Origin of the sequence: Rhodococcus sp. Q1 (assembly GCF_004153645.1) — a bacterium.
Classification (GTDB): domain Bacteria; phylum Actinomycetota; class Actinomycetes; order Mycobacteriales; family Mycobacteriaceae; genus Rhodococcus; species Rhodococcus gordoniae.
On record NZ_SDMJ01000004.1, the window covers coordinates 460,074 to 575,416 of the forward strand.

At 68.3% G+C, this 115,343-nt stretch carries 97 protein-coding genes, 1 tRNA gene, 1 pseudogene and 1 riboswitch (2 of these 100 cut by a window edge); of the genes and pseudogenes, 48 read left to right on the plus strand and 51 right to left on the minus strand.

Annotation, left to right across the window (positions count from 1 at the left end; genetic code table 11):
• Both EQ874_RS14460 and EQ874_RS14465 read right to left on the minus strand, forming a co-directional pair.
• A protein-coding gene (locus tag EQ874_RS14460) for a S9 family peptidase (protein WP_129977189.1) crosses the window boundary here: on the minus strand, positions 1-143 show its start. Its footprint begins 2,005 nt before the window's first position; 143 of the gene's 2,148 nt are visible here — the first part of the coding sequence; its start codon is at positions 141-143; its stop codon lies beyond the left edge, outside the window.
• A 6-nt stretch (positions 144-149) separates the two neighbouring features.
• Entirely contained in the window at positions 150-1,037 is an 888-nt protein-coding gene (locus EQ874_RS14465) for a phosphoribosylaminoimidazolesuccinocarboxamide synthase (RefSeq protein ID WP_016933342.1), read from the minus strand.
• A gap of 108 nt (positions 1,038-1,145) precedes the next feature.
• Here EQ874_RS14465 and EQ874_RS14470 point away from each other — a divergent pair, with 108 nt between their 5' ends.
• Positions 1,146-2,579, plus strand: coding sequence for an MDR family MFS transporter (locus EQ874_RS14470; RefSeq protein ID WP_129977190.1), 1,434 nt, complete (start codon positions 1,146-1,148; stop codon positions 2,577-2,579).
• 74 nt (positions 2,580-2,653) lie between these two features.
• Positions 2,654-3,052 carry a hypothetical protein gene (locus EQ874_RS14475; RefSeq protein WP_064064571.1) on the plus strand — a complete coding sequence of 133 codons (399 nt, stop codon included), beginning with the start codon at positions 2,654-2,656 and terminating at the stop codon, positions 3,050-3,052.
• A gap of 61 nt (positions 3,053-3,113) precedes the next feature.
• Here EQ874_RS14475 and entS read toward each other — a convergent pair whose 3' ends face one another.
• From entS to EQ874_RS14500, 5 genes are all read right to left on the minus strand, one after another.
• On the minus strand, positions 3,114-4,364 hold the full coding sequence (gene entS, locus EQ874_RS14480) for an enterobactin transporter EntS (protein ID WP_064064579.1): 1,251 nt from the start codon (positions 4,362-4,364) through the stop codon (positions 3,114-3,116).
• A 10-nt stretch (positions 4,365-4,374) separates the two neighbouring features.
• Positions 4,375-4,596 carry a phosphopantetheine-binding protein gene (locus EQ874_RS14485; RefSeq protein ID WP_064064572.1) on the minus strand — a complete coding sequence of 74 codons (222 nt, stop codon included), beginning with the start codon at positions 4,594-4,596 and terminating at the stop codon, positions 4,375-4,377.
• Positions 4,597-4,712: 116 nt separating this feature from the next.
• Positions 4,713-13,988, minus strand: coding sequence for a non-ribosomal peptide synthetase (locus tag EQ874_RS14490; RefSeq protein WP_129977191.1), 9,276 nt, complete (start codon positions 13,986-13,988; stop codon positions 4,713-4,715).
• Between the two features lie 111 nt (positions 13,989-14,099).
• On the minus strand, positions 14,100-15,125 hold the full coding sequence (locus tag EQ874_RS14495; protein WP_129977192.1) for an ABC transporter substrate-binding protein: 1,026 nt from the start codon (positions 15,123-15,125) through the stop codon (positions 14,100-14,102).
• 94 nt (positions 15,126-15,219) lie between these two features.
• Positions 15,220-22,983, minus strand: coding sequence for a non-ribosomal peptide synthetase (locus EQ874_RS14500; RefSeq protein WP_129977193.1), 7,764 nt, complete (start codon positions 22,981-22,983; stop codon positions 15,220-15,222).
• 178 nt (positions 22,984-23,161) lie between these two features.
• Between EQ874_RS14500 and EQ874_RS14505 the strand changes: the two genes are divergently transcribed.
• Genes EQ874_RS14505 through EQ874_RS14515 form a run of 3 tightly spaced genes read left to right on the plus strand, consistent with a single transcriptional unit; the run spans position 23,162 to position 26,793 of the window.
• Positions 23,162-24,304, plus strand: a complete 1,143-nt coding sequence (locus EQ874_RS14505; RefSeq protein WP_207213548.1) for an isochorismate synthase — start codon at positions 23,162-23,164, stop codon at positions 24,302-24,304.
• Positions 24,301-25,104, plus strand: coding sequence for a 2,3-dihydro-2,3-dihydroxybenzoate dehydrogenase (locus EQ874_RS14510; protein WP_115311535.1), 804 nt, complete (start codon positions 24,301-24,303; stop codon positions 25,102-25,104). Before EQ874_RS14505 ends, EQ874_RS14510 begins: the two co-directional genes overlap by 4 nt.
• Before the next feature lie 39 nt (positions 25,105-25,143).
• Positions 25,144-26,793 carry a (2,3-dihydroxybenzoyl)adenylate synthase gene (locus tag EQ874_RS14515; protein WP_129977194.1) on the plus strand — a complete coding sequence of 550 codons (1,650 nt, stop codon included), beginning with the start codon at positions 25,144-25,146 and terminating at the stop codon, positions 26,791-26,793.
• On the opposite strand, the gene EQ874_RS14520 is transcribed toward EQ874_RS14515, so the two are convergent.
• Positions 26,744-28,642 (minus strand): ABC transporter ATP-binding protein, encoded by a 1,899-nt coding sequence (locus EQ874_RS14520; protein ID WP_129977195.1) that lies wholly within the window; start codon positions 28,640-28,642, stop codon positions 26,744-26,746. The genes EQ874_RS14515 and EQ874_RS14520 overlap by 50 nt on opposite strands.
• Before the next feature lie 89 nt (positions 28,643-28,731).
• On the opposite strand from EQ874_RS14520, the gene EQ874_RS14525 reads away from it, so the two are divergent.
• Positions 28,732-29,160, plus strand: a complete 429-nt coding sequence (locus tag EQ874_RS14525; protein ID WP_016934492.1) for a MarR family transcriptional regulator — start codon at positions 28,732-28,734, stop codon at positions 29,158-29,160.
• Between the two features lie 97 nt (positions 29,161-29,257).
• The gene (locus EQ874_RS14530; protein ID WP_129977196.1) at positions 29,258-29,977 is read left to right on the plus strand and encodes a 2OG-Fe(II) oxygenase; all 720 of its coding nucleotides are present in this window, start codon (positions 29,258-29,260) and stop codon (positions 29,975-29,977) included.
• 129 nt (positions 29,978-30,106) lie between these two features.
• Here EQ874_RS14530 and EQ874_RS14535 read toward each other — a convergent pair whose 3' ends face one another.
• The gene (locus tag EQ874_RS14535; protein WP_064063100.1) at positions 30,107-30,937 is read right to left on the minus strand and encodes an SDR family oxidoreductase; all 831 of its coding nucleotides are present in this window, start codon (positions 30,935-30,937) and stop codon (positions 30,107-30,109) included.
• 105 nt (positions 30,938-31,042) lie between these two features.
• Between EQ874_RS14535 and EQ874_RS14540 the strand changes: the two genes are divergently transcribed.
• The 3 genes from EQ874_RS14540 (at position 31,043) to EQ874_RS14550 (ending at position 33,105) form a co-directional block, all read left to right on the plus strand.
• Positions 31,043-31,705 (plus strand): alpha-ketoglutarate-dependent dioxygenase AlkB, encoded by a 663-nt coding sequence (locus EQ874_RS14540; protein WP_064063099.1) that lies wholly within the window; start codon positions 31,043-31,045, stop codon positions 31,703-31,705.
• 147 nt (positions 31,706-31,852) lie between these two features.
• On the plus strand, positions 31,853-32,587 hold the full coding sequence (locus EQ874_RS14545) for a cutinase family protein (protein ID WP_016934488.1): 735 nt from the start codon (positions 31,853-31,855) through the stop codon (positions 32,585-32,587).
• A 38-nt stretch (positions 32,588-32,625) separates the two neighbouring features.
• Positions 32,626-33,105 (plus strand): MarR family transcriptional regulator, encoded by a 480-nt coding sequence (locus EQ874_RS14550; protein WP_129977197.1) that lies wholly within the window; start codon positions 32,626-32,628, stop codon positions 33,103-33,105.
• 113 nt (positions 33,106-33,218) lie between these two features.
• Here the strand turns inward: EQ874_RS14550 and EQ874_RS14555 are convergent, their stop codons facing one another.
• From EQ874_RS14555 to EQ874_RS14575, 5 genes are all read right to left on the minus strand, one after another.
• A complete protein-coding gene (locus EQ874_RS14555) occupies positions 33,219-34,820 on the minus strand; it encodes a lactate permease LctP family transporter (protein ID WP_129977198.1) in 1,602 nt (533 codons plus the stop codon).
• A gap of 4 nt (positions 34,821-34,824) precedes the next feature.
• Positions 34,825-35,253 (minus strand): HIT family protein, encoded by a 429-nt coding sequence (locus tag EQ874_RS14560; protein ID WP_129977199.1) that lies wholly within the window; start codon positions 35,251-35,253, stop codon positions 34,825-34,827.
• The gene (locus tag EQ874_RS14565) at positions 35,250-35,882 is read right to left on the minus strand and encodes a TetR/AcrR family transcriptional regulator (RefSeq protein WP_172506080.1); all 633 of its coding nucleotides are present in this window, start codon (positions 35,880-35,882) and stop codon (positions 35,250-35,252) included. Before EQ874_RS14565 ends, EQ874_RS14560 begins: the two co-directional genes overlap by 4 nt.
• Positions 35,883-35,964: 82 nt before the next feature.
• A complete protein-coding gene (gene purB, locus EQ874_RS14570) occupies positions 35,965-37,386 on the minus strand; it encodes an adenylosuccinate lyase (protein WP_016933407.1) in 1,422 nt (473 codons plus the stop codon).
• Between the two features lie 44 nt (positions 37,387-37,430).
• The gene (locus tag EQ874_RS14575) at positions 37,431-38,045 is read right to left on the minus strand and encodes a TetR family transcriptional regulator (RefSeq protein WP_016933406.1); all 615 of its coding nucleotides are present in this window, start codon (positions 38,043-38,045) and stop codon (positions 37,431-37,433) included.
• A gap of 142 nt (positions 38,046-38,187) precedes the next feature.
• Here EQ874_RS14575 and EQ874_RS14580 point away from each other — a divergent pair, with 142 nt between their 5' ends.
• On the plus strand, positions 38,188-39,840 hold the full coding sequence (locus EQ874_RS14580) for a GMC oxidoreductase (RefSeq protein ID WP_129977200.1): 1,653 nt from the start codon (positions 38,188-38,190) through the stop codon (positions 39,838-39,840).
• Positions 39,841-39,867: 27 nt separating this feature from the next.
• Here EQ874_RS14580 and EQ874_RS14585 read toward each other — a convergent pair whose 3' ends face one another.
• The 4 genes from EQ874_RS14585 to EQ874_RS14600 form a co-directional block, all read right to left on the minus strand.
• A complete protein-coding gene (locus tag EQ874_RS14585) occupies positions 39,868-41,043 on the minus strand; it encodes a pyridoxal phosphate-dependent aminotransferase (protein WP_064063106.1) in 1,176 nt (391 codons plus the stop codon).
• Between the two features lie 31 nt (positions 41,044-41,074).
• Complete coding sequence (locus EQ874_RS14590) at positions 41,075-42,793, minus strand: CocE/NonD family hydrolase (protein ID WP_129977201.1); 1,719 nt, start codon at positions 42,791-42,793, stop codon at positions 41,075-41,077.
• 146 nt (positions 42,794-42,939) lie between these two features.
• Entirely contained in the window at positions 42,940-44,193 is a 1,254-nt protein-coding gene (gene purD / locus EQ874_RS14595) for a phosphoribosylamine--glycine ligase (RefSeq protein WP_064063090.1), read from the minus strand.
• A 10-nt stretch (positions 44,194-44,203) separates the two neighbouring features.
• Positions 44,204-44,869 (minus strand): nucleoside/nucleotide kinase family protein, encoded by a 666-nt coding sequence (locus EQ874_RS14600; protein WP_064063105.1) that lies wholly within the window; start codon positions 44,867-44,869, stop codon positions 44,204-44,206.
• A 139-nt stretch (positions 44,870-45,008) separates the two neighbouring features.
• Between EQ874_RS14600 and EQ874_RS14605 the strand changes: the two genes are divergently transcribed.
• On the plus strand, positions 45,009-45,434 hold the full coding sequence (locus EQ874_RS14605; RefSeq protein WP_064063089.1) for an HIT family protein: 426 nt from the start codon (positions 45,009-45,011) through the stop codon (positions 45,432-45,434).
• Positions 45,435-45,492: 58 nt separating this feature from the next.
• Positions 45,493-46,956: an MDR family MFS transporter gene (locus tag EQ874_RS14610; protein ID WP_129977202.1), complete on the plus strand. Its 1,464-nt coding sequence runs from the start codon at positions 45,493-45,495 to the stop codon at positions 46,954-46,956.
• A 21-nt stretch (positions 46,957-46,977) separates the two neighbouring features.
• Here EQ874_RS14610 and EQ874_RS14615 read toward each other — a convergent pair whose 3' ends face one another.
• On the minus strand, positions 46,978-48,126 hold the full coding sequence (locus tag EQ874_RS14615; protein WP_242496767.1) for an alpha/beta hydrolase: 1,149 nt from the start codon (positions 48,124-48,126) through the stop codon (positions 46,978-46,980).
• A gap of 98 nt (positions 48,127-48,224) precedes the next feature.
• On the opposite strand from EQ874_RS14615, the gene EQ874_RS14620 reads away from it, so the two are divergent.
• The 3 genes from EQ874_RS14620 to EQ874_RS14630 all read left to right on the plus strand — a co-directional run bounded on the left by EQ874_RS14620 (position 48,225) and on the right by EQ874_RS14630 (position 49,776).
• A complete protein-coding gene (locus EQ874_RS14620; protein ID WP_064063086.1) occupies positions 48,225-48,431 on the plus strand; it encodes a hypothetical protein in 207 nt (68 codons plus the stop codon).
• 40 nt (positions 48,432-48,471) lie between these two features.
• A riboswitch (guanidine-III (ykkC-III) riboswitch) is annotated at positions 48,472-48,536 on the plus strand.
• Positions 48,537-48,549: 13 nt separating this feature from the next.
• The gene (locus tag EQ874_RS14625) at positions 48,550-48,864 is read left to right on the plus strand and encodes a multidrug efflux SMR transporter (RefSeq protein ID WP_026002820.1); all 315 of its coding nucleotides are present in this window, start codon (positions 48,550-48,552) and stop codon (positions 48,862-48,864) included.
• Between the two features lie 81 nt (positions 48,865-48,945).
• Positions 48,946-49,776 carry a hypothetical protein gene (locus EQ874_RS14630; RefSeq protein WP_064063085.1) on the plus strand — a complete coding sequence of 277 codons (831 nt, stop codon included), beginning with the start codon at positions 48,946-48,948 and terminating at the stop codon, positions 49,774-49,776.
• 17 nt (positions 49,777-49,793) lie between these two features.
• Here EQ874_RS14630 and EQ874_RS14635 read toward each other — a convergent pair whose 3' ends face one another.
• Together EQ874_RS14635 and EQ874_RS14640 are read right to left on the minus strand one after the other, a co-directional pair.
• Positions 49,794-50,663, minus strand: coding sequence for a ribokinase (locus tag EQ874_RS14635; protein ID WP_129977203.1), 870 nt, complete (start codon positions 50,661-50,663; stop codon positions 49,794-49,796).
• A 10-nt stretch (positions 50,664-50,673) separates the two neighbouring features.
• Entirely contained in the window at positions 50,674-51,291 is a 618-nt protein-coding gene (locus tag EQ874_RS14640) for a TetR/AcrR family transcriptional regulator (protein ID WP_037222065.1), read from the minus strand.
• A 134-nt stretch (positions 51,292-51,425) separates the two neighbouring features.
• On the opposite strand from EQ874_RS14640, the gene EQ874_RS14645 reads away from it, so the two are divergent.
• The 5 genes from EQ874_RS14645 (at position 51,426) to EQ874_RS14665 (ending at position 55,543) form a co-directional block, all read left to right on the plus strand.
• Entirely contained in the window at positions 51,426-51,899 is a 474-nt protein-coding gene (locus tag EQ874_RS14645) for a general stress protein (RefSeq protein WP_064063083.1), read from the plus strand.
• Between the two features lie 208 nt (positions 51,900-52,107).
• The gene (locus tag EQ874_RS14650) at positions 52,108-52,314 is read left to right on the plus strand and encodes a hypothetical protein (protein ID WP_084421830.1); all 207 of its coding nucleotides are present in this window, start codon (positions 52,108-52,110) and stop codon (positions 52,312-52,314) included.
• A 484-nt stretch (positions 52,315-52,798) separates the two neighbouring features.
• Entirely contained in the window at positions 52,799-53,938 is a 1,140-nt protein-coding gene (efeO, locus tag EQ874_RS14655) for an iron uptake system protein EfeO (protein WP_129977204.1), read from the plus strand.
• Positions 53,935-55,191 carry an iron uptake transporter deferrochelatase/peroxidase subunit gene (gene efeB, locus EQ874_RS14660; protein WP_129977205.1) on the plus strand — a complete coding sequence of 419 codons (1,257 nt, stop codon included), beginning with the start codon at positions 53,935-53,937 and terminating at the stop codon, positions 55,189-55,191. Before efeO ends, efeB begins: the two co-directional genes overlap by 4 nt.
• Before the next feature lie 46 nt (positions 55,192-55,237).
• The gene (locus EQ874_RS14665; RefSeq protein WP_016932041.1) at positions 55,238-55,543 is read left to right on the plus strand and encodes a hypothetical protein; all 306 of its coding nucleotides are present in this window, start codon (positions 55,238-55,240) and stop codon (positions 55,541-55,543) included.
• Between the two features lie 58 nt (positions 55,544-55,601).
• Here EQ874_RS14665 and EQ874_RS14670 read toward each other — a convergent pair.
• Positions 55,602-55,676 (minus strand) — tRNA-Thr (locus EQ874_RS14670).
• Positions 55,677-55,821: 145 nt separating this feature from the next.
• Between EQ874_RS14670 and EQ874_RS14675 the strand changes: the two are divergent.
• Positions 55,822-57,216 (plus strand): annotated as a pseudogene (locus EQ874_RS14675) (threonine/serine exporter family protein); the annotation flags it as partial.
• Between the two features lie 351 nt (positions 57,217-57,567).
• Here the strand turns inward: EQ874_RS14675 and EQ874_RS14680 are convergent.
• The 3 genes from EQ874_RS14680 to EQ874_RS14690 all read right to left on the minus strand — a co-directional run bounded on the left by EQ874_RS14680 (position 57,568) and on the right by EQ874_RS14690 (position 60,225).
• Entirely contained in the window at positions 57,568-57,804 is a 237-nt protein-coding gene (locus tag EQ874_RS14680) for an MbtH family protein (RefSeq protein WP_006551884.1), read from the minus strand.
• Positions 57,801-59,192: a SidA/IucD/PvdA family monooxygenase gene (locus tag EQ874_RS14685; RefSeq protein ID WP_129977207.1), complete on the minus strand. Its 1,392-nt coding sequence runs from the start codon at positions 59,190-59,192 to the stop codon at positions 57,801-57,803. The genes EQ874_RS14680 and EQ874_RS14685 overlap by 4 nt, the downstream gene beginning before the upstream one ends.
• A gap of 232 nt (positions 59,193-59,424) precedes the next feature.
• The gene (locus EQ874_RS14690) at positions 59,425-60,225 is read right to left on the minus strand and encodes an alpha/beta fold hydrolase (RefSeq protein WP_016932044.1); all 801 of its coding nucleotides are present in this window, start codon (positions 60,223-60,225) and stop codon (positions 59,425-59,427) included.
• 210 nt (positions 60,226-60,435) lie between these two features.
• On the opposite strand from EQ874_RS14690, the gene EQ874_RS14695 reads away from it, so the two are divergent.
• Positions 60,436-60,645 carry a hypothetical protein gene (locus EQ874_RS14695; RefSeq protein ID WP_016932045.1) on the plus strand — a complete coding sequence of 70 codons (210 nt, stop codon included), beginning with the start codon at positions 60,436-60,438 and terminating at the stop codon, positions 60,643-60,645.
• 37 nt (positions 60,646-60,682) lie between these two features.
• Positions 60,683-62,194 (plus strand): trehalose-6-phosphate synthase, encoded by a 1,512-nt coding sequence (locus EQ874_RS14700; RefSeq protein ID WP_064064461.1) that lies wholly within the window; start codon positions 60,683-60,685, stop codon positions 62,192-62,194.
• A 13-nt stretch (positions 62,195-62,207) separates the two neighbouring features.
• Here the strand turns inward: EQ874_RS14700 and EQ874_RS14705 are convergent, their stop codons facing one another.
• From EQ874_RS14705 to EQ874_RS14760, 12 genes are all read right to left on the minus strand, one after another.
• Positions 62,208-62,840: a twin-arginine translocation pathway signal gene (locus EQ874_RS14705; RefSeq protein ID WP_129977208.1), complete on the minus strand. Its 633-nt coding sequence runs from the start codon at positions 62,838-62,840 to the stop codon at positions 62,208-62,210.
• Entirely contained in the window at positions 62,837-63,349 is a 513-nt protein-coding gene (locus EQ874_RS14710; protein ID WP_129977209.1) for a hypothetical protein, read from the minus strand. The genes EQ874_RS14705 and EQ874_RS14710 overlap by 4 nt, the downstream gene beginning before the upstream one ends.
• Positions 63,349-64,761, minus strand: coding sequence for an MlaD family protein (locus tag EQ874_RS14715; protein ID WP_129977210.1), 1,413 nt, complete (start codon positions 64,759-64,761; stop codon positions 63,349-63,351). Before EQ874_RS14715 ends, EQ874_RS14710 begins: the two co-directional genes overlap by 1 nt.
• Entirely contained in the window at positions 64,758-65,975 is a 1,218-nt protein-coding gene (locus tag EQ874_RS14720) for an MCE family protein (RefSeq protein ID WP_064063487.1), read from the minus strand. The genes EQ874_RS14715 and EQ874_RS14720 overlap by 4 nt, the downstream gene beginning before the upstream one ends.
• Positions 65,972-67,300 (minus strand): MCE family protein, encoded by a 1,329-nt coding sequence (locus tag EQ874_RS14725; protein WP_064063486.1) that lies wholly within the window; start codon positions 67,298-67,300, stop codon positions 65,972-65,974. The genes EQ874_RS14720 and EQ874_RS14725 overlap by 4 nt, the downstream gene beginning before the upstream one ends.
• Entirely contained in the window at positions 67,297-68,355 is a 1,059-nt protein-coding gene (locus tag EQ874_RS14730; RefSeq protein ID WP_064063485.1) for an MCE family protein, read from the minus strand. Before EQ874_RS14730 ends, EQ874_RS14725 begins: the two co-directional genes overlap by 4 nt.
• On the minus strand, positions 68,352-69,371 hold the full coding sequence (locus EQ874_RS14735; RefSeq protein WP_129977211.1) for an MCE family protein: 1,020 nt from the start codon (positions 69,369-69,371) through the stop codon (positions 68,352-68,354). The genes EQ874_RS14730 and EQ874_RS14735 overlap by 4 nt, the downstream gene beginning before the upstream one ends.
• Before the next feature lie 2 nt (positions 69,372-69,373).
• Positions 69,374-70,552: an MCE family protein gene (locus tag EQ874_RS14740; RefSeq protein WP_016933358.1), complete on the minus strand. Its 1,179-nt coding sequence runs from the start codon at positions 70,550-70,552 to the stop codon at positions 69,374-69,376.
• A gap of 10 nt (positions 70,553-70,562) precedes the next feature.
• On the minus strand, positions 70,563-71,411 hold the full coding sequence (locus tag EQ874_RS14745) for an ABC transporter permease (protein ID WP_026003117.1): 849 nt from the start codon (positions 71,409-71,411) through the stop codon (positions 70,563-70,565).
• A 16-nt stretch (positions 71,412-71,427) separates the two neighbouring features.
• Entirely contained in the window at positions 71,428-72,192 is a 765-nt protein-coding gene (locus EQ874_RS14750; protein WP_129977212.1) for an ABC transporter permease, read from the minus strand.
• 466 nt (positions 72,193-72,658) lie between these two features.
• A complete protein-coding gene (locus EQ874_RS14755) occupies positions 72,659-73,585 on the minus strand; it encodes a 3-oxoacyl-ACP reductase (RefSeq protein ID WP_129977213.1) in 927 nt (308 codons plus the stop codon).
• Positions 73,586-73,718: 133 nt separating this feature from the next.
• The gene (locus tag EQ874_RS14760) at positions 73,719-73,904 is read right to left on the minus strand and encodes a ferredoxin (RefSeq protein WP_064063480.1); all 186 of its coding nucleotides are present in this window, start codon (positions 73,902-73,904) and stop codon (positions 73,719-73,721) included.
• 132 nt (positions 73,905-74,036) lie between these two features.
• Between EQ874_RS14760 and EQ874_RS14765 the strand changes: the two genes are divergently transcribed.
• From EQ874_RS14765 to EQ874_RS14780, 4 genes are all read left to right on the plus strand, one after another.
• Positions 74,037-75,221 carry an acyl-CoA dehydrogenase family protein gene (locus tag EQ874_RS14765; protein ID WP_129977214.1) on the plus strand — a complete coding sequence of 395 codons (1,185 nt, stop codon included), beginning with the start codon at positions 74,037-74,039 and terminating at the stop codon, positions 75,219-75,221.
• 15 nt (positions 75,222-75,236) lie between these two features.
• Positions 75,237-76,352 (plus strand): acyl-CoA dehydrogenase family protein, encoded by a 1,116-nt coding sequence (locus EQ874_RS14770; protein WP_064063478.1) that lies wholly within the window; start codon positions 75,237-75,239, stop codon positions 76,350-76,352.
• Positions 76,353-76,356: 4 nt separating this feature from the next.
• Positions 76,357-77,991, plus strand: coding sequence for a long-chain-fatty-acid--CoA ligase (locus tag EQ874_RS14775; protein WP_129977215.1), 1,635 nt, complete (start codon positions 76,357-76,359; stop codon positions 77,989-77,991).
• A 118-nt stretch (positions 77,992-78,109) separates the two neighbouring features.
• On the plus strand, positions 78,110-78,631 hold the full coding sequence (locus EQ874_RS14780; protein WP_129977216.1) for a DUF3253 domain-containing protein: 522 nt from the start codon (positions 78,110-78,112) through the stop codon (positions 78,629-78,631).
• Positions 78,632-78,646: 15 nt separating this feature from the next.
• On the opposite strand, the gene EQ874_RS14785 is transcribed toward EQ874_RS14780, so the two are convergent.
• The 4 genes from EQ874_RS14785 to EQ874_RS14800 form a co-directional block, all read right to left on the minus strand.
• Complete coding sequence (locus EQ874_RS14785) at positions 78,647-79,777, minus strand: nitronate monooxygenase family protein (RefSeq protein ID WP_129977217.1); 1,131 nt, start codon at positions 79,775-79,777, stop codon at positions 78,647-78,649.
• Positions 79,778-79,926: 149 nt separating this feature from the next.
• Complete coding sequence (locus EQ874_RS14790; protein ID WP_064063475.1) at positions 79,927-81,147, minus strand: CoA transferase; 1,221 nt, start codon at positions 81,145-81,147, stop codon at positions 79,927-79,929.
• A gap of 274 nt (positions 81,148-81,421) precedes the next feature.
• Complete coding sequence (locus EQ874_RS14795; RefSeq protein WP_129977218.1) at positions 81,422-82,534, minus strand: nitronate monooxygenase family protein; 1,113 nt, start codon at positions 82,532-82,534, stop codon at positions 81,422-81,424.
• An 8-nt stretch (positions 82,535-82,542) separates the two neighbouring features.
• Positions 82,543-84,210, minus strand: coding sequence for an acyl-CoA synthetase (locus EQ874_RS14800; protein ID WP_064063473.1), 1,668 nt, complete (start codon positions 84,208-84,210; stop codon positions 82,543-82,545).
• Between the two features lie 45 nt (positions 84,211-84,255).
• Between EQ874_RS14800 and EQ874_RS14805 the strand changes: the two genes are divergently transcribed.
• Both EQ874_RS14805 and EQ874_RS14810 read left to right on the plus strand, forming a co-directional pair.
• On the plus strand, positions 84,256-85,155 hold the full coding sequence (locus EQ874_RS14805; protein WP_242496768.1) for a crotonase/enoyl-CoA hydratase family protein: 900 nt from the start codon (positions 84,256-84,258) through the stop codon (positions 85,153-85,155).
• Between the two features lie 141 nt (positions 85,156-85,296).
• Entirely contained in the window at positions 85,297-86,826 is a 1,530-nt protein-coding gene (locus EQ874_RS14810) for an AMP-binding protein (protein ID WP_064063472.1), read from the plus strand.
• A 59-nt stretch (positions 86,827-86,885) separates the two neighbouring features.
• Here EQ874_RS14810 and EQ874_RS14815 read toward each other — a convergent pair whose 3' ends face one another.
• Positions 86,886-87,923 carry an LLM class F420-dependent oxidoreductase gene (locus tag EQ874_RS14815; RefSeq protein WP_064063471.1) on the minus strand — a complete coding sequence of 346 codons (1,038 nt, stop codon included), beginning with the start codon at positions 87,921-87,923 and terminating at the stop codon, positions 86,886-86,888.
• A 90-nt stretch (positions 87,924-88,013) separates the two neighbouring features.
• On the opposite strand from EQ874_RS14815, the gene EQ874_RS14820 reads away from it, so the two are divergent.
• Genes EQ874_RS14820 through EQ874_RS14850 form a run of 7 tightly spaced genes read left to right on the plus strand, consistent with a single transcriptional unit; the run spans position 88,014 to position 94,443 of the window.
• Positions 88,014-88,985 (plus strand): OB-fold nucleic acid binding domain-containing protein, encoded by a 972-nt coding sequence (locus EQ874_RS14820; protein ID WP_129977220.1) that lies wholly within the window; start codon positions 88,014-88,016, stop codon positions 88,983-88,985.
• A 13-nt stretch (positions 88,986-88,998) separates the two neighbouring features.
• Positions 88,999-90,060, plus strand: a complete 1,062-nt coding sequence (locus EQ874_RS14825) for a thiolase domain-containing protein (protein ID WP_064063469.1) — start codon at positions 88,999-89,001, stop codon at positions 90,058-90,060.
• On the plus strand, positions 90,060-91,235 hold the full coding sequence (locus EQ874_RS14830; RefSeq protein ID WP_006551914.1) for a thiolase domain-containing protein: 1,176 nt from the start codon (positions 90,060-90,062) through the stop codon (positions 91,233-91,235). Before EQ874_RS14825 ends, EQ874_RS14830 begins: the two co-directional genes overlap by 1 nt.
• Before the next feature lie 8 nt (positions 91,236-91,243).
• Positions 91,244-92,125 carry a TIGR03619 family F420-dependent LLM class oxidoreductase gene (locus EQ874_RS14835; protein ID WP_006551915.1) on the plus strand — a complete coding sequence of 294 codons (882 nt, stop codon included), beginning with the start codon at positions 91,244-91,246 and terminating at the stop codon, positions 92,123-92,125.
• A complete protein-coding gene (locus tag EQ874_RS14840) occupies positions 92,122-92,535 on the plus strand; it encodes a nuclear transport factor 2 family protein (RefSeq protein ID WP_006551916.1) in 414 nt (137 codons plus the stop codon). The genes EQ874_RS14835 and EQ874_RS14840 overlap by 4 nt, the downstream gene beginning before the upstream one ends.
• A 9-nt stretch (positions 92,536-92,544) precedes the next feature.
• The gene (locus EQ874_RS14845) at positions 92,545-93,117 is read left to right on the plus strand and encodes a nucleotidyltransferase family protein (RefSeq protein WP_129977221.1); all 573 of its coding nucleotides are present in this window, start codon (positions 92,545-92,547) and stop codon (positions 93,115-93,117) included.
• 60 nt (positions 93,118-93,177) lie between these two features.
• Entirely contained in the window at positions 93,178-94,443 is a 1,266-nt protein-coding gene (locus EQ874_RS14850; protein WP_129977222.1) for a hypothetical protein, read from the plus strand.
• A gap of 82 nt (positions 94,444-94,525) precedes the next feature.
• Here the strand turns inward: EQ874_RS14850 and EQ874_RS14855 are convergent, their stop codons facing one another.
• Complete coding sequence (locus EQ874_RS14855) at positions 94,526-95,779, minus strand: cytochrome P450 (RefSeq protein ID WP_016931882.1); 1,254 nt, start codon at positions 95,777-95,779, stop codon at positions 94,526-94,528.
• 181 nt (positions 95,780-95,960) lie between these two features.
• Here EQ874_RS14855 and EQ874_RS14860 point away from each other — a divergent pair, with 181 nt between their 5' ends.
• The 3 genes from EQ874_RS14860 to EQ874_RS14870 all read left to right on the plus strand — a co-directional run bounded on the left by EQ874_RS14860 (position 95,961) and on the right by EQ874_RS14870 (position 98,344).
• Positions 95,961-97,124, plus strand: a complete 1,164-nt coding sequence (locus tag EQ874_RS14860) for a steroid 3-ketoacyl-CoA thiolase (protein WP_016931881.1) — start codon at positions 95,961-95,963, stop codon at positions 97,122-97,124.
• A gap of 1 nt (position 97,125) precedes the next feature.
• Positions 97,126-97,599: a nitroreductase family deazaflavin-dependent oxidoreductase gene (locus EQ874_RS14865; protein ID WP_129977223.1), complete on the plus strand. Its 474-nt coding sequence runs from the start codon at positions 97,126-97,128 to the stop codon at positions 97,597-97,599.
• A gap of 85 nt (positions 97,600-97,684) precedes the next feature.
• Positions 97,685-98,344, plus strand: a complete 660-nt coding sequence (locus EQ874_RS14870) for a GNAT family N-acetyltransferase (protein ID WP_016931879.1) — start codon at positions 97,685-97,687, stop codon at positions 98,342-98,344.
• 63 nt (positions 98,345-98,407) lie between these two features.
• Here EQ874_RS14870 and EQ874_RS14875 read toward each other — a convergent pair whose 3' ends face one another.
• On the minus strand, positions 98,408-99,322 hold the full coding sequence (locus EQ874_RS14875; protein WP_026002790.1) for an SDR family oxidoreductase: 915 nt from the start codon (positions 99,320-99,322) through the stop codon (positions 98,408-98,410).
• The gene (locus EQ874_RS14880) at positions 99,319-100,095 is read right to left on the minus strand and encodes an SDR family oxidoreductase (protein WP_129977224.1); all 777 of its coding nucleotides are present in this window, start codon (positions 100,093-100,095) and stop codon (positions 99,319-99,321) included. Before EQ874_RS14880 ends, EQ874_RS14875 begins: the two co-directional genes overlap by 4 nt.
• Before the next feature lie 194 nt (positions 100,096-100,289).
• On the opposite strand from EQ874_RS14880, the gene EQ874_RS14885 reads away from it, so the two are divergent.
• The 6 genes from EQ874_RS14885 to EQ874_RS14910 are packed head-to-tail and all read left to right on the plus strand — an operon-like array spanning position 100,290 to position 105,268.
• Positions 100,290-100,844, plus strand: a complete 555-nt coding sequence (locus EQ874_RS14885; RefSeq protein WP_060653721.1) for a MaoC family dehydratase N-terminal domain-containing protein — start codon at positions 100,290-100,292, stop codon at positions 100,842-100,844.
• Positions 100,841-101,248 carry a Zn-ribbon domain-containing OB-fold protein gene (locus tag EQ874_RS14890; RefSeq protein ID WP_016931875.1) on the plus strand — a complete coding sequence of 136 codons (408 nt, stop codon included), beginning with the start codon at positions 100,841-100,843 and terminating at the stop codon, positions 101,246-101,248. Before EQ874_RS14885 ends, EQ874_RS14890 begins: the two co-directional genes overlap by 4 nt.
• On the plus strand, positions 101,245-101,655 hold the full coding sequence (locus tag EQ874_RS14895) for a MaoC/PaaZ C-terminal domain-containing protein (protein ID WP_129977225.1): 411 nt from the start codon (positions 101,245-101,247) through the stop codon (positions 101,653-101,655). Before EQ874_RS14890 ends, EQ874_RS14895 begins: the two co-directional genes overlap by 4 nt.
• On the plus strand, positions 101,652-102,836 hold the full coding sequence (locus tag EQ874_RS14900) for a lipid-transfer protein (protein WP_129977226.1): 1,185 nt from the start codon (positions 101,652-101,654) through the stop codon (positions 102,834-102,836). Before EQ874_RS14895 ends, EQ874_RS14900 begins: the two co-directional genes overlap by 4 nt.
• 40 nt (positions 102,837-102,876) lie before the next feature.
• Positions 102,877-104,136 (plus strand): acyl-CoA dehydrogenase family protein, encoded by a 1,260-nt coding sequence (locus EQ874_RS14905; protein WP_064063462.1) that lies wholly within the window; start codon positions 102,877-102,879, stop codon positions 104,134-104,136.
• Position 104,137: 1 nt separating this feature from the next.
• Positions 104,138-105,268, plus strand: a complete 1,131-nt coding sequence (locus EQ874_RS14910; protein ID WP_016931871.1) for an acyl-CoA dehydrogenase family protein — start codon at positions 104,138-104,140, stop codon at positions 105,266-105,268.
• A gap of 78 nt (positions 105,269-105,346) precedes the next feature.
• Here the strand turns inward: EQ874_RS14910 and EQ874_RS14915 are convergent, their stop codons facing one another.
• Positions 105,347-105,952, minus strand: coding sequence for a TetR family transcriptional regulator (locus EQ874_RS14915; protein WP_226950059.1), 606 nt, complete (start codon positions 105,950-105,952; stop codon positions 105,347-105,349).
• Positions 105,953-106,196: 244 nt separating this feature from the next.
• On the opposite strand from EQ874_RS14915, the gene EQ874_RS14920 reads away from it, so the two are divergent.
• Positions 106,197-106,715 (plus strand): flavin reductase family protein, encoded by a 519-nt coding sequence (locus EQ874_RS14920; protein WP_129977227.1) that lies wholly within the window; start codon positions 106,197-106,199, stop codon positions 106,713-106,715.
• Between the two features lie 53 nt (positions 106,716-106,768).
• Here EQ874_RS14920 and EQ874_RS14925 read toward each other — a convergent pair whose 3' ends face one another.
• Positions 106,769-108,217: an MFS transporter gene (locus EQ874_RS14925; RefSeq protein WP_016931868.1), complete on the minus strand. Its 1,449-nt coding sequence runs from the start codon at positions 108,215-108,217 to the stop codon at positions 106,769-106,771.
• A gap of 131 nt (positions 108,218-108,348) precedes the next feature.
• Here EQ874_RS14925 and EQ874_RS14930 point away from each other — a divergent pair, with 131 nt between their 5' ends.
• Positions 108,349-108,846, plus strand: coding sequence for a MarR family winged helix-turn-helix transcriptional regulator (locus tag EQ874_RS14930; protein WP_129977228.1), 498 nt, complete (start codon positions 108,349-108,351; stop codon positions 108,844-108,846).
• Between the two features lie 122 nt (positions 108,847-108,968).
• Here EQ874_RS14930 and EQ874_RS14935 read toward each other — a convergent pair whose 3' ends face one another.
• The 4 genes from EQ874_RS14935 to EQ874_RS14950 all read right to left on the minus strand — a co-directional run.
• Positions 108,969-110,864 (minus strand): ATP-binding protein, encoded by a 1,896-nt coding sequence (locus EQ874_RS14935; RefSeq protein WP_242496770.1) that lies wholly within the window; start codon positions 110,862-110,864, stop codon positions 108,969-108,971.
• A 559-nt stretch (positions 110,865-111,423) separates the two neighbouring features.
• Positions 111,424-112,890 carry an FAD-dependent oxidoreductase gene (locus EQ874_RS14940; protein WP_129977230.1) on the minus strand — a complete coding sequence of 489 codons (1,467 nt, stop codon included), beginning with the start codon at positions 112,888-112,890 and terminating at the stop codon, positions 111,424-111,426.
• 166 nt (positions 112,891-113,056) lie between these two features.
• A complete protein-coding gene (gene hsaA, locus EQ874_RS14945; protein ID WP_129977231.1) occupies positions 113,057-114,229 on the minus strand; it encodes a 3-hydroxy-9,10-secoandrosta-1,3,5(10)-triene-9,17-dione monooxygenase oxygenase subunit in 1,173 nt (390 codons plus the stop codon).
• 142 nt (positions 114,230-114,371) lie between these two features.
• Positions 114,372-115,343, minus strand: partial view of an MmgE/PrpD family protein gene (locus tag EQ874_RS14950; protein WP_165369253.1) — the 3' portion only. Its footprint extends 486 nt past the window's final position; the window shows 972 of its 1,458 coding nt (coding positions 487-1,458); its start codon lies off the right edge, out of view; the stop codon is at positions 114,372-114,374.

Here is a 115,343-nt window from a genome sequence, read left to right on the forward strand (position 1 = left end):
TTCTCCGCTTCCAGATACGCGACGACCTCGGGGTCGTTCTTGTCGCGCAGCCATTCGTAGTCGTCGACGAAGGTGTGCCCGTGATGGGTGCGCGCGAGCGGCACCTTCTTCGCGACCGGCGGAGTGATCTTCGAGGAGGTCATATGCGGTCAGCCGATCCAATCGTCGAAGGACAGTCCCGAAATACGTTCGTACGCCTCGATGTAGCGAGCTCGCGTCTTGTCGACGACGTGCTGCGGCAGCGGCGGGGGCGGGGTGTCGGAGGCGCGGTCCCAGCCCGATTCGGGTCCGGTGAGCCAGTTCCGGACGATCTGCTTGTCGAAGCTGGGCTGAACCTTGCCCTCCTCGTACTCGTTCGCGTCCCAGTAGCGGGACGAATCCGGGGTGAGGACCTCGTCGGCGAGCACCAGATTGCCGGCCTTGTCGAGACCGAACTCGAACTTGGTGTCGGCGAGCAGGATGCCGCGGTCGGACGCGTACATGGCGGCGCGGTCGTAGATGTCGAGCGTGTCCTGGCGCAGCTTCATCGCCAGGTTCAGACCGACCTTCTCGACGACGTCGTCGAAGGAGATGTTCTCGTCGTGGTCGCCGAGCGCAGCCTTGCTGGCCGGGGTGAAGATCGGCTCGGGCAGTCTGCTGGCCTCGACGAGCCCCTGGGGCAGGGTGACACCGCAGACGGAGCCCGTGGCCTGGTAGTCGAGCAGGCCGGAGCCGGTGAGGAAGCCTCGCGCGACGCACTCGACGGGCACCATCTCGAGGCGCTTGACCACGAGTGCGCGGCCGAGGACCTCCTCGGGGATACGCTCGTCGTCGGGTTCTCCCGCGAGATGGTTGTTGGTGGCGTCGAGCAGCTTGAAGAAGAACACGCTCATCGCAGTGAGGACCCGCCCCTTGTCGGGGATCGGGGTCTCGAGCACGTGATCGTAGGCCGAGATCCGGTCACTGGCGACGAGGAGCAGGTGCTCGTCGTCGATCACGTACAGATCGCGCACCTTGCCGCCGGCGAGGTGTTGGTAGGACTCGAGTGAAGGACGCACGCTGACACCCTAGTGCTCATCGAGTGGCTGCACCGCACCCCGTGGCGGATATCCCACTCGTTCACAGCCGGGTGGAACAACGAACGTACGAGTGGGAACAGGAGTGGCATGGCCGCATCGTCGCGAGTGGACGTCGGGTTCGGGTCCGAGCGGGGCCCGATCCTCGTCGCCCTGATGCTCGCCACCGCCCTCGTGGCGCTCGAGAGCACGATCCTGGCCACCGCGATCCCGACGATCGTCGCCGACCTCGGTGGCTTCACCCAGTTCCCGTGGTTGTTCTCCGCCTATCTGCTCACGCAGGCGGTGCTCGTCCCGGTGTACGGCAAACTTTCCGACGTCTTCGGCCGCACTCCGATCCTGTTGTTCGGTATCGGGGTGTTCGCGGTGGGTTCGGTGCTGTGCGCGCTGTCGTGGAGCATGCCGGCGCTGATCGCGTTCCGCGCGGTGCAGGGCCTGGGCGCCGGCGCCGTGCTGCCGATGGCCCAGACCATCGCCGGGGACATCTACACCGTCGCCGAGCGCGCCAAGGCGCAGGGCTATCTCGCCAGTGTGTGGGGAATGTCGGCGGTGATCGGCCCGGCCGTGGGCGGTGTCTTCGCAGACTTCCTGTCGTGGCGGTGGATCTTCTGGATCAACGTGCCGTTGTGTGCCCTCGCGGCGTGGGTGCTCGTCCGCAACTTCCGCGAGGACACGCCGTCGGGACCGCGACCGCGCGTGGACTGGGCCGGCGCGGCGACACTCGCGGTAGGCGCCGCCCTGCTGATCCTCGGCCTGCTCGAGGGCGGGCAGTCCTGGGCGTGGACGTCGGCGACCGGGATCGGCATCTTCGCCGCCGGTGCAGCCCTGATCGCGGTGTTCGTGTGGATCGAGTCCCGCGCCGCCGAGCCGATCCTGCCGATCCGGCTGTTCACGCGACGTGTGCTGGTCACCACCAGCGCGGTGTCGTGCCTGGTGGGTGCGGTCGTGCTGGGCCTGACCTCGTACGTGCCGTCGTTCGTGCAGGGTTCCCTGGGCACCACGGCGCTCGTCGCGGGGTTCACGCTGGCGACGATGACGATCGGCTGGCCGATCGCGGCGGCGCAGTCGGGCCGGCTCTATCTGCGGATCGGTTTTCGCAACACCGGTCTGGTGGGTGCGGTGCCGCTGTTGTGCGGCGCGGCGCTGTTGACGCAGGTCGGGGTGGATTCGACTCCCTGGGAGGTGGCGCTCTGCTGCGTGCTCGTGGGACTCGGGATGGGGTTGATCGCCAGTCCCGCGCTGATCGCGGCGCAGTCCAGCGTCGACTGGTCCGAGCGGGGCGTCGTCACGGGCGCGAACGCCTTCGCACGTGCGATCGGCAGCGCGGTGGGCGTGGCGGTGTTCGGTGCGCTGGCCAATGCAGCCCTCGGGGGCGCAGCGGCGGACGAGACCGTCACCGGAACTCCCGGTGCGGCGCAGTTGGCGGACTCGGTGGCGCCGGTGTTCGTCGCCGTTCTGGTGTGCGCCGGACTGCTCGTGTCGTGCGTGTGTTCGATCCCGAATCGTCCGGCAGCGGCCGGGTAGGCGACACGCCGCGTGCCTATACCGTTACCTGTGCGCTGTTTCGTATTCGCTCGGAATCGGGCACCATCTCTGCGGTGAGAACGACAAGCGGCGGCAAGGACACCATCGACGACGTGACGTACTTCCCCGTCGGGGCTGCGGAACACGCTCTGCAGCGACTGGCACACGCCACGGCGATGCAGGACACGACGGATTACGAGTCGCTGCGCTCGGCCATGGACGCGGAGTACTTCTGGCGCGGTGTCGCCGAGACCTTCCGGATCGCGGACGAGGCGTTCCGGATCGTGTCGTCCGCGACACGCGACCGGCAGGACATCTCCGCGCACGTCATGGCGCGCGCTGCCGACTGGGTGGGCACCATCGAGCTCGCCACCGAAGGTTCCCGGTTGTACGGGGCACTCGTCGCCTACACCCAGGGTGTCAGCGAAGGGTATTCGGCAGTGGAGGCGTGGGCGCGCGACGGACGAGCATGACGCGATGCGGGGCCGGGGTGTCCATCCGGCCCCGCCTCCTCTCGTCCTGGGGGACCGTCCGTCAGGCGACGGCTTCGAGATCGCCCGCGTCCCGGAAACGCCGCAGTGTCGGAGTCGAGACGAACATCACCGCGATGACGGCCACACCGGCGACGCCGTAGACGGTCAGGGCCATGGAGATCGGTACCAGGGAGGCCACGACTCCGGCCGCGACGGCGCCCACGGAGGTACCGGCCGTCACCTGCGCACCCCACACCGCCGCGATCCGTCCGCGGTACTCGTCGGAGGTGTTGCGCTGGACGGTGGCGTACCGCACGACGTCCGCGAGCGAGTCACCGAATCCGTGTGCGGCGAGACCGAACAGCACCACGGCGAGGATGCCGGTTGCACCGGCACCCACCAGACCCGCGGCCGAGACCGCCATGAGCAGGTAGACCACCAGCCCGTACCGGCGGATCGACCCGGTCCAGCCGCTGGTCAGCGACCCCACCACGGCCCCGACGGCAGGCGCCGTGTAGAGCAGGCCCACCACCGACGGGCCGACGCCGAGCACCTCGTCGGCGAATTCGGGGATGAGCACGGCCCAGCCGGACAGCAACATCGCGAGGAACCCCACGATCAGCACCTGCCCCACCACACGGTTGTGTGCCGCGTACCGGAAGCCCGACATCACCGATCTCAGCGGTGATTCCTCCGCGACGTGCGTCGGGGGCAGCGACGGCAGGCGGGTGATGCAGAAGGTGGTGATCGCCGTGGTGAACGCGGCCAGCGCGTAGGCCACGCCCACGCCACCGGCGGCGATGACGACACCGCCGAGGGCCGGGCCGATCATGGCGCCGAGGTCGGCCGTGAGCGCCATGAGCGCACCGGCCGCGGCGAGCTTGTCGCGCGGGATCAGGCTGGGAGTGACCGCCATGAGCGCGGTCGACGAGATCCCGCCCGCGATGCCGTCGACGACGGCGAGCACGTAGATCGCCCACATCTGCGGTACCGGCAGGATCGCGTTGACCGCCAGCAGGGCGAAGGCGACGCCCGCGGTGCCGCGTGCGATCGCGATGACATTCCGCCGGTCGTAGCGGTCGGCGAGCACCCCGCCGGCGAAGGTGGCCGCGAAGGTGGTGACACCGATCACCGCGGAGACCGCGGCGACCTGCGCCGTCGAGCCGGTGAGCTGGTACACCTGCACGGGCACCGCCACGATGAGGAAACCGAGACCGAACAGCGAGACGACGCGTGCGGTGAACAGGTACCGGAATTCGCGGCTGGTGCGCAGCGGGTCGATGTCGATGAAGAGCTTCTCGAAGACGGCCACGATCACCCGCTCATCCGCGGGCGAGCAGCGCGATCCACTGCTCGAGGTCGGGAGCCGAGGCGAGATCCACGAAATCGACTTCGACTCCGGCGCTGCGCCACTGCTCCACGAGGGCCATCAACCGCACCGAGTCGAGTCCCTGGTCGACGAGGCTCGCCGACGGATCGAGTTCGTCGACGTCGATGTCCAGGATCCTGGCGGTGTCGGCAAGGACGGTAGTGCGATCGAGCACGGAGTTCTCCTTCTTTCGATATATGCACGGTGCAGGATGCTGCACCGTCGGGCGGTGTCGGAGGCGCCTTACATCGCGGTGCCGGAGGTGCCTTACATCGCGGTGCCGGAGGTGCCTTACGTTGCGGTGCCCGTGAGCTTTCTCGCGGTGACGACGACCTGCACCGTCTCCTGCCAGATCCGCGCGATCTCGGCGAGCGTGTCCGCGTCGACCACGTCCGCCGCGGCGGCGAACTCGCATTCCAGAACCGCGCCGTCCGGGGTGTCCTCGGTGATCGCGTCCACCTGGAGGACATGGTCGAGCGGCATGTCCGGATCCACCGAGCCGCCGATCGCGGCGGCGCCCGGTGCGCCCGACCACGGACTGCCGGACCCCTCGCCGAGCGTGAGCCGGCCGAGGTAGTTGAAGACGACGGCCGGCGGCACGTACCGGGCGAAGCGGTCGCCGAAGTCCGGGTTCAGTCGCCGCAGCATCCCGAAGCCGATGCCGTTGTCGGGTCGCGCCCGCGACGCGCGGGCCACCGCGCGCAGTGCCGCGACCGCCGCCTCGGTGTCCCGGGACGCGGAGGCCACGTCGACCTCCGTCAGATCCACCGTCACCGGATACATCGACGTGAACCAGCCGACGGTGCGCGACAGGTCGGCGCCCGGGACCACCTGTTCCTCCCGGCCGTGTCCCTCGAGGTCGATGCGGACGAGGTCGCCGCCCCGGACCGACGTCACCGCGACGGCGAGGGCCGCGAGGAGGATGTCGTCGACGACGTCCGCGGCCAGCACCCGTTCGGTGACGTCGACGGGCAGCTGCACCCGAGTCGACCGGGTCGAGCGGACGGTGTCGCGTGCCGGGTCGAGCGGGCGCGAACCGAGCATCGGTTCGTCGGTGTCGACGGCGCGCTGCCAGGCCGACCACGACGCGGTGATCCGTTCCGAGCGTGCGGCCTTCGCGAGTTCGTCCGCCCACACCCGGAACGGTGTGCCGCTCGACGGCAGGGTCACCGTCTCCCCGCGCTCGGCCTGTTCGACGGCGTCGGCGAGGTCGGGGACGAGGATGCGCCACGACACGCCGTCCACCACGAGGTGGTTCACGACGATCAGGACGCGTCCGGCCTGGTGCGGTCCGAAATCGAACCACACGACCTGCACCATGCGTCCGCCGGCGGGATCGAGTGCGGCGTAGGCGTTCTCGCGATACTCGTCGAACAGTTCGCCCCAGTCCCGCCCGGTGGCGTCCACTCGCCGCACCGAGCCGGTGAGGTCCGGGACGGCTTCGGGGACGGTCCACGACGGCCGTCCTTCGTCGTCGACGCGGAAGGTCGAACGCAGCATCGGGTGGGCGGCCACGAGCGCCTCGACCGCGGTCCGCAGAACGCCGAGCGTGAGTCCGACCGGCGCGACGAGCAGGCGTGCCTGCGAGAACCGGGACAGGCCCGTCCACTGCTCGAGGGTGTCCCACACGATCGGCGTGACGGTCACCTCCCCCGTCGCCTCGCCGACGGCAACAGGGGGGGTGTCTCCCGTGTCGTCGTCCACGGCGGCCGCGAGCGCTTCCACGGTGCGCAGTTCGATCACCTGGCGGGTGGTGATCCACAGCCCGGCGGCCCGGACCTTCGACACGAGCTGGATCGAGACGATCGAATCGCCACCGAGCGAGAAGAAGTCGTCGTCGATCCCCACCCGGTCGAGCCCGAGCACATCCGCGACGAGATCGGCGAGGACCCGCTCGGTGCCGGTGCGCGGCGCACGCGCCCCCACCAGCGACGAGAAGTCCGGTTCGGGCAGGGCCTTGCGGTCCACCTTGCCGTTGGCGGTGACGGGGAAGGTGTCGAGCACCAGCACCACGGCGGGCACCATGTAGTCGGGCAGGCGCTCGGCGACCGCGGCACGGACCACCGCGGGATCGACGTCGCCGTCGGGGGTCACGTAGCCGACCAGGCGTGTCACGCCGCGACTGTCGGTGTGCGCGTTCACCACCGAGTCCCGCACGCCGCGCACCGCGGTCAGTGCGGCCTCCACCTCGCCGAGCTCGACCCGGAAACCCCGGATCTTGACCTGGTCGTCGCCCCGGCCGAGGAATTCGAGCACGGGCCGGCCGTCACTGCCGCGCACCCGCCGGACGAGGTCGCCGGTGCGGTACATGCGGGAACCGTCGTCCTCGAAGGGGTTCGGCAGGAACCGGACCGTCGTCAGGTCGGGCCGGCCGAGATATCCGCGGGCGACACCGGCACCGGAGACGTACAGTTCGCCGACCACACCCATCGGGACGGGGCGGAGCATCGCGTCGAGGACATATGCGCCGGCGCCGTGCACGGCTCGGCCGAGGCACGGTGTGTCGGCGTCGGTGACCGCTCCGATGAGCGAGTCCACCGTGCACTCGGTGGGTCCGTAGAGGTTGAACGCCCGCCCGTCGGTCAGCTCCCGCAGACGCCGCCACGACGCCGGATTGACGGCCTCACCGCCGAATCCGACGGACGCCGGACGGTGTCCGCTCTCGTACAGTCCGGCCGCGAGCATGCGGTCGAGGAAGGACGGGGTGACCTCGAGGAAATCGAGTTCGTGCTCGAGCGTGTACGCGACCATCCGTTCGGGATCACGCATGGTGTCCTCGTCGAAGACGTGCACGGTGTGCCCGTCGAGCAACCACAGGGTCGGCTGCCAGGACGCGTCGAAACCGAACGACCACGCGTGTCCGACCCCCACCGAGTCTCGTCCGGCTGCCGCCACGGTGGGGACGTAGAGATCCGCGCGGTGACTCTCGAACAGATTGAGCAGGTTCGCGTGCGTGACCGCGACACCCTTCGGCAGTCCCGTCGAACCGGAGGTGTAGATGACGTACACGCCGTTGTGGGGGCGCAGCGCACCGCGCCGGTCGGTGTCCGTCAGCGGAGCGGTGGACAACTCGTCGAGCTGTCGCTGCAGGGCGGGATCGTCGAGCACCACGATCCGCGTGTCCCCCGCAATCGGCGCGATGCCGTCGAGAACCGAGGCGACCGTGACGATCACCTGTGGTCGCGAGTCGGCCACCATGTGCGCCAGCCGATCCTGCGGATAGGACGGGTCCATCGGCACGTACACGCCGCCCGACGAGATCGCCGCCGCGATCGCGACGACCATGTGCTCGGATCTGGGTAGCGCGAGTCCCACGACCGTCTCGGGCCCGACCCCCGTCTCGACGAGGAGCCGGGCGAGTCGCGCAGATCGTCGTCCGAGTTCCGCGAAGGTGAGCGTCGTCCCGTCCGCGACCACTGCGGGCGCGTGCGGGGTACGCGCGATCTGCCGCGCCAGGAGGTCGGCGACGGTTGCTGCTCCGCTGGACGGCGCCGCGGGAGTCGTCGACCACTCGCTGCGCAGACCGGCCCGCTCGGTGCTGGTGAGCACGTCGAGTTGTGCCACGGTTCCGGGGTTCTCGGCAGTGAGTCGGTCGAGGATGCGCACGAGCCGCTCCCCCAGCGCGGCGGCGTCGTGATCGGTGAACAGATCGGTCCGGTACTCGAGACCGAGGTGCAGTTCGTCCTCGAGCCCGGCGACCAGCACCAGGGGGAAGTTCGTGGCATCGGAACCTCCGACCGATCCGACCCGCACGCCGCCCTCCCGCTGCGCCGCGTCGAGGGCGTCGCGGTCGACGGGATAGTTCTCGAAGACGAGGAGAGTGTCGAACAGTTCGCCGATCCCGACGGCGCGCTGGATGTCGGTGAGACCCACGTACTGATGGTCCATCACGCGGTTCTGCGTGCTGTGGGTCCGCGTGACGAGATCGGTGATCGGCTCCCCCGCCTCCGCGCGGACGCGCACCGGAACGGTGTTGATGAACAGGCCGATCATCGATTCCACACCCGCCACGTCGGGGACGCGCCCGGAGACGATCGCGCCGAAGACGACATCGGTTCTGCCGGTGAGCGATCCGACGAGAAGGCCCCAAGCGGTCCGGACGAGTCCGTTGACGGTGACCCCGTGCCTGCGGCTCGCCTCGACGAGGCGCTGCGACAGCCCGTCGGGCACCGCGACCGTCAGTTCGGCCGGAAATTCCGGTCGCAGCGCCGTACCGGACGGCGCGACCAGCGTGGGTTCGTCCACTCCGTCGAGCAGTTCGCGCCACACCTCGACACCGGCCGCGACGTCCTGTGCACCGAGCCAGGTGAGGTAGTCCGAGAACGGGGCCACCGGCGGGAGTCCGGCGGTGGATCCGCCTGCGGCGTAGAGCTGCAGGAGTTCCTGCACGAGCAACGGTGTGGACCAGCCGTCGGAGACGAGATGGTGCATCGTGAACAGCAGTCGCGCCCGTGAAGGTCCCGCGAGCACCAGCGTGAATCGCGCCAGGGGTGCGACTGCCAGGTCGAACCTGCGTGTGCGATCCGCAGCGAGAAGTTCCGCCACCCGCGTGTCGAGCTCGTCCGGATCGACGGTCCCGAGATCGACGACGGTCCACTGGGGTTCGGCGCTCCGGCGGACGACGCCGATCGGTTCTCCTGCCGTACCGGGTCGATATCCGGTGCGCAGCACGGCGTGCCGGTCGACGAGCGCGCGCACCGAACGGTGCATCGTCTCCGCGTCGACGCGGCCGTCGAGAGCCAGGTCGGTCTGCATCGTGTACACATCGACGCCCTCGGCGGCCTTCACGTCGTTGCCCGAGCCCGACGGTTCGTCGAGTCCGGCCAGGAAGTACATCCCGCGCTGCAGGGGGGTCAGCGGAACGACGTCCTCGATACCGCCGGGGTTCTCACCGTGCAGTGTGAGGACCTCGTCGACGGACAGACCGGGCGCCGTGAGCATCGACGGCACCGGGGCGCCGACGGTTCCGCTCGCCACCGTGTCCGTGAGGAGGTGCAGCGCCGCGAGCCAGCGTTGCCCGATCCGGCGGGCGCGGTCGGCGTCGAGTGCACCGGTGGCGTAGGTGAACACCGCCGAGAGAGCGGGTCCGTCCGGTCCGTCCTCCGTGATCGCGTTGACGTCGAGGACGTGGTCGAGGGGCATGGCCGGATCGACGGAACCGCCGAGCGCGGCCACCTCGGGTGCGGCCGACCACGCCGAGTCGGTGGTCTCGCCGAGGGTCATCCGGCCGAGATAGTTGAACATCACCTCCGGGGCCCGGTAGCCGTCGAACCGCTCGCGGCCGTCCCCGAGGAAACGCAGGAGACCGAACCCGATCCCGTTGTCGGGTATCCGCTTCAGCGACTCGGCCGCATGGGCGACGGCCCGGAGCGGATCGTGCCCCTCGAGGGTGTATGCACCGCCCAGTTCGACGGTCACGGGATACAACGAGGTGAACCATCCGACGGTGCGCGAGAGGTCCGCATCCGGCACGATCTGTTCCTCACGGCCGTGGCCCTCGAGGTGCACGCGCAGGGCGGATCCGCCGCACACGTCGGTGACGGCGAGGGCGAGGGCAGCGAGCAGCACGTCGCCGGTGCCGATACCGAAGGCGGCCGGCACGGTGGTGAGGATGCGTTCGGTGACCTCGACCGGCACGTCGACCTCGACCGACGCCGAGGTCGACACGGTGTCGCGCCGGGGGTCCAGGGCACGGGTTCCCACGGCGGGGGTGTCGCCGGCGGCGACAGCGGATTCCCAGACCGGCCACGATCCGGCGACCCGGTCGGATGCGGCCGCCTCGACCAGCGATTCCGCCCACTCCCGGAAGGACGTACCGGTGTCCTCCGGCGCGGGAGTCTTTCCACGGGCGGCCGCTTCGACGGCATCGGCGAGGTCGGGCACCAGGATCCGCCAGGACACCCCGTCGACGACGAGGTGATGCGCGACGACGACGATGCGCCCGGCCTGCTGCGGTCCCGGGTCGAGGAAGGTCACGCGGAGCATCACCCCGGTCTCGGGGTCGAGTGCGTCGACGGCCTCCGACGACACCTCAGCGATGAGATCGTTCCACGAAATCTGTTCCGTGGTCGAGAGATCCACTCGCCGGACGAGCGTCGCGGCTTCCGGGATGCTCTCGGGCACGGTCCATGTCGCACCGCGACGAGTACGCCCCGACGGTCCCGCGTCGCCGACGGTGAACCGCGAGCGCAGCATCGGGTGGGCCGCGAGCAGTGCCCGTACGCCGGTGACCAGATCGTTCTCCCGCAGGCCGGCGGGGGCGACGAGCACTCGCGACTGGGTGAACCGGCGGAGCGAGTCGAACGAGCCGGACGCGAGGGATTCGTGGACGATCGGAGTGACGGGCACCGTGCCGGTCGCCGCCGTGCGAGGTCGCCGGGGTTCGTCGGCGGGTGTCTCGCACGCCGCGGCGAGCCCGGCCGCGGTGCGCAGTTCGAAGACCTGACGGGCCGTCACGCGCACCCCTGCGCCGCGCAACCGCGACACCAGCTGGATGGAGACGATCGAATCGCCGCCGAGGGCGAAGAAGTCGTCGTGGACACCGACGCGGTCGAGGCCGAGAACGTCGGCGATGGTGGTGCACAGCGTCCGTTCGGTCTCGGTGCGCGGTTCCCCGGCACCGGCCAGTGCCGAGAAATCCGGTTCGGGCAGTGCCTTCCGGTCGACCTTGCCGTTGGCCGTGAGCGGGAGGACAGGAAGTGCGACGACGACGGCGGGCACCATGTAGTCGGGCAGCCGTTCGGCGAGCGCGGCCCGTACCGCGACGGTGTCGGCTTCGCCGCCGACGATATAGCCGACGAGCCGGGTCGTTCCCCGGTCGTCGGTGTGCGCGACGACCACGGCGTTCCGTACGGACGGATGCGCGGTGAGTGCAGTTTCGATCTCGCCGAGTTCCACGCGGAAGCCGCGGATCTTGACCTGGTCGTCGTCGCGGCCGATGTAGTCGAGCGTGCCCGCCTCCGTCCAGCGCACGACGTCACCGGTGCGGTACATGCGGGCCCCGGCGGGTCCGTAGGGGTCGGCGACGAAACGTCCCGCCGTGAGGTCGTGCCGACCGAGATAACCTCGGGCCAGGCCGTTTCCGGAGACGTACAGTTCACCGGCCACACCGGCGGGAACGGGTCGCAACCAGTGGTCCAGTACGCGCACGCTCGTGCCGGGGGTGGGACCCCCGATCGTCACGGTGTCCCCGGCGATGCGCGCGGAGGTCGCGTCGACGGTGCATTCGGTGGGTCCGTAGCAGTTCGTCGCCGCCACACCGCTCGCGGCGAGTCGCTGCCACAGCGCGGTGCTCACCGCTTCACCGCCCACGGTGACGGTCGCGGGGATGTGCCCGCCGGGTTCGAGGAGTCCGGCGTCGAGCAGCCGGTTCATGAGGACGGGCACGGTGTCGACGTAGTCGATGCCGCGGGTGCGCACGTACTCGACGATGTGGTCGACGTCGGCGCGGTACTCGTCGGGAAGCACGTGCAGCACATGGCCTTCGAAGAGCCAGGTGAGGGCGGCAACCGCCGAGTCGAAGGCGAACGGGTAGGTGAGCAGGACGTGCCACTGCCCGTCACGTGGTGTGCGGCCTGCGCACTGCATGGGGCCGACGCGTTGCGCGGCGTGCAGGTCGGCGAGGTTGGCGTGGGTGACGGCCACACCCTTCGGAAGCCCCGTCGATCCGGAGGTGTGGACGACGTAGGCCAGGTGGCCGGGGCGGAGCGGAGCGCGCCGGTCCGCATCCGTGAGCGGGGTGGCCGGCAATGCCGAGAGGGCGGACTCGACGTCCGGGTCGTCGAGGGTGAGCACGTCGGCGCCGTCGAGTACGTCCCCGAGACTCGCGCGCACGGCCCGAGTGGTGATCACCAGTCGCGGTGCGGCGTCGGTGATCATGTGCCGCAAACGGTCTGCGGGATAGGACGGATCGAGCGGCAGGTAGCCGCCTCCGGCGGTGAGGACGGCAGCGATCGCGTCGACCATGACGCCGGTCCGGGGCAGAGCGAGACCGACCCGGTCGTCGGGTCGCACCCCGCGGTCGACGAGCAACCTCGCCAGTCGCGCCGAAGCCGCGCCGAGTTCACCGAACGTCGATTCCTGCTCGCCGCACACCACCGCGGGGCGGTCGGTGTCGACGGTGAACCGCTGCGCGAGCAGGTCGGCGACGGTGCCGGTCGACGGTGCCGCGGGTGCGGTGGCCCAGGTGCCCAGTACGCGTTCCCGTTCCGCGGGTGGCAGGACGTCGAGGTCGGCGACGCGGCCGTCGGGCCGGGCGCACAGCGCCCCGAGGATCGCGACGAGGCGGGCGCCCAGTGCAGTCGCCTCGTCCGCGTCGATCAGCGACGGGCGGTGATCGAGCTTGACGACGAGCCGGTCCGACATGCCGGCCGTGAGGACCAGCGGATAGTTGGTGGCGTCGCGTCCGTCGACGCCGGTGATCGTCACTCCTCCGGCGCGCTGCGCCCGTTCGAGGGCGTCGCGGTCGACGGGATAGCTCTCGAACACGGTGAGGGTGTCGAACAGTTCACCGATCCCCACCGCGCGCTGCACGTCGGACAGGCCGAGATACTGGTGATCGACGGTGCGCGACTGCTCGAGCTGCACGCGGCGCAGCAACTCGGCGACGGTCGCGGCGGGATCGAGCCGCACCCGCACCGGCACGGTGTTGATGAACAGCCCGACCATCGATTCCACGCCGACGAGCTCCGGCGGGCGACCCGAGACCGTCGCACCGAAGACGATGTCGTCGCGGCCGAGCAGACCGGACAGGAGCATCGCCCACGCGGTCTGCAGCACCGTGTTGAGGGTGACCCCGATGGTGCGGGTGAGTTCCGACAGCGTCGCGCCGAGTTCCTCCGGGACCGCCACGTCGAGTTCGTCGCAGCGTTCCGACGAGCGGGTCGCGCCCGGCGGGGCCACGAGCGACGGTTCGCCGACGCCGTCGAGCGCCTCGCGCCACAGCGTTCGGGCTGCCTCGCGGTCCTGTTGCCCGAGCCACGCGAGGTAGTCGCGGTAGGGGCGCACGGACGGCAGTCCCGATGCCGATCCACCGGCGGCGTAGATCTCGAGGAGTTCGCGCACCAGGATCGGGGACGACCATCCGTCGACGACGATGTGATGAGCGGTGAACAGCAGTCGCACCTCGTCGGGGCCGAAGCGGACGAAGGTCCAGCGCACGAGCGGCGGTTGCGTCGGATCGAACCATTCGTGCAGGTCGTCCTCGACGATCCTCTCGAGCCGGTCTTCCGCCTCGGCGCGTTCGAGACCCGACAGATCCTCGCTGCGCCAGGGATTCTCCACTCCCGACACGACGAGACCCGCCGTGCGGCCGTCCTTGCGCGGGCGGAAGCAGGTACGCAGCGCCGAGTGGCGGTCGAGCAGTGCCTGGGCGGAGGCGGCCATCCGCGCCTCGTCGACCGTGCCCGACAGGCGCACCACCGATTGCACCGTGTAGGCGTCGGGGTCGGTCGCATCGGTGTCGTCGGAGGTCGAGCCGGACTGCGCTGAAACGGTACTCAGGTAGAGCAGCCCTTGCTGCAGCGGTGAGAGCGGGACGATGTCTTCGAGCGCGGTGGAACGGGTCATCTGTCGCTTTCGGTATATGACGGTCGATTCGGGCACGAACGACGAACGACCCCCGCGTCGGGACGTCGGGGGCCGTTCGGCCGAGGGCGCGGGGCGAGCCCGCAGCAGCAATTACTCCCGGTTCCGGTTGGCAGGAAGCTTCTCCAACTCGACGTCGATGGAATCGAGCGCCAGAAGGGCAGTTTCGTAGGTCGCCGCACTGGAATGCTTGACGGCGACGAGGTTGCCGGCCTTCACGGCGGGCAGATCCTGCCACAGCGGGGAGGCGAACAGTTCCTCCAGCTCCGGCGGGAGCGAACCGTCGGCCTCGACACCGTAGACGATCACGTCGGCATCGCCGAGGTTCTCGGGCAACTGCTCGACCGACAGGTACTCGGCATGGACGGACTCGGGATCGGTCGGCTCCCCGAAGAAGTCGAGCCCGAGATCGTCGAACAGGTTGGTGGTGTACGACGAGGCGTACTCACGGGAGAATTCACCGGGTTGGGTGCCGCACACACCGCAGACACCGGCGAACTTCAGGTCCCCGAGCGAGCCGGCGTACTTGTCGGCGATCTCGGCGGCGCGAGCCTCGTACTCCTCCTTGAACTCCCCGTAGGAGTCGCTGACGTTCGCGGCATCGGCGTACTGCTCACCGAGTTCGCGCCATTCGCCCGGGACCGTGAGTCCGACGAAGACCACCGGGGCGAGCGCCTCGAGCTTGGCCACGTCGACCTGTTCCTTCACGCGGGCCGGGACGCCCATGATGATGAGGTCGGGATCGGCGGCGGTGACGGCCTCGTAGTTGAGCTCCGAGACAGCGCCGTCGGGGGCGACCTTCGGCAGCGCCTCGTAGGCGGCCAGGGTCTCCTCGTCCATGTTGTCGAGCTCGCGGCTCCACTCGCACACGGCGGCGAGGTTCGCGCCGGCCTGGATGAGCGGGAGGGTCGCGTAACCGCAGGACACGATGCGCTGCGGGTCGGCCGGAATCTCGATGCTGCCGTTCTGCGCCTCGAAGGTACGCGTCGCCGCGGAGTCGGTGCCGCTCTCCGCGCCGTTCTCGCTGTCGCTCGAACATCCCACCAGTCCGACGGCCAGCAGAGCTGCCGCGCCGAGCGCCGCGGCGCCCCGCGCGCGCTTGCGTTCCAGAACGCGCATCGTTGATCTCCCAAGAGTCTCTCGCCGGGGCGCGTCGCCCCGGTCATGGTTGGTTAGGCTAACCGAAAGAGACCGTCCCGCCAAGCGCTTCGTGTCAGCCGAATTCGAGCGCGAAATCGTCGATCTCCGCTTGGTCCAGGTCGTCGAGCGTGAGGTCGGACGGCGTGAACCCTCCTGCGTCCTCGTCCGCCGAATGCCCTGCGAGCGCACGCAACGCCGCGATCCACTCGTCGGCGAGCGCGGCGACCGTCGCCGCCGGAACGAGATCGGGGCTGTACCCGAACATTCCGCGCAACACCGGCTCGGTACCGGAATCGTCGGTGAGCACGCCGATCTCGACGGCGTGCGCGACGGGCATGTCGGCTTCGGTGGCCCCACCGAGCACCGAACTCTCCGGGGCGCCGGCCCACGCCTGCCCCTCGGTCTCCCCCAGCGTGAACCGGCCGAGATAGTTGAATCCGATGTCCACGGCACCGGCGCTCGCGAGTTCCGGACCGCCCACGGGATCGAGGTGCCGCAGCATCCCGAATCCGATTCCGCTGTCGGGAATCTCTCGCAGCTGTTCCTTCACCCGTTTCAACGCGTCCCCCGCACTCGTTCCCCCGGCGTACGCGTCGGCCACATCGAGCCCGCCGACGTCCAGGCGCACCGGATAGAGCGTGGTGAACCAGCCCACCGTGCGCGACAGATCCGCCCCCGGGACGGCCTGTTCCTCACGGCCGTGCCCTTCGAGGTCGACCGCGATCGCCCCGTCGCCGCACACCCGCGCGGACGCCAGCGCCAATGCTGTGAGCAGGACGTCCTCGACGCCGGCACGGAACCGCTCGGGAACGGTGGTGAGCAGCGCGTCGGTGAGCTCGGACGGAACCTCGACCTGTACCTTCGCGGTCTCCGCCATGGTGTGCCGCACAGGATCCGGATCCCCGGACGCCAGACGCACGCGTCCCGTCGGCGCGAGGATCCGCCGCCACAACGACAGTTCGGATCTGCGCGCCGGCACCCCGTCGAGCAGTCCCCGTGCCCAGCGGCGCAGCGACGTGCCCGCGCGCACCGGCACGACACCGTCGACCGCGCCGGCGAGATCGGGCACCAGGATGCGCCACGATACGCCGTCGACGACGAGGTGATGCACTGCGACGAACACCCGCCCCGGCGCATCGGGACCCGCGTCGAAGAAGATCACGCGCACGAGCGCGCCCGCGGCGGGATCGAGTTCCGCGTAGGCGGCCCCGGTCGCGGCGACGATCGTCTCCTGCAGGTCGGACGAGCCCGAGATATCCACGCGGGTCACGACATCCGCCGCGCCGACGGAACCGACCGGGCGGACGTCGAGCACCCGTGCCTGCGGGTCGAAGACGGCCCGCAGGGCGTCGTGCGTGTCGAGCAGGGCCTGGACGCCGCCGGTCAGCCGCTCGACGGTGAGCCCCGTAGGCGCGAGGAGCAGCCGCGACTGCGCGTAGCGGGCGTAGGGTCCACCACGGTCGAGCATGTCGTGGACGATCGGTGTCGCCGGGATTTCGCCGAGTGCCGCCTCGACGTCGACCGTCCCCGGGCCGTCCTCGATCTCGGCGACCCGGGCGAGACCCGCGGGGCTGCGGTGCTCGAAGACGTGCCGCGCGGTGAACCGGATCCCGGAGGCGCGCGCCGCGGACACCAGCTGGATGGACACGATCGAATCGCCACCGAGAGCGAAGAAGTCGTCGTCGGGACCCACGGCGTCGAGTCCGAGTACACCCGCCGTCAGTTCGCACAGACGCTGTTCGAGTTCGTCCGCCGGCAGCCGGCTCTCGGCGGCCGGAGTGAAGACCGGCTCGGGAAGTGCTCTGCGGTCGATCTTTCCGTTGCGGGTGACCGGCAATTCGTCGAGCACGACCGTGACGGCGGGAACCATGTGGTCGGGCAGCCGGTCGGCGACGTACACCCGCAGGGTGTCGGGGTCGGTGGTCCCGGCCGCATAGGCGACGAGTCGCTTGCGACCCGGTTCGTCCTCGCGGACCACGACCGCCGCGGCACTCACTGCGGGGTGGCCGCCGAGCACGGTCTCGATCTCGCCGAGTTCGATGCGGAAGCCACGGATCTTCACCTGGTCGTCGGTGCGGCCGAGGTAGTCGAGCACCGGGCCGTCGGTGCCGGAGATCTTCCAGCGCACCAGATCGCCGGTGCGGTACAGACGCTCGCCGCCGGTGCCGAAGGGGTCGGCCACGAACCGTCCGGCCGTCTGCGCGCTTCGGCCGAGATAGCCGCGGGTGACGTGCGGGCCGCCGACGTACAGTTCACCGGCGACGCCCGGGGGCACCTGCCGCAGATAGGCGTCGAGGACGTACACCCGGCCGCCGTGGATCGGCGTTCCGATGTTCGGGGTGCTGCCCGGGGTGAGTACGACGCCGGTCGCGTCGACGGTGCATTCCGTCGGACCGTACATGTTGCTCACGCGCACATCGGTTTCCGCGGCGAGCTGCGACCACAGCTCACCCGGGACGGCCTCGCCGCCGAGTACCATCGACTCGGGACGGTGCGGCGCGGCAGGGTCGAGGAGTCCCTCGGTGAGCAGGCGACCGGCGAGCACCGGACCGCAGTCGAGTGCGTCGATGCGGTGCCTCCGGACGTACCGGACGATCCCCTCGGCATCGGCCATGAGGTCCTCGGCGAGTACGTGCACGGTGTGGCCGCCCAGCATCGCGAGGAGGGGTTCGACGGACGAGTCGAACGCGAAGGTGTAGCTCAGCAGCACGGCGCGGCGGCGCATCGCGGGATCGCCGACGGTGCGGGTGCGCACCGTCTCCCACAGGTTCACGACACCGCGATGCGGCACCACCACACCCTTCGGGGTGCCGGTCGAACCGGAGGTGTACACGAGATAGGCGGTGGTGTCCGGGTGCACGACCGGCAGGTGCACGTCCGGGCCGGGGCCGGTGATCGATCCGGCCGCGTCGACGTCGAGCACGACGCCCACACCCGCGTCGCGGAGCATGAACTCGTTCCGGTCGGCCGGTTGCTCCGGGTCGAGCACCAGATAGGCCGCTCCCGACTTCCACACGCCGAGGATCGCCGCGACCAGCACGGATTCGCGCGGAAGACTCAGTCCCACGACGTCTTCGGGACCGATCCCGTTCGCGACGAGGTGACGGGCGATCCGGTCGGACCACGCATCCAGGTCGCGGAAGGTCAGACGGCTCGACGGCGTGACCAGCGCGGTCTCCTCGCCGTAGCGCTCCACGGTGCGAGCGAACAGTGCGGGCAGGCTCCGCGGTCCGGACCGATCCGGGAGCGCGGTCGCATCACCGGCGCGCAACACCTCACGCTCGGAGGCGGTGAGCAGAGCGAGCTGCGAGAGCCTCGCGTCCGGATCGGCGCACACCGCGGCGAAGGCCCGCTCGACCCGCGCGGCGAAGGCCTCGGCGGACGACTCGTCGAACAGGTCGCGGGCGTACTCGACGCGTACGCACAAACCACCGTCGGATTCCTCGATGACGCCGAAGGTGAGGTCGAACATCGCGGTGTCGTTCGCGACGAACGAGGGTGTAGGCGTCAGGCCGTCGAATCCCGTGATCGCCGGCGGGCTCTGGTACTGCACCATCACCTGGAACAGGGGGTGCCGGGCCGCGCTGCGCTCGGGGTTGAGGGTTTCCACGACGCGGTCGAACGGGACGTCCTGGTGCGAGTACGCCGCGACGTCGGTGTCCTTGATCCGGGCGAGCAGCTCCCGCACGGTGGGGTCGCCCGAGAGGTCGGTGCGCAGCACCACCATGTTGACGAAGAAGCCGACGAGGTCGTCGAGTTCCGGGGCGGGCCGTCCCGCGGTGGGCGATCCGAGCGGGATGTCCTCGCCCGCACCGCTGTGCGAGAGCGCGAGCGCGACCGCCGCGTGCACCATCATGAACATCGTGGTGCCGGTCGCGCGTGCGGCCTCCCGGATCCCCGCCGCACGATCGGCCGGGATCCTGTGTTCGACACCGCCGCCCGCATAGGACGCCACGGCCGGACGCGGGCGGTCGGCGGGAAGGCCGAGTTCGGCAGGGAGACCGTCGAGCTCCTCGCGCCAGAACGCGAGTTGCCGTGCGGAGAGCGAGTTCTCGTCGTTCTGGTCGCCGAGCAGTTCGCGTTGCCAGATCGCGTAGTCGGCGTACTGCACGGGCAACGGTGCAGGCTCGCGGGAGTCGCCGCGGACGTGCGCGGAGTAGAAGGTGCCGAGATCGCGCAGCAGCAGGGGTGTGGACAATTCGTCGCTCGCGATGTGGTGGGCGAGCACGAGCATCACGTGCTCGTCGGGCGCCATCGTGAACAACCGGATCCGCAACGGGATCTCGCGTTCGAGATCGAACGCGTGCCGGGCCTCGGAATGCAGGCGCCCGGTGAGCGCGTCGCGGTCGACGGTCTCGACCGCGAAGGGAACGGCAACCCCGGCAACTTCTTCCACTCCGCGCACCTGCTGCATCCCCGTGCCGTCACGCTCGACGAGAACGGTGCGCAGACTCTCGTGGCGCGCGAGCACGTCGGAGACCGCCTGCCGCAACGCATCCGGGTCGACCGGTCCGTGCAGGTCCACCGTGATGGGGACGTTGTAGGTCGGACTGGGCCCTTCCATGCGGTACATGAACCACAGCCGCTGCTGCGCATACGACAGTGGTGCAAGGGACAGGGCCGCCGGATCGCTCTCACCGCGCGGGACGAGCGCCGGTCCGGCCGGAGCGGCGGTCGGGTGGTCTCCACAGTGCGCGGCGAGCGCGACGACCTGCGGATGATCGAAGACCGTCCGGATCGGCAACTCCACACCGAGCTCGTCACGGATGCGGGCGAGCAGTGTCGCGGCGCTGAGCGAGTGGCCGCCGAGCGCGAAGAAGTCGTCGTCCGCGCCCACCGTGTCGAGACCCAGGATGTCGGCGTAGATCCGGCACAGCGCCCGCTCGGTCTCGGTCTCCGCGGTGCGGGACGAGACCATCGAGGAGAAGTCCGGTTCGGGCAGCGCCGTGCGGTCGAGCTTGCCGTTGGAGGTCAACGGCAGTTCGTCGAGGACGACGAGCGCGGCGGGAACCATGTACCCGGGCAGGAACTCGGCGACGAGGCGGCGCGCCTCGACCGGTTCGGGCACGTCCTGCCCCACGAGATAGCCGACGAGCTGCGTAGCACCGGAGGGATCGGTGCGCACCACCGTCGCCGCACGGGACACACCGGGGATGCGCAGCAGGGCGGCGTCGACCTCACCGAGTTCGATGCGGAATCCGCGGACCTTGACCTGGTTGTCGACTCGGCCGCGGTAGACGATGCGGCCGTCCTCGGTCCACTGCACGAGGTCGCCGGTGCGGTACAGGCGGGCGTACGGACCCGAGGAGTCCTCCGAGTACGGATTCGCGACGAATCTGCTCGCGGTGAGTGCAGGCGCGTCGAGATATCCCCGGACCACACCCGGCCCGGCCACGTACAGCTCGCCCTCGGTTCCGGCCGGCACGGGTGCGAGTCCCGCGTCGAGGACGTGGACGCGCAGGTTGGCGACGGGCCGGCCGACCACCGGTGTCTCGGCGTCGGCGACCTCCGCGACGAGGACGTCGACGCTGCACTCGGTGGGGCCGTAGAAGTTGAAGGCCGCGCCCCGGCGTTCGCGCAGGCGGTTCCACAACCGCTCGGAGACGGCGTCTCCGCCGAAACCGAGGGTGGGCACGGTGCCGTCCGGGAACAGGCCGTCGTCGACGAACTGCTCGAGTTGACTCGGTGAGAACTCGACGAAATCCCATCCCTCGTCGAGGGCGCGGCGTGCGAGCGCCGCCGGGTCGCGCCGGGTCGCCTCGTCGACGATGTCGACGGTGTGCCCGGCGAGCATCCACAGCAGCGGCTGCCACGACGCGTCGAACGCGAGCGACCAGGCCAGGCCGAGGCGGACGGATTCGCGGCCGGCCTCGCGGGCGGCACGGGTGAACACCTGGGCGCGGTGGCTGTGGAAGAGGTTGACCAGCCCGCGGTGGGGTACGACGACACCCTTCGGTCTGCCCGTGGAGCCGGACGTATGGATGACGTAGGCGATCGTCTCGGGTGTCGGCGGACGGCGCTCCGAGTCGTCGAGCGGAGCGTCGGACACGGCGTCGAGGTCGAGATCCTCGAGCACGACGCGGTGGGGTGCGCCCGCGACCTCACCGACCCGGTCGTCGGTCACGCGGGCGGTGAGGACGCAGACGGGATCGGTGGAGCCGAGGATGTGGGCGAGGCGGTCGAGGGGCTGGGCGACGTCGAGCGGGACGTAGGCGGCGCCGGTCTCGAGGACGGCGTGGATGGCGACCAGCGCGTCGACGGTACGGGGCAGCGCGAGCGCGACCCGCGCGTGCGGCCGGTCGAGATCGAACCGGGAGGCCAGATACCGGGCCAGGCGGTGCACCCGCGCGCCGAACTGCGCGTAGGTGAGCGTCACACGGGCGTCGGCCACGGCCGGTGCGTCGGGGGCCGCCTCGATCCTCTGCCGCAGCAGATCGACGAGCGTCAGCTCCGGGTCGAACGGGATGTCCGGGCTGTGGCTCCAGTCGTCGAGGATCGTCCGTCGCTCGGCGGCGGTCAGGACGGACACCTGCGCGAGCGGGGTGTGCAGATCCCGCTCGGCAACCGAACCGAACAGCATCTCCAAGCGCTCGGTGTGGAGCGTCAGATCCGCCTCGCTGTAGACGTCGGCGTCCACGTCGACGAACACCTCGAGTCCGGCACTGCCGTCGAGTGGCCGCACGGTGACCATGAAATCCTGCAGGGGCCCTCGGGCCACCGAGTGCACGGCCGCGCGCATGTCGCCGAACCGGAGGGAGTCGCCGAACGGCTTGACGTTGACCGACGGCCCGATGACACCGCGGGATCCGGTGGGCAGCCGCAGGTCGCGCTGGATGTCCTCGGTCCGGTAGCGATAGTGGTTGCGGCACAGCGCAACTCCATCGCGTACCTGGGCGACGAGATCGACGAGCGTGACCGAGGCGGTGGGATTCAGGCGCAGCGGAACGACATTGACGGCAGTGATCGGCACCCGCAGTGCAGCGGTGCCCAGGCGGTTCATGACGGGGAAACCGAGTGTGAGGTCCTCGCGACCGGTCGCGCCACGCAGATAGACGGCGACGAGGGCGGTCACCGCATCGCCCCAACTCGCGCCGACCTCCTTGCCGAGGGCCACCAGACCGCGCTGCTGTTCGGCGTCGAGGGTGAAACGCGCGCCGCGGGAGCGTCGCGCGATGCCACCCGGGCCGGGTCGCAGGGCGACCGCTTCGTCCACGCCGTCGAGGTACTCGCTCCAGAAGGCACGGTCGGCATCGAAGTCGGCCGAGTCGCGATAGACCGATTCTTCCCGGATCACCGCTTCGACCGGATCGAACCGTGCGGCAGCAACTTCCGCACCGGCGACCGCGGCGGTGTACCGCTCGGCGATACGCCGGTTGAACAGCGAGAAGCCGAAGGCGTCGAGGACGATGTGGTGGGCGCGGAGGTAGAGCAGGACGTGATCGTCGGCGAGTCGCAGGACCGCTGCCCGGACGCACGGATCCACCGACAGGTCGACGGCCCGTTCGAGGTCGCGTGCCATCCACTCGTGGGCCGCCTCCCAGGGGTTCGCCGCGGAGGTGAGGTCGACGGCCGGGGCGAGATCGAGCGGGCGCGCACCGGGGATCCGGACGACCGTACCGTCGGCGAGGGTCTCGAACCCCACGACCAGCGCCTCGGCCTCGGACGCCGCCCCGGAAACGGCCGCGACCAGCTTTTCCTCGTCGCTCGCACCTCGCAGTTCGATGCACTCCGAAGTGTTGAACAGCGGGTTGTCGGGGTTCAGTTGCTGGGCGAACCATACACCCGACTGTGCGCGCGACAGGGCGAGCCGTGAGGCGTCCGGGCCGGCAAGGGGCACTGGAGATCCTCTTTCCTTCGGTCGAAACGAATGACTGAGAACGGAATCCGCTGATGGGCGCGCTGCGGCGCCGGAGGGGACAGTACCAAAGGTTAGGCTTACCGTATATGTTGCTCTGTGATCGTGTGCCTCGTGGCGCGGTCCTGCCAGCAGACCTCCTCAACCGGAAGGTACGAGAATGCAAGTGCCGGTCCTCGGCGCAACCGCTACCGACCGGGCCGAGCGGCCCGTCGCGCATCCGTTCGTCCTGTCCCGTCCACACGGCACCGTCGTCGCCGAAGGCGTGAGTGAGCGCTTCGACCACCCGTCCGCCGCCGCCGAGGCCCTCCGCGCCGGCCGGATCACCGCACTCGTCGGTGCGTTGCCGTTCGAGGTCGGTCGTCCCGCCGCGCTGACCGCCCCGCACCTACTCCACCATTCCCCCGCCCCCTACGCCGCACCCGCCGGCAACCTGCCCCCCATCGCGATCACGGGTGCGTTGCCCTCCGAAGGCGAGCACATCGACCGGGTCGAGACCGCACTGCGATTGCTCCGCTCGGACGAGAGCGAACTGCTCAAGGTCGTCCTGGCGCGCGCACTCGTCCTGCGCGCCGGCCGGCCCGTCGGCCCACACGAACTGCTCGCCGCCCTCGTACGAAACGACCCGCTGCACAACGGCTTCCTCGTCGATCTCACCGCGGCCGGCGACCCGTGGACGGGCCGTCATCTGGTGGGGTCGAGCCCGGAGGTGCTCGTGTGCCGTCGCGGCGATCGGGTCACCGCCCACCCCCTCGCCGGTTCCGCACCGCGCCACCGCGATCCCGAGATCGATCGCGCGACCGCCGAGACACTCGCCGGTTCCGCGAAGAACCTCGCCGAACACGCGCACGTGATCGATGCGATCCGCACCGCGCTCGAACCGTTGTGCGCCGACCTCGACATCCCCGATCGGCCGTCGGTGACCAGCACGCGGCAACTGTGGCATCTCGGCACGCCCGTCGAGGGCCGGCTGCGCGACCCGGATGTCACGGCACTCGATCTCGCACTCGCCGTGCATCCCACCCCCGCGATCTGCGGCACGCCGACCGCCGCCGCCCGTGACCTGATCCTCGCCACCGAGGGCGATCGGGGTTTCTACGCCGGGGCCGTCGGATGGTGCGACGGTCGCGGCGACGGCGAATGGATGGTGACCATCCGCTGCGCCGTCCTCGAACCCGACGGGGTCGGGCTCACCGCCTACGCCGGGGGCGGTATCGTCGCCGACTCCGACCCCGCCGACGAACTGGCCGAGACGACCGTCAAGTTCGGCACCGTTCTCGATGCACTGGGAGTACTCCGGTGACCGAGACCCCCGCACCCCAGTCCCCCGCACCCCGGGACCCCGTCACACTCGTCGTCGGAGCCGCACAGGGCATCGGCCGCGCGACCGCGGAGACCCTCGCGCGCGCCGGGCACCGTCTCGTGCTCGTGGATCGCAACGCGGAAGGACTGGGTAGGACCGCTGCGCTGCTGGGCGATTCCGTCCCCACCTACGCCGTCGACATCCGCGACCACGACGCCGTCGCCTACGCCGTCGACAGCATCGAATCCGAGCACGGACCGATCGAGCATCTCGCGCACGTCGCCGGTGTCTTCACCACCGGATCGGTGCTCGACTCCGACCCCGAGGACTGGCAGCACATGTTCGACGTCAACGTCACCGGACTGCTGTCGGTCCTGCGTTCGGTCGGACGGGCCATGCGGGAGCGGCAGTCGGGTTCGATCGTCGTCGTCGGGTCGAACTCCGCGGGCGTGCCCCGCATGGGCATGGGCGCCTACGGATCGTCCAAGGCCGCCGCCACCATGATCGTGCGGATACTCGGACTCGAGCTGGGGCCGTACGGGATCCGCGCCAACATCGTCGCGCCCGGCTCCACCGACACGGCCATGCAACGCTCGCTGTGGGCGGACCCGAACGACGACACCGGTGCCCGCGGAGCCATCGAAGGCGATCTGTCGCAGTTCAAGGTCGGCATCCCCCTCGGCCGTATCGCCGAACCCACCGACATCGCCGAGGCCATCGAATTCCTGCTGTCCGACCGCGCGCGTCACATCACCATGCAGGCGCTCTACGTCGACGGCGGCGCAACACTGCGCGCCTGACAGACCCGACCCGTCCCACCTCCCGAAAGGAACCGCTCCGTGACAACCGGTTTCGAGCGCACACCGCTCGTCGACACCGCCCGCTACCCCGAGGAGTTCGCCGAGCGGTATCGCGCAGCCGGTTACTGGACGAGCGAGACCTTCGGCGAGTTCCTCCCGGCCCGCGCCGCCCGGTTCACCGGCCACACCGCCGTCGTCGGACACGACACCACGGGATCCTGGCGGCGCATCACCTACCGCGAACTCGACGACATCTCGGCCCGCATCGCCTCCGGTCTCGCCGACCTCGGGGTCCGCACGGGCGACCGCGTCGTCCTGCAGTTGCCGAACATCGTCGAGTACACCGAGGTCCTGTTCGCGGTGTTCCGCCTCGGCGCGCTCCCGGTCTTCGCCCTGCCCGCGCACCGTGCCTCGGAGATCGGCTACTTCTGCCGGTTCAGCGACGCCGCCGCGTACGTGATCGCCGACGAACACGGCGGGTTCGACTACCGCGTGCTCGCCCGGCAGATCACCTCCGAGACGGAGAATCCGCCGGCAGTCGTGGTCGCCGGTGAGGCCGAGGAGTTCACCGCACTCGGGTCGCTGCGCGACCGCGAACCGGCCCCGATCGCGGAGAGCGACTCCGAAAGCGTCGCCTTCCTGCAGTTGTCGGGCGGAACCACCGGCACATCGAAGCTCATCCCCCGCACCCACGCCGACTATCTGTACTCCGTGCGCGAGTCCGCAGCGATCTGCGGCGTGGACGAGAACACCCGCATGCTGGTCGCGCTGCCGGCGGCACACAACTTCCCGATGAGTTCGCCGGGCATCCTCGGTGTGCTGCACGCCGGCGGCACCGTCGTCCTCGCTCCGGATCCGAGCCCGGACACCGCGTTCGCCCTGATCGAGAGCGAGCGAGTGACGATGGCGTCGCTCGTCCCACCCCTCGCGCAGGCGTGGTTGTCGGCGCGGGCCCGCACCGGACGCGACCTGTCGTCGCTCGAGGTGCTGCAGGTCGGAGGCGCGAAGTTCCCGGCCGAAGCCGCCAAACGTGTTCGGCCCGAACTCGGATGCACGCTGCAGCAGGTCTTCGGTATGGCCGAGGGCCTCGTCGACTACACCAGGCTCGACGACGACGAGGACACCATCGTCACCACGCAGGGCCGGCCGATCAGCCCCGACGACGAAATCCGGATCGTCGACGACGCGGGCGATCCCGTGCCCGTGGGCACCGCCGGACACCTGCTCACCCGCGGCCCGTACACGATCCGGGGCTACTACGATGCGCCCGAACACAATTCGACGGCGTTCACCCCGGACGGCTTCTACCGAACCGGCGACATCGTCCGGCTCACCGGGCACGGCTACCTCGTCGTCGAGGGACGCGCGAAGGACCAGATCAATCGGGGCGGCGAGAAGATCGCGGCCGAGGAGGTCGAGAACCATCTGATCGCGCACCCGGCAGTGCTCGACGCGGCGGTGGTGTCGATGCCCGACGAGTATCTCGGCGAACGCACCTGCGCCTTCGTCGTCGCCGAGGGCGAAGCACCGAAAACCCTCGCGCTCAAGGAATTCCTGAGGAAGCGGGGGATGGCCGAGTACAAGATTCCCGACAAGGTGCAGTTCGTCGACGCCTTCCCGGTCACGGGAGTGGGCAAGATCAGCCGGAACGAACTGCGGCGCGCTCTCGCGGCCACGCTGAAGAACTGATCCCGCTCGTCGCCGAAGCGTCGGCGTCACCCCGCTCGGCACGAGCGGCGAGGGTTGCGTAGCGGCCACCGCGGGCGACGAGTTCGTCGTGCGTTCCGCGTTCGACGATGCGGCCCCGGTCGAGGACCACGATCTCGTCGGCGTTCCGCACGGTCGAGAGTCGGTGCGCGATGGTGATGGTCGTGCGTCCGCTGCGCGCGGCGTCGAGCGCCTGCTGCACGGCGTGCTCGGTGTCGTTGTCGAGGGCGCTGGTCGCCTCGTCGAGCACGAGGACACGCGGGTCGCGCAGAAGGGTGCGTGCGATCGCCAGGCGCTGCTTCTCCCCACCCGAGAAGCGGTGTCCCCGGGCACCGACGACGGTGTCGTAGCCGTCGGGCAGCGAGACGATCAGATCGTGGATGTGGGCGGCGCGGGCTGCGGTCTCGATCTCGTCGTCGGTCGCGTCGGGCTTCGCGTAGCGCAGGTTCTCCCGGACGGTCGCGTGGAGGAGGTAGGTCTCCTGCGAGACCACGCCGACCAGTGCGGCGAGATCGGCGAGCCGCATGTCGCGCAGGTCGACACCGTCGATGCTCACACGTCCCTCGGTCGGGTCGTACAGTCGTGCGACGAGCGAGCCGAGAGTGGTCTTGCCCGAGCCGGTCTCGCCGACGAGCGCGACCTGAGCCCCGGCCGGGACGTCGAGGTCGATCCGGTCGAGCGCGTCGCGGTGGGCGCCTTCGTAGCGGAAGCTCACGTTCTCGAACCGCACGTGGCCCGCGACGGCCGCCGGGTCGACGGGCACCGGGTCGTGCGGGTCGTCGATGTCGACGGGAAGGTCGAGGTATTCGAAGATGCGGCTGAACAGCGCGAGCGAACTGGTGACGGAGACGCCGACGTCGAGCAGGCCCATCAGCGGCCGGAACAACGCGCCCTGCAGGCCGGTGAACGCCACCAGGGTGCCGATCGTCATGCCACCCGAGGTGGCCGGCAGGCCCGCCACCAGGTAGAGAACGGCGGGGATCGCCGCGAAGACGATGTTCATCGTGGCCATGCGCCAGCGACCGGACAACTGCGCGTGCACCTCGAGATCGGCCAGTTCCTCCGAGGTGCGGGCGAACTTTTCGGACAGTGCCGGGCCGGTGCCCAGGGTCTTGACGAGCAGGACGCCGCTGACCGACAGTCCTTCGTCGATCTGGGACTGCATGTCGGCGAGGCGGCGCTGCTGACGGGCGGTGACGGCGCGGCGCATGAGCGCGACCCGGCGGGTGAGCCAGATGGCCGGCGGGAGCACGATCAGCGAGAGCAACGCCAGTCGCCAGCTGAGGACGGCCATCGCGATCGCGGTGCCGACGACGGTGGTGACGTTGGAGGCCAGCGAGGTCGCGGTGTTGGTGACCACGGACTGCATGCCGCCGATGTCGTTGGTCAGCCGCGACTGGATCTCGCCGCCACGGGTGCGGGTGAAGAAGTTCAGCGACTGTCGCTGCAGGTGGGAGAAGACCCGGGTGCGCAGACCGTGCATGACGTTCTGGCCGACGGTCGTGGAGATCCAGGTCTGGACGACGGACAGGAGCGAACTCGCGACGGTGACGGCCAGCATGCCTCCGACCGCCCACAGCAGCAGGCTCACGTTCTGGTGCGGGATGGCGTCGTCGATGACGGCGCGGACGAGGAAGGGCGTCGCGAGGGAGATCACCGACGACGCGACGATGAGCGCGACGACGAGGGTGATCTTCCACCGGTGGGGCGCGAACAGGGCGCCGATGCGGCGCAGGCTCACCGGGGATTCGCGGAGCTGGTCGAGGTCCTTCTTGTCGAGCTTGCCCCGGCGGCCGGGTCTGCCGCCGAGCGTGGGTGGGGGCTGCATCATGTGCGCCACCTCGATTCGTGGTTCGTGACTCGTACTTGTTGAGGTTGCCTCATTGAGTGGGAACCGTCAAGTGAGGTACTGTGGCCACTATGTCGGATTCACCCGTCGCGCTGCGCGATCTTCTCCTCACCACCACGCGTACGCTGCGCCGACGCTGGCACGACCTCCTCCGGCCGTGGGGATTGTCACCCCACGAGTACCGGGCGCTCGACGTCATCGGACGCGCCGACGACCCCATCCGCCTCGGCGTCGTGGCCAAGGAACTGCGCATCGTCCCCCGCTCGGCCACCGAGGTGGTCGATCGCCTCGAGTCGCGCGGCCTCACCGAGCGGCTCCCCGATCCCGCCGACCGGCGCGCGGTCTGCGTGCGGCTGACGGACGAGGGCCGCAAGGTCCGGGCCGAGCTGGCCTCCGCCCGCGATGCCGACGCCGTCGCGATGCTCGACCGGCTCGACGCCGAGGAGCGCGCGCGACTGTCCGAGCTACTGCACAAACTCGTCGACGACCGGCCGCACTGAATTCTCTCCGATCCGGGCACTCACATTTCCGTCGGCGACGACGTCTTCTCTACGAGTATGTCCGTGCCCGTGCGCCCGCGCCGATCGAGGAGAGCCCGTGGAGACCATGGACAGCCTGCAGTCTCGTGTCGACGCGTTCGCGTGGCCGGAACTGGCGCAAGAGCTCGACGAGAACGGCTGCGTCCTCACCGGGCCGCTGCTGAGCGACGACGAATGCGCCGAACTCGCCGCCCTGTGGGACGACGACGCCCGCTTCCGCACCACGGTCGACATGAGCCGCTACCGATACGGGCACGGCACCTACAAGTACTTCGGCCCACCCGTCCCCGACACCATCGCATGCCTGCGTTCGGCGTTCTACCGTCGGCTGCTCGGCGTCGCGCGCTCGTGGGCCGAACGCCTCGGCGATCCCGCACCCTGGCCCGACGACTTCGACGACTGGCTCGGCATGTGCCACGCGGCCGGCCAGACCGACCCCACCCCACTGATGCTGCGCTACACCGCCGGCGACTGGAACGCTCTGCATCGCGATCTCTACGGCGACCTCGTGTTCCCACTGCAGGTCGTGATCGGGCTCGACCGAGCGGGCATCGATTACACCGGCGGCGAATTCCTGCTGGTCGAACAACGGCCCCGCGCGCAGTCGCGAGGCACCGTCACCGTGCTCGAGCAAGGCCACGCCCTGATCTTCACCACCCGCGACCGGCCGATCCGCTCTGCGCGCGGATGGTCGCGGGCGCCGGTCCGGCACGGCGTGAGCACTGTCCGCTCGGGCCTGCGTCGCACACTCGGCCTGGTGTTGCACGACGCGGCCTGAGCATCCTCGGTGCTGCCCGACGCGACCTACCCCGTCAACGTTCGAAGAACCGCGGCGGATCGTCCACGGGCATCGTGGCGATCTGCTCCTCGGTCACGCCCCGGCACCGTCCGCGGCGGGGCACCGATTTCACGAATCGGTGGGAGCCGACTCTTCGAGCGCTTGCCGGTAACGGCGCATGCCGCGCAGCCACCGGTCGTAGTCGGTGCCCTTGTTCCGGTACATCTCGAGGACCTCCGGGTGCGGGAGGATCAGGAAGTGCTCCTCCTCCATCGCGGCGAACACCGTCTCCGCGACGTCCGCGGGTTCGAGAACCGCACCGGCAGTCGTGACGGCCCGGGTGGCGAGTTCGCCGAGTGCGTGCCCGGATGCGTCCCCCGAATACAACAGGGGCGTGTTCACCCCCATCGGGCACAGACAGCTCACCCGTACGCCTTTGTCGCCGTAGGTCACCGACAGCCATTCGGCGAATCCGACGGCCGCGTGCTTGGTGACCGAGTAGGTGGCCGAGCCGATCTGCGTGAGCAGGCCGGCCGCCGAGGCCGTGCTGACGAAATAGCCTTCGCCGCGTTCGACCCATCGGGGGACCAGGAGCCGCGCCGCCCGGATGTGCGCGCGCAGGTTGACGTCGAAGGACTGCTCCCACACCGAGTCCTCGATCTCCAGACCGGGCACACCGGTGACACCCGCGTTCGCGAAGTACAGGTCCACGGGACCGAACTCCGATTCGGCCCGCTCGACGAGCCCGCGGATGTGTTCCTCGTCGGAGACGTCCGCCGCCACCGCGACCGCGCTGCCCGGCGTCACCTCCTCGAGCTTCGCGACGACGCGCTGCGCGGCATGTTCGTCGAGGTCGGCGACCACCACTCTCGCGCCCCGCCCGACGAGTCCGGCAGCAATGGCGCCGCCGATTCCGCCGCCCCCTCCGGTCACGACGGCCACTTTTCCTTCGACCTTCACCGGCTGCTACCTCCCCGTCGAGTCGCAGTGCCGCTCCGTGCGGCACAGTTGGTACGGAACCTGTCTACACGTACCGCCCACACGCACGGAGGTCGAACACCCGGGATGGACGAATTGTTCTCCGTCTCCCGGCCGCGGCGCGAGATTGCGCCGGGCGCCGTCCACGTGCCCGACTGGCTCGACCCGGACGAACAGCGCGAACTCGTCGAGTCGTGTCGTGAGTGGGCGCGCCCGCCGGCGCCGATGCGGCACACGCTGCTACCGGGCGGCGGACGGATGTCGGTGAGCACGGTGTGCCTCGGATGGCACTGGTCGCCGTACCGCTACACCCGCACCGCGGTCGACGTCGACGACGCTGCCGTACCGCCGCTTCCCGACCGACTCGTCGAACTCGGACGGCGTGCCGTTGCCGATGCCTACGACGATCCGGCGGCCGGGAACGAGTACGAACCCGATACCGCCCTGATCAATTTCTACGACCGCGACGCCCGGATGGGCATGCATCAGGACAAGGACGAACGGGTCAGCGCGCCGATCGTGTCGCTCAGTTTCGGGGACGCGTGCCTGTTCCGGTTCGGAACCAGCGAGTCGCGCGGCCGGCCGTACACCGATGTGCGTCTCGAATCGGGCGACCTGTTCGTGTTCGGAGGGCCATCGCGGTTCGCCTATCACGGGGTGCCCGTCGTGTACCCCGACACCGGAAGCGCCCGCTGCGGACTCGCCACCGGACGCCTCAACATCACCCTGCGGAGCACGGGACTCGAGTGACGGTGCATCCATAATTCCGAACGGTCGGTCTGTGACTTTGTAACCGACTACACTCGACGTAGCGAGTTTCCGGCGAGAAAAGCGTCGAATCGGACAATTCTCTCGTTCGGCAACCATCGGTGTCGGGGTCGATCACAGGAGACTGTCATGTCCCGCTTCGGTTGTTCACGTCGCCTCCCGGCGATCGTCGCCGGACTCGCACTCGGAGTGGCAGGCCCTGCCGTCGCTGCCGCCACTGCCGGTGCAGAGACCTTCCGCCCGTGCCCCGAACGGTTCGTCCTCGCGGTCGACGGAACCCGCAACATCGATTCTCCCGATTCGATCGATCCCGATTCACCCCTCGCGAAGATCTCGGCGCGCTATGCGGCACCCGGCACCGTGATCGAGCACATCCGCTATCCCGCCGTCGTGGTGCCGGTGCCCGAATCCGGTTCGAGCGAGGGCTCCGGACGTCTCGCCTACGACGAATCCAAGAGGATCGGCCATCAGCGACTGCGCGAGACGATCACCGTCCGGCACGGCTCGTGCCCCGACAGTGAACTCGTCGTCCTCGGCTACTCGCAGGGCGCCTCGATCGCCGGCGACGTCCTCGCCGAGATCGCGTCCGACGACTCGGTGCCGCCGGATCGCATCAGCGGTGTGCTGTATTCGGATCCGCGTGACACCCGAGGTGTGGAGACCCTGTTTCCCGGTGAGGTCGCACCGGGTATCACGCTCGGCGGCGGCCGCGACGATTTCGGCACGATCGCCGTCGAACGGGTCTGCATCGAGGGCGACGCGGTCTGCGACGGCGTGACCCCGGAGGAGAGCGAGGGATGGTTGCTCGAGAACGTCACCGGCTACCTGAAGCTGCACACCACCTACCCCGACTATCAACCGTGAGGAGCGGGGTGGGCGAACCGGTTGGGTATCGTCGATTCATGAGCGTCGAGTCCCCGGCCACCCATCTTCCTGCTTCCGGCGATGATCCTCTCGCGCTGGAGCGGCAGGTGTGTTTCGCGCTCGCCGTGGCGAACCGCGCCGTGCTCGCGGTCTACCGGCCGATCCTCGACAGGCTCGGCCTGACCCACCCGCAGTATCTGGTGATGCTCGCCCTGTGGGAGGACTCGCCGGCGACGAGCAAGCAGGTCGGGCAGTTGCTCCAGCTCGACTCCCCCACCCTCTCGCCGCTGCTCAAGCGGCTCGAGTCGCTGGGTCTGATCACCCGTCGGCGCAGCGTGACCGACGAACGGCAACTCGTCCTCGAGCTCACCGAGGCCGGACGAGCCCTGCGCGCCGAGGCCGAGTCGGTACCGGGACAGGTCGTCGACGCCCTCGGTGTCGGAGTCGACGAACTCCAGGACCTGCACGCCACGCTCGTCCGCGTCAACGCGGCGGCGCTGAAGGCCGGATCGCTCTGACGGAACCCGGACGGCCGTGATCGCGAAGCCGTGGCAGCTGTAGTCGGCGCGCGCGGCGGATCCCCCGGCTTCCCCACCCGCTTCGGGTTCTCGAGAAGCGGTCCCGGCAAGGGTCAGGGCACCATCCAGCCCAGCACCGAGGTGGACTGCAGCCACACGAGGACGGCGAGCACCACGACCCCGGCGATGCTCAGCGGCCAGATCCGGCGCAGGAGGAGCCCGTCCTTGCCGGACAGTCCCTTCACCGACGACACGAGGGCGAGGTTCTGCAACGCGATCGGGGTACCGGTGGTGCCGCCGGCCATGTTCCCCGCGACCAGCACGGTCGGGTCGAGACCCGATTGTTGGGCCGCGGCGACCTGCAGGCTGCCGAACATCGCGTTCGAGGCGGTGTTCGATCCGGTGACCACCACACCGAGCCAGCCGAGGACCGGCGACAACAGCGCGAAAGCCGCTCCGGCGCCGGCGAGGAATCCACCGATCGTGGCGGTCTGCCCGGACAGGTTCATCACGTACGCCAGGGCGAGAACCGCCGTGACCGTCGCGAACGACCACCGCAACTGCACGACCGCGGCGACGAAACAGCGCGCCGCATCCGGCACCGCGACCTTCAGCACCGGCATCGACAGCAGCGCGGCGACGAAGACGAGACTGCCCGGAGCGGTGAGCAGATCGATGGTGAAGGTCTCCGCGGTGGGAACGTCCCCGTCGGCGGTGGTCACGTCCACACCGGGCCACGGGAACGACAGGCTCGCGTTCGACAGCAGCGACGCGACCGGCCCGAACCGGCTGACGAGGAAGACGATCACGATCAACGCGTAGGGCGCGAAGGCCTCGACGACGCGGCGGCGCGAATCGTGGATCCGTTCGGGCGCGGCCCGGCGGGCCCGACGCTGGGTGGGCTGCACCTTCACCGCGACCAGCAGCACGAGCAGACCCGCCGCGGCAGCCGCGATGTTGCTCAGCCCCACCGTGAGGTAGCTCGCGCATACGAACTGGGCGGCGGCGAAGGCGAGTCCGACGGCGAGCGCGACCGGCCACGTCTCCCGGACGCCGCGCCATCCGCCGATCACCGCGACCAGCACGAGCGGGACGAAGACCGCGAGCAGGCAGACCTGCCGCGCGACGACCGGGCCGATCTCGTCGATGGGGATCTCCGAGACGCGCGACATCGTCAGGATCGGGGTGCCCATGACGCCGAGCGGTGTGACGACCGAGTTGGCGAGCAGGGCCGCAGCGGCCGCACGCACCGGCGGCAGTCCGGCACCGATGAGCACGACGGTCGCGACGACGATGGGCGTGCCGAAGCCGGCGACCGCCTCGAGCAGCGCACCGAACAGGAAGGCGATGACGATCGTGAGGATGCGCGGATCCGGGGAGATCCGCCCGAATGCGCGGGTGAGGACGTCGAAGTGCCCGGATTCGACGGTGAGCCGGTACACCCAGACGGCGTTGACCACCGTCCACATGATCGGGAAGAGCCCGAAGACGGCGCCTTCGATCCCGGCGCTGACCGCCGACCCGATCGGCATGCCGTAGACGGCGGTGCCCACCACGAGCGCAACCACCACTGCGATTCCCGCCGCGGAATGCGACCGCAATCGGAAGACGGCGAGCAGGACGAGCATGGTGAGCAGCGGGAGCACGGCGACCAGCGCGGACCATGCGAGGGAACCGCCGACCGGTGCGATCGGCTGGATGTATGCGTCTGTCACCGGATCACGACCGGTGCGACTCCACCGCGGTGCGGATCGTGGCGGCGGTGCCGTCGAGCACGGTCCGGTTCGGTGTCTGCCAGTGGGCGCGGATCCCGAAGCCGTCACCGGCCGTGCGCGGCACGAGGTGCAGGTGCACGTGGAAGATCTCTTGGCCGGCGGCCACACCGTCGGCGAGGAACATGTTCACGCCCTCGATGGGCAGTTCGGACGCGCGCATCGCCGTGGCGATCCGTTGTCCGGCGGCGAACACCTTCGCTCCGTCCTCCGGATCGAGCTGTGCCAGTCCGGACGCGTGCCGTTTCGGAATCACGAGAAGGTGTCCCGGGGTGAACGGACGGATGTCCATGAACGCGAGCACGTCGGGTTCGTCGAGTACGACACTGGCCGGCGACTGCCCGGCCACGATGGCGCAGAAGATGCAGTCCGTCACCGGGGCGTGGACTCCTCCGCGTGCGCCGGGCCCCGGGCCGCTTCGAGGAGACGCAGCAGTTCGCCCTCCACCGCGGGCCGGTCGCGCACCGGATCGTCGCTGTGCGCGAGGCACAGCATCGCTTCCTCGACGGCCGCGATGAGCAGGTGGGCGAGTACCGACGTCCGCGTGGACGACATCTCGTAGACGTCGGGGTCGACGGTGACGAGCGTGCGCTCGATCGACTTCAGGGACGAATGCCGATGCGTCTCCCGCACTTCGGTCCAGCCGAGGACGGCGGGAGCTTCGATCAGCAACAACCGGCGCGTCGCCTGGTCGTAGACCGCGTCGAGCGACGCGAGCACGGCCGAGGTGAAGCCTTCCCAGGCGTCCTCGATCGGCTCGGCGGGAGCCAGGGAGCCTTCTGTTTCCTTCTGGATACGCTCGATGACACCGCGGAACAGATCCCGCTTGTCGGCGAAGTGGTGGTACAGCGCACCGCGCGTCACCCCCGCCACCGAGACGATCTCCTCCGTGGCCGCCGCTGCGTACCCGTCGCGCAGGAACACTTCGAGCGCTGCGTCGAGCAGTGCGGTGCGTGTCCGCGCTGCATCACGCACCCGACCCGTATTTCCCTGTTTCACCGACATTTCGTTCTCCCCTGCTGATACCGCCACCCCCATCGGACACTCCCCCCGGTAGTCGGTCTCTTGTTCTTCCCGAACCCGCTTCCTACAGAATCGGTGCCGGCGTGTACTTCGCCGCTTCCGGATACTGCGCGACGAGATCCTGCACCGCCGCGACGACCGCGTCGACCTGTGCCACCGCGGCTCCGGCGAAGACCTCCCGGTCGGCCAGTGCCGCATCGAGCGCGGCGCGATCGAGCGGGAGCCGGTCGTCGGCCGCGAGACGGTCGAGCAGATCGGGTTCGCGGCCCTGCTCGCGCATCGCGAGCGCAACGGACACGGCGTGTTCCTTGATGGCCTCGTGAGCGGTCTCGCGACCCACCCCGGCCCGCACGGCGGCCATGAGCACCTTGGTGGTCGCCAGGAACGGCAGGTACCGCACGAGTTCCTTCTCGATCACCGCCGGGTAGGCGCCGAACTCGGCGAGGACCGTCAGGAAGGTCTCCATCTGTCCGTCGATCGCGAAGAAGGCGTCGGGAAGGGCGACCCGCCGGACGACGGAGCAGAAGACGTCGCCCTCGTTCCACTGCGCACCGGCGAGTTCGGCGGCCATGGAGGCGTATCCGCGCAGGACGACCTGCAGACCGTCGACGCGCTCGCACGAACGGGTGTTCATCTTGTGCGGCATCGCGGACGAACCCACCTGGCCGGGCTGGAATCCTTCGGTGACGAGTTCGTGACCGGCCATGAGCCGGATGGTGTGGGCGAACGACGCGGGGCCGGCACCGACCTGCACGAGCGCGGAGAGCACGTCGTGGTCGAGCGAGCGCGGGTAGACCTGGCCTACGCTGGTGACGACGTTCGCGAAGCCGAGATGCTGCGCGACCTTCTGCTCGAGCTGCGCGAGCTTCGCGGCATCGCCGCCGAGCAGGTCGAGCATGTCCTGGGCGGTGCCCATGGGGCCCTTGATCCCCCGCAGGGGGTACCGGGCGATCAGCTCCCGGACACGCTGCAGAGCGATGAGCAGCTCGTCGGCCGCGGAGGCGAAACGCTTGCCGAGGGTGGTGGCCTGCGCCGCGACGTTGTGCGAGCGACCTGCCATGACCAGCGAGGCGTACTCGGTCGCGCGCTCGGCGAGCCGCGCGGCCACGGCGACACCGTGGGAGTGGACGTGTTCGAGCGACCTCAGGATCTGCAGTTGTTCGACGTTCTCCGTGAGGTCGCGGCTGGTCATGCCCTTGTGGACGTGCTCGTGCCCGGCGAGCGCGTTGAACTCCTCGATGCGAGCCTTGACGTCGTGGCGGGTGACACGCTCCCGCGCCGCGATGGAGTCGAGATCGACCTGCTCGACGACGCGTTCGTAATCGGCGATCGCCTCGGCCGGAACGTCGATCCCGAGTTCGGCCTGCGCCCGCAGCACCGCGAGCCACAGCTGCCTCTCGAGCACGATCTTGTACTCGGGCGACCACAGATCCCTGAGTTCGGGACTGGCGTAGCGAGTGGCGAGGACGTTGGGGATGTGGCTCACAGAAGTGAGTTTACGGTCCGGTCCTGCCCAGGTATTCCCCGACCTCACTCCTCGGCCGGGGGCGCGACGGTCTCCACGACGTCGAGCAGGATGCCGCGCGCGAGCGAGCGCGGGTCGGGATCGAACTCACCCAGCCCGCCGAGGACCGCACCGTCCACCACCGCCACGAGCCGGCGCACCTCCCTCGGCCGCACCGATCGGCAGCAGCGTTCGAGCAGGTCGGTGAGCAGGTCGTCGATCTGTTCGCGCATCCGTACCTGCACGTCGTGCAGTTCCGGATAGCGGGCCGTGGCGACGCACCGTTCGTATCGCGAGATCAGGCGTTCGCGGTCGATTCCGCCGTCGTCCTCCCGGGGCCCTATCAGCAGGTCGACGATGAGATCGGCCGTGCCTTCGAGGCTGCGCGGAAGCTGCTGGATATCGCGGACCCGCGCCCGCATCGCATCCAGTTCCCGTTCGCTGTTGTAGTCCACCGCGCACGCGACGAGATCGTCGAGCGATGCGAAATAGTAGGTCGTCGACGCGAGTGGAAGACCCGCGCGGGTGGCGACGGCGCGGTGGCGTACGGCGTCGATACCGCCCTCGAGAATGAGGTCGGCTGCTGCTTCGACCAGCGCCTGACGGCGCCGTTCGCCCTTCGGGGTTGCAGCAATCGACACACTCTCATGGTGACAGCTCGGGGGTCTCACCAGGGGAAAACGGAATTCGAGACCAACCGGTACCATTACGCCCGCCCGCGCGTGTCGAGTCTCGGCGGGTGCTTCCCGTGCACAGGTCATCGAACGATCGGAGCCGTACCGGATGAGACGTCGACGCTTTCTGCAGGCATCCGTTCTCGGGGCTGCGCTGGCCGGTACCGGTGCCGTCGGCTCCGGCCTGTCCGCCATCTCCGGCCTCGGGCTCCCCCGGGCGAACGCATTGCCCGTCGGGCTCGAGGAGTACCGCCGTCTCGTGCCCGAACTGTTCGTGCCGCCGCCCACCCCGCCGGAGCACTCCGAGGTCGTCGTGGTGGGTTCCGGTTTCGGCGCGAGTGTCGCCGCCCTGCGCCTGGCCGAGGCCGGGAACCGGGTCACGATGCTCGAGCGCGGTATGCGCTGGCCCCGCGACCCGCACCGGGAGATCTTCACGACCGACCTGCTCGCCGACGGTCGCGGCTACCACCACCGCACCCGGTTCACCGGTCCGACCGGCATCCCGGTGGTGTGCGACGACTTCGCCGGCGTCCTCGACGTGGTCGACTACCCGAACATGTCGGTGTGGCGCGGTGCCGCGGTGGGCGGCGGATCGATCGTCTTCACCGGCGTGATGATCGCCCCCGAACGGCACTTCTTCGAGCACGTCTTCGGCGACCGCCTCTCCTACGACGAGATGACGTCCACCTGGTACCCGAAGGTGCGCTCGATGCTGCGCCTCGATCCGATGCCCGACGACATCTACAACGCCGGGGAGTTCACGCATTCGCGGCGCTGGGACGACGACGCACGCGCCGCCGGCTACAGTCCGCACCGCATCGACGGGATCTGGGACTGGGACGTCGTGCGTGCCGAACTCGCCGGTTCGGTGCGCCGGTCGGCCGTCGCGGGCGAGAGCAATCTCGGCAATTCGAACGGCGCGAAGTTCGATCTCACCCGGAACTACATCCCGGCAGCCGAGGCGACCGGTCGCACGCTGGTGTGCCACGGCCACCGGGTGCTCGCCGTCGGCCAGGACGGCAACGGCCGTTACCGGCTCGACGTGCAGGCCGTCGACCCGACGGGTGCGGTGCTGCGCACCACCACGATCACGTGCGATCGCCTCGTCCTCGGGGCCGGATCGGTCGGCACCACCGAACTGCTCGTCAAGGCCCGGCACACCGGTTCGTTGCCGAACCTCGACGAGCGCGTCGGGCGGGGCTGGGGCACCAACGGCGACGCCGTGCTCGTGCGGTCGTTCGCTCTCACCGACGGTTTCGGCGGCGACCAGGGAGCGCCGTCGGCGTCGCGGATCGTCGACGAGTCGGGCCTGCCCCTGAGCCTCGAGAACTGGTTCGTCGCGGGCACCGCGAAAGACGTCGGGATGCTCGCCTCGCTCGGCATGACCCTCGATCCGACTCGCGCCGACTTCACCTACGACGCGGGCGCCGACCGTGCCGTCCTGAACTGGCCGGCGGGCGGTGAGCGCGAGAGCGTCGACGCACTGCGGGCCGTGCACAACGCGATGGCACAGGCCGGCGGCACGATTCCGGGCGCATCACCGATGGCCGAGGACGTCAATGCGACGTTCACCGCGCACCCGCTCGGTGGTGCGGTGCTCGGCGACGCGACCGACGGTTACGGCCGCGTCCACGGCCATCCCGGTCTCTACGTCGTCGACGGCGCACTGATCCCGGGCAGCACCGGCACCGCCAACCCCTCGCTGACCATCGCCGCGCTGGCCGAACGGAACATCGCGCGGATCATCGCCGACGGGCGGTGACCCGCCCTCGGCGGCCGGGGCCGGTGATCACGAGACGGGCAGCCACCCCGCCAGCCGGTCGAGCGCCGCGGTGACGTCGGCGGTCGATCCCGCGAACGACAGTCGCACGGTGCCGTCGCCGCGCACGGTGTCGAAGTCGACACCCGGTGCGAGCGCGAGACCGGTGTCGTGGAGCAGTCGCGCGCACCACGCCGTCGAGTTCTCGCCGTCGAGCAGATGCCCGATGTCGGCGTAGACGTAGAAGGCGCCGTCGGCCGGTGCGAGTTTCGTGATGCCGAGATCCGGCAGTCCTTCGAGCAGCAGTTCCCGGTTCACGGCGTACCGGGAGACGTGCCCGTCGAGTTCGGTGCGGGCCTCGGTCCCGAACGCCTCGATCGCCGCGAACTGGGAGATCGACGGCGGGCACACCGTCATGTTCGACGCGAGTCGCTGCAGCGCCGGCCGCATCCTCTCCGGCGCGAGCATCCAGCCGAGTCGCCAGCCGGTCATCGAGAAGTACTTCGACACCGAGCCGATCACCACGGATTCGCGGGAGGTCGCCCAGGCGGTGGAGGTCGCGGGTGAGCCGGGAGTACCGAATTCGATGCCGTGGTAGATCTCGTCGGAGACGAGGAGGCTGCCGTGCTCGTCGCACCAGCGCGCGAGCGCCGCGAGCTCGTCCGGTTCGATCATCGTGCCGGTGGGGTTCGCGGGACTGGCGACGACGACACCCGCGGGCGGAGTGTCGAGTTCCTCGAGCATCGCGACGGTCGGCTGGTAGCGGGTCTGCGGGCCGCAGTCGAGTTCGACGACGCGGCAGCCGAGCGCGGCGAGGGTGTTGCGGTAGGCCGGGTAACCGGGCCGGGCGACGACGACGGTGTCGCCGACGTCGAAAGCCGCGAGGAACACCAGGGTGAAGGCACCGGAGGAGCCGGTGGTGACGACGACGTCGTCCGGATCGACGTCGATGCCGTACTTGTGGCGGTGGTACGCCGCGATCTCCTCGCGCAACGGCAGGATGCCGAAGGTTTCCGTGTAGCCCAGCAGTTCCGCGTCGATCGCGAGGTTCGCGGCGCGGAGCACGGGGGCGGGTGCGGGGGTCGACGGTTGTCCGGCGGCGAGACTCAGGACGTCGCCGTGGGAGCGCTGCCGCTCGGCGGCCGCCTTCCACACATCCATGACGTGGAACGTCTCGATAGCAGAGCGTTGGGATTCGGGGCGCACGTCGACGACGGTAGTACGCGCGCGTCGTTCCTCAGAGCCGGACGCGCTGAAGCCGGGCGAGGGCACCCCACGCGATCGGATAGTCCGGACGATCGACGACCTGCGCAGGCGCGGCCTCCGCGCCGGTGGCCGTCTCCTCGGGTTCCGGCGCCGGCTGCGGCACGACCGGCAACAGCAGATGCGAGTCGAACTGTCCGCCCGCATGCACGATGTGGAAGCCCTTGTTGATCGTGCGGTCGTGGCCGACGCGCGGATTCTCGTCGAGATCGTGGCCGGCGATGACGAGAACGAGGCTGGAACCGGCCTCGAAGAAGGTGCTGTGCGGCATGATCTCGATGTCGACCGGCACGATCTGGTCCGGCAGCAGCGGCCAGTACTTCTTCTGGTCGTGGACGGGGCGGTAGGCGGTGGAGGCTTCCGGGTCCAGTGCCCGGCGGGAGACCCGCATCCAGCCGTGGGCGACGAATCCCTTCTCGTATCCGCCGTGGCCTTCGAACCACACGTCGCGGCCGTATTCGTCGCGCTTGGCCAGGCCGACGAACAGGTCCATGTCGTCGGCATCCTTCGCCTGCACCCACAGACGCAGCGCTGCGTGCCCGGTGATCTCGGTGTCCTCGGCGAAGGTGTGGGTGAAGACGAGTTCGTCGCCCGCGACGGGGAAGGTGCGCCGGAACTGGCGGCTCTCGCACGGCGTGGTGCTCAGAGCGGCGTTCGCGTGGTCGAGGTGGAGTGAGACGTAGCGGGTGCCGGGCACGGGCCATTCGGACTCGAGGCGTTCGGAATAGGTCCGGAGGTCGTGGCGGGTCTCGAGGCGCACGCGCGGGGTGTCGGCGAAGCCGTTGTCCTCGTCCTTGAGGTAGTGGTCGAAGAAACGTCGCTGGTAGTCGAGCGCTTCGTTGCCGTAGAAGGTCTGCCACATCTTCCGCCCGTGGGTGTAGAGCCACTTGTGCTCCGACCCGATGCGGCGGTAACCCTCGACCGCTCCGCGGGCGCGGGGGCCCTGATCCGACCAGGAGACTCCCACCAGCGCGGGCACGGTGACGTCCTCGAGCCGGGGAGGCGGGGCGACGTGACGGAAGAAGTCGGGGAACCGGCGCAACAGCCACGGGGTGAACCGCCGGAGGGACACGGCGCCGCAGCGCACCCCGGTGTTCATCGCGCTGTACCAGAACTCGCTGTAACGGGTCTCGGGGATGCCACCCTGGGTGAGGATGTCGCGGCAGGGATCGCTCACGCCCTCCCAGGGGGCGATGGCCGCGAGGTAGGGCGGGTTCAGTGCCGCGGTGTACCACTGCAGGGTCGCGAGATAGTCGGCGCCGGCGAGACCGACCCGGCCGTTGCTCCACTCCTGGCTGCCGGCCCATTCCACGACGGCCGCGCAGTCGAGCGCGGCCCGGCCGAGCAGCATGCGCGGCCGGCCGCCGCTGGCGTGGTGGCCGCGCATGTCGGCGACGACGAGGACGTAGCCGCGAGGAACCCAGTAGGCGGGATCGGGTGCCTCGAAGGAGGTGCAGTCGCTGAGTTCGAGGTCGCCGATGTGGTTGCCGGATTCGGCGAGCTCGTCGAAGTCGACGGGATACCGGTCGACGCCGGCGTTCTTGCCGTAGGGGGTGACTGCCACCAGTACGGGGCACCGGTCCTGTTCACCGGCACTCGCGGGGCGGTAGATGTCGGCTCGCAGGACGGTGCCGTCCGCAGTGCGGACGGGCACGTCGCGCTCGACGACGACATCGTCCGGCAGCTCGTTCACGACGACGTTGTGGTGCCGTAGCGGTGTCGGGTCCGGCGTCGGCGTTCGTCCTCGAAAAACCATGCTGTCACCCCTGCTGGCATCAAGATGCACCGAGTGTGCAACATACAACCGGTAGGTGCAAGGTGGAGAACGAGGATGAAAGGCTAGACCGAGATCCGGCCCTCGACGGCCGCCATACCGATGTCGCGGCGGAAGTGACCGCCCGGCAGCTTCACGGTGGCGAGCCGATCATAAGCGGCTTCGCGCGCGGCCGCGAGATCGGCGCCCACGCCGATCACGTTGAGCACGCGCCCACCGGCGGAGACCAGCGCACCGTCGTCGCGACGCCTGGTGCCGGCATGCAGCACCGTCTCGCCCTCGGCACCGGTGATCACGTCGCCGGTACGCGGGGTGGACGGGTAGTGCTCGGCGGCGAGCACCACGGTCACCGCGGCGCCGCCCTTCCAGCGAAGCGGCGGGCGATCGGCGAGGGTACCGGTGGCCACCGCGTTCAGGACCTCACCCAGCGGCGACTCGAGCAGCGCGAGCACGGCCTGGGTCTCGGGATCGCCGAAGCGGCAGTTGAACTCGACCACGGCCGGACCTTCGGCGCCCATCGCCAGACCCGCGTAGAGCAGTCCGGAGAAGCCGCATCCGCGCCGCACCATCTCGGCCGCGACCGGTTCGACGACCTCGGAGACGATCTGCTCGACGCTGCCCTCGGGCAGCCACGGCAACGGGGTGTAGGCACCCATTCCGCCGGTATTGGGGCCGGTGTCGCCCTCCCCCACGCGCTTGTGATCCTGCGCCGGGAGCAACGGCACGACCGTCTCACCGTCGACCAGGCAGAACAACGAGACCTCGGGACCGTCGAGGAAGGACTCCAGCAGAACGGGGTGCCCGTTCTCGAGGATCTCGACAGCATGATCGCGGGCGGCATCGCGGTCGGTGGTGACGACGACACCCTTGCCTGCGGCGAGACCGTCGTCCTTGACCACCCAGGTCGGTCCGAAGCGGTCGAGTGCCTCGTCGATGGTCGCGGGGCTGTCGACGACCTCACTGTGGGCGGTGCGCACGCCGGCGGCGGCCATGACGTCCTTCGCGAACGCCTTCGACCCCTCGATGCGGGCGGCGGCGGCGGACGGACCGAAGCAGGGGATACCCGCGGCGCGGACGGCGTCGGCCACACCGAGGACGAGCGGAACCTCGGGGCCGATCACCACGAGGTCGGCCTTCTGCTCGGTCGCGAGGGCGACGACACTGTCGGCGGAGGCGGCGTCGACCGGGAACAGCTCGGCGACGTTCGCGATACCGGGATTGCCGGGCGCCGCCAGCACGGCGGTCACGCCGGGGTCGCGGGACAGAGCGAGAGCCAGAGCATGTTCACGGGCACCGGAGCCGATAACGAGTACGCGCACGCAGGACAGACTACGGGACCGGTCTCCACACGAGATCGGCGCGGGAGCGGGTGCGCTGGACGGCTTCCGCATTCGGCAGATCGACCGTGCGCACCCATTCGCGCGCCCCGTCGTCGTCCCGTCCGTGGTGGCGGTGCCTCCGGACGAGACGTCGCGTGAGCGTGCGGCGGGGCGCGTCGATATAGATGACGAGGTCGAGCAGCGGGTGGATGTGTTCCCATCCCCCGGTCTCGAACATCAGGTAGTTGCCCTCGGTGACGATCACCCGCGCATCGGATGGGACGGCGTGCACCGCCGCGATCGGTTCGTCGAGGGCCCGGGAGAAGTCGGGAGCATAGATCGTCTCGTCGCGGCACTGCCGCACCCGGCTCAGCATGTCGCGGAAACCCGCGACGTCGAAGGTGTCGGGTGCTCCCTTCCGGTCGCGCGCACCGAAAGTGTCGAGCTGGCGGTTGGACAGGTGGTAGCCGTCCATCGGCACCTGACCGGTGGACACCCCCGCGCACCGCAGCGCGTAGACGAGCAGGGCCGCAGCACGGCTCTTCCCGGCACCCGGTGGCCCGCACAACCCGACGACCGTGCGCCGGTCCACGGGAAGTCCCACGAGGACGTGCGTGACGAGTTCGTCCACGAGTACGCGCAGCGGCGCCTCCCGGACGTTCTCCTCTCCTCCCATGCGCCCGACGATACGACCGCTCACCGCACAGGAGCCGTCGCGACCTCCCGACACGCCCACATCGCTGCCCTCCTCACCGTCGCGGCAGCCGATGTCACGGAACACCTCCGGTGGACACCGTGTCCTTTATCCTCCGGGTATGGCTTCCGTGTTCAGCAAGATCATCGCCGGTGAACTGCCGGGCCGCTTCGTCTGGCAGGACGACGACGTCGTCTCGTTCCTGACCATCAACCCCTTCACCGAAGGGCACGTGCTGGTGGTGCCGCGGCAGGAGGTCGACCACTGGCAGAACGTGGACGACGACCTGTGGGCGAAGGTGAACGACGTCGCCCGCATCCTGGGTCGCGCCGTCACCGCCGCCTTCGACGCGCCGCGCGCCGGTCTGATGATCGCGGGTCTGGAAGTCCCCCACCTGCATCTGCACGTCTTCCCCGCCTACTCCCTCGGCGACTTCGACTTCGCGACGGCCGACAAGGATCCGTCGCCCGAATCGCTCGACCGCGCGCAGCAGAAGATCAAGGACGCCCTCCGCGAACAGGGTCACGGCGAGCACGTCCCGGACTGATCTCCCGTTCACGGGATGCCGGTGGAACAATTCCGACCGGTATCCCGTTGAGGTCCTCGTGTCCTCTACTCCACCGAGTCCTCCCGCACCGCGAGCCGGTCTGCTGATCGCCGTCCTCGTCGGGGCCGCGTTCGTGGTCATCCTCAACGAGACGATCATGAGCGTCGCGCTGCCGAAACTGATGGTCGAGTTCGACGTCGGCGCGGCCACCGCCCAATGGCTCACCACGGCGTTCATGCTGACCATGGCCGTCGTCATTCCCATCACGGGTTATCTGCTCACCCGCTTGTCGCTGCGCACGGTCTTCGCGATCGCGATGGGCAGCTTCCTGATCGGCACCCTGATCGCCGCGATCGCGCCGATCTTCCCGGTCCTCGTGCTGGGCCGTGTCGTCCAGGCCGTGGGCACCGCGGTGATGCTTCCGTTGCTGTTCACGACGGTACTCAATCTGGTACCCGCCGAGCGTCGCGGGCGCACGATGGGCGTGATCTCGATCGTCATCGCCGTCGCACCTGCGATCGGCCCGACCATCGGTGGCGTCGTGCTCGACCAGCTGAGCTGGCGGTGGATGTTCTTGCTGGTGCTGCCGATCGCGGTCGTCGCGACGACGCTCGGCCTGAGCTGGATCCGCAACGTCACCGAACCGGTTCCGGTGCCGCTCGACGCCCCGTCGGTGGCGCTGTCCGCCCTCGGTTTCAGCGGTCTGGTCTTCGGTCTGAGCAGTCTCGGTGAGGCCGCCGAGGGCGATCCGCTGCTGCCGCCGTGGTTGCCACTGGTCGTCGGACTCGCCTCGCTCGCGCTCTTCGTTCTGCGTCAGCTCCGCCTCGGCGACGACGCCCTGCTCGACCTGCGCGCGTTCCGCACGCCGGCGTTCTCGCTCGCGGTGGCGCTCGTGTCGGTGAGCATGATGTCGCTGTTCGGCACGCTCATCCTGCTGCCGATCTACCTGCAGAACGTGCTGGGACAGTCGACGCTGGCCACCGGCCTGATGTTGCTGCCCGGCGGCCTGGCGATGGGTCTGCTCGGCTACATCGTCGGACGGTTGTTCGACCGGTTCGGTCCGCGGCCGCTGGTCGCACCGGGCGCGCTGATCGCCTGCGTCGCGATGTGGGGCATGACGACCTTCGACGCGGCCACCGCGACCGGCACGGTCATCGCCTGGCACGTGCTGCTCAACATCGGTCTCGCGCTGATGTTCTCGCCGCTGCTGACCTCGGCGCTCGGGGCGCTGCCGCGGCGGCTGTACTCCCACGGCAGTGCGATCGTGAGCACGATGCAGCAGGTCGCCGGCGCAGCCGGCACGGCGCTGTTCATCACGGTGCTGACCCGCACGACGGTCGCGGGCGCCGAGAGCGCCGACGATCCCGCAGGCGCGCTCGCGGACGGTGTCCACGGAGCGTTCACATGGGGCGCGGTGATCGCCGTGATCGCCGTCGTCGGATCGCTGTTCGTCCGGCGGGCCGCGGAGCCCGGGCCGGACGAGGTGGAGACGTCGGCCCCCGAGGTCGCCGGAACGCATTGACAGGCCGGGCGACGCAACGCCTCACACGCCGGTCGTCCCGACTTCCTGTTCGACGGGAAGCGTGGCGGCCGGCGCGTTGCTGTTCGTGGGGGATTCGCGCAGGAAGACGTCCAGTTCGATCCATGAGGTGTCGCGTGCGGCGCTGCCGGTGAGCATGCCGAGGTGCGTTCCCGGGACGCGGACGAACCGCACCTGCGTGCCGCTGAGCAGTCTCGTGACGGGCTCCACGGCCGGGATCGGGGCGAGCACGTCGTCCTCGCCGCCGAGCGCGAGCACCGGCACCGCGACGTCGGCGAGGTCGACGACCCGGTCGCCGAGCCGCAGACGCCCGGTGGCGAGCTCGTTGTCGATGGTCACGCTCGTCGCGAGCTGGCGGAACACCCGTCCGGCGTAGCCGTGGATCTCGTCCTGGAACCGGTCGACGCGTTCCATCCGCGCGAGCGTCTCGGCATCGGTGAGATGTGTCGCCACGAACCACGGGCGGTGGATCTCGCGTTCGATCGCGGTGAGGCGGTAGGCCGTGCGCACGAGGGGTGCGGGTACCCCGCCGAAGACCGCGTCGAGCAGACCGAGTGCGGGTTCGGCGACGAACCGGCCGAGGAGCCGAGGCAGCGCCATCACCGGGATCGCGGAGTAGTCGAGCGGACTGCCGAAGGCCGTGAGCGACCGTATCGGCAGGCCGGGATGTGCCGCCGCGGTGAGCATCGCCAGCGTGCCCCCGATACTCCACGCCACCACGTCCACCTCGCGGTTCCCGCACAGTTCGGACGTGCGGGCGATCGCTTCGGGGATCACGTCGTCGATCCAGAATTCGAGCCCGAGGTCGCGGTCGTCGGGGGTCATCTCGCCGTACTCGACGAGGAAGACGCTGTGTCCGAGAGCGAGCAGGTGCTCGACGAGGCTCTGCCCCGGCATCAGGTCGAAGCAGGTGGGCGACGCGGCGAGCGGGGTCACGAGCAGTACGGGAGGACCGGCGTTCTCCGGTACGAAACGTCGCAGTGTCCGGTGGTGGCCCTTCCCGACGATCACCGAGGGAGTGCGGTGGGGAGGCGCGATGCCGTCGGCGGCGAACAGCGACCACGCGTTCCGCGCGGCCTTCCCGACCACGTCCGCGATCCCCATATGTGGTTGCTCCCCGAGTCGTCGCATCCGTTCGTTGTGCGTGCTCACGATAGTCGTGGGACGTCGAGGCCCGCTCACCGGACGAACCGGACAGCGCGACGCCCCATCCTCACCACACTCTCCGGCCGCAGTGCTATCAAGGGGTCATGACGTGCTCACAGTGCAACCACGATCTCGACCACTGCCACGGCACCCTCGTGATCCACGCCGGCACGCAGGTGGACTGCACCGATCCCGACTGCGTCGATCTCGAGATCGTGCGGCACACTCTCGTTCTCGAATGCACCGAACTGGACGGCGGATGCTCGTGCACAGTCGTTGCGCAGGAATCACAGCTGTTGCATGTGTCCTGAGCAATTTGCCAATCCTCGCCCGTAATTCCTAACCTGGATGAAGGTGGCCGTAGTCGGCCTCCCGGACGAGCGCACCGTACCCGGCCAGCGACAAGACGGTGCAGGAGCGTTGTACGTCATGGCCTGGATCGTTCTCGTCCTGTCGGGTGTGCTCGAAGCCGTATGGGCCACCGCCCTCGGCAGATCCGCCGGCTTCAGCCGGCTCACTCCGACGCTGGTGTTCGTCGTCGCCCTCGTCCTGAGCATGGCCGGACTCGCGTATGCCTTGCGCACCCTGCCGGTCGGTACGGCCTACGCGATCTGGGTGGGTATCGGTGCCGCGCTCACGGTCGGCTACGCGATGGTCACCGGCACCGAGACCGCATCACTGCTGAAGATCGCTCTGATCGCGGGCATCGTGCTGTGCGTCGTCGGACTCAAACTCGTGCACTGACGTTCTCGTGCACTGACGTTCTCGGGCACTGACGTTCTCGGGCACCGACGTTCTCGGGTACCGACCGTTACAGTCGGTCCCATGAACCTCGGGTCCGTACTCGTGTTGCCGGTGCGTGTGGGTCTGACCGCGGCCGAGACCGCCCTGAGCGTCGCCGAGACGGTCGTCGGCACCGTGCGGGTCGCGGTGTCTCCCGCCACCTACTCGGCGCTCGGTGCGGTCGGCCTGCCCGACACCCGCAGTTCGGTGGGGCTGCTACAGCAGATCTCGAAGCTCACCTCCGAGGACCGCGGACTCGGCCACGCCCTGCGTCCCGGTGGTCCGCTCGACCGCCTGCTCGCACCGGGCGGAACCGTGGATCGGCTCACCGAACCGGGCGGACTGCTCGACCGGTTGCTCGCACCGGGCGGACCCGTCGACCGGCTCACCGCACCCGGTGGTCCGCTCGACCGGATCCTCGCCGACGACGGCGCCCTCGACCGTCTCGTCTCCGAAGGCGGCCTACTCGATCGCCTCACGGCACACGACGGTCCGCTCGAACGGCTGCTCGCCCAGGACGGTGCCGTCGAACGGCTCACCGCACCGGGCGGCATCGTCGACGTGGCGATCCGGCCCGGCGGGGTCGTCGAGCGCGCCCTCGCCCAGGGCGGCGTGCTCGACGTCCTGCTCTCCGAACAGGGAGCCCTGGAACGACTGCTCGCCGAAGGCGGGCCGCTCGATCAGATCGTCTCGCTCTCGGAGACACTCTCTCACCTCGCGCCCGGTATCTCGCAGATGAACGCGAGCATCGACATGCTGCAGGAAACGGTCGAGCTGCTGCGCGGGGCCGTCGGTCCGCTCGGCGATCTCGCGGGCCGGCTCCCCGGGCGCTGGCTCCGCAGCGGAAAGGGCGAACTGCTTCCGCCACCCTGACGTGGTGCTCCGCTGCTTCAGCGGTCGGCACGCCGGGATGCGACCAGCCGTGCAGCGTCGGCCGACGCCCGGCGCGCTGCCGCGAACAGGTCCTCCCCGTTGCCGAGCAGGGCGGCGAGGGTGCCGGCGAAATGGTCGCCGGCACCCGTCGTATCGACGACGTCGACCTGCGGGACCCGGAGGTGTTCGATCGCGTCCTCGGTTTCGACGACCACGTCCTCCCCGCCACGGGTGATCACCACGGTTCGCACCAGCCCGAGCAGGTGGGTGACGACGTCGTCGAAAGGGGTGCCTGCGGGAAGGTTCGCGTAGTGCAGGGCCTCCTGCTCGTTGAGCACGAGCGGGTCGGCGCCGGCGAGGACATGGTCGTCCAGGTCGACGGCCGGGCTCGGATTGAGCACGAACCGGCGGTCGTGATCGTGCGCCCATCGGGCGGCGGCCCAGGTCACCGCAGGAAGAAGCTCGAGTTGGGTGAGCACCACGGCGGGATCGAGGGCGTCGAGGGCGGTGGTGACGTCCTCGGCCTTCAGCAGCGAGTTGGCCTCCGGAACGACGACGATCCGGTTCTGCCCGTCGTCGGAGACGACGATAACGGCCCGGCCGGTCGGTCCCGGCATGGTGCGGAGGTGGGAGGTGTCGACCCCGGCCTTCTGCTGCACGCCCCGCAGCACGTCGGCGGCGTGATCGCTGCCGACGGCACCGACGATGGCGGTGGGAGCGAGTCGTGCCGCGCCGACGGCCTGGTTCGCACCCTTGCCGCCCGGATAGGTACTCAGGTGCCGGCCGAGCACCGTCTCACCTTCTTCGGGAGCACGCGCCACGACGACCGTCAGGTCGAGGTTGAGCGATCCCACGACCGCCACGACGCATCGACTCGACCCGGTCACGTCGTCGAGCCTACGGCCGATGCACCTCGGTGTCCGGTTCGAGTTCGGGACAGACGATGTGGACGACTTCGTCCGCCCAGGACTCTCCCACCTCGCCGTGACGCAGGTACGCACCGAGGTACGCCCCGACGAGCATCGAGACGGCAGTGTCGACGTCGATGTCCTTGCGCAGCGCGCCCGAGTCGATCGCGGTGCGGAGCACGTCTGCGACGACCTCGCTCCGGGCGTTGATGATCTCGCGGATCGATTCCGTGACACCCGGTTCCTGGTCGGTGAGCAGTGCGCTGACGCTCCCCATGCCCACCTCGTTCGACAGCCCACGACGGATCAGCTCGAGGGTCCACTTGACGCGGTCGTAGACGCACAGCCCGTCGGGAACGCACGGCGAGGCCACCTGCGAATGCAGTGCCGCGTCGAGAATCTCCTCGCGATTCGCATAGCGCCGGTAGATCGTCGTCTTCGCGACCCCCGACAGCGCCGCGACCGCTTCGACGGTGACGCGGTTGGGGCCGTGCAGACGAAGGATCTCGAGCGCAGCCTTCACGATGCGTGCGTCCGTCCCGGCGCGCTCCTTGACGGGACGTCGCGATGTCACTGCCACGGACTGCGCCTCGGCCTCGCCCACCATGTCCACATCCTCCTCGCGCAGGCGTACACCCGCAGGATTCCCGAGTCTCCCGAAAAGAAGACCCCGAATCAAACACTACGAAACGATACGCTACGATGAGCGTATCGTTCCAATTGTCGACGATAGGGGAACGCATGACAGATATCTACGCGCCTGCACCCGTGCACGACGCCGAATCCGAAACCCTCCTCGAGAGCTACCGCACCTACGCCGCGGTCGAGCGGGCCATCGACCACCTGTCCGACGAAGGCTTCCCGGTCGAATACCTGCGCGTCGTCGGGCAGGGGGTCACCACCGTCGAACACATCGAAGGCCGGATGACCACCGGCAGGGCCGCGCTCCGCGGTACCGCCGCAGGCATCTGGACCGGCCTGCTCTTCGGCCTGCTCCTGGCATTGTTCCTCCCGGCCACCGGTATGGCCGCCGTGATCCTCGCCGCCGTCGCCGTCGGTGCCGTATGGGGAGGATCACTCGGCTTCGTCACCCACTGGAGCACCGGAGGGCGCCGCGACTTCGTCTCGCGGAAGAGCATCGAGGCCACCCGCTACGACCTCATGGTCGATTCCGAGTTCGCCGACCAGGCGCGCGCGAAGCTCGCGTTGCGCTGATCGCCGGCTCCTCCACTTCGTCCACTTCGTCCACGTCGCCCGGCGTGGACGAAGTGGTATCGGGACGACCGAAACAAGCAAATCGGATATTTCACCCGGCCATCGTGTGATATCGGCGCGAATGATCCCTGTTCTCCGGTCGTTCCCTTCTCCCGATGGCATGATTCGAGTTATGGCCGGATCCTCGAACACTCCCCCGAAACCTGCTGTGGGCGCGAAGGTCGTCGTACGCGCGGGTGTCGCGGGCGACGATGCCTGCCGCGGCACGATCGTCGAAGACTTCGGTCCGGCCCAGGAAGCGGTGGGCGACCAGCTGGGCCGCGACTGGGCTCCGGTGCGCCGCTGGGCCGTGGCCCTCGAGGACGGACGGCTGATATTCGTCGACATGGACGCATTCGAGTCCTCGAAATCCTGACACCCGGCGCAGCCCCGGCCTCCGGTGCAGCCCTGACATCCGACCCGTTCACATCTTTCGCATCGCTCGACAGCGGCGCTGTCGCGTGTGGGACGGAAGAAGAGACGGATGCGCCGACGCTCCTGCACGCCCGCGTCGGTCTGCGGACCTGACGTCGAACGGCACGACCGCATGCTCACGCCGGTCGCCGCTCCGTCCGGACATCGGCCGAAGCGCCGTCCGCCGGCCGTCGAGCGACGACTTCCCTGCATTCGTGGACCGGAGCCCCTCCCGCAGCAGTGTCGCCCGGGTGTATGTTGACGTTCCGATATCAAAGGTTCGCCTCACCTAAGCAGGAACGCTTCATGATGCCGTTCGCCGTCGATGCGCCGCCTCGAGCCTCACAGCGGGTGCGGTCCGGCCGCGGCGGCGCAGCCGCCGGGGTGGCTGCGATCGTCCCGTTCTTGCCGCGACCTCACACGCTCGTCCCGAAAGGCTCTCGTAGATGCGCCGCACCACCTGCTTCCTCGCGTCGACCGCTGTCCTCCCGCTCATCCTCGCCGGGTGCACCGAGAAAGCGACATCCGATCCGGGAGCCGTCTCGGTGACCGCGACGGATTCGTCCTGTGAGGTGTCCGCCACCGAGGGTGTCACAGGGCATTCGACGTTCACCGTCACCAACAACGGCTCGAAGATCACCGAGTTCTACGTATTCGCGGCCGGGGATCGTGCGGTGGGCGAGGTCGAGAACATCGGTCCGGGACTGACCCGGCAGCTCATCGTGAACATCCCCGAGCCCGGCGACTACGAACTGTCCTGCCGGCCGGACATGGCGGGCGAGGGCATCCGGCAACCGTTCACCGTGACGGGCGATTCGCAGGCCGCGACGGGCGCCGAGGACACGCTCACGGAGGCGGCCGACGGGTATCGCCGCTACATCCGGAGCGAGGCCGACGCGCTGGTCACCGCCACCGGCGGGTTCGTCGCAGCGGTCCACGCGAACGACGTCGGCGAGGCGAAGCGGCTGTTTCCGCTCACCCGTACCCACTTCGAACGGATCGAGCCCGAGGCGGAGAGCTTCGGCGATCTCGATCCGCGTCTGGACCTGCGCGAAGCCGACCTCGAGCCGGGGCAGGAGTGGACGGGCTTCCACCGTCTCGAGAAAGACCTGTGGGTGACCGGTCCGCAACCCGACACCGGCACGATCGCCGACCGGCTCGCTGCCGACGTCGCAGAGCTGGCCGCCCTGGTGAACGCGGAGGACTACGTCGTCGATCCCACCCGGATCGCAGGCGACGCGCAGGGTCTGCTCGACGAGATCTCCACGTCGAAGATCACCGGCGAGGAGGACATCTTCTCGCACACCGACCTGTACGACTTCCAGGCGAACGTCGACGGCTCGCAGGCCGCCGTCGCCGCAGTGCGACCGATCATCGACGAACACGACACGGCACTCGGCACCGCCATCGACGCCCGGTTCGCGGATCTCGATGCAGCACTGGCCCGATACCGGGTGGGTGACGGTTTCGTCTCGTACGACACGGTCACCGAACCGCAGCGTCAGGAACTGTCACGACTGATCGATGCGCTGTCCGCCGAGGTGAGCAGGGTGCAAGGGGTCGTGGCGGAAGCGGCGGGCCTGTGACCGGCTCCGGCTCCTCCCCCCTCGTCTCGCGCCGCCGGTTGCTCGGCGCGGCAGGTGCCGGTGCCGTGCTCGCCGGAACCGGTGCGGTGGTCGGCCGCGTCACCGCTCCCTCACCGGAGAACGTGGCCGCCGATGGTGTGGTCCCGTTCCGGGGCGAGCACCAGGCCGGAATCGTCACTCCCGCCCAGGACCGCATGCACTTCGTCGCCTTCGACGTGACCACACGCGACCGTGACGAACTGATCGCCTTGCTGAAGACGTGGACCGCGATGGCCGAACGGATGACCTCGGGGCTCGAGGCCACCGAGGACGGTGCGACCGGCGAGGGTATCCATCACCCGCCGAGCGATACCGGTGAGGCTCTGGACCTGGCGGCCTCCCGGCTGACTCTCACCATCGGCTTCGGACCGTCGTTGTTCGACGATCGCTTCGGCCTCGCCCACCTGAAACCCGCCGCGCTGGTGGATCTTCCACATTTTCCCGCCGACAACCTGGATCCGGCCCGCAGTGGCGGTGACATCGCGATCCAGGCGTGTTCGGACGATCCGCAGGTCGCGGTCCACGCCATCCGCAATCTCGCGCGGGTCGCCTTCGGCACGGCCTCGGTGCGATGGTCGCAGCTGGGATTCGGCCGTACCTCCTCCACCTCGACGTCCCAGACCACGCCCCGGAACCTGTTCGGTTTCAAGGACGGCACGAACAACCTCAAGGCCGAGGATCCGCAGGCCCTCACCGAATCGGTGTGGGTGGCGCCGGACGACGACCAGGCATGGCTGGCGGGCGGAACCTATCTGGTGGCGCGGCGCATCCGGATGTTCATCGAACAGTGGGACCGGGCCGTGCTGGGCGAGCAGGAAGCGGTCATCGGACGCGACAAGCGGGAAGGTGCACCGCTCGGCCGGACGAACGAGTTCGACGAACTCGACCTCGAGTCGAGCGGCCCGGACGGTCCGTTCGTTCCCGCCACCGCCCACGTGCGGCTCGCGTCCGCTCAGCATCTCGGGGGCATCCGGATCCTGCGACGCGGCTACAACTTCACCGACGGATCCGACGGACTCGGCCACCTCGACGCCGGGCTGTTCTTCGTCGCCTTCTGCCGCAACCCGCTCGAACAGTTCGTGCCGATGCAACTCGAACTCGCACGGCACGACGGACTGAACGAGTACATCCAGCACGTCGGGTCGGCCGTCTTCGCATGCCCACCCGGAACGGAGGGTGAAGACTATTGGGGTCGTTCGCTGTTCGAGGCCTGACAACCCCGGGACGACAGCCGAGTACCGACCTGCGAGCGGAGGCCCCATGCACGAAGATCTACCCGTTCCCCCGGCTCCGCCCGTTCCCCCTCCTCCGCGCAACGGTGCCGGGACTGCGGCACTGATCGCAGGGATCGTCGCCCTCGTCTTCGCGTTCGTCCCCGTCATCGGGGACTTCGTCGCGATCCCTGTCGGGCTGGTCGCCGTGGTGTGCGGGTGGGTCGGTCTCGAACGTGTCGACAAGGGCACGGCGACGAATCCTCGTGAGGCTCTGGTCGGTGCTTGTCTGGGTGCCGCGGCACTGTTCGCCGTCTTCGTGATCTTCGCAGCGGTTCACAGCACCACCGCATGAGACAGGCCCGCGCGCTGTACGCGACAGGCCTTCCGTGCCGAGCACGAGGAGACCTCGGTGGAGCCCCCTGTCAGGATTGAACTGACGACCGCTCGCTTACAAGGCGAGTGCTCTACCACTGAGCTAAGGAGGCACTGAACTCGAAGGCCGCGGACGACCCGTGAGCGACGCCATCATATAGCGCGTCACACTCTCGGCGCGCACCCACCCGCCTTCGTTACGGTGGATTCCATGCCCGCCTTCTCCGTTTCCCCCAGCCGTACCGGAGGCCGCGGACGGTGATCCGCTTCGACGACTTCCTCGATCGGGTTCTCGGTACCCGCCGCGCGACCATCGACGCGGTCACCGAAGCACCGGCCCCACTGCAGCCGATCGATCTGACCGACGATGCGGTGGTCGCCGAGGCACTCGACGTGGCCGTGCGCGTCGGTGAGGTTCTTCTCGCCTCGGGCACGGGTGCGATCGACACCGCCGAGCAGGTGCGGTTCGTCGCCGCCACCTACGGTCTGGCGCAGTGCGACGTCGATGTCACCTACAACTCGATCGTGCTGTCGGCCTATCGCGGACCGACGATGCCGCCGTCGAGCACGATGCGGGTGGTGCACTACCGCTCGATGGACTTCACGCGACTCGCGGCTGTCGACCGCCTGACCCGCCGCATCCGCCGCGACGCGATCTCCCCCGCACAGGCGCACGAGGAACTGCTCGCCATCACCACCAAGGCGCATCCGTACAACCGCTGGGTGGCGACGATCGCGTGGTCGGCCATGGCCGCGTCGATCGCCGTGCTCCTCGGCGGCGACGCGCTGGTCGCTCTCGTCGCCTTCGGCTCGACCTTCGTCATCGACCGCGTCAACCGCAAACTCAACGCGGCCGGCCTGCCGTTCTTCTTCCAGCACCTGGTGGGCGGCATCATCGCCACGGCCCCCGCGATCACGCTGTACGGCATACGGGAGACCATCGGCGTCGAAGTCTCCCCCGGACTGATCATCGCGGCCGGGGTGACGGTGCTGCTGTCCGGGCTGTCGCTCGTCGGGTCGGTGCAGGACGCCATCACCGGTGCCCCGATCACGGCGTCGGCGCGCTTCTTCGAGGTGCTGATGATGACGGGCGGGATCATCGCGGGCGTCGCGACGACCCTGCGGATCGCCTCGGTGTTCGGCGCCGAACTTCCCCTCATCAGCTACGAAGCCCTACCCGACCTCACGCAGCTGCCGACGAAGATCCTCGCCGGCGCCGCGGCTGCGCTGTTCTACGCCCTCGCCTGCTACGCCGAGCGTCGGGCCCTCACGGTCGCCGCGCTTGCCGGCGCCACCGGCAGCCTGGGCTACCAGCTCGCGCTCGGACTGTCGCTCGGCCCCATCATCTCGTCGGCCCTCGCCGCGACCACCATCGGTTTCGCAGGTGGTCTGATGGCCCGCCGCGCGCTCACGCCGCCGCTGGTCGTCGCGGTCGCCGGCATCACGCCGCTGCTGCCCGGTCTCGCCCTGTACCGCGGCCTCTACGCCATGCTCCGCAACCAGATGTCCACCGGCATGACGGCGCTGTTCTCGGCGTTCGGGATCGGTTGTGCGCTCGCTGCCGGTGTCACGCTCGGTGAATGGCTCGCCCGCCGCACCCGGAACCCCCGGGGTCTCCTCCGGGTCGGCGCGCTGCGCCGCCCGCAACTGCGGCGGATCCCCCGGATCCGACTCGACAAGAACCGCCCGGTGTGGCGGCCGGCGCCGGGGCCCGCCACGGGTCCGATCCCGGTGAGGTCGCTGCATACCGGACCGATACCCACCGCTCCCGGAACCGGACCGATCGCAACAGGACCGATCGCAACAGGCCCGATCGCGACGGGTCCGATCGCGACAGGACCCATACCCACCGGCCCGATCGGGTCGGGTCCGCTGGCGACGGGTCCGATCCCCGTCACTTCGCAGGGGTCGTCGGGCCGGGAGGTCGCATCGTCCGTACAAACGACGAGAGCCACGCTGCGCTTTCGGCGCGGGCGTGACTCTCGGCGGATCTGACGGAAGCGTTCAGCTGCCCTGGCGGGCCTTCTCGTCGGCTTCCATTGCGTCGCGAAGGCTCTTCGGACGCATGTCGGTCCAATTCTGCTCGACGTACTCGACGCAAGCGGCGCGCGACTCTTCGCCGAATACCACCCGCCACCCCTGCGGAACCTCGGCGAAGGTCGGCCACAGCGAGTACTGCTCCTCATCGTTGATGAGGACGTAGAAGCGGCCATCTTCGTCGTCAAATGGATTCGTGCTCATCTCGCCTCACTTGTTGCGTAGGTGTGATGGTCCGATATCCTACCAAGCTCGTCGATTCCGCCCCCGGCTCCGGGCAGGCGAAGCTCCCGGCGTTCGACGATCGAGGTCAGGATCTCCCCCGCGCGGATTGCTGCGTTGGACAGCAGCGACGCGGTCGGACCGTGTGTCTTCTCGGTGCCGCCCTGCAGGTAGATGTCGGCCGTGATGCCCTCGAGCAGCGGCAGACGGTAGTCGCGGGCGACGGACAGGACGGGAGATTCGGGCGCGAGATCGCCGAGCAGCGGCTGCAGGGATGTCGGTTCGAAGCCGGTCGCGAGGACCACCGCGTCGCACTCGAGCGTCTCGATGTCACCTTCGAGATTGTTGCGGACCTCGACGGTGACCCCTCCGTCGTACTCGATCGCCGCCACGACCTCCGAGGCACGACGCAGGAACAGGCGGCGGCGGCCGCTGACCCGCTCGCGGTACTCGGTCGCGTACAGGGCCTCGATGAGTTCCGGGGACACGACCGAGTAGTTGGTGCTGCGGTGCAGGGCGAGCAGACGCTCTCGCTCCGACAGCGGGGCCGCATGCAGTTCGTCCACGACCTGCGGGTCGAAGATGCGGTTCGCGTACGGGCTGTCGTCGGCGGGGCTGTATCCGAAGCGGTTGAAGATGTTGTGGACCTCGGCGTGCGGGTAGTGCGTGTGCAGGTACTGCACGACCTCGGCGGCGCTCTGTCCGGCACCGACCACCACGAAGCGCTGGTGGTGCGGCTCCGGCATGTCTTCGATGTGGACGAGGAAGTGGTGGTTGTGGAAGCAGCGGGCCGACGCGGTCGCCCACTTCGGGAGGCGGGCGCGCAACCCGACCCCGACCACGATGCTGTGCGCGTACACGACGTTTCCATCGGCGGTCCGCACGGCGACGAGGTCGGCGACCCCGTTGTGGTTGTGGACGGTCTCGACCGAGACCACCTCGGTTCCGTAGCGGACGTCGGCGTCGACACGCGCGGCCGCCCACTGCAGGTAGTCCTGGAACTCGTGGCGCGTGGGGAAGAACGTCTGGTGATTGACGAAGTCCACGAGACGGCCACGATCGTGCAGGTAGGAGAAGAAACTGTACGAGCTCGTGGGGTTGCGGAAGGTGACCAGATCCTTGGGGAACGCGATCTGCATCGTGGCGCCCTCGAGCAACATGCCCGGGTGCCAGGCGAAGGCCGACTGCCGTTCGAAGAAGCGTGACCGGATCGCCGCGGAGGGATTGTCGGTGTTGTGCTCCTCGACGGCGATCGCGAGCGCCAGGTTCGAGGGGCCGAAACCGATACCGACGAGGTCGAAGACGTCTCCTTGCGAGTTGCCCTCCGACCTCCCCGCGTCATCGGCGACAAGGCTGGAACGGTCGGTCATCACTCAACTTTCGTACTAGGGGGGCCGGATCGGCCCGTGATCGGTTCGTACGAGACTCGAAGGTAGCCCAGGCTAACCTTTGTTCGGTGAGCGTACCAGTGCCCGACGGTCCGCAGGGACGTCCCGATCTCCCCGATCGCAAGGATCCTCGTCGCAGTCCACAGACGACGGGCGCGGTGGATCGTCGCCGATTCCACCGCGCCCGCTTACGGATTCCCCCTGCGGAGCTTCCTCACGAACCCAGGAAGTCCACCAGGATCTTGTTGACCGCCTCGGGCCGCTCGAGATAGCCGTAGTGCCCCGCGTCCGGGATCTCCTCGTAACGCGCACCCGGGATGGCGTCCGCCACCTCGCGCGACAGGTAGGCCGGGATCATCCGGTCGTCGGCGAACCCGACCGCCAGGCACGGCACCGTGATGTCCCGGTAGGCCGCGCGCCGGTCGAAGTCGCGGTCCATGCCGAGCTGCGCGCGCACACCCGCCGACACCTTTCCGCCGCTGAATTCGAAGACGTCCAGCCAGTCGCGAGCGGTGTGCTCATCGGCCAGCGACGCCGGCGACAGATTCATCACGGCCGTCACGGCGGCCTGATACTTCGGCGGCAACTCGACACCGCTGTCGTAGAGCTGCCGCTCCCCCTCGGTGAGCGTCAGCTGGAACTGGTCCATGCGGGCGTGCCCGGCGAGGAAGGCGGCCTTGCGGACCAGGTCCGGGCGGGCGAGCGCCAGCTCCTGCGCTACACGCGCACCCATCGACGTGCCGATCACATAGGCCGGACCGCCGAGCAGTTCGATCAACCCGGCCGTATCCTTCACCAGGTCGTCGATGGTCATCCCGCCGAGGCTCTCGCCCGACGGCGCGATGCCGCGGTTGTCGAAGGTGGCGACCCGGTAGCCGGCCTTCACGAGCGCGGGCACCTGGTGCAGGTCCCACACGCGTCCCGGACTGCCCGTGCCCATGATGAGGACGACGAGATCACCCGTCCCCTTGACCTGGTAGTTCAGCGGGATGCCGTTCACGGTGGCGATGGGCATGAATACCTTCCTCGACGAAAGCGCGGTGGTGCGCCGCGGGTCGGCGCCGTGACGTCGTGTCCTGCGAGTACACGCCGCACGTACACGGGGCGCTGCGCTCACACACGACCGTCCTACGGTACCGCGACGGAGAACTGCAGGACCGCGCCAGGACGGTCCACGGAAGGCGGGTGGCGGCGAGCTGTCCGATTCTCCTAGAGTCGAAGGACGATGCGTGCTCGCACAGAGCAGCGACCCCGGGAGGACATCATGGCCGCGGACCCGACGACCGCGAACGACATCGCCGACGAGGATCTCGAACCCGTCGCCGACGAAACCGCACGACAGGCGCAGCGAGTCGTCGCCGCCTACGCAGAGAACGCGGACGAATGCCGCATGCTGCTGGCGATGCTCGGCATCGGCCCCAGCGACAAGCACTGACGAGCACCACACCACCCGGCCGAAAGAGGACCAGAACGTGACAGCAGGCGAAGCGGACGCAGCGGGGAACCATGACTCGCATGCCGGGTCGGACTTCGTGGTCGTCGCCAATCGCCTGCCGGTCGATCTCGAACGGGTTCCCGACGGCACCACCCGCTGGAAGCGCAGCCCCGGTGGGCTCGTCACCGCGCTCGAGCCGATCCTGCGGTCGAACAACGGTGCCTGGGTCGGCTGGGCCGGCGTGGCCGACGCCGAGTCCGGCATCATCGTCGAGGACGGCCTCACCCTGCATTCGGTGAGGTTGAGCACCGAAGACATCGCCGACTACTACGAGGGGTTCTCCAACGCCACCCTGTGGCCGCTCTACCACGACGTGATCGTGCGGCCGGAGTACCGGCGCGAATGGTGGAACTCCTACGTCGAGATCAACCGGCGTTTCGCCGAGGAGACCGCCGAGGCCGCCGCGGAGGGCGCGACCGTCTGGATCCAGGACTACCAGCTGCAGCTGGTGCCGAAGATGCTGCGGATGCTTCGCCCCGACCTGACGATCGGGTTCTTCCTGCACATCCCGTTCCCGCCGATCGAACTGTTCATGCAGTTGCCGTGGCGCACCGAGATCGTCGAGGGGCTCCTCGGCGCCGATCTCATCGGCTTCCACCTCCCCGGCGGTGCACAGAACTTCCTGTACCTCGCACGACGCCTGGCGGGAGCGCAGACCTCGCGCGGCAACATCGGCATCCGGTCGAAGCTCGGCGTGGTCCAGGTCGGCTTCCGGTCGGTGCGCGTGGGCGCCTTCCCCATCTCCATCGAGTCGGGCCGGCTCGACCAGCAGTCGCGGAGCAAGGCGATCCGCGACCGCGCCAAGGCGTTGCGCAAGGAACTCGGCAATCCGAAGAAGATCCTGCTCGGTGTCGACCGGCTCGACTACACGAAGGGCATCGACGTGCGGCTCGATGCGGTGCACGAACTTCTTGCCGAGGGCCGCATGGACCCGAAGGACACCGTGATGGTGCAGCTCGCCACCCCGAGCCGGGAACGCGTCGATTCCTATGTCCACATGCGCGGCGAGATCGAGCGGACGGTCAGTCGCATCAACGGCGAGTACGCCGAGGTGGGACGCCCGGTGGTGCACTACATCCACCGCCCCGTCCCCCGCGACGAGCTCATCGCGTTCTTCGTCGCTGCCGACGTCATGTTGGTGACCCCGCTGCGCGACGGCATGAATCTCGTCGCCAAGGAGTACATCGCATGTCGCAGCGATCTCGGCGGTGCGCTGGTGCTCAGCGAATTCACCGGTGCCGCAGCAGAACTGCGCCAGGCCCTCCTGTGCAACCCGCACGACCTCGACGACGTCAAGGACAAGATCCAGGCGGCGATCGAGGTGCCGCGCGAGGACGGTCGTAAGAGGATGCGAGCCCTGCGCCGTCAGGTACTCACCCACGACGTGAATCGTTGGGCCCGTTCGTTCCTCGACACTCTCGCCAACACCGGCGCTGCCGGGCGCGCCCTGATCGCGCCCGACGAGGTCGGCGAACCCGACCCGTCCTGACGGCTCTCTGCTCCTAGATCGGAGTCAGCCGGCCCACGAGCCAGCGTCCGTCCTGCTTTTCGAGTTCGACGCGCACCCGGCTGCCACTGCTCACCGCTTCGGGGTTCTCCGAACTCGTCGTGATCTGGTTGAGGAACAGCAGGGTCACGGCGTTGTCGGCGTCTGCGGAGACCACCGAGGACGCCTGCACGCTCACCTGGACGCTGATCGCTTTCTCCTTGGCGCCCGGCGCGATGATGTTCTTCATCAGATTCGTGTACTCGTCGCGGAAGTCGCCGGTGAGGCCTTCCGTGGCGGCTTCGATCTGCGCGTCCACCTGGTCGTGGGTGTAGGCGAGCATCGCGACCGCCTGTTCCTCCGCCGCGACCCGCGCCTCGGTCCGCGCCGCCTCGGCGGCGGACTGCTGGACGGCGCCGTAGGCGAGCCAACCCACCAGGACCGCGAAAACCAGCGCCACGATCGACAATCCGATCGCGATGTGCGGAAGGTACGAGGTCTGCGAATCCGATATGGGGTCCGAGGCAGGGGCGTCGGGGGTGGGAGTCTCCGCGGTGGTGGATCCGCCGCCCGTGTCCACAGCCTGACCCGACACGGCTTCGTCGGCCGTCTTGTCGAGCGTCACGCGATCGTCCTTCTCGTCGGTCACGGCACGAACTCCACCTTCGATGCCAGCAATTTCCCGTTCTCGTCGCAGATCGTCACCCGCAGACGGAAATCGCGTGCTTCGGGTTCGGCCTGATCGGCGTTGCTCACCATCGCACGGGAAGCGACGAGCGACGACGCGCACGTGCCGTCCTCGTTCTGGATTCCCGCTTCGAGGACCTCACCGGTGGTGTCGACCCCGGCCTGCTGCACGACCTCCACGAAAGGCCCTTCGCGGCCCTCGAACTCGGCCGCGAAGTCGCCCGTCGCGCCTTCGAGCAGACGTGCGACGTCGGCGTCGGCGGAATCGGCGCTGATCGTGGTCAGGTTGAGCACCGTCTGCCGCGCGGCCTGCAGGTACGCCTCCCGCTTCTCGTCGCGTTCGTTCGCGGACTGCCTGTCGACGATGAGCCAGGCACCGGCCGCGACGAGCGCGACGACCAGTACGGACGCGATCACCGCGACCGGCTTCGCCCATGCCGGCTTCGTCTTCTTGTCGATCTCGTCCGTCATCAGCCCTGCTGCGCCTTCATGTAACTCTCCAAGCTCCGATCTCCACCGAGGTCGGCATGTGTGTACACGGTGCCGTCGGGACCAATGTACGTCCCGGTCTCCGGATCGATCCGTCGCGCCGCGACCCCGGCGGGAGCCGTGTCGCCGCGCTCACCGTAGGAAGCGGGTGTGGGTGCGACGTTCTCCGAGGCCACCGGTGTCGGCGGTCCGGTCCACGGATTGTCCGAATAGGTAGGGCTGTATCCGGTGCGGCACATCTCCGGTGTCGGTGCCCGACGACCCGGATATTCCATGCACGGCACGTTCCGGGCGCCGCGGACCGCGTTCGGATAATCCTGCGGCAGTTGACAGAAGATGTCGCCGGGTGTGTCGACCACGGAGGTATCGGCCGGACTGCGCCACTGCTCCGGCGGCACGAAACCTGCCAGGCACGGCGGCGGATCGTTGACCTGCAGGTGGAAGTCCACCACGGCGCCGTCCTCGGGCGGGCCGGCACCGGCGGCCGTGATCAGAGCCGTCGTCATCGGCGGGTACAGCACCAGGATCTGCTCGATGCCGGCGTTGTAGACCACGCCCACCTCGCCGACACTCACCAGATTCGCGAGCAGCAACGGCAGGGTCGGTTTCAGTTCCTGCAACAGGGATTCGGTTTCGGCGGCGGCACCCGGTCCGACGTCGAGCAGGGCTCGCAGGTCGGGGTCGCTCTCGCGCAGGCGGTCGGTGAAGGTGACCATGTCACGCGTCCACGACCGGATCGCATCGCTCGTGACCACCTGCGTGTCGAGCAACGGACCGATCTGATCGATCAGCTGTCGTGTCTCGGCGCTGTTCGCCGAGGCCTCCTGGACGAACAGGCGTGTCGAGTCGATCAGTTCCTGCAGTTCGGGTCCGGAACCGTTGAACGCGGCGAACGCCTCGTCCACCACGGTCTGCAGCCGGGTGTCGCTGATCGAGGCGAGCAACACGTCGGCCTGGTCGAGCAGGGCACCGACCTCCTGCGGCACGCTCGTGCGGTCGGCCGGGATCACGTCGCCGTCGGCGAGACGCTCACCATCCGCACCTTCGGCTCGGGGAACGAGATCGACGTACTGTTCGCCGACGGCCGAGACGCTGCGCACCGCCGCGTCCACGTCGGCGGGAATCTTCGCGTCGCTGTCGATGGACAGCAACGCCTCGACCCCTGTCGGCGACAGGGCGACGCTCCGCACGGTGCCGACGGTGTTTCCGCGATAGGTGACGTTCGAGTGCGGATACAGACCGCCGGTCGACTGCAGTTCGACGACGATCTCGTACCGTCCGATCCCGAACAGCGCCGGCAACTTCACGTACATCAGCGACATCACGACGAGTCCGACGACCGTGAGGATCGCGAAGATCGTGAGCTGGATGCGGACGAACCGCGTGAGCATCATGGCGTGGGCACCCCCAGAGGCAGGCCGGGAATGGTGATCTCCCCGATACCGGGAATCGTCAGCTTCCCTTCGGGACCGGGAGGCGGCGGCGGGGGTGGTTCGAGCGGTGCGCGGAACGGGTCCGTCGCCTGTGCGGCGAGTCCCGCGTCGCGGCCGAGGATTCCTTCCGGGCCGGCGAGGCGTCCCGCGAGCGGCGTCCCGGACAGGAAGTTCAGGTCGAGGCGGTCGAGGGTGAGGTCGATCGTCATCGCGAGGTTCGCGTAGTCGCCGCGGATGATGTTGTTGATACCCGCCTGCGGGAAGGGATAGGTGAGCAGCACACCGAGCACCTCGGTCAGGGCACTGCCCGAGTCGGCCAGGGCCTTCAAGGTCGGTGCGAGGCCTTCGAGGTTCGCCTTCAGATCGTCGTTCGAGGTCTCGACGATCCGGCTCGCCACGGTGCTCAGGTCACCGAGCGAACTCATCGCGGCGGTGAGGTTCGAACGCTGATCCGAGAGCACCTCCAGCGCGGGCGGCAACTCCTCGAGGGCGCGGACGAGTGTCGCGTTCTGGTCGTCGACGGTCGCGGCCAGCCGGTCCATGCCCTCCAACGCCGCGATGATGTCGCCGCGCTGTGTGTCGAGAGTGGAGACCAGTTCGTCCAGGCGCGGCAGCAGGTTCCGGATCGAGTCCTCCCGGCCCACGAGCGCCGCGTTCAGTTCGGTGGTGATGTCGTTGATCTGCGCGAGCCCACCACCGTTGAGCACCACCGACAGCGACGACAGCGTCTGCTCGGTGGTCGGATACGCACCGGCGCGTTCGAGCGGGATGAGATCGCCGTCCTCGAGCCTGCCCTGCGGGGGTTCGCCGACGGGCGGGACGAGTTCGAGATGCTGGGATCCGAGCAGGCTCGTCTGACCGATCCGCGCGAGCGAGTTGGCCGGAACCACCACGTCCTCGTCGAGGGAGATCGTCACGAGCGCATGCCAGCCCTCGAGTTCGATTCCCGAGATCGAACCGACGGTGACGTCGTCCATGCGCACGGGTGAATTCTGGGTCAGGGTGGTCACGTTGGGCATCTGGATCTGCACCTCGTAGGCACCCTCCCCGCGTCCGGCGCTGCCGGGCATGGGAATCGAGTTGAGTCCGTCCCACTCGCAGGCGGTGAGTGTCGTGCTCACCGCGACCGCGGTGGCCGCGACGCCGAGACGGCGGAACATCGAGCGGCCGGTCATCGCCCTCCTCCCGGCTGCAGCAGAGAACCCAGATCCTGCGGGACCTGCAGCGACGGCAGGCCACCGAGGATCCCGTCGACCGGCGAGGCGGTCTCCGAGGACGACGGCTCGGGCGCGGTGCCACGACCTGCCGACGCCTCCTCGAGCCAGGGTTCGGTGTAGACGATGTCGCCGGGGAAGGCCTGCACACCGGCGAGCGGATTGACCAGCAGCGGCAGGTAGTTGGCGTTGATGGACGACAGCACCGGGCCGAGTTGCTGGCGGCACAGTTCCTCGCTGCGCTCGGAGGTCGCGTTCGCGGCGGCCGCAACCGACCCGCACATCCACTCGACGGGGTTGGCGAGGTTGTTGATCGCGAGCGCGCCCGTGAGCGACCCCTGCGCCGGCTTGTAGATGTTGTAGAAGTTCGCGAGGGAGGTCGGGCCGGAGTGCAGCACCCGCTCGATCTCGGGACGTTTGCGGGCCAGCACCTCGGTCGCATCGGCCAGCCGCTCCACCGATTCGGTGAGCCCGGCCCGGTTGTCCTGCACGAACCGCTGTACGTCGCCGACGGCGATGTTCAACTCGGACAAGGAGACACCGAGCTGGTCGGAGCTCTGTGCGAGCACGTCCGAGACCGACGCGAGACGACCGCCGAACTGCACGATCTGTTCGTTGCTCGACGAGAGGACCGACACGAAGGTCTGCAGGTTGCGGATCGTCGAGAACAGATCGGTGCGCCCCTCCGAGAGCGTGCGCATCGTGTCCGACAACTCCCGAAGGGCCTCGCGCACGGTCTGCCCGTTACCCTCGAGATTCTCGGCCGCGGTGTCGATGAACCGGCCGAGGGATCCCTGCGGATCGAGTTCTTCGGGACCGAGCGCTTCGGACAATCGCATCAGTTCGGTCTTGATCTGGTCCCACTCCACGGGAGAGGCCGTGCGCTGCATCGGGATCGTCGCGCCGTCCTCGATCGTCGGGCCACCCGAGTACACAGGGGTGAGCTGGACGAAGCGCGCCGAGACGAGACTCTGCGCGATGACGACGGCACTCGCGTCGGACGGGATCTCGACGCCGTCGTCGACCTTCATCGTCACCTGTACGAGGTCGTCGCGGGGTTCGATGTCGCTGATGCGCCCCACCGAGACGCCGAGCACCCGCACGTCGTCGCCCTCGTACAGGCCGCTGGTGGACGCGAACTCGGCGTGGATCGTGCGTTTGCCGAGGTCCGGCAGGACGAACACGGCGAGGGCGCCGAGCACGAGCACGACGACGGCACCGATGATCACCGGCACCAGCAGGGGCGGGCGACGGCGGGCGGTCGTCGGGGCGGTATCGGTACTCATTCGCCGTCCCTCTTGATCGTCGGGGGCCCGTCCGGGATCACGTCCTGGAGATCCTCGGGGAGAAGATCGGGCGCGACCTGGCTGTCCACGATGGCCTTCCACCACGGCGCCGGCAGGATGTTGGACACGTAGGCGTTGAAGAACGGTCCGCTGGCGACGGATTCCCCGAGCGCGCTGATGTACGGGCCCAGGCCGTCGAGCGCCCCGGCGATGTTCTCCTTGTTCGCCTGCAGATTCGCCGTCACGAGGTTGAGCTTCTCGAGTGTCGGTGCCATCTGCGCCTGGTTGTCCTGCACGAGCCCGGTGAGCTGACGCGAGACGGAGGAGATGTTCGCGATCAGTTCGGTGATGGCGTCGCGGCGCAGGCTCAGTTCGCCGAACAGCGCGTTCGCGTCGACGATGAGCGCGTTGACCTGGTCGCTGCGCTCGGCCAGGATGCCTGTCACGCTCTCGGCACGCTCGAGCAGTTGGTGCAACGACTCGTCGCGGGCGTTGATCGACTGCGACAGGCGGGTCATGCCCTCCAGGGCGCCCTGGATCTCGGGCGGGGTGTTCTCGAGGGTCTGCGACAGCGCGTCGAGCGAGTCGTTGATGCGATCGGTGTCGAGTTCGGAGACGGTCGTCGTGAGGTCGCCGAGAGCGTCGGTCAGTGAGTACGGCGAATTGGTGTGCTCGATACCGATGATCGAGTTCGGGCGCATCACACCGTCGCCACCGGGGCGCAGCGCCAGCGACTTCCGGCCGAGCACGGTGTTGGTCTTGATGTCGGCGCCGGTGGTGTCGCCGAGCCCGATACCGTCCCGGATGCGGAAGCTCACCAGCACGGCCTGACCGTCGAGGCGCACGTCGGTGACGTCGCCGACGTTCACCCCGGCGAGCATGACGTCGTCGCCGGGCACCAGACCGCCGGCGTCCTGGAAGCGCGCCGAGTAGCTCAGGCCGCCGGAGAGGAAGTGCAGCTGGTCGTACTGCAGACCGGCCAGCACGATCGCCGCGGACACTGCCAGACCGATGATCCCGGTCCGGATGTAGTTGGGGTCACGGGGTGCACTCATTCGACCTTCGCACACCTTCCCGTGTCGTGGTTCGCCGAGGTGTACCGGATGGTGGTGCCGTCCGGACCGGAGAACTTGAAAGTATTGGCGCAGAGGAAGAATTGGAAGAAGTTACCGTATGCACCCACGCGGATGAGTTTCTTGTAGTCGGACGGCAGTCGTTCGAGTGTGCGGTTGATGTCGTCCTTGCCGAGATCGAGTTGGGTCATGGTGCGGTTCGTCTCGGCGATGACGGACTGCAGATCGGGCCGATTGTTCTGCAGCAACGCGGCCAGATCGGCGGTGCCGGAGGCGATCTGCGGGATCGAGGCGCCGATCGGGTCGCGGTCGGCGGCCAATCCGCCGACCAGCGTGCTCAGTTGCTCGATCGTGTTCTCGAACTCACGGTCGTGGTCGTCGATCGTGCCGAGGACGGCGTTGAGGTTGTCGATGACGTCGCCGATCAGCCGGTCGCGGTCGGCGAGGGAGTTGGTGAACGAGTTGGTGTTGCCCAGTAACGACACCAGTGTGTCGCCCTGGCCCTGGAAGACCTGCAGCAGTGCACCGGAGAGATCGTTGACCTGCTGCGCGTCGAGTCCTTGCAGCAGCGGCTTGAATCCGCCGAGGAGCAGATCGAGGTCGAGGGCCGGTTCGGTCTGTTCGATCGGGATGTGCCCACCGGCAGGCAGGACGTCGACGCTGCCGGCGCCTTCGAGCAGTTCGAGATACCGGTCGCCGACGAGGTTCTCGTACCGCACGGTCGCGCGGGTGCCGGTGAACAGCGTGTGCTTCGCATCCACGTCGAACTCGATCTCGGCGGTGTTGTCGCGGCCGATGTCGACCTTCTGTACCGATCCGACCTGCACGCCGGCGATGCGGACCTTGTCGCCGGTGCCGAGTCCGGACACATCGGTGAACGTCGCCCGGTAGTTGTCGGTACCCGTGAACCGGGCCTGGCTGAACACGACGGCCAGCCCGGCGAAGATCAACGCCATCGTGACCGCGAAGATCAGGAATTTGACGGTGGTCGCTCTCATGGTCACCGCCCACCCGCGAGCTGATCGCCGAACAGGTACTGGAAGATCGTCGGGTACCGGATCCAGGCCTCCGTGGCGGGCTTGTACGGCGTCTCGCCGGTGTTCGACACGACGAACGGCGCGTTACCGTCGCGTCGCGGATCGAAGTTCGGCAGGCCCCGGCAGCTCGGTCCGCCGGTCGCGCCGACCACCGGCAGATCCTGGGCGTCGTTGTACGGCGTCGCGCCACCCATGAAGCTGGTGCTCAGCATCAGCGCGGCGTACTCCCCGGTGCCGGCCATCGGCTCGAACGCCACCCGGGCGTCGTTGAGACCGATGATGAAGCAGGTCAATTGCGGCGAGTACTCACCGAGCAGACCTGTGGTGCGGCTCAGGCTGTCGAGTGCGGTGGTCAACTGTGCTTCGTTCTCCCCCAGGACGTCCCGTCCGGTGTTCGCGAGACCGGTGAGGTTCATCAGCAGCAGATCGAGTTGCTGTTGTTCGTCGACGACGGTGTTGCCGACATCGGTGGCATTGCCGATCGTGGTCATGAGGTCGGGCGCCGTATCGGCGTAGACATCGGTGACCTGTGCGGCCGAGACGAGATCGGCCTGCAGCTGCGGGAGCGACGGATTCATCTCGGCGAGATACGCATCGGCCTCGACCAGAGCCGCACCGAGGGCATCGCCGCGTCCGTTGAGCGCTTCCGACAGCGCACCGAGGGTGGCGTTGAGCTTCTCGGGCTGGATCTGGGCGAGCACGTCGGACAGGTGCTCGAAGACGGTGTTGAACTCGACGGTGACGTTGTCGGCCGCGATCACGGCGCCTTCCTGCATCGGCACGGACGACGGATCGTCGGGGACGACGATGTCGACGAACTTGGCGCCGAAGACCGTGGTGGATTCGATCGCCACCCGCGCGTTCGACGGGATGAGCTGCATCTGCCCGGGCTGCATGTCGAGCTGCAGGACCGCGCCGGCGGGTGTGTGCTCGATCGAGGCCACCCGCCCCACCTCGACGCCGCGCATCTTCACCTTGGCGTCGGGTTCCATCACCAGACCGGACCGCGGTGAGGTGACGGTGAGCGGGACCGTCGAGGTGAAACCGCCCGTGAACATCGTCAGTGCCACCGCGACGATCGCGGCGAGTCCGCCCAGAAGACCGAAGGCGGCGAGCTTCTTCTTCCACGAAGGAGTTTCCATGTCGCGCGCCCTATCCCGACAGGTTGAAGTTGCCGGTCGCGCCGTAGACGGCGAGCGAGATGAGCAGGGTGACGGTGACAACCGCGACGAGCGAGGCCCGCACCGCGTTGCCCACCGCGACGCCGACACCGACGGGGCCGCCGCCCGCGGTGAAGCCGTAGTAGGTGTGGATGAGCATCACGGCGATCGCCATCACGATGGCCTGGACGAACGACCACAGGATGTCGGTGGGTATCAGGAAGGTCGTGAAGTAGTGGTCGTACACACCCGCCGACTGGCCGTAGAGCACCACCGTCGCGAAACGGCTCGCGACGAACGAGGCGATCACGGCGAGCGAGTACAGCGGAACGATCGCGATCATCCCGGCGAGCACGCGTGTGGACACCAGATACGGGATGGACGGGATCGCCATGGTCTCGAGCGCGTCGATCTCCTCCGAGACACGCATGGCGCCGAGCTGGGCGGTGGAGCCGGCACCGATGGTGGCCGCCAGCCCGATCCCGGCGATCGTCGGGGCGGCGATGCGCACGTTGATGAAGGCCGCGAAGAAGCCGGTGAGCGCTTCGACGCCGATGTTGCCGAGGGAGCTGAATCCCTGCACGGCGATGATGCCGCCGGTGAACAGCGTGAGGAAGCCGACGATCACGACGGTGCCGCCGATGACGGCGAGTGCGCCGGTGCCCATGCTGATCTCGGCGACGAGCCGCACCGTCTCCTTGGGGTAGTGCATCAACGCCCGGGGCACGGTCGCGAGAGCGCGCGCGAAGAACAGCGCCTGCTCCCCCACCCGGTCCACTGTGGACGACACTCGTGTCGCGCGCCGAACCGCACGGGGAAAGCGCCGAGAGATCACTGCCATGAATTCTCCGCTCCCCTCATCCCGCGGTCAGCTTGATGCCGACGGCCGTGACGAGGAGGTTGACCACGAACAGTGCCATGAACGCGAACACGACCGTCTGGTTGACGGCGTCGCCGACACTCTTCGCTCCACCTTTGACATTGAGGCCGAGGTAGGACGCGACCAGGCCCGCGATCATGCCGAACAAGCCCGCCTTCACCTGGGAGATCATCAGTTCCCCGAAACCGGTGAGCAGGGTGATGCCGTTGATGAACGCGCCGGGATTGACGTCCTGGAGGAAGACCGAGAAGGCGAATCCGCCGAGGATGCCGATCGTGCACACGAGACCGTTGAGCAGCAGCGCGACGATGGTGGACGCGAGCACCCGGGGGACGACGAGACGCTGGATCGGATCGATGCCGAGCACTCGCATCGCGTCGATCTCCTCGCGGATGGTGCGGGCGGCGAGATCGGCGCAGATCGCGGTGGCGCCGGCACCGGCGACGATGAGCACGGTGACCATGGGCCCCACCTGCGTCACCGCGCCGAGGGCCGCACCCGCGCCACTGAGGTCGGCGGCACCGATCTCCCGGAGCAGGATGTTGAGGGTGAAGCTCACCAGGACCGTGAACGGCACCGCCACCAGAACGGTGGGCATCAGCGAGACGCGGGCGACGAACCATGCCTGATCGACGAATTCGCGGCGCTGGAAGGGACGGCGGAAGGCCGCCCGGGCGGTCTCGCCGGTCATGGCGAACAGTCCGCCCACCGCCCGTAAGGGAACCTCGAGGAGGTCTACCATCGTGCGCCCCCTTCGATCCTCACGTCGTCGGCGCGCGGCCGATCGATGGCATGTGCTGTGACCCGGGTCATATTAACTAGAACGTGTTCACCTGTCAAAGATCCGTCCTGGGACATCTCGATCCATTTCCGTCCGAACGGACATACAAGCACCGACGGGCGCGCGTCGACGCGCTCGAAAGAGGTTTTACGCTGGAATTTCGGCGGGATTTCCGACGCGGAGCTCGGGCTCGATCACACCGGCACGGGACGCCGTCGGTATCGGTCCGAGGCATCGGAGCACGAAGAGAACTAGAACACGTATCAGGACTGGCAGCGGGGACCCACGAGAGCCGGAGAAACGACCCGAGTGGGCGTGAGGCTACCGGAATTCCCCGGTGCCCGTCACGCTTGCAGAATCCCGGTCCGGGACGAAGACGTGGCGTCCCCGCCGTTCCCGGACGGGCGACGGCGGGGCAGCCGGGAGACTAGAGATCGAGGGCCGACGACGCCGAGAACGTCCGGCCCGGATCGCGGTCGGCGAAGTATCCGCCGAGCTCGATGGCGAGCGCCTCGGAGGTCCACTGCCCGTCGGCGTCGAAGCGTTGCTCGACCACCGGTGCCGCCATCAACGCCACCATCGGGCCGTAGACGATGAAGACCTGCCCGTTGACGCGCCCGGCCGCCGGGGAGGCGAGATAGGCGACCAGATTCGCGACGTGGTCGGGCGAGAGCGGATCGATGCCGTCGTCCGGCGCATCACCGAAGACCGACTCGGTCATCGACGTCCGCGCTCGCGGGCAGATCACGTTGGCGCGGACACCGTACCGCTCGAGACCACGGGCGGCCGAGAGGGTGAGCGCGGTGATGCCGGCTTTGGCGGCACCGTAGTTGGGTTGCCCGGGCGGCCCGAGCAGACCGGCCTCCGACGAGGTGTTGACCAGACGCCCGTAGACGGGGCCACCCTCCTGCTTCGACCGGTCGCGCCAATAGGCCGCGGCATTGCGGGACAACAGGAAGTGACCACGCAGGTGCACGGCCACCACGGAATCCCATTCGTCGTCGGACATGTTGGGCAGCATCCGATCCCGCGTGATGCCCGCGTTGTTGACGACGATGTCGAGGCCGCCGAGCTTGCCCTGGGCGGCAGCGAGCATCGCGTCGGCCGTCTCACGCTCGGCCACACTGCCCGGCACGAATTCCGCGTCGACCCCGAGATCGCGGATACGCGTGAGGGTGTCCTCCACCGCGTCGTTCTCCGCCAGATCGTTGACGACCACCGATGCTCCGGCACGCGCCAGCGCAAGCGCCTCGGCACGGCCGAGACCCGCTCCGGCTCCGGTGACGACGGCGACCCGCCCTTCGAGAGACACCCGACCGTCGTTCTCCACGCCACCGCCGGCGTCCGCACTCATCCACGTACTCCTCGAGATTCGGGCCGATTTCCGGCCGCACGCGGGTACTCTCCCGATCAGGACCTGGAGGTACCGAAGATGTAGAACTTGTTACTTCCCTCGGCGGTGGCCGGTGCCGGCCACCGCGCGTGGCTCAGGCCTCGGCGAGCGCCGCACGCGGGCACTGGGCGACGGCCTCGCGAACGGCGCCTTCACTCCCTTCGGGAACGGGCCGCGTGACGATCAATTCGTCGTCGTCGTTGAGATCGAACACGTCGGGAGCCAGCCCGACGCACACGCCGTTGGCTTCGCAGCGGTCGAAGTCGACCTTGACATCCATCCGAGGACCTCGCTTCACATTCGCGCCGACCGATTGCATTCAGACTAGAACGCGTTCCAATTTTGTGCAATGATTCGCGGGGATCCCGCCGAGACGATTCACAGGGACCCGCAGCGACGGAACGGAGCGTTCGTGGACATCTCCTACACCCCCGGGCAACGAGCCCTCCGCGAGGAATTGCGGGCCTATTTCGCCCAGATCATGACACCCGAACGCCGCGAGGCGCTCGCCGCCACGACCGGCGAGTACGGCGTCGGCAATGTGTACCGCGAGGTCGTGCAGCAGATGGGCAAGGACGGATGGCTCACCCTCGGCTGGCCCGAGGAGTACGGCGGCCAGAACCGTTCCGCGATGGACCAACTGATCTTCACCGACGAGGCGGCCATCGCCGGCGCGCCCGTCCCGTTCCTCACCATCGATTCCGTCGCGCCGACGATCATGCATTACGGCACGGACGAGCAGAAGGAGTTCTTCCTCCCCCGCATCTCCGCAGGCGAACTGCACTTCTCGATCGGCTACTCCGAGCCGGGCGCCGGCACCGACCTCGCTTCCCTGCGCACCACCGCGGTGCGCGACGGCAGTGAGTGGGTCATCAACGGTCAGAAGATGTGGACGAGCCTGATCGCCTACGCCGACTATGTGTGGCTCGCCGCCCGAACCAACCCGGATGTCCGGAAGCACAAGGGGATCAGCGTCTTCATCGTGCCGACCGACACTCCCGGATTCTCGTACACCCCTGTGCACACCATGGCCGGTCCGGACACCAGCGCCACCTACTACCAGGACGTACGCGTCCCGGCGTCCGCGCTCGTCGGCGAGGTCGACGGCGGTTGGGCCCTCATCACCAACCAGCTCAACCACGAACGGGTCGCGCTCACCTCCGCCGGTCCCGTGCGCACGGCCCTGACGGAGGTCCGGCGCTGGGCGCAGGAGACGCATCTGCCGAACGGGCGGCGGGTGATCGACCAGGAATGGGTGCAGGTGAATCTGGCACGCGTCCACGCGAAGGCCGAATACCTGCAGCTGATGAACTGGGACATCGCTTCGAGCGCCGGCACGACCCCCCTCGGTCCGGAGGCCGCCTCGGCGAACAAGGTCTTCGGAACCGAATTCGCGACCGAGGCCTACCGGTTGCTCATGGAGGTCCTCGGACCGGCGGCGACGGTACGGCAGAACTCGGCCGGCGCGCTGCTGCGCGGCCGGATCGAACGCATGCACCGCAGTTCCCTCATCCTCACCTTCGGCGGCGGCACCAACGAGGTCCAGCGCGACATCATCGCGATGACTGCCCTCGGCCAGCCGCCCGCCAAGCGTTAGACAAGGACGCGCACCGTGGACTTCACCCTCACCGAGGCCCAGAACGATCTCGCCGAACTGACCCGCAGCATCGTCGCGGACATCGTCACCAACGAACACCTGCGCACCCTCGACGCCGCCGAGGACCGTCTCGACCGCACCCTGTGGGACACGCTCGCGTCGTCGGGTGTGCTCGGTGCCGCTCTTCCCGAGTCCGTGGGCGGCGACGGATACGGCCCGCTCGAGCAGGCGAGCATCCTGCGCGAACTCGGCCGCGGCGTCGCAGCCGTCCCGTATCTCACGTCGGTCGCCGCGTGCGCGTCGGCGATTGCGGAGTTCGGCACCGCCGAGCAGCAGGCCGGATGGGGCCGCCCCGCCGCGACCGGCGAGCAGATCCTCTCCGCCGCACTCGCAGAGGATCTGAACCCGGATCCCACGGCACCGGCCACCCGGGCACAGGCATCGGGAGACGGCCACGTGCTCGACGGGGTCAAGACCGTCGTCGATGCGGCACCGATCGCCGACGGTTTCCTCGTCCCGGCCACCACCGGCGACTCGGTGGCGGTCTTCCTCGTGCGCCGCGACGATCCGGGTGTCTCGGTAACCCGGCAGCAGACCACGGACTTCGGCAGCCGCGGCATCCTCACCCTCGAGCAGGTCGCTCTTGCCGCCGATCGCGTTCTCGGCACCGACGGCCTCGCCGTGGCGGCGTGGTTGCGCGACCGCAGCCTGCTCGGCTCGGCCGCCTACCAGTGCGGTGTCCTCGAACAGGCACTCGAACTCACCGCGCAGTACGCACGCGAACGCGTCCAGTTCGACCGTCCCATCGGCAGTTTCCAGGCCGTCTCCCAACGACTCGCCGACGCCTACATCGACGTCAAGGCAGTGCGACTGACGTTGTGGCAGGCCGCTTTCCGCATGGCATCGGGAGAGTCCCACGACGACGCCCTGCGCACCGCGGCCTTCTGGGCCGCCGACGCGGGACACCGTGTGGCACACACGACCGTGCACGTGCACGGCGGCGTCGGACTCGACGAGGACCATCCGGTGCACCGCTACTTCCTGGCGGCCAAGCACCACGAGTTCCTGCTCGGCTCGGCCACCGATCAGTTGCGTGCGCTCGGGCGCGAACTCGCCGACGTCCCGGTCTGATCACATGGCTGCTCCCACCGTCACCGAACTGCTCGAGCGACTCACCGACGTCGACGACCGAGGGTTGCGTTTCGAGGAAACCGAACTGTCGTGGCGCGAGCACGTCGCACTGTCCCGACAACGGGCCGCCCTGCTGCAGGGCATGCTCGGCGGTCCGGCGCCGAAGCACATCGGGATCCTCATGGACAACATCCCGGAGTTCTCGTTGCTGCTCGGCGCCGCGGCCCTCTCCGGTTCCGTGGTGGTGGGCCTGAACACGACCCGGCGGGGCGCGGCGCTCGCGCGCGACATCACGCTCGCCGAGTGCCGGGTCGTGTTCACCGAGGCCGCGCACGCCTCCCTGCTCGACGGCGTGGATCTCGGCGAGGTGCGGGTGATCGACGTCGACTCCCCCGACTGGGCGACCATGCTCGCGCCGTTCGCCGACACCGTCGTGGAGACCGCCGCGCCCTCCCCCGACGACCTGTTCATGCTGATCTTCACATCCGGTACGAGCGGCGATCCGAAGGCCGTGCGGTGTACGCACCGGAAGTTCACGGAGCCGGCGACGATGCTCGCCACGCGATTCGGGCTCGGACCCGGCGACACCGTGTACGTGGCGATGCCGCTGTTCCACTCCAACGCGATGATCGCGGGTTGGTCGATCGGACTGGCCGCGCGCGGGAGCGTCGCTCTGCGGCGCCGGTTCTCGGCGTCGGGTTTCCTTCCCGACGTGCGCCGGTTCGGGGTGACCTTCGCGAACTACGTCGGCAAACCCCTGTCGTACATCGTGGCGACACCCGAGCACCCCGACGACCACCACAACCCGCTGCGCATCATGTACGGCAACGAGGCGTCTGCCACCGCCGTCGCCGAGTTCACCCGCCGTTTCGGCGCGCGGGTGGTCGACGGCTTCGGCTCGACCGAGGGCGGCATCGCGATCGCCTCGGCTCCCGACGCCCCGGCCGGATCCCTCGGCAGACTGCCCGAGGGCATCGAGATCCTCGATCCCGAGACGGGGCAACGCTGCCCGGCAGCGGTGTTCGACGCGAACGGCAGGATCACCAACGCCGACGCCGCGACGGGCGAACTCGTCAACGTGCGCGGCCCCGGCTTGTTCGACGGCTACTACAACAACCCCGAGGCCGACGCCGAGCGCCTCCGCGACGGGCGCTATCACAGCGGCGACCTCGCCTACCGGGACGAGAACGGTTTCGTGTACTTCGCCGGACGCAGCTCGGGCTGGTTGCGGGTGGACGGGGAGAATCTCGGTGCGGCGCCCATCGAGCGCATCCTGATGCGGTACGAGGGCTTCGCTCAGGTCGCGGTGTACGGGGTGCCCGACCGGCAGGTCGGCGACCGCGTGATGGCCGCCGTGATTCCCGCCGCGGATTCCGACTTCGATCCCGCCGCCTTCGCGCGTTTCCTCGATGCACAGACCGATCTCGGTCCCAAGCAGATGCCCACTCTGATCCGTGTCTGCCGCGAATTCCCCCGCACCGCGACTTTCAAGGTCCTGTCCCGTTCTCTGGCCGCCGAACGCTGGTACTGCACCGATCCGGTCTGGATTCGGGAACGTGGCGATTCCGAATTCCGGTCGTTGTCGGACGAACTGGCGCAGCTTCTGGAACCGGCCTCCCTCGGCACTCCTGCGCGATAGCGTCGTCGCCCCTCGGCCGACGCGCCCCCACGCGTACAGTTGTGCCGCGACGGTGGTTGTTCGGCGACAAGTCCGGAAGGACTTCCGTCGCCGCCGAGTCGAGTGACGGGCGGGACCGATGGATACCGACGGGTCATCCGGAGGGGCGGAGCGCACGCCCGACGGCAGATATGTGGTGGTGAACGGGCGGCGCTGGCGTGCCACCGATCCCACGATTCCTGAACCGTTGCAGAAGCGACTCGTGGCGGAGTTGATGCGCGCTCGGCGTCTCGTGAAGAGCGACGGCGACTCCGCACGGCACCGCGTCCAGGACGCGAAGGTCGCGCTCGGTGAACGCGGGCATCCGTGGTGGGAACCACGCGACGAGCATGCGGATCGTGAACGGCTGGCGGCCACGATCTGCGCGCTGCTCCGGGAACGGAACCCGTCCACCATCTGTCCCAGCGACGCCGCGCGGGTCGCGGGTGGCGACTCGTGGCGCGACCTCATGGACGCCGCACGCTCGGTGGCCGCCGATCTCGAACGCAGCGGCCACGTCGTGATCACGCAGAAGGGTGAGCCGGTGGACGTGGAGACGGCCCGAGGTCCGATCCGGATCGCACCCGGACCGGACCTCGGGCAACCACGGCCCTCCCTGTGAGTCGAACGGTGTGGATCAGGCGCTCGCGGCCTCGTTCAACTTCTCCAGGGTTCCGGTCGCTTCGAGGTACTCCTGCACCCAGCGTTCGATGACCGCAGAGGTCTTGTCGACCTTCGTGAACTGCCCGACGACCTGACCGACCGGGTTGAACGCGACGTCGACGGACTCGTCCGGGTATTTGTGAGTGGCCGCGACCGCCATGCCGGACACCATGTACTGCAACGGCATTCCGAGGGGCTTCGGGTTGCCCTCCTCCTCCCAGGCCTCGGTCCAGTCGTTGCGGAGCATGCGGCAGGGCTTGCCGGTGAACGAACGACTGCGCACGGTGTCACGGCTGGTCGCCTTGATGTAGGCCTCCTGTTGCACCGGGGTGTTCTCGGCTTCCTCGACCATGAGCCACTGCGAACCGGTCCACGCGCCCTGGGCGCCGAGCGCGAGCGCGGCCGCGATCTGCTGACCGCTGCCGATCCCACCGGCGGCCAGCACCGGAACGGGTGCGACCTCCTTGACGACCTGCGGCCACAGCACGATCGAGCCGACCTCCCCGCAATGCCCGCCACCTTCGCCGCCCTGCGCGATGATGATGTCCACGCCGGCGTCGGCGTGCTTGCGGGCCTGCTTCGGAGAACCGCACAGCGCCGCGACCTTACGACCGGCGTTGTGGATGTGCTCGATCATGTCGGCGGGTGGGGTACCGAGCGCATTGGCGATGAGGGTGACCTTCGGATGCTGCAGCGCCACCTCCACCTGCGGGGTCGCGGTGGCTTCCGTCCAGCCGAGGAGCTGCAACGCGTTATCGTCACCTTCGGGCAGCGGAACCCCGTGGTCGGTGAGGATCTTGCGGCCGAATTCGAGGGTCTCCTGCGGCACCATCGATTGCAGCATCTTCGTGAGTTCCTCCGCGGAGAGGTTCGCGTCCATGCCCTCGTACTTGTTCGGAATGACGATGTCGACCCCGTACGGGCGGTCGCCGATATGCTCGTCGATCCAGTTCAGCTCGATTTCGAGCTCCTCCGGGGTGAACCCGACGGCGCCGAGGACACCGAAGCCTCCAGCCTTGGCGACGGCGACGACGACGTCGCGGCAGTGGGTGAACGCGAAGATCGGGAACTCGATGCCGAGTTCGTCGCAGATGGGCGTGTGCATTCGGCACTCCTCATAGAAGTTCGAAATACTGAAACGAGTTCCACCTTAGTGGCATGTACGCCTGCGGGGAAGCACGCAACAACGAACGAAGGCTCGCAACACCGGCAGTGACTGCCGATGTTGCGAGCCTTCGCCCCGCGTTGTGTGCCTCAGATGATGCCGCGCTCGCGCAGCTCCTTCTGCTCGACCTCGCTCAGTCCGAGCACCTCGCCGTAGACCACGGCGTTGTCGTATCCCGCGACGGGCGGACCGGCGCGGCGCACCGAACCGGGCGTCTCACCGAGCACCGGCACCACACCGGGGCCGAGCACATCGGTGTCGGTGCGCTCGTCGTGGTGGGGCACGATCATGTCGCGTGCCCGGAACTGCGGATCGGCGACCACCTCGGCCACGGTGTTCACCGGACCGGCCACCACACCGGCCTCCGACAGATGCGCGAGCAGATCCTCGAGCGTCGACGTCGCCGCCCAGTCACCGATGAGTACGTCGAGTTCGTCCTGGTTCAGGCCGCGCGCGAGGTGATCGGCGAAACGCGGGTCGTCGGCGAGTTCGGGACGATCCATCGCCGTGCACAGACGACGGAAGACCGTGTCCTGGTTCGCGGCGATGATGATCCACATGTCGTCGGACGTGCGATACAGATTCGACGGCGCGATACCCTCGAGACGCGTACCCGACGGGCCGCGCACCACACCGGCCGCGTCGTAGTCCGGAATCACCGATTCCTGCACCGCGAGGCACGCCTCGGTGAGTGCGACGTCGACGACCTGGCCGCGACCGGTACGTTCGCGGCTCAGGAGAGCGGCCAGTACCCCTTGCACCGCGAACATGCCGCCGAGAGTGTCGCCGAGCGACAACGCGAGTCGCGGAGGCGCTTGTCCCGGATAACCGTTGAGATGCCGTAGTCCGCTCTCACCCTCGGCCACCGAGGCGTATCCCGCGCGGCCGGCCTTCGGGCCGGTCTGCCCGTAGCCGGAGACCCGGGCCAGGACGATGCCCGGATTGATCTCGGAGAGCACGTCGTAGCCGAGACCCCACTTCTCGAGCGTTCCGGGACGGAAATTCTCGACGATGACATCCGATTCGGCGACGAGACGCCGGAAGAGTTCCTGTCCGTCGGGCGCCCGGAGATCGAGGGTGATGCACCGCTTGTTGCGGGCGTGCACCGTCCAGAAGAAGCGGTGCCCGTCCCGTTCGCCCTGCCCCCAGGTGCGGAGCGGGTCGGGCCGCTTCGGGTCCTCGATCTTGATGACGTCGGCACCCATGTCGCCGAGCAGGCGTCCTGCGTACGGCCCGGCGATCAGGGTGCCCAGTTCGAGCACCCTGATGTCCGCGAGTGCTCCGGTTGCCTGCGACTCGGCCTGTGTCACTGCGCCTTCCGTCCTCTGCTCGGTAACCGAGGTGAACGGCCTCCTCCTCGGTGAACGCTTCGAGTCCGCTGCGGTGCGGTTCACGCCCGGTACCGCTCGCGTCACGTCCACCCCAGGGTAGTGCCGGATCGGGCACACCTCGGCCGTCGACCCCCACCCGCGACCGCCGCTGCTCCCTGTCCGGCGACGCCCCGGCCGACGCAGATCCCGGAACGGGACGATGCCCGGGGCGGATCACTCCACCCCGGGCACCTGCCACCCCACCGCTGTGGTCCTATCGCGCCTCGTTCAGCCGATCGACGGCCTCGTCGTAGCCCCGCACGAGGTCGGCCATGATCTCCGCGACGGGACGGATCTCGTTCATCCGTCCCACCACCTGCCCGACCGGCATGGCGACGGCCTCGGGATCGTCGGCCGCCGACATACGCTGATGCGCCTCGCTCACGAGGATGTTCTGCAGGGGCATCGGCAATGGCTCGGGCGCATCGGGTTTCGACCACGCCTCCGTCCACTTGGTCTTGAGCAGCCGCGCCGGCTTGCCCGAGTAGATCCGCGACCGCACCGTGTCGGACGAACTCGCGCCGAGCAACGCGCGCTGGATCGACGACGGGCCGTGCGCGGCCGCCCCGAGCTTGTACTCCGAGGTGGTGAGCCAGTACGAGCCCATCCACACACCGGAGGCACCGAGGGCCAGTGCCGCCGCGACCTGCCGTCCCGATCCCACACCGCCGGCCGCGAGCACGGCCGCCGAATCACCGAGTGCGTCGACGATCTCGGGCCACAGCACCATCGACGCGATCTCGCCGGTGTGGCCCCCGGCCTCGTAGCCCTGCGCGATCACGATGTCGACACCGTTCTCGACGTGCCGCTTCGCGTGTTCGACCGCACCCGCGAGCGCTGCGACCGGCACACCCTTGTCGTGGGCGAGGTCGATGACGTCCTTCGGCGGTGACCCGAGGGCGTTCGCGATCAGCGCCGGCCGGTGGGCGAGGGCGACGTCCACGTGCGAGCGTGCGACCGAATGCAGCCAGCCCAGAACACCGCTCGCCTCACCGACGTCGTCGGACAGGGGCGGAACACCGAGTTCGTCGAGCGTGCGGTTCACGAAGGCGCGGTGCTCGGCCGGGATCAACCTGTCGAGGTCCACCGCGGTGCCTTCGGTGGGCACCGCGGCGGGCATCACGATGTCGACGCCGTACGGTTTTCCGTCGGTGTTCTCGTCCATCCATGTCAGGACGGTGTCGAGTTCGTCGGGGTCGTTGAACCGCACGCACCCGAGAACACCGAGTCCGCCCGCGCGGCTGATCGCCGCCGCGACGTGTTCGGAGGGTGTGAAGCCGAAGATCGGATACTCGATGCCGAACTTCTTGCCGAGGCCGGTCTGCATGTGTCCCTCTACCCCGCCGCCGCGGCGCCGTTGCCGTCGCCGTTGTCGTAGACCTCGTCGGCCGGGCGCAGTTCCGTCTGGTCCTTGGCCCACCGGTAGTCGGGTTTGCCGGCCGGCGATCGCTTGATCTCGTCGACGAACCACACTGCGCGCGGCACCTTGTACCCCGCGATCTGTGATCGTGCCGTCGCCGTGAGTTCTTCGAGCGTGACCTGCGCGTCCTCGCGTCGCGCGACGACGGCGGAGACCCGTTCGCCGAACCGCTCGTCGGGAACACCCACGACCAGTGCGTCGAAGACGGCCGGGTGCTGCTTGAGTGCACCCTCGACCTCCTCGGGGTAGACCTTCTCACCGCCGCTGTTGATCGAGACCGATCCGCGGCCGAGCATCGTGACGGTGCCGTCGGCCTCGACCCGCGCGTAGTCGCCGGGGATCGAGTAGCGGATCCCGTTGTACTCGCGGAAGGTGGCCTTGGTCTTGGCCTCGTCCTTGTAGTAGCCGAGCGGGATGTTGCCGGTGCGCGCGACCATGCCGACCTTCTCGGAACCCGGTTCGATCGGATTGCCGTCGTCGTCGAGGACGGTGGTGGACTCGTCGATCTTCACCGTGGGGCCGCCGCCGAGGGTCTTGCCCTTCTCGGCGATGCCGATGCCACCGAAGCCGGTCTCGGACGAGCCGATGGAGTCGGTGATGATCTTGCCGGGCAGCAGGTCGAGGAAACGGTCCTTGATGGACGGGGAGAACAGGGCCGCACTCGATGCCATGGCGAACAGGGTCGAGAGGTCGTAGGGCTCACCGGTTGCCGGGTTGCCCTCCTCCAGTGCGTCGAGCATGGGGCGGGCCATGGCGTCGCCGGTGATGAAGATGACGTTGACCTTGTGGTCGTCGATGATGCGCCACACCTCGTGGCCCGAGAACTCGGGGTGCATGACGACCTTGCCGCCGCTGAACAACGACTGGAACAGCGCCCACTGGGCGCCGCCGTGGATCATCGGCGGGATGGGATAGCGCACGAGACCGGGATTCTCGGCGCCCTCCTTCGCCAGCTGCCACTCGTCCTTGACCCATTCCCCGGTCATGAAGTTGATACCGCCGCCGAGGACGCGCCACACGTCCTCGTGACGCCACATCACGCCCTTGGGGTGACCGGTGGTGCCGCCGGTGTAGAGCATGTAGATGTCGTCGGCGCTGCGTGCTTCGAAGTCGCGTTCCGGGTTGCTCTGCGCCAGCGCCGCTTCGTATTCGATGCCGGCATAGGACGAGAAGTCGGCGTCGGTGCCGTCCTCCACGACGATCACGGTCTTCACCAGCGGAGTGTTCGGCAGGACGTTCGCGACCTTGTCGGAGTAGCGACGTTCGTGGACGAGCGCGACCATGTCGGAGTTGTCGAAGATGTACTGCAACTCGTTCTCGACATAGCGGTAGTTGACGTTGATCATGATGGCGCGGATCTTGAAGACCGCGATCATCGCCTCGACGGCCTCGATGGTGTTGCGCGAGTAGATGCCGACCTTGTCGCCCGGCTTCACACCTTGTTCGCGCAGGTAATGAGCAAGTCGGTTGGCTCGGTCCTCCAGCTGTGCGTAGGTGACCTCACGTCCGTCCGAAGCCAGCGCGACGCGCTCGGGAACGAGGTCGATTGCGTGTTCGACGAGGTCTGCGATGTTTAGGGCCACGCTGACAAAAGTAGAACGTGTTACCGTTTCTGACAAGACCCGAATATGATCCAGTTCACAATCCTGCGAGGAGTCCCGCCAGTGTCCGCTACCGAAGCCCCCGGCACAGCCGATTCGGACATCTCGTCCCGCGAACCGCATTGCCTCGTCGAGCAACGCGGCCACGTTCTGATCGTCACGCTCAACCGCCCCGAGGCACGAAATGCGCTGTCCGGCGAAATGATGGCGATCATGAACGAGGCCTGGGATCGCGTCGACAACGATCCCGAGATCCGCGTCGCGATCCTCACCGGTGCCGGTGGAGCGTTCTGCGCGGGAGCCGATCTCAAGGCGATGAACGCGGCACCGCCCGGAGACGCATTCGAGCAGGGCGAGCGAAGCGACGGGAAAGGCAACGGTGGCGGCTGGGACCTCACACGGCTGCCGGCGTTGCTCAAGGGTCGCCGTCTGACCAAGCCGCTCATCGCGGCCGTGGAGGGTGCCGCCATCGCCGGTGGCACCGAGATCCTGCAGGGAACCGATGTCCGAGTGGCCGGCGAGAGCGCGAAATTCGGTGTTTCCGAGGCGAAGTGGGGACTGTTCCCGCTCGGTGGGTCCGCGGTGCGTCTCGTCCGCCAGATCCCGTACACGATCGCCGCCGACATCCTGCTCACCGGACGCCACCTCGGGGCCGCCGAAGCCAAGGAGATCGGACTCATCGGTTACGTCGTTCCGGACGGCACCGCGCTCGACAAGGCCCTCGAGATCGCCGAGACCATCGCGAACAACGGCCCGGTTGCCGTGCAGGCCATCCTCCGGACGATCCGCGATTCGGAAGGACTGCACGAAGAGGACGCGTTCCGGATCGACGCCGAACTGGGCGCCGCGGTCTTCAAGAGCGCCGACGCCAAGGAGGGGCCGCGGGCGTTCGCGGAGAAGCGTGCCCCGAAGTTCTCGGGTTCCTGACCTGCGCCACTGTGGACCGCACTCCCACCCGTGAGAGCGCGGTCACAACCATCTCCTTAGCTCTGCTACATTGTTGGCTGTGATCCAGACCACAAGATCACAGTGTTCGTCGAGGCGATGTCGAGGCAATGAGGAGCCCCCATGTATCCAGGAGTGCACGCCCGGACCACCCCGGACAAACTTGCGGTCGTCCTCGCCGACAGTGACCGGAGTCTGACCTACCGCGAACTCGACGACCGGTCGGCAGCGCTGGCCCGCGTCCTGCACGACGCGGGTCTGCGCACCGGTGACGTCGTCGCCCTGCTCACCGACAATCAGCCCGAGGCCTTCGAGGTCTTCTGGGCCGCCCTCCGGTCCGGCCTGTACATCACGGCGGTCAACAGTCACCTCACCGCCGGGGAGGTGGCCTATATCCTCGAGGACAGCGGTGCGAAGGCCCTGATCGCGTCGGCGACACTCGACGAACTCCCCGAACAGGTCGGCGAGAAGGTCGCGATCGGTTCGGTGAGGCTCGCGTTCGGCGGCACCGTGCGCGGTTTCGAGTCGTACGAGGACGCCCTCGCCGCGGCCGGCCCGCGACTCGAGGAGGAACCGTGCGGCGCCATCATGCTGTACTCGTCCGGAACGACGGGCTTTCCCAAGGGAATCCAGCCGGATCTCCCGGAACGTCGCGTCGACGAACCCGGTGAGCCGCTGGTGACGGTGGCGCAGTTCCTCTTCGGCCTCACCGACTCCGACGTCTACTACTCCCCCGCCCCCATCTATCACGCGGCGCCTCTGCGCTGGGGTGGGGCGATCCACGCGCTCGGCGGCACGGTGGTCCTTGCCGAGAAGTTCGACGCCGAGACCGCGCTCCGGCACGTCGAGGAGCACGGGATCACCGCGGGGCAGATGGTGCCGACGATGTTCGTCCGCATGCTCAAGCTCGACGACGAAATCCGCGACCGATACGACCTGTCGAGTCTGCGCGTCCTCGTCCACGCCGCAGCTCCGTGCCCGCCGGAGGTCAAGCGAGCGATGATCGACTGGCTCGGACCGGTGATCTACGAGTACTACAGCTCCACCGAGGCCAACGGGATCACGTTCATCAACAGTCAGGAATGGCTCGAACACCCGGGCTCGGTGGGCAAGAGTGTGCTCGGGCCCGCGCACATCTGCGACGAGGAGGGGCGGGAACTCCCGGCCGGCGAGGTGGGAACGATCTACCTCGAATACGAGAAGGTTCCGTTCTCGTACCACAACGATCCCGAGAAGACCGCGGCGTCGCAGCATCCCGAGCACCCCACCTGGACCACGGTCGGCGACCTCGGCTGTCTCGACGACGACGGCTATCTGTATCTGACCGACCGCAAGTCGTTCACGATCATCTCCGGCGGTGTGAACATCTATCCGCAGGAGATCGAGAACGTGCTCGCCCTGCACCCGGCCGTCGAGGACGTCGCCGTGATCGGCGTGCCCCATCCGGAGATGGGCGAGGAGGTCAAGGCCGTCGTGCAACCGGCGGGCGGATCCGCCGGATCCCCCGACCTCGCCGACGAATTGATCTCGTACGTCCGCGAGCGGGTCGCGCACTTCAAGGTGCCGCGATCGGTGGACTTCGTCGACGAACTGCCCCGCACCCCCACGGGCAAGCTGGTGAAGGGCAAGCTGAAGGCGGCCTACGCCTCCTGACGCCCGCCCGCGGCGGGCGGAAACCGTGCTCACGGACCGGTTTCCGCCCGGTGCGGCATCTAGCGCAGCACCACCTCGGCGATCGTGCGCACCTGGTCGACATCGCGACAACCGACCAGCAGCATCGTCACGCCGGCCGCCTCCCAGCGCTTCACACCCTCGCGCACCTCGTCGGCATTGCCGACGATCATCGTCTCGGTGACCATCTCGTCCGGGATCACTGCCGCCGCCTCGTCCTTACGGCCGGCACGGAACAGCGCGGTCACCTCGTCGACCACGGCCTCGTATCCCATCCGCCGGTAGACCTGCGCGTGGAAGTTCAACTCCGGCGCACCCATTCCGCCGACATACAGCGCGGTCACCGGTTTCATCGCCGCGATCGTCCCTGCGCGATCGTCCGTGATCACCACCTGGCAGGTCGCCGCGATCTCGAAGTCCTCACGGGTGCGTCGGGCGCCCGGCCGGGCGAACCCCTCGTCGAGCCATTCGTCGTACATCGACGCCAGGCGCGGGGTGTAGTAGATCGCGAGCCAGCCGTCGGCGATCTCGGCGGTGAGCGCGACGTTCTTCGGACCTTCGGCACCGATCCAGATCGGGATGTCCGACCGCAGCGGATGCGTGATGGGCTTGAGCGGTTTACCGAGCCCGGTTGATCCGGCGCCCGCGTAGGGCAGCGGGAAGTGCGGTCCGTCGCCGGTCACCGGCGCTTCGCGCGCGAGCACCTTGCGGATCACGTCGACATACTCGCGGGTCCGTGCGAGGGGCTTGGCGAACGGCTGGCCGTACCAGCCCTCCACCACCTGCGGCCCCGAGACGCCGAGACCGAGGATGTGCCGGCCCTTCGAGAGGTGATCGAGCGTCAGCGCGTGCATCGCGCAACTCGTCGGAGTACGCGCGGAGATCTGCACGACGGACGTGCCGAGCCGCACCCGTTCCGTGGACGAGCCCCACCAGGCCAGCGGCGTGAACGCGTCCGATCCCCACGATTCGGCGGCGAAGACGGCGTCGAATCCTTCGGCCTCGGCCGCAGCAACGAGTTCCGGTGCGTTCGAGGGCGGCTGAGCACCCCAGTAGCCGAGTTGCAGTCCCAGTTTCATTGGACGCCTTTCCTGTCGGGCGAATCGTGGAGAGATGCAGTTCGCGCGCGGCTCTTGCCAGCACCACTAGAACCTGTTCTACTCGAAATTGTGAGCCTGGGAAAGAGCGCGGTTGCCGAGCCACCGCTGAGCGCACCGCTGAATCTGAAGTTCGACTACACACGATCCACCGGGCCGACCGTCGGAGCCTTCGTCACCGGATTGCGCGACGGCCGCATTCTCGGCGCCCGCGGATCCGACGGACGGGTCCTCGTCCCACCCCCCGAATACGACGCGGTCACCCATGAACCGCTCACCGATGTCGTCGAGGTCGGACAGACCGGCACCGTGATGAGCTGGACGTGGAACGCCGAACCGCTGCCCGGACAGCCCTTCGACCGGCCCTTCGCCTGGGCACTGATCCGCCTCGACGGCGCCGACACCGCACTCCTGCACGCCGTCGACGTCGCCTCCCCGGACGACATCGAGACGGGTCTGCGGGTACGTGTGCGGTGGGCCGCCGAACGCACCGGCGACATCCACGACATCGAGGCGTTCGAACCCGGCGAGGCGACGATCACCGTCGCAGCGACCGAGGGCGAGCCGGTCACGATGATCACCACTCCCGTCGACCTGGACTACCGGCACTCCGCCTCCCCCGAGGAATCCTGGTACCTGCGAGGGTTGAAGGACGGCAGGATCATCGGTGGCCGCACCGGCCCGGGCGGGAAGGTCTACGTACCCCCGCGCGGTGCGAGCCCCACCGACGGTGTACCGACGAAGGAACCCGTGGAAGTGTCCGACAAGGGCATCGTCACCACCTTCTGCATCGTGAACGTGCCGTTCCTCGGCCAGCAGATCGAGCCGCCCTATGTCGCCGCCTACGTACTGCTCGACGGTGCCGACATCCCGTTCCTGCACCTGATCCTCGAATGCGATGCGTCCGAGGTGCGGATGGGCATGCGTGTCGAAGCGAAATGGCGTCCTCGCGAGGAGTGGGATCACACGCTGCGCAACATCGAGTACTTCCGTCCCACCGGCGAACCCGACGCCGACTACGACACCTTCGAACACCACCTCTGAGAGCGGCGGACACATGACAGACATTGCAGTCGTCGGCTTCGCGCACGCCCCGCACGTGCGCGAGACGTTCGGCACCACCAACGGCGTCGAGATGCTCGTCCCGTGTTTCCAGGAGCTGTACGGCAAGCTCGGCATCGCCAAGTCCGACATCGGTTTCTGGTGTTCGGGTTCCTCCGATTACCTTGCCGGACGAGCATTCTCGTTCATCTCGGCGATCGATGCGATCGGCGCCGTCCCGCCCATCAACGAATCGCACGTCGAGATGGATGCGGCCTGGGCGCTCTACGAGGCGTGGGTCAAGCTCATCACCGGTGAGGTCGACACCGCCCTCGTGTACGGCTTCGGCAAGTCCTCGGCCGGCACTCTGCGCCGAACCCTGTCCCTGCAGCTCGATCCGTACCTCGTGGCCCCTCTGGGCGTCGACTCCGTCTCGCTCGCGGGCCTGCAGGCCCGCCTGGGTCTCGAATCCGGTAAGTGGACCGACCGCGAGATGGCGGAGGTCGCGGTCCGTAGCCGCGCCGCCGCCAAGGACAATCCCAAGGCGCAACTCTCCGGCGACTTCGACATCGACGAACTGCTCGCCCAGCCGTACATCGCCGACCCGTTGCGTAAGCACGACTGCGCCCCCGTCACCGACGGCGCGGCCGCGATCGTCCTCGCGACCGGCGACCGGGCGCGCGAGCTGTGCGAGAACCCGGCGTGGATCACCGGGATCGAGCATCGCACCGATTCACCGAACTTCGGCGCACTCGATCTGACCGTCTCACCCTCGACCCGGGCCGCAGCGCAGGCCGTCACCGGCGGGGACACCGCCTTCGACGTCGCCGAGTTGCATGCACCGTTCACGCACCAGGAACTCATCCTGCGCGAGGCGATCGGCCTGGGCGAGTCGACGACGATCAACCCGTCCGGTGGGCCGCTGACGGGCAACCCGATGTTCTCCGGCGGTCTCGAGCGCATCGGTTACGCAGCGCAGGCGATCATGGACGGCACGGCCGGACGTGCACTCGCGCACGCGACGAGCGGTGCTGTGCTGCAACAGAATCTGGTAGCCGTTCTGGAGGGACGCAACTGATGGCGAAGCAACCCGCAGCTGTCCTCGGAACCGGGCAGACCCATTACGTCGCCAAGCGGCACGACGTGTCGATGTCCGGCCTCGTCCGCGAGGCGATCGACCGCGCCATGACGGACGCCCAGGTGGGCTGGGACGACATCGACGCCGTGGTGATCGGCAAGGCCCCCGACCTGTTCGAGGGCGTCATGATGCCCGAACTGTCGATGGTCGACGCCATCGGCGCCACGGGCAAGCCGATGCTGCGCGTGCACACCGCCGGGTCCGTCGGGGGCTCGACGGCGAACGTCGCGGCAAGCCTCGTCCAGGCCGGCGTGCACCGCCGGGTACTCGCGGTGGCCTGGGAGAAGCAGTCCGAGTCGAACGCGATGTGGGCGCTGTCCACACCGGTCCCGTTCACCATGCCGGTCGGTGCCGGCGCGGGCGGCTACTTCGCGCCGCACGTCCGTTCGTACATCCGCCGGTCCGGTGCGCCCGAGCACATCGGGGCGATGGTCGCGGTCAAGGACCGCCTCAACGGCGCGAAGAATCCGTACGCGCATCTGAAGCAGCCCGAGATCACCCTCGAGAAGGTGCAGGCCTCGCAGATGCTGTGGGATCCGATCCGGTACGACGAGACGTGCCCGTCGTCCGACGGTGCGTGCGCGGTCGTGCTCGGCGACGAGGACACCGCGAAGGCCGCCGAGCAGGCCGGCCGCCGGGTGGCGTGGATCCATGCCACGGCGATGCGCACCGAACCCACCACCTACGCCGGGCGCGATCAGGTGAATCCGGAGGCCGGACGGGTCGCTGCCGCAGCACTGTGGAAGCAGGCCGGTATCACCGATCCGCTCGGCGAGATCGACTGCGCCGAGATCTACGTGCCGTTCTCGTGGTTCGAGCCGATGTGGCTCGAGAACCTCGGTTTCGCGTCCGAGGGGTCGGGGTGGAAACTCACCGAGGCCGGCGAGACGGCGATCGGCGGTCGGCTTCCGGTCAACATGTCCGGCGGCGTGCTCTGCTCCAACCCCATCGGGGCATCGGGCATGATCCGGTTCGCCGAAGCCGCGATCCAGGTGATGGGCACGGCGGGAGATCACCAGGTCGACGGCGCCCGCAAGGCACTCGGACATGCCTACGGCGGTGGATCCCAGTACTTCTCCATGTGGGTGGTGGGCTCCGACCGGCCCACGAATTAGGAGGCATCATGGTCTCGTTCACCGTCGGGGTCGCGATGACCCCACTCGACCAGCTCACCGGCATCGCGCAGACCGCCGAGGAGTGCGGATACACCTCGATCGCACTGCCCGACTCCCTGTTCTACATGGAGAAGCAGACGGTCGACTATCCGTACACCCCCGACGGTTCGCGGATGTGGACGCCCGACACCCCCTGGGTGGATCCGCTCATCGCCGCGGCGTCGATGGCGGCGAGCACGTCGACGATCCGGTTCTACACCCAGGTGCTCAAGCTCGGCTCCCGCAATCCGGTGCTGCTGGCGCGGCAGGTCGGATCCGTTGCGAACCTCACCGGGAACCGGTTCGGACTGGGTGTCGGAATCGGCTGGGCGCCGGAAGAATTCGAGTGGTGCGGTGTGCCCTACGCGAAGCGCGGCAAGCGCGTCGACGAGATGATCGACGTCCTGAAGCTGATCCTCGACGGCGGCATGGTCGAACATCACGGCGAGTTCTACGACTTCGACCGGCTGCAGATGAGTCCCGCGCCCACCGCACCGGTACCGCTCTACGTCGGTGGGCACACCGAGGTGGCACTGCGTCGTGCGGCCCGGGTCGGTGACGGCTGGACGTCGGCGATGATCGGGTTCGACGATCTGGTCGGGGTCATCACCCGACTGCGCGAATTGCGGGCCGAGTACGGCCGCAGCAACCTGCCGTTCGAGATCCAGACGGTGTGTGTCGACAGGTTCGGTGGTTCCGGTTACGCCGAACTGGCCGACGCCGGGGTCACCGACATCATCGTGGTGCCGTGGATCTTCGACGGCCACGGTTTCGACTCCCCGCTCGAGGCCAAACAGGAATCGCTGCGGAAGTTCGCCGACAAGTACATTCCCGGAAGGGATGCCGCATGAGCGAGGAACACCCGGCGCGTATCGCAGCGAAGGCGTCGCAGGCGGCGGCGAGCGGGAAACGCAAGGACGAGTGGCTCGCGCTGTTCGCGGAGAACGCGTGCGTCGAGGATCCGGTGGGTCCGTCCGGCTTCGATCCGGAGGGCAAGGGGCATCACGGTGCCGAGGCGATCGCGAAGTTCTACGACATGACCATCGCGAACACCGACAAGCTCGAATTCCTCGTCGACGACGTGCTGGTCTGCGGCGACGAATGCGTCAACATCGGCACCATCCGTACGACGATGGCAGGCAATCTGATCGATGCGGAGGGCGTGTTCGTCTACCGCGTGGACGACGACGGGAGGATCGTCTCGTTGCGTGCGTTCTGGGAAGTGGACCGCGCGATGAAAACCGTGCGCCCCGTCTCGTAGAGTCGGGCCATGGGCACAGCCGGGATCGTTCTTGCGGCAGGGGACGGCTCGCGGCTGGGCGGACGCGCGAAAGCGCTGCTCCCCCACCGCGGCCGTCCCCTGCTGCATACCGTCGTCGAGGCACTGCTCGAAGGTGGTTGTGACGACGTGATCGTGGTCGTGGGCGCATTCGGCGACGATGTGGCCGCCGCGTGCCCTACCGGAGCAATAGCGGTCTACAACCCCGACTGGGCCGTCGGCATGTCGACATCCCTGCGCCGCGGGGTCGACGCGGCACGAGCCCACCACAGGGTTGCGCTCACCGTCGTCGATTTTCCCGGCATCACAGCCGAATTGGTCCGCCATCTCCTGGATGCGCACCACACGGGGACGGTGACGCTCCCCGTCTTCGGAGATCACCCCGGTCATCCGGTGGTCTTCGACATCGCCGACGCGCTGGGCGCCGCCGCCGACGCCACCGGCGACGAGGGCGCGCGGTCCTTCCTCGCCCGCAATCGTGAACGCGTGCGGCGTCTCGACTGCACCGGGCTCGCCGACCCCGGAGACGTCGACACCTCCGAGGATCTTCGCCGCCTGACCTGATCGCATCGTCGCCCGGCGTGTCGGCGCCGCGTCCCGGTGACCGCTCGGAGAAGGTAGGGGGTGCCCTCCTGGATTCTCTACGCACTCGCAGCCGTCGGCAGTTTCACCGCCGGAACCGTCCTCGCCGCGCCGAGCGTCGACACCTATCCACTCGATACCGGGTTCGGTTTCGGTGCCGTGGAGACTTCGGGTATCACCGCGTCTGCCACGGGAGCGCTCGTCGCCGCGTCGATCGCGCTGTGGTTACGCCACCGGGTGGGCGCGCTCGGCGCCGTCGTGGCCGGAGCCGCACTCGTGGCGGTCGTCGCCCTGCCGGGTGCGTGGCGGTTCGACATGTACGTCTCGGCGGTCGGTGCAGGCCTGGTGCTCGGTGCCCTCGTCGTCTGCTGCGCCCGAACTGCGGGCACCCGGCTCCCCGCGGTGATGACCGGTGGCGTCGTTGCCGCGCTGCTCACCGCAGAACCCATCGCGGAATACCGGGAGTTCGCGGCGTCCTCGTCCGGAAGCGCCGTGTACCGGGAGGTGTCGGCGCAGCCCGCCAACACGGTGTGGACGGTTCTCTCGGTGACTGTCATCGCGGTGGCAACAGCGGTTCTCGTGATGCGTGCCGGTGCTCCCGATTCGGTCGACGAACGACGATGGGATGTACGGGAAACGGTGGTCGGTATCGGCCTACCGCTCGTCGCCGTCGTGCTGTATCGGTCTCTTCACAGTGCCGTGTGGTCTCCGGATGCGAGTCCCGGTGGGAACGGGCGATGGCTGTGGGGCATCGTCGCTGTCCCACTCGTGATCGGTGCTGCCCTGTGGCTGCGCGAGAGAAGCGGAGCGGTCCTGCTCGCCGCCTTCGCGGTGGCCGTCGCCGCGGGTACCGCTCCCTCGTGGATTCCCGGCGGATGGTTTCTGCCGGCCGTGATGGTCGTGCTCGCCGCCGTCGGCGCGTGGCTGGGCCGTCGCGCGCCGAAGCCGATGGCCGGAGTGGGCGTGCTCGCGTTCGTCACGATCACGGCGATCTTCACTCGTGCGCCCTGGGACAACGTCCACCTCCTGGCGACCTTCTTCGTTCTTCCGGTGGCAGCCGCGTACACGATCAGCGCGGCACTACCGTCGACGAGCGCGGTCACCGCCGCGTCCTTCTCGCTGCCCGCCGTGATGGCGTTGCCTCTGCTCACCCGATTCGGATGGACCGCCTACACGCCTCTCACCGATTCTCCGTCCGGGTGGACGCCGGACTCGTGGACGGTTCTCACGACCGGTGTATCGGTAGCCGGTGTGCTCGCGGCGGGGGCCGCGATGTGGTGGATCGGCCGCAGGTCCGAGGTCCTGTAGACGACACGGGATGTGCGAGGTCCCCGGGCGCGCAGGGGCGGCCGGGGACCTCGATGTTCGGTTCGGTCGGTGTTCGGTTCGGTCAGTGCTGGACCGGGCACCCACCTGAGGTCTTGTAGTCGACCTGGAATTCCTTGATGCCGTTGAGCCAGCCCGACCGCAGACGGTGCGGGTCGCCGATCTTCGTGATGTCCGGGATGTGGTCGGCGATCGCGTTGAAGATCAGGTCGATCTCCATACGTGCGAGGTTCGCGCCCAGGCAGTAGTGCGCGCCCGTTCCACCGAATGCCAGGTGCGGGTTGGGATCACGAAGGATGTCGAACTCGCGGGGGTTGTCGAACACTTCTTCGTCGTTGTTGGCCGACGCGTACAGCATGACGACGCGATCGCCCTTCTTGATCGTCTGCCCGCCGAGTTCGGTGTCCTCGAGGGCGGTGCGCTGGAACGACGTGACCGGGGTGGCCCAGCGGATGATCTCGTCGGCGGCGGTCTTCGGCCGGTCGCGCTTGAAGATCTCCCACTGCTCCGGATTGTCGAGGAACGCCGCCATGCCGTGGGTGATCGCGTTGCGGGTGGTCTCGTTGCCGGCCACCGCGAGCACGATGAAGAAGAAGCCGAACTCCTCGGGAGCGAGTTCGTCGCCGTCGATGTCGGCCTCGATGAGGGTGGTGACGATGTCGTCGGCCGGGTTCTCCTTGCGGGCCGCGGCCATCTGGTAGGCGTACCCGAGGACTTCCATGGACGCTGCCGCCGGATCGGCGGTGTTGTCCGGATCGTCGTAGCCCGTCATCTGGTTGGACCACTCGAAGAGCTTGGCGCGATCCTCCTGAGGCACACCGATGAGGTCGGCGATGGCCTGCAGCGGCAGCTCGGCCGCGACCTGAGTGACGAAGTCGCCACGACCGGCCTGGCACGCCTCTCCCACGATGGCTCTCGCGCGACGATCGAGCTCGTCACGCAGGCCGTTGATCGCACGGGGGGTGAAACCGCGGGCGACGAGTTTGCGCAGCTTGGTGTGCTCGGGTGCGTCCTTGTTGAGCAGGACGTGGCGCTGCAATTCGATGGCTTCGCGCGGAATGTCGTCGTTGAACCGCGGAATCGCTGTGTTCTCCCAGTTGGAGAACACGTCGCTCCGGCGGGAGACCTCACGGACCTCCTCGTGCCGGGAGACAACCCAGAATCCGTCGTCGTGGAACCCACCGACGTCGGGAGACTTCTTGTTCCACCACACCGGCGCGGTCTTCCGCAGTTCCGCGAACTCTGCGAAAGGCATACGGTCTGCGTACAGATCGGGATCGGTGAAGTCGATGTCTTCGGGGATGTTCGGCTGCGCCACTGATATCTCTCCTGCCCTGGCGGGTACCGCTCGCGTGATATGTAACACGTTCTAAAACCATTCAAACACAGACGCGCCTTCCGACCAAGGGATCTGCACGTCCACTGGGAAAAGCCGGTCCTGTTGCCAGCCGGAAAAACGTGTTCTATTTTGCGAAGAGCGTAGGAGAAAGGAGCCCGCCGTGGGCACACCAGTCATCGTCGAGGCCGCACGGACCCCGATCGGCAAGCGGGGCGGATGGCTCGCGGGCCTGCACGCCGCCGAGATCCTGGGCGCCGTCCAGGCCGGGCTCGTCGAACGCGCCGGCATCGACGCCGAGCTCGTCGAACAGGTCATCGGTGGCTGCGTCACCCAGGCGGGCGCCCAGTCCAACAACATCACCCGCACCGCGTGGCTCAACGCGGGGCTTCCCTGGCAGGCCGGTGCCACCACCATCGACGCCCAGTGCGGATCGGCCCAGCAGGCCAACCACCTGATCGCCGGGCTCATCGCCACCGGCGCCATCGACGTGGGCATCGCGTGCGGCATCGAGGCAATGACCCAGGTCCCCCTCGGTGCCAACGTCGGTGATCAGGCCGGCCCCCGTCGCCCCGAGTCCTGGAACATCGACATGCCCAACCAGTTCGAGGCCGCCGAACGTATCGCGCGGCGCCGCGGCATCACCCGCGAGGACGTCGACGCGCTCGGAGTGCGGTCGCAGCAACTCGCCCAGCAGGCCTGGGACGAGGGCCGGTTCGACCGCGAGGTCCTGCCGGTCGTGGCCCCTGTCGTCGACAAGGAGGGCAACCGCACCGGCGAGAAGGCGACCGTCACCCGCGACCAGGGTCTGCGCGAGACGTCGACCGAGTCGCTGGCCAAGCTGAAGCCGGTGCTCGAGGGCGGCATCCACACGGCCGGCACCTCGTCGCAGATCTCCGACGGCGCGGCGGCCGTCCTGCTCATGGACTCCGACCGGGCGAAGGCGCTCGGGCTGAAGCCGCGCGCGCGGATCGTCGCGCAGGCTCTCGTCGGCGCCGAACCCGAGTTCCACCTCGACGGCCCCGTGCAGGCCACGGCGAAGGTTCTCGAGAAGGCAGGCATGAGCATCGGCGATCTCGACCTGTTCGAGGTCAACGAGGCGTTCGCGTCGGTGCTGCTGTCCTGGGCCCAGGTGCACGGACCCGACATGGACAAGGTCAACGTCAACGGCGGCGCCATCGCGCTCGGCCACCCGGTCGGCTCCACCGGTTCCCGGCTCATCACCACCGCACTGCACGAACTCGAGCGACGCGACGCGTCGACCGCACTGATCTCGATGTGCGCCGGTGGCGCTCTCGCGACGGGCACCATCATCGAACGGATCTGAGGTGGGTACCGGGGAGGCCCCGAAAGGACTGGGATCCGGGGCCACGACGTCGATCATCAAGTGGGGATCGCGCGTGAACGTCGCCGTGTACCGGGCCACGGGTGGTCGCATCGGCGGCAGGTGGCGGGTCGGCGGTGCATTCCCCCGGGGCGTCCCCGTATGTCTGGTGACCACGATCGGACGGAAGAGCGGCCGGCCGCGCACCGCTCCTCTGCTGTTCCTCGAAGACGGCGACAAGGTGATCCTGGTCGCCTCCCAGGGAGGACTTCCCAAGCATCCCTTGTGGTTCCGCAACATCCAGGCGAACCCCGAGGTCACCGTGCAGATCAGGTCACGGATCCGGACGATGCGCGCTCGCGTGGCGAGCGATGCGGAGCGCGCGGCGTACTGGCCGCGCCTCACCGCGATGTATCCGGATTTCGACAAGTACCAGTCGTGGACCGACCGCGTCATTCCCGTCGTCGTGTGCGAGTGAGCCGGATCACGCGGTCGCCGCGAGCGGAACGTGCGGGAATACTGAATCCCGTACGCCCAGTTCTTCGACGAAGGGATGTCGCACGATGGCAACCACCGATCACGACAAGGTGCTCGACCGGCGCGAGATCGCAGCCGCGCTGCTCCGGGCGCTCGAACGACGCCACGAGGTGCTCGACGTGATCGTCGAGAGCAAGGATCGGGGCGACGCGGTCGCGAAGCTCGCATCACTGCTCGACACCGGCGAGTTCTGCGCGGAGGCCGTGCTCAATCTTCCGTTCCGCCGCCTGACGCAGGCGGAGCGGAAGAAGATCCGTGAGGAACTCGACGATCTCGATGCGGTACTGCAATGGACGACGGCGGCGCGTCCGTACGCGACCGGCGCGCATTTCCGGCTGCGTCCCATCTCCCACAGTGCGGCCGATACCGCATTGTTCACGGCGCGCTGCGCCGACCAGCTGGGTGACGACAGCGACGAGCGGGTCGAGTCCGAGCGACAGCGCGGCGCCGAGTTGATGGACGACGAGTCCGCGATGTGGCTTGTGGCCGAGGATCTTTCGGGCGACGAGCCGAAATCCGTCGGGTTCGCGTTCGGCGAGCTGACCGGAAACGAGGTCGACGTACGGATCTGGGTGCATCCGGAGTTCCGCAAGCAGGGCTACGGCACCGCCACGCTCAAGCAGGCGCGATCCGAACTCGCCGCCTACTTCCCCGGCTCCACCCTCATCGTCCGCACACCGGCGTAGGCGGCTGCGCCACTCGTGCGCGTTTCCGGTAGCACGTGCTACCGGAAACGCGCACGGGGACCGTCAGGCCCCGTAGACCGGCGTCGGCGGCTGCGACGATGCGATCAGCTTCTCGACGACGGGTCCGAGTTCCTTCGGATCCCAACGATCGCCCTTGTCGATCGCCTCACCGTGGCGCCAGCCGTCGGCCAGCGACACCTTGCCCCCTTCGGCCTCGAACACCCGGCCCGTCACGTCCTTCGATTCGGCGCTGCCGAGCCACACGACGAGCGGCGAGACGTTCTCGGGTGCCATCGCGTCGAAACCCTCCTCGGGCGCGGCCATCATCTCGGCCATCGCACCACCGGCGCCGACGGTCATCCGGGTACGCGCCGACGGAGCGATCGCGTTGACGGTCACCCCGTAACGGCCGAATTCGGCCGCGGCCTGAACCGTGAGCGTCGCGATGCCCGCCTTGGCTGCGGCGTAGTTGCCCTGACCGATGCTGCCCATCAGACCGGCGCCCGAACTGGTGTTGATGATGCGGGCGTCGACGGGATTGCCGGCCTTGGATTCGGCACGCCAGTAGGTCATCGCGTGACGCATCGGTGCGAAGTGGCCCTTGAGGTGCACGCGGATGACCGCGTCCCATTCTTCTTCGCTCATGTTGGCGAGCATGCGGTCGCGCAGGAAGCCGGCATTGTTGACGAGCACGTCGAGGCGGCCGAAATTGTCCAGGGCCGTCTTCACGAGGTTCTCGGCGCCCGCCCAGTCGGCGACGTCGTCGCCGTTGACGACGGCCTCGCCACCGGCCGCGCGGATCTCCTCGACGACCAGTTCACCGGGGCTCTCCCCCGTGGCCGATCCGTCGCCCCCGACACCGATGTCGTTGACCACGACCTTCGCGCCCTCTGCCGCGAAGGCGAGGGCGTGGGCGCGACCCAGGCCACGTCCGGCGCCGGTCACAATGACGACGCGCCCGTCCATCAGTCCACTCACTTCGTCTCCTTCGTTCGGGCCGCTGCCAGGTAGGCAGGGCTTTCGCCGCCGCCGTGGACGGTCAGTGTGGATCCGCTGACGTAGGCCGACAGCGGGGAAGCCAGGAATGCGGCGCAGTGGCCGACGTCCTCGGGCTGAGCCAACCGTCCCAGCGGGACGGTCGCGCCGACCGCCGCGATGCCTTCGTCGTCTCCGTAGAACAGGTGCGACTGCTCGGTTTCGACCATGCCCACGACCACCGAGTTCACCCGCACCTTGGGGGCCCATTCGACGGCGAGCGACTGCCCGAGGCTGTCGACGCCCGCCTTGGCGGCGCCGTAGGCCGCGGTGCCGGGCGACGGCCGCGACCCGCTCACGCTCGAGATGTTGACGATCGATCCGCCCGTGTCCTGCTTCTGCATCACCGCGTTGGCGGCCTGCGCGACCAGCAGCGGAGACAGCAGGTTCAGCTCCACGATCTTGGCGTGGAACTTCGGACTCGCGTCGGCCGCCAGCGCATAGGGCGAGCCGCCGGCATTGTTCACCACTGCGTCGAGCCGGCCGTGGCGGTCGATGATGCTGTCGATCAAGGCTTTCACCTGATCGGCGTCCCGGACGTCGCACGGCAGGAATTCCGCGGTCCGCCCGTCCGTTTCGACGGGGTGTTCGGGTTCGTTGCGTGCACATGTCACGACGGTCGCTCCGGCGCGGAGGAACACCTTGGTGATACCTGCGCCGACTCCCCGTATGCCTCCGGTGACGAGCACGACTGCGCCGTCGAGTCCCAGATCCATTCACTGCCTCCACGTCGTTCACCCCGCAGGATGCGCGGGTTCCACGCCCACAACTTACCAAGCAATCGCTTGGTTCGGTACCGGCTTCCGGTGTCCGCCGTCACGCTCCTGCTCAGTGGGAATCGGGGGATCCCGCTTGTCTGCCCGCCTTAGCGTGACGACGAACGCGCGTGCCGAAGAGGAGTGAGTGGGCCATGCAGACCGTCGAGCAGGACTACGAGAAATACGTCGGGCAGGTGGCCGAACCGCCCCGTGTGGCCCGATACGTCGTCAACGACGCCATGATCCGGAACTGGGTCGAGGCCCACGACGACTTCAATCCGATCTACGTCGACGCCGAGGCCGCCCGTGAGACCGGGCGCGAGTCGATCGTCTGCCCGCCCGCGATGATCTCGACCTGGATCATGGCCGGCTACCGTCGCTGGCGCGAGGTCCAGCGCAAGCGCACCGAGGGCGTCGTGGAGGACTTCGCGTACTCCCGGATGCTCGCCGACCTGGACCGCGAGGGTTTCACCTCGGTCGTCGCGACGAACGTCGAGCAGGACTACCACCGCGAAATCGTCCCGGGCGACCACATCACCGCCCACTACACGATCGAATCCGTATCCGGAGTCAAGCGAACGGGTCTCGGCGACGGGCGATTCTTCACCCTGTACAAGCGCTACGAGGATCAGAACGGCGAACTCGTCGCCGAGGAACGATTCCGGATGCTCCGGTTCAACCCGAACACCGACAAGGAGACGCGATGACCGCCGTCCCCCGGCTCACCATCACCCAGGACAACCAGTTCTGGTTCGACGCCGTCCGTGAGGGCCGACTCGAGATCCAGCAGTGCAACGAGTGCGACACTCTGCGCCACCCGCCGGGCCCGGCCTGCCCCGCCTGCCGTTCGTTCGAATGGAAGACGGTCGAATCCTCGCGTCGCGGAACGCTCCACAGCTGGACCGTCATCCACCACCCCCAGGATCCGGCCTTCGAGTACCCGCTCGCCGTCGGACTGATCGACCTCGAGGAAGGCATCCGCATCGTCGCCGACATCGCCGGTGTCGACCACGACACGCTCGAGATCGGCATGGAACTCGAGGTGGGATTCTCCGAGCACGCGCACGGTGAGATCCTGCCCCAGCTGCGCAAGCCCGGAGGACAAGCATGAACCTCGTCGAATGCACTGTCGGACAGGAACTTCCCGAACTCGTCCTGCCGATCGATCGCACGACCATCGTGGCCACCGCGATCGCATCACAGGATTTCGAGGACGTGCACCACGATCCGGATGCCGCACTCGGACGCGGTACCCCGGACGTGTTCATGAGCATCAACGCCACCAACGGATTCGTCGACCGGTACGTCACCGACTGGACCGGACCGTCGGCGCGCGTACGCCGCGCGTCGCTGCGTCTGGGCGTGCCCTGTTTCCCCGGCGACCCCATGCACATGAACGGTGAGGTGACCGCCGTCGAGGGCGCGACCGTCACCCTGAAGGTGCAGGGCCGCAACAGCAGAGGCGTCCACGTCACCGCCGAGGTCGTGGTGGAGCCCTACGAGAGGAAGACACGATGACCGTCAAGGGCTTCTCCGGAGCCGCTGCTATCGCCGGCATCGGAGCCACGGAGTTCTCCAAGAATTCCGGCCGCAGTGAATGGCAACTCGCGTGCGAGTCGGTCCTCGCCGCTCTCGAGGACGCACAGATCGGTGTCGAAGAGGTCGACGGCTTCGCGCTGTTCACCATGGAGACCAACCCGGAGATCGCCGTCGCCCGCGCGCTCGGCATCCCCGAACTCAAGTTCTTCAGCCGCATCCCGCACGGCGGTGGCGGCGCCTGCGCACCCGTGCAGCAGGCTGCACTCGCCGTTTCCAGTGGTGTGGCCGATGTCGTGGTCGTCTATCGCGCGTTCAACGAGCGCTCGGGCCACCGTTTCGGTGCCGGTCCGCCGCCGTTCGCGTACAACTCGAACACCGACCAGGAATACCGGAACTGGATCAACCCGTACGGTCTGCTCACTCCCGCTCAGCAGGAAGCCTTCCTGGCACGCACCTACATGCACAAGTACGGGGCGACCAGTGCGGACTTCGGGCAGATCTCGGTGCTCTCACGCAAGCACGCGGCGAACAACCCCAAGGCCTGGTTCTACGAGCGGCCCATCACCCTCGACGATCACCAGAACTCCCGGATGCTCGCCGACCCGTTGCGTCTGCTGGACTGCTGCCAGGAGAGCGACGGCGGCCAGGCACTGGTCATCGTGAGCGCCGAACGCGCCCGAGATCTTCCGCATCCTCCGGCGATCATCAACGCCGCGGCGCAGGGCGTCGGTCCTCAGCAGATCTCGATGAGCAGCTACTACCGCGAGGACATCGACGCGATGCCCGAGGTCGAACTCGTCGCCCGGCAGATGTGGGCACAGGCCGGCTTCGGTCCCGAAGGTATCGACGCCGCGATCCTGTACGACGCCTTCACCCCGATGGTGCTGCTCCAACTCGAGGAGTACGGCTTCTGCGGCCGCGGCGAGGCCAAGGACTTCATCGCCGAAGGCAACCTCGAGGTCGACGGCCGCCTGCCGATCAACACCCATGGCGGGCAGCTCGGCGAAGGCTACATCCACGGCGTGAACGGCATCGCCGAGGGTGTCCGGCTCATCCGCGGCACCTCCGTGAACCAGCCCACCAAGACTCTCGACAACGTGCTGGTCACGGGCGGATCGCCGGTGCCGCACAGCGCGCTCGTCCTCTCGGCCGACCGTTAAGCCCGTAACCCCGGGCCCCGAACACTTCTCAGGAGACCATATGCATCCCGAGCTGTCCGACAAGTCACGGCGGCTGCGCACCGAACTGCGAGAGTACTTCGCCCGCATCATCGACGATGAGGATCGGCGTGCCCTGGTCGACCAGACCGAGGGCGGGCCGGTCTTCGACAAGATCTATCGGCAGATGGGCGCCGACGGCTGGCTCGGCCTGGGATGGCCGGAAGAGTACGGCGGACGCGGCGAGGACCCCGAAGCGCTCTACGTCTTCTACGACGAGACGATCCGCGCCGGCGCACCGGTATCGCTGGTGACGCTCAACACCGTCGCCCCCGCACTGATGAAGTACGGCACCCAGGAACAGAAGGATTTCTTCCTCCCCAAGATCCTGACCGGTGAACTGAAGTTCGCGATCGGCTACACCGAGCCCGGCGCCGGCACCGACCTCGCCGCACTCCAGACGCGGGCGCGCGTCGAGGGCGACGAACTCGTCATCGACGGCAACAAGCTGTACACGAGTTCCGCGATCTTCGCCGACTGGGTCTGGCTGGCCGTGCGTACCGATCCGGACGCTCCCCGCCACAAGGGCATTTCGGTCGTGCTCGTGCCGACCTCCTCGCCGGGCTTCTCGGCCACCGAGATCCAGACCGTCGGTGGTATCAGCACGGCGGTGACCTACTACGAGAACATCCGCGTCCCGCTGAGCAATGTGGTCGGTGAGCTGAATCAAGGCTGGACCCTGATCACCAGTCAGCTCAACCACGAGCGTGTGGCACTCGCCGCCCGCGGCGGCATCGCCAACGAGATGTACGACGAGGTCCTCGCGTGGGCCAAGCAGGAGCCTTTCGGTCCCGGTGTGCTGTTCGACGTGCCGTGGGTCCGCTCGACCCTCGCCGAGGTCTACGCACTGCTGTCGGCGACCGATCTCGTCAACCTGCGCCTGGTGTCCGACATCGCCGCCAACACCCTCAGCGGTGGTGATTCCGCTGCCGCGAAGGTCTTCGGCACCGAAGGTGTCGTCGCGGCCTACGGCATGTTGCAGGAAGTGCTCGGAGCCCGCGGACTGCTGCGCCCCGGCAGCCCCGGTGCGGTGATCGAGGGCCGGGTCGAAGCTCTGGGCCGACGCGCCCAGAACAACACCTTCGGCGGCGGCAGCAACGAGGTGATGCGCGAGATCGTGGCCGCGAAGAACCTCGGAATGACCCTGGGCGCGCGCAGGCGTCCCGATGCAGCGGCCACCCGCTCGCAATCCGACAGGACGGCCCAGGCGGACGTGAAGACGCCGGCCGAGACGAGGAGCTGACATGGAATTCGAGCTCGATGACGACCTGATCGCGGTCGAGGACCTGGCATCGCAGGTCTTCGGTTCCCTGGCCAAGGTCGAGCGTGTGGTCGAGGTGGAGCGCAAGGAGGGCGGCTTCGACGCTCCCCTGTGGCAGGCACTCGCCGACTCCGGGCTTCTGGGACTGGCTCTTCCCGAATCCTCGGGTGGCGCCGGCATGGGCATGCTCGGACTGACGACGATCCTGCAGCAGCAGGGCCGGCGCGTCGCCCCCGTCCCCGTGTGGTCCACCGTGGCGGGCGCGGCTCTTCCGCTCGCGCAGTTCGGCACGGAAACGCAGGTGGGGCGTTACCTTCCGGGACTCGTCGACGGTTCCGTCGTACTGACCGGCGCCTTCGACGACACTCCCGGGGCGAGCCCCACCGTGACCGCGATCCGCAAGGGTGACGACCTCGTCATCAGCGGACAGATCCCGTCGGTTCCGTGGGCACCCATCATCGCCGGCGTCGTCGTACCCGTTCGGTGCGACGACGATTCGGTCGCCGTGGTGATCGCACCGGTGGATGCGCCCGGCGTCGAGGCCGTCCCGGCGGCCGTGACCGGCCGCGGCGCCGAGGCAGCCGTGCAGTTCACGGACGTACACATCGGAGCCGAGGATGTCCTGCCCGGCGACGGTGCGGAGATCGCGGCCTGGACGCGGCGCCGCATCCGCATCGCTCTGGCTGCCGTTCAGCTGGGGGTATGCGAGGAAACGCTTCGGGCCACGGCGGTGTACACCTCGGAGCGCGTGCAGTTCGGCCGGCCGTTGTCGACGAATCAGGCCGTTGCGTTGCGCGCGGCCGATGCCTACCTCGACACCGAAGCGATCCGGCTCACCATGCGCCGGGCCGCATGGCTGCTCGACGTCGGGCGCGAGGACGAAGCCGAGTCCGCGGCGCTCGTCGCCAAGTGGTGGGCATCGCGCGGTGGTGTGCGAGTCGGCCTGACCGGCCAGCACCTGCACGGCGGTATCGGCGCCGACATCGACTACCCCATCCACCGCTACTTCCTGTGGGGACGGCAGTTGGCGTTCACCTTCGGCGGAGCGGAAGCTACCGCAGCGGCCCTCGGGGACGCCCTCGACACCGCACCCCCGATCGGGGCGGCCGGGTAACCGGCCGGTCGTGATCACGCGAGTCCCGTTCCCCGCACGACGGTGGAACGGGACTCGTGTCGTTTCCGGAGCCCTTCCCTAATCCCCCAGATGGGCGAGCAGCAGCTCGCAACTGCTTCGCACATCCGCCTCGGTCTCCGCGAGAGTCGCTCCGCCGTTGAGATATGTCACCAGCAGCCCGGACCACAACATCGACAACAGTCGCAGCGTGTTGCGATCCTCGTCGGTGGGGTCGTCGAGTCCCGCCTTGTCGAACAGGATCCGGAGGAACGTCCGCCGCACTTCCACGGAGTCGGGCACCACGTTCGCCGGCGCGGTGCTGTTGGACAACAGCATCGCGGACGCCAGGCGAGGCCGGTCGACGAACCGCCGGGTCATCTCGATCAGCACCTCGGTGATCGCATCCCGGGCGTTCATCCCCGGTTTCCGCGCGGGAAGCCGATCCGCGCCGAGTTCGAGGCGATCGAGGAGCAACGCCACGAACAGATGCGTCTTCGATGGGAAATACCTGTACAGCGTGCCGATCGCCACCCCGGCGTTCCGTGCGATCTCCGTCATCTGGACGCGAGCGAGTTCGTGCTCGGAGCCCAGCCGTGCCGCGGCCTCCAGGATCCGCACCTGCCGTCGCCGCTGCTCGGCGGAGGTCGGCTCCGCCCCGTCGCGCGCCTTGCCGATTCTGGGCACCGGTTCCCCTCTCCACGATCACGGCCCGTCGTTTCCGCACCGCATCACCGGCCAGATTGTCGCATTGCGGATCTTTCGCGGTCCCGAACGGTGGGATGGAAGGGCCCAGACGTCCCGTGCACACGGCGCGGCGACCGGATGTCCACTCAGCGAGAAGCCGTTCCGGGGTGTCGCGCGTCACCCATACGCTCGATTCGTAGGACGTCGCCGGAGGCCGCGACCAGAGCGAATCGGAGTGAGGCACATGCAGACCGGAATTCAGACCCAGGACGCGACGTTCGAACTCGGCGTTCCCGGCCCGGACGAGATGCGACGTGCCATGGGACGTTTCGCCAGCGGAGTCACCGTCGTGACCGGTCTCGACGAGGACGGCCCCACCGGTTTCGCGTGCCAGTCGTTCGCGTCGGTCTCGCTCGAGCCGCCCCTCGTGCTGTTCTGCGCCGACCACCGTGGGCGTGCATGGCCGCGGTTGCGCCGTACCGGCTGGTTCACCGTCAACGTCCTCGGCGAGAACCAGACCGATCTGTGCGCTCGCTTCGGGTCCGGCCGCGGCCTCAAGTTCGACGGTCTCGACTGGGGTCTGTCCCGCTGGGGCACTCCGTCGCTGCCCGGCGTTCTCATGCGGGTGCACGCCTCGGTCGAGGATGTGCACGTGGCAGGTGACCACGATGTCGTCATCGGACGTGTCGCCGAACTGGAGTGCGTCGGCGACCAGAGTCCGATGGTGTTCTACCGCGGGGCGTTCGGGCTCGACGCGCGGTAACTCCGCCGATACTTCCTCCGTCCGCCGCTACCGGCGGGCGGAGGAAGTCGTCGTCACACCCTCACGGAGGGCGTCGCGTCGGCGTCGACCTTCGCGAGACGGGCCCGGCGCGACTGCGGAACGGCGACGGTGAGGACGGCCGCGAGAAGCGCGACGCCTGCGCCCGTCAGCAGGACGACCCGGAAGCCGGACTCCGTGGGAATGGTATGACCGGCGAACGGCACGCTCATCTGCGCGAGGACGACACCGATGACGGCGGAAGCGGAGGACGTGCCGACCGACCGCATGAGACTGTTCACGCTGTTGGCGGATGCCGTCTCCGTGGCAGGGACCTCCCCCATGATCAGGGCGGGCATCGCACCGTATGCGAACCCGACTCCCGTGCTGCAGATCGCGGCGACGACCGCCAGGCCCAGGACCGATCCCATCAACAGCAGCCCCGCCGTGTACCCCAGAGCGATGATCAGGCAGCCCACCAGCAGCGTGGTCTTCGGACCGCGGTGAGCCGAGAGCTTTCCTCCGATGGGAGAGACCGCCATCATCATCAGACCACCCGGTGCCATGCACAGACCCATCATGATCATGGACTGGCCCAGTCCGTGACCGGTCTCTTCCGGCAGCTGCAGGATCTGCGGGAGAATCAGCGACTGGGCGTACATCGCGAAACCCACCACGATCGAAGCACTGTTGGTGAGCAGCACGGGCCGGCGGGCGGTGACGCGCAGATCCACCAACGGATCGCGGACCCGCAGCTCCCACCATCCCCACACCACGAGCAGCAGGACGGCAGCGGCGAGGAAACCGATCGTGAGGGTGCTCGACCAGCCCCAGTCGGCGCCCTTGGAGATCGCCAGCAACAGACAGACGAGGGCCGCACTCAGACCGACCGCTCCCACCGCGTCGAAGCGTCCGCCGGACTGCAGGACGGGAACATCGCGGAGAACCCACCACAACGCACCCAGCGCCACCGCACCGAGCACCGCCACGCCCCAGAACAGGAACCGCCAATGCACGTACTGTGCAACGGCGGCAGATGCAGGCAGTCCGAGAGCGCCGCCGACGCCCATGGACGCACTCATCAGTGCCACGGCCGAATGCAGACGGTCGTACGGCAGTACGTCCCGAAGGAGGCTGATTCCCAACGGGATCAGACCTACGCCGATTCCCTGCAGACCGCGACCGATCACCATCGGCACGAGTGTGGACGAGAGCGCACACACGATCGAACCGGCGATCACCGGCACGAGGCAGACGAGCATCATGCGGCGTTTGCCGTACATGTCGCCCAGTCGTCCGGTGACCGGAGTCGCCACGGCACCGGCGAGCAAGGTCACGGTGATCACCCATGACGCGTTCGCGGCAGAGGTGTTCACCATGGTCGGCAAGTCCACGATCAAGGGCACGACCAGGGTCTGCATGAGCGCCGCGATGATGCCGGTGAAGGCGAGGACACCGACGAGAGCCCCGGAACGGACCGGGGTATTTTCGGATATGTCTGTCATAGAACTCCTGAAAGGAAAGAAATATGCATGATGCATATTCGACGCATCATGCATTCGATGTGTACAGTACATACTGATGACGCCGCAACGTGGCGACCTACTCGGGTGACGTTCTTCACGAAAGACTTTCGATGACCAAGCCGACCCACTTGATCGAGTTCGAAGCGATGCTGCTCGGCCGGCACCTGGCGAACATCAACAGCCGCAAACGCGGCAGGCATTCGCTCGACCGCAGCGCCTATACGGTTCTCAGCCGCATCAGCATGCAGGGCCCGATGTCGATCGGCCAACTCAGCGACGCACTCGATCTGGACAGTTCGACACTCAACCGGCAGACCTCGGCGATGACCGCCGCCGGGCTGGTCGAACGTATCCCCGACCCGGACGGCGGGATGGCCCGCAAATTCCGGATCACCTCCTCGGGCGAGGAAAAGCTCGCCGCCGAGCGCGCCCACGGAGTCGCCGCGCTCGAGCGCGTGCTGACCGACTGGTCCGAGGACGAGGTCGCCACCTTCGCACGGTGGCTCGAACGCTTCAACAACGACATCGAACGCTTGACAGGGCATCCGTGGCCGCGGCCCACCGGGTCCGCAGTGCATCTTCCCGACGGGTCCGTCGGGGGGATGTGAGCCGGGGGTACCGCGCGAGCACGGTTCGGTGGCCGGCCGAGACCACCGGCAGACCGGAACACCTGCGGTACGAGTGATGCCACCGCCGTCGAGACGCCGGTGGCATCACTTCCGGTCACACGTCAACCACGATGCTTTCCGTGGGCGATACCTCCGGCGGGCGTCGTCGACGGCACCAAGGACGGAAGTTCCTCGGTCCTGAGCCGGCGGGGGCGTTCCGTCATCACGGTGGGCTGGACCGTGTGCACCTCGCTGAGGAGGGTGGCCGGGAAGTAGACCGACGCCGTGACACCGGCGTTCGTCTCGGTGTCGAAGGTCGGCCTCAGACGCACGCTCATGCCGTTGCGGGCCGCCAGGCGCCCGATCACGAACAATCCCAGTTGACGCGGGGCGTCGACATCGGCATTCTCACCCGCCGCGAGACGGATATTGATCTCCTCCATGGCATCTCGGGGAATACCGATTCCGCGATCGGCGATATCGAGAAGCAGGCCACCCTCCACGGCGGAGGAGAACTCGAACCTGACGGGAGTGGTGGGCGGGGAAGCCCGCAGCGCGTTGTCGACGAGTTCGGCCACCAGATGCACCACGTCGTTCACCGCCTTACCGACGAGATATCCGTGCGGGGTGTTCCCGATCTGCACCCGCTGGTAGTTCTCCACCTGGGACACCGCACCGCGGAGCACGTCGCCGAGCGGTGCGGGCCCGCTGCGAGTACGCGGGCGCGTGCCTGCGAGAACCAACAGGGATTCGCCGGTACGCCGCATGCGCGTCGCCAGATGATCGAGAGCGAACATGCTCTGCAACCGGGCGGGATCCTTCTCCTCGTATTCGAGAGATTCGATCAGCGAGAGTTGCTGTTCGACGAGGGTCTTGTTGCGGCGTGCCAGCGTCTCGAGCATCACGTTCACCTGTTTCCTCAGGTGGGCCTGCTCGCCGGCGAGACGCAGCGCCTGCGTGTTCATCGAATCCACCGCTCGGGAGAGTTCGCCGATCTCCTCGTCCGTATCGGTGCCGACGGGAGCGAGACGGACGGTGTCGATGTCGGCCCCGTCCTTGACCGCCGCGATGGCGGCGGGAAGCTCGGTGTTCGCCGCTGCGAGAGTGTTGTCTCGCAGACGTCCCAGGGGCACCGACAGGGAACGGATGACTGCTATCGCGAGGAGCAGGGCGAGTACGAGTGCTGCCGTGACGAGGAGCGCGTCGCGGGTGGCCGCGGTACGTGTCTCGTCCGCCAGTTCTTCGAGCGTCCCGATGATGCGCGCGCTGGCGCTGTCGATCCCCTCCGCATAAGGCTGGGACGCCGAAATCATGGCGTTGCGGAGGTCTTCCCCGAATTGCCTGCTCGGCGTGAAGTTCTCGATCAGCCTACGGCGCGCTTCGATATCGCCGAGCATCCCGTCGATCTGCCCGGTATCGAGCCCCGATCCTCGAAGGAGTCGCAGCGTCGACTCTTCGATGTTCATGGCGTTGGTCGCCAGGAGCCGGGCGGCCTCGGGGTTGGTGGACAGCAGCCGGAAGGACTCCATCTGGTCGAGGAGGTTGAGCTGCGCGTCCCACATCAGGAGCAGGTTCGTGGCGTCGACGAGAGCGTCGTGGTTCTCGAACAGGTCGAACAGGTCCCGGAAGAGATTCTTGCACCGCACCAGGAAGTCGGTGGTCCGGCGACCGAGCTCGTCGACGCCGAGGGAGGAGTTCATGACCGCGGCGTAGAGCTGGTCGCCGTCGGCGAGCAGCGCATCGAGTTCTACGGCGACATCGGAGTTGAGATCGGCTCCTGCGGCGAGTTCCCTGAGAGTGGCCATGGACTGCGTCACATCGTCCGAGGTTGCGTTCTTGGGGGTGAATCCGAGGCTCGTGGCGGTAGCGACGCTGATCAGAGCGGTGGAGAAGTCGAGCAGTGCCGGGGCGACAACGGTCTGTTCGGACAATGCGGCCGACCGCTGCGCTTCGTCGAGCTGAGTCGTGACGCGTACGGCACCGAGAGCGACAGCGACGACGAGGGGAATCGACAGCACGGCCGCGAGTCTGTATTTGAGACGCCAGCGGCCGATCTGCAGGGCACGTATTCGGCTCGGATCCACTTCTCGGATCTCCCTTTCACGATGAAGAGAACGTGCTTTTCGGACATAAGTTACATCTTTCCGAAATGTTCTACACCAAATCCTCGTTCGGGTACATATTTCGTCCCGGGCACGGAGACGAATTCCGTGCCGGTCGGCCTCGCCCGAGGGCCGGCCCCCGACAACCGTGCCCAGTCCTGCGTTCGTTCATCGATGCCCCCCCTGTTCGCGGCGTCGAACATACACAATGCGTGCAGAGGACGGTGAGGAGGTCCGCCCTTTCCGTGTACGGCGACAACGCTCCTCGCGTGTTCGAATACCCGATCAGGCCGCGCACCCGGCACCGAGGTCCGGTCGCCGGCCGCCGGCGCGAATTGCAGAGCCGGCGCACGGCAGGGGTCGCGAACCCGGCATCGCCCCGCGGCACGCTCGCACGACACGAGATGCGGAGCCCTCCCGGACCCGGATCCGGAATGCCCCGCTCATCGCGTCCGAGGGGACATTCCGGTGCCACTCACTTCGCCGCCGCACGCATTCCCGCGCGCCGGCCGAAGAAGCTACCGTCACCGAGGGAGATGCCGCTGCAGTAGCCCCACGCCGAGAGGCCGGATGTACAACGGCCCGCCGCATACAGACCGGGAATCGGATCTCCGTCCACATGAAGAACTTCCGAGTCCACCGAGGTCTGCAGTCCCCCCAGGGTGAAACCTCCGGTCATGCCGCGCAGATCGATCGCGGCGATCGGCGATCGGAGGGGCCGCACCCACTCCGCCTTCTTTCCGAGGACCGGATCCGCCCCCGATTCGGCGTGCCGATTGTAGAGCTCCACCGTCGAGACGAGAGTTCCTGCGGGAAGACCCATTTCGGACTCGAGTTCCGACACCGTCCCACACACCCAGGTCGGCTGGTGACGGAGTTGCGGACTCGACGTCGGTGTGGCCATTCCTTCCTCGTAGGCCTGTTCGTCGATGACCAGGAACGCCTGATTGTCGTTCTGGTACATGGTGAGCTGGCCGATCCGCCCGGGATAGGTGTCCTCGGTGACGTAGCGCTGCCCCCGGCCGTTGACCAGGATGCCTCGCGCGATCAGTTGCGGGTCGCAGAAGAACGCGACCTCACAGGCATCCATATGCGCCAGTCGCGCTCCGAGTGCCTGAGCCATCGCGATTCCACGACCGTCGTGCTCCTCCACGGTCGCGGCAGGCCGCTTGTACAACCGCGGGGCGTGCGCCTGCATCATCTCGTCGTTGTAGGCGAACGACCCGGTGGCGAGTACGACACCGCCGCGCGCACGTACCGTGAGCGGAGCGCCGAACCTCGTGGCGACGATCCCTACGACGCGTCCGGTCTCGTCGACGACGAGACGCTGGACCCGGACATCGGATTCGACACGCACGCCGAGATCGGCGGCCTTCGCGATCAGGGTCGTCATGAGCACGTGACCGGCAGCCTGATCACCGTTGCGCGGCATCGGCACCTGAGCGAGATGCCCACGAGGAGCGGGGTCGACGAGTGCGGTGAACGGCGCGGCGTTCTCACCACCGCTGTACATGAGCGAGTCGTCCACGGGGCACTCCCACCCGGGCTGCGACCAGAAGCTCTCCTTGTAGGGCACGCCGCACGCTTCGAGCCACTCGAAGTGGTCGACGCTGCCCTCGCAGTAGACGTCGAGTTTGTCCTCGTCCACACCCGGGCCGAGGGCCGCGGCGAGAAAGGTCTTCATCTGCTCGGGGGTGTCGTCGAATCCGCACGCCTTCTGCAGTCGCGTGCCACCGCCGAGGTAGACGATACCGCCCGACAGCGCCGCCGCTCCCCCACCGCCACCGGTACGTTCGAGCACCAGTACGTCGGCGCCACTCTCGGCCGCACCGATCGCCGCGGAGACACCGGCGATACCGAAACCGGCGACCACGACGTCGGCTTCGAGATCCCAGCGTTCGATCTCGCCGGCGGGGACAGGGCGAACCGGAGAAGTGCTCATGGAAGGTCCTTCCGAAAACGGAGAGCGGCACACGATCCCGCAGAGGGTGGAGTGATCCCCTCGGACCGTAGAGGCCGTTCCCCCTCGGCGGTGAAGAATTCCCGGTGGCCGGGAGAACGGGCAGAAACACTCGCGGCGTCCCCACCGCGAGCGCGGAGATCAGATATCAGATGAGGTTGTCCTCGACCGGCAACCCGAATGCGTCCCGTCCGTACAAGGCATAGGCCCGCTCGGGTTCGTTCGCGACGTGGACGCTTCCGGCATGTGCGTCGCGCCAGGCACGTTCGATGACACCGCCGAGGAACAACGACGTCCCCCCGGCCGTCTTGAACAACAGGTCGATCGCCTCGACCGCTCGCTCGGTGGCCCGCACCTGATCCCGCCGGGTACGCAAGCGCAGTTGCAGCGGGATCTCCGCGCCCGCCCGCGCCAGCGTCCACAGCTCACGCATATTACGGTCGAGCTGGAGCGTCGCCGCGTCGATATCCGATGCTGCCCGTCCCACGGCGACCTGCGCGAACGGATCGTCCACGAAACGTCCCCCACCCAGACTCAGCCGCACCCGCTCGCGCATCGCCGACAGATACTCGTCGTAACATCCGGCGACCACTCCCACGATGGGCACGGCGACGGTGGTGGTGAACATGGCGGCGAACGGAAGCCGATAGAGCGGACCGGTGTTGACCTTCTGGCCCGGCCCTCGCAGCTGCGAGGTCTCGTAGTTGCTCTTCACCCGGTAGCCGGGGACGAACACGTCGTCGACGACGATCTCGTTGCTGCTCGTCCCTCGCAGTCCCACGACGTTCCACACGTCGCGAATCACGTAGTCGCACTTCGGAACGAGAACGGTGACGACATCGACGGGCTGCCCTTCCGACCCGACGATCACCGCACCGAGCAGCGCCCACGACGCGAACCCGCAGCCGGAGGAGAACATCCACGTTCCGGACAGGCGGTAACCACCACCGTCGACGGGGACGAGTCTTCCGACCGGGGCGTACGCCGAGGAGATGAGCACGGAATCGTCCTCACCCCACACGTCGCGTTGCGCCCGGTCGTCGAACAGAGCGAGATGCCAGGGATGGACACCGACGATGGAGGCGATCCATCCCGTCGAGCCGCAGACCTCCGAAATCGTCCGCACCACTTCGTAGAACCGCGCGGGTTCGGTCTCCGATCCGCCGTACCGGCGGGGCTGCAACATGCGGAACACCCCGGCCGAGACGAGATCGCGGATGGTCTCGTCGGGAATGCGGCCGAACTGGTCGACACGTGCGGCCCGATCGGCGATCCCCGGGGTCGATTCCCGGACCGCGTCCAGAACGTCGTCGGCGGTCATCGGACTCCTCGTGTCGTGTGTGCGCTTCCCCCGCAGCATATCCGGGTTCCACGCGCCGCCCCTTGTGCACCCGCGTGCGGCTACGGCAGCGACCGGCCGTGTCGGAGTTCCGGGTGGATACTTCCGCCGCCGCGTCCCGAGGTCACTCGACGCGCAGGAGCGGTGCGAGTTCGGTCGCCACGTTCTGCACGGAGCCGAGATCGCGAACCGTCCGGGCGAGCCGCTCGAGTCGTTCCACGGAGACGAGATCACCGCAGAAGTCCACCGCTTTGCTCATCACGCTGTCCCAGTCCGCACGGGTCTCCGGGGTCCAGGGGTCTCCCCGAGTGAACTCCGTGTCCACCGCGTACTCCCGGCCGCGGGCGCGCACCGTCATCGAGGCACGGGTTCGGCGGGGGCGGCCGATCGTCGAATCGGCCACGGCATCTCCCCAGTCGCGGTCGAGTTCGGGATCGGGTGCCGTCACGATTCTGGACGCGATGTCCCACACCTTCGGATCCTGGGTGTGGATCGGATCGAACCACGCGGGTCCGGGTGTGATCTGCAGGACGGCCAGTGCGAGCAGATAGGGGATGTTGAAGGCTCCGTGGATCGCGGCACGATGGTCGGGTTCGATACTCGTTGCCGGCGTGTGGAACACCCGCTGGCTGTAGGCGCCGGGGTTGAGCCGAACCTCGATGTGTTCGATATCGTCCGGCCCCCAGCCGTGTTCACGGACGAGCGCGCGCAACGCATCGATGGGGGCACCCGTGTAGCGGCAGGCCGGGTAGTACTTCACGGCACTGTCGAGTATCCACCAGTGGTCTCCGATGTCCTCGGTGATCGCCTCGCGCCGCACCGAACGGAATCCCTGGGCCTCGAAGAATCCCGGTTCGAGGTCGAGTAGGTCCGGTTCCCCCAGATAGCCGGCCTCGGCAAGAATCAATGCCGTCATTCCTGCCTGCACCACATGCATGTTCGGGCAGTACTTGTAGGTGGCCAGTTCCGTGCGTTCGGTGTTGTGGGTGTTCCGGGCCGTCGGGGCTGTCGCCGCAGCGAGCGCGAGCGCGTGGATCATCCGGTCGCGGGACACACCCGACACCAGGCCGGCGGAGACGACCGTGCCGAGAGTGCC

What these genes read in the sequence shown, in the direction of transcription:
- EQ874_RS14470 (WP_129977190.1), top strand. Translation starts at nt 1,146, where the DNA reads ATGGCCGCATCGTCGCGAGTGGACGTCGGGTTCGGGTCCGAGCGGGGC.
- EQ874_RS14490 (WP_129977191.1), bottom strand. Translation starts at nt 13,988, where the DNA reads ATGACCCGTTCCACCGCGCTCGAAGACATCGTCCCGCTCTCACCGCTG.
- EQ874_RS14495 (WP_129977192.1), bottom strand. Translation starts at nt 15,125, where the DNA reads ATGCGCGTTCTGGAACGCAAGCGCGCGCGGGGCGCCGCGGCGCTCGGC.
- EQ874_RS14505 (WP_207213548.1), top strand. Translation starts at nt 23,162, where the DNA reads ATGCAAGTGCCGGTCCTCGGCGCAACCGCTACCGACCGGGCCGAGCGG.
- EQ874_RS14520 (WP_129977195.1), bottom strand. Translation starts at nt 28,642, where the DNA reads ATGATGCAGCCCCCACCCACGCTCGGCGGCAGACCCGGCCGCCGGGGC.
- EQ874_RS14525 (WP_016934492.1), top strand. Translation starts at nt 28,732, where the DNA reads ATGTCGGATTCACCCGTCGCGCTGCGCGATCTTCTCCTCACCACCACG.
- EQ874_RS14540 (WP_064063099.1), top strand. Translation starts at nt 31,043, where the DNA reads ATGGACGAATTGTTCTCCGTCTCCCGGCCGCGGCGCGAGATTGCGCCG.
- EQ874_RS14545 (WP_016934488.1), top strand. Translation starts at nt 31,853, where the DNA reads ATGTCCCGCTTCGGTTGTTCACGTCGCCTCCCGGCGATCGTCGCCGGA.
- EQ874_RS14550 (WP_129977197.1), top strand. Translation starts at nt 32,626, where the DNA reads ATGAGCGTCGAGTCCCCGGCCACCCATCTTCCTGCTTCCGGCGATGAT.
- EQ874_RS14565 (WP_172506080.1), bottom strand. Translation starts at nt 35,882, where the DNA reads ATGTCGGTGAAACAGGGAAATACGGGTCGGGTGCGTGATGCAGCGCGG.
- EQ874_RS14580 (WP_129977200.1), top strand. Translation starts at nt 38,188, where the DNA reads ATGAGACGTCGACGCTTTCTGCAGGCATCCGTTCTCGGGGCTGCGCTG.
- EQ874_RS14600 (WP_064063105.1), bottom strand. Translation starts at nt 44,869, where the DNA reads ATGGGAGGAGAGGAGAACGTCCGGGAGGCGCCGCTGCGCGTACTCGTG.
- EQ874_RS14605 (WP_064063089.1), top strand. Translation starts at nt 45,009, where the DNA reads ATGGCTTCCGTGTTCAGCAAGATCATCGCCGGTGAACTGCCGGGCCGC.
- EQ874_RS14620 (WP_064063086.1), top strand. Translation starts at nt 48,225, where the DNA reads ATGACGTGCTCACAGTGCAACCACGATCTCGACCACTGCCACGGCACC.
- EQ874_RS14625 (WP_026002820.1), top strand. Translation starts at nt 48,550, where the DNA reads ATGGCCTGGATCGTTCTCGTCCTGTCGGGTGTGCTCGAAGCCGTATGG.
- EQ874_RS14630 (WP_064063085.1), top strand. Translation starts at nt 48,946, where the DNA reads ATGAACCTCGGGTCCGTACTCGTGTTGCCGGTGCGTGTGGGTCTGACC.
- EQ874_RS14640 (WP_037222065.1), bottom strand. Translation starts at nt 51,291, where the DNA reads ATGGTGGGCGAGGCCGAGGCGCAGTCCGTGGCAGTGACATCGCGACGT.
- EQ874_RS14645 (WP_064063083.1), top strand. Translation starts at nt 51,426, where the DNA reads ATGACAGATATCTACGCGCCTGCACCCGTGCACGACGCCGAATCCGAA.
- efeO (WP_129977204.1), top strand. Translation starts at nt 52,799, where the DNA reads ATGCGCCGCACCACCTGCTTCCTCGCGTCGACCGCTGTCCTCCCGCTC.
- EQ874_RS14665 (WP_016932041.1), top strand. Translation starts at nt 55,238, where the DNA reads ATGCACGAAGATCTACCCGTTCCCCCGGCTCCGCCCGTTCCCCCTCCT.
- EQ874_RS14680 (WP_006551884.1), bottom strand. Translation starts at nt 57,804, where the DNA reads ATGAGCACGAATCCATTTGACGACGAAGATGGCCGCTTCTACGTCCTC.
- EQ874_RS14685 (WP_129977207.1), bottom strand. Translation starts at nt 59,192, where the DNA reads ATGACCGACCGTTCCAGCCTTGTCGCCGATGACGCGGGGAGGTCGGAG.
- EQ874_RS14690 (WP_016932044.1), bottom strand. Translation starts at nt 60,225, where the DNA reads ATGCCCATCGCCACCGTGAACGGCATCCCGCTGAACTACCAGGTCAAG.
- EQ874_RS14695 (WP_016932045.1), top strand. Translation starts at nt 60,436, where the DNA reads ATGCGTGCTCGCACAGAGCAGCGACCCCGGGAGGACATCATGGCCGCG.
- EQ874_RS14710 (WP_129977209.1), bottom strand. Translation starts at nt 63,349, where the DNA reads ATGACGGACGAGATCGACAAGAAGACGAAGCCGGCATGGGCGAAGCCG.
- EQ874_RS14715 (WP_129977210.1), bottom strand. Translation starts at nt 64,761, where the DNA reads ATGATGCTCACGCGGTTCGTCCGCATCCAGCTCACGATCTTCGCGATC.
- EQ874_RS14720 (WP_064063487.1), bottom strand. Translation starts at nt 65,975, where the DNA reads ATGACCGGCCGCTCGATGTTCCGCCGTCTCGGCGTCGCGGCCACCGCG.
- EQ874_RS14725 (WP_064063486.1), bottom strand. Translation starts at nt 67,300, where the DNA reads ATGAGTACCGATACCGCCCCGACGACCGCCCGCCGTCGCCCGCCCCTG.
- EQ874_RS14730 (WP_064063485.1), bottom strand. Translation starts at nt 68,355, where the DNA reads ATGAGTGCACCCCGTGACCCCAACTACATCCGGACCGGGATCATCGGT.
- EQ874_RS14735 (WP_129977211.1), bottom strand. Translation starts at nt 69,371, where the DNA reads ATGAGAGCGACCACCGTCAAATTCCTGATCTTCGCGGTCACGATGGCG.
- EQ874_RS14740 (WP_016933358.1), bottom strand. Translation starts at nt 70,552, where the DNA reads ATGGAAACTCCTTCGTGGAAGAAGAAGCTCGCCGCCTTCGGTCTTCTG.
- EQ874_RS14745 (WP_026003117.1), bottom strand. Translation starts at nt 71,411, where the DNA reads ATGGCAGTGATCTCTCGGCGCTTTCCCCGTGCGGTTCGGCGCGCGACA.
- EQ874_RS14750 (WP_129977212.1), bottom strand. Translation starts at nt 72,192, where the DNA reads ATGGTAGACCTCCTCGAGGTTCCCTTACGGGCGGTGGGCGGACTGTTC.
- EQ874_RS14755 (WP_129977213.1), bottom strand. Translation starts at nt 73,585, where the DNA reads ATGAGTGCGGACGCCGGCGGTGGCGTGGAGAACGACGGTCGGGTGTCT.
- EQ874_RS14760 (WP_064063480.1), bottom strand. Translation starts at nt 73,904, where the DNA reads ATGGATGTCAAGGTCGACTTCGACCGCTGCGAAGCCAACGGCGTGTGC.
- EQ874_RS14775 (WP_129977215.1), top strand. Translation starts at nt 76,357, where the DNA reads ATGGCTGCTCCCACCGTCACCGAACTGCTCGAGCGACTCACCGACGTC.
- EQ874_RS14780 (WP_129977216.1), top strand. Translation starts at nt 78,110, where the DNA reads ATGGATACCGACGGGTCATCCGGAGGGGCGGAGCGCACGCCCGACGGC.
- EQ874_RS14785 (WP_129977217.1), bottom strand. Translation starts at nt 79,777, where the DNA reads ATGCACACGCCCATCTGCGACGAACTCGGCATCGAGTTCCCGATCTTC.
- EQ874_RS14795 (WP_129977218.1), bottom strand. Translation starts at nt 82,534, where the DNA reads ATGCAGACCGGCCTCGGCAAGAAGTTCGGCATCGAGTATCCGATCTTC.
- EQ874_RS14805 (WP_242496768.1), top strand. Translation starts at nt 84,256, where the DNA reads ATGATCCAGTTCACAATCCTGCGAGGAGTCCCGCCAGTGTCCGCTACC.
- EQ874_RS14810 (WP_064063472.1), top strand. Translation starts at nt 85,297, where the DNA reads ATGTATCCAGGAGTGCACGCCCGGACCACCCCGGACAAACTTGCGGTC.
- EQ874_RS14815 (WP_064063471.1), bottom strand. Translation starts at nt 87,923, where the DNA reads ATGAAACTGGGACTGCAACTCGGCTACTGGGGTGCTCAGCCGCCCTCG.
- EQ874_RS14825 (WP_064063469.1), top strand. Translation starts at nt 88,999, where the DNA reads ATGACAGACATTGCAGTCGTCGGCTTCGCGCACGCCCCGCACGTGCGC.
- EQ874_RS14830 (WP_006551914.1), top strand. Translation starts at nt 90,060, where the DNA reads ATGGCGAAGCAACCCGCAGCTGTCCTCGGAACCGGGCAGACCCATTAC.
- EQ874_RS14835 (WP_006551915.1), top strand. Translation starts at nt 91,244, where the DNA reads ATGGTCTCGTTCACCGTCGGGGTCGCGATGACCCCACTCGACCAGCTC.
- EQ874_RS14840 (WP_006551916.1), top strand. Translation starts at nt 92,122, where the DNA reads ATGAGCGAGGAACACCCGGCGCGTATCGCAGCGAAGGCGTCGCAGGCG.
- EQ874_RS14845 (WP_129977221.1), top strand. Translation starts at nt 92,545, where the DNA reads ATGGGCACAGCCGGGATCGTTCTTGCGGCAGGGGACGGCTCGCGGCTG.
- EQ874_RS14870 (WP_016931879.1), top strand. Translation starts at nt 97,685, where the DNA reads ATGGCAACCACCGATCACGACAAGGTGCTCGACCGGCGCGAGATCGCA.
- EQ874_RS14880 (WP_129977224.1), bottom strand. Translation starts at nt 100,095, where the DNA reads ATGGATCTGGGACTCGACGGCGCAGTCGTGCTCGTCACCGGAGGCATA.
- EQ874_RS14885 (WP_060653721.1), top strand. Translation starts at nt 100,290, where the DNA reads ATGCAGACCGTCGAGCAGGACTACGAGAAATACGTCGGGCAGGTGGCC.
- EQ874_RS14890 (WP_016931875.1), top strand. Translation starts at nt 100,841, where the DNA reads ATGACCGCCGTCCCCCGGCTCACCATCACCCAGGACAACCAGTTCTGG.
- EQ874_RS14895 (WP_129977225.1), top strand. Translation starts at nt 101,245, where the DNA reads ATGAACCTCGTCGAATGCACTGTCGGACAGGAACTTCCCGAACTCGTC.
- EQ874_RS14900 (WP_129977226.1), top strand. Translation starts at nt 101,652, where the DNA reads ATGACCGTCAAGGGCTTCTCCGGAGCCGCTGCTATCGCCGGCATCGGA.
- EQ874_RS14905 (WP_064063462.1), top strand. Translation starts at nt 102,877, where the DNA reads ATGCATCCCGAGCTGTCCGACAAGTCACGGCGGCTGCGCACCGAACTG.
- EQ874_RS14910 (WP_016931871.1), top strand. Translation starts at nt 104,138, where the DNA reads ATGGAATTCGAGCTCGATGACGACCTGATCGCGGTCGAGGACCTGGCA.
- EQ874_RS14920 (WP_129977227.1), top strand. Translation starts at nt 106,197, where the DNA reads ATGCAGACCGGAATTCAGACCCAGGACGCGACGTTCGAACTCGGCGTT.
- EQ874_RS14925 (WP_016931868.1), bottom strand. Translation starts at nt 108,217, where the DNA reads ATGACAGACATATCCGAAAATACCCCGGTCCGTTCCGGGGCTCTCGTC.
- EQ874_RS14930 (WP_129977228.1), top strand. Translation starts at nt 108,349, where the DNA reads ATGACCAAGCCGACCCACTTGATCGAGTTCGAAGCGATGCTGCTCGGC.
- EQ874_RS14940 (WP_129977230.1), bottom strand. Translation starts at nt 112,890, where the DNA reads ATGAGCACTTCTCCGGTTCGCCCTGTCCCCGCCGGCGAGATCGAACGC.
- hsaA (WP_129977231.1), bottom strand. Translation starts at nt 114,229, where the DNA reads ATGACCGCCGACGACGTTCTGGACGCGGTCCGGGAATCGACCCCGGGG.